The 94,350-nt window shown below is 70.1% G+C and carries 92 protein-coding genes, 1 tRNA gene and 1 other RNA gene; 69 read left to right on the forward strand and 25 right to left on the reverse strand.

Annotated features, from left to right (window positions below):
- The first annotated feature begins 151 nt into the window (after positions 1 to 151).
- Positions 152 to 1,033: a 16S rRNA (cytidine(1402)-2'-O)-methyltransferase gene (rsmI, locus tag LRG07_RS07705; protein WP_201172492.1), complete on the forward strand. Its 882-nt coding sequence runs from the start codon at positions 152 to 154 to the stop codon at positions 1,031 to 1,033.
- Positions 1,034 to 1,058: 25 nt separating this feature from the next.
- Here rsmI and rnpB read toward each other — a convergent pair.
- Positions 1,059 to 1,418, reverse strand: an RNA gene (rnpB, locus tag LRG07_RS07710) — RNase P RNA component class A.
- Positions 1,419 to 1,705: 287 nt separating this feature from the next.
- On the opposite strand from rnpB, the gene mraZ reads away from it, so the two are divergent.
- From mraZ to LRG07_RS07840, 26 genes are all read left to right on the forward strand, one after another.
- A complete protein-coding gene (gene mraZ / locus LRG07_RS07715; protein ID WP_201172489.1) occupies positions 1,706 to 2,164 on the forward strand; it encodes a division/cell wall cluster transcriptional repressor MraZ in 459 nt (152 codons plus the stop codon).
- Positions 2,165 to 2,182: 18 nt separating this feature from the next.
- The gene (gene rsmH, locus LRG07_RS07720) at positions 2,183 to 3,157 is read left to right on the forward strand and encodes a 16S rRNA (cytosine(1402)-N(4))-methyltransferase RsmH (protein ID WP_201172485.1); all 975 of its coding nucleotides are present in this window, start codon (positions 2,183 to 2,185) and stop codon (positions 3,155 to 3,157) included.
- Positions 3,154 to 3,426, forward strand: coding sequence for a cell division protein FtsL (ftsL, locus tag LRG07_RS07725; RefSeq protein ID WP_201172482.1), 273 nt, complete (start codon positions 3,154 to 3,156; stop codon positions 3,424 to 3,426). The genes rsmH and ftsL overlap by 4 nt, the downstream gene beginning before the upstream one ends.
- 10 nt (positions 3,427 to 3,436) lie before the next feature.
- Positions 3,437 to 5,161, forward strand: coding sequence for a penicillin-binding protein 2 (locus LRG07_RS07730; RefSeq protein WP_238642090.1), 1,725 nt, complete (start codon positions 3,437 to 3,439; stop codon positions 5,159 to 5,161).
- Positions 5,161 to 6,672: a UDP-N-acetylmuramoyl-L-alanyl-D-glutamate--2,6-diaminopimelate ligase gene (locus LRG07_RS07735; RefSeq protein WP_238642091.1), complete on the forward strand. Its 1,512-nt coding sequence runs from the start codon at positions 5,161 to 5,163 to the stop codon at positions 6,670 to 6,672. Before LRG07_RS07730 ends, LRG07_RS07735 begins: the two co-directional genes overlap by 1 nt.
- Positions 6,660 to 8,015 carry a UDP-N-acetylmuramoyl-tripeptide--D-alanyl-D-alanine ligase gene (gene murF / locus LRG07_RS07740; protein WP_238642092.1) on the forward strand — a complete coding sequence of 452 codons (1,356 nt, stop codon included), beginning with the start codon at positions 6,660 to 6,662 and terminating at the stop codon, positions 8,013 to 8,015. Before LRG07_RS07735 ends, murF begins: the two co-directional genes overlap by 13 nt.
- Positions 8,016 to 9,098: a phospho-N-acetylmuramoyl-pentapeptide-transferase gene (mraY, locus tag LRG07_RS07745; RefSeq protein WP_304118308.1), complete on the forward strand. Its 1,083-nt coding sequence runs from the start codon at positions 8,016 to 8,018 to the stop codon at positions 9,096 to 9,098. It abuts the gene before it with no gap.
- Positions 9,098 to 10,441 (forward strand): UDP-N-acetylmuramoyl-L-alanine--D-glutamate ligase, encoded by a 1,344-nt coding sequence (gene murD, locus LRG07_RS07750; RefSeq protein WP_238642093.1) that lies wholly within the window; start codon positions 9,098 to 9,100, stop codon positions 10,439 to 10,441. The genes mraY and murD overlap by 1 nt, the downstream gene beginning before the upstream one ends.
- Complete coding sequence (gene ftsW, locus LRG07_RS07755; protein WP_201172464.1) at positions 10,434 to 11,621, forward strand: putative lipid II flippase FtsW; 1,188 nt, start codon at positions 10,434 to 10,436, stop codon at positions 11,619 to 11,621. The genes murD and ftsW overlap by 8 nt, the downstream gene beginning before the upstream one ends.
- Positions 11,618 to 12,691: an undecaprenyldiphospho-muramoylpentapeptide beta-N-acetylglucosaminyltransferase gene (murG, locus tag LRG07_RS07760; RefSeq protein ID WP_238642094.1), complete on the forward strand. Its 1,074-nt coding sequence runs from the start codon at positions 11,618 to 11,620 to the stop codon at positions 12,689 to 12,691. Before ftsW ends, murG begins: the two co-directional genes overlap by 4 nt.
- Positions 12,684 to 14,144, forward strand: coding sequence for a UDP-N-acetylmuramate--L-alanine ligase (gene murC / locus LRG07_RS07765; RefSeq protein WP_201172460.1), 1,461 nt, complete (start codon positions 12,684 to 12,686; stop codon positions 14,142 to 14,144). Before murG ends, murC begins: the two co-directional genes overlap by 8 nt.
- A complete protein-coding gene (murB, locus tag LRG07_RS07770) occupies positions 14,141 to 15,043 on the forward strand; it encodes a UDP-N-acetylmuramate dehydrogenase (RefSeq protein WP_238636989.1) in 903 nt (300 codons plus the stop codon). Before murC ends, murB begins: the two co-directional genes overlap by 4 nt.
- On the forward strand, positions 15,040 to 15,954 hold the full coding sequence (locus LRG07_RS07775; RefSeq protein ID WP_201172454.1) for a D-alanine--D-alanine ligase: 915 nt from the start codon (positions 15,040 to 15,042) through the stop codon (positions 15,952 to 15,954). The genes murB and LRG07_RS07775 overlap by 4 nt, the downstream gene beginning before the upstream one ends.
- Entirely contained in the window at positions 15,951 to 16,724 is a 774-nt protein-coding gene (locus LRG07_RS07780) for a cell division protein FtsQ/DivIB (protein WP_238633879.1), read from the forward strand. The genes LRG07_RS07775 and LRG07_RS07780 overlap by 4 nt, the downstream gene beginning before the upstream one ends.
- A 14-nt stretch (positions 16,725 to 16,738) precedes the next feature.
- Positions 16,739 to 17,977 carry a cell division protein FtsA gene (ftsA, locus tag LRG07_RS07785; RefSeq protein WP_238642095.1) on the forward strand — a complete coding sequence of 413 codons (1,239 nt, stop codon included), beginning with the start codon at positions 16,739 to 16,741 and terminating at the stop codon, positions 17,975 to 17,977.
- 48 nt (positions 17,978 to 18,025) lie between these two features.
- A complete protein-coding gene (ftsZ, locus tag LRG07_RS07790; RefSeq protein ID WP_201172434.1) occupies positions 18,026 to 19,186 on the forward strand; it encodes a cell division protein FtsZ in 1,161 nt (386 codons plus the stop codon).
- A gap of 160 nt (positions 19,187 to 19,346) precedes the next feature.
- Positions 19,347 to 20,249, forward strand: a complete 903-nt coding sequence (gene lpxC, locus LRG07_RS07795; protein WP_011814870.1) for a UDP-3-O-acyl-N-acetylglucosamine deacetylase — start codon at positions 19,347 to 19,349, stop codon at positions 20,247 to 20,249.
- A gap of 68 nt (positions 20,250 to 20,317) precedes the next feature.
- Positions 20,318 to 20,998, forward strand: a complete 681-nt coding sequence (locus LRG07_RS07800; protein WP_238642096.1) for a phosphoglycolate phosphatase — start codon at positions 20,318 to 20,320, stop codon at positions 20,996 to 20,998.
- Positions 20,999 to 21,002: 4 nt separating this feature from the next.
- The gene (trpE, locus tag LRG07_RS07805) at positions 21,003 to 22,478 is read left to right on the forward strand and encodes an anthranilate synthase component I (protein WP_238642097.1); all 1,476 of its coding nucleotides are present in this window, start codon (positions 21,003 to 21,005) and stop codon (positions 22,476 to 22,478) included.
- On the forward strand, positions 22,475 to 23,068 hold the full coding sequence (locus LRG07_RS07810) for an aminodeoxychorismate/anthranilate synthase component II (RefSeq protein WP_238642098.1): 594 nt from the start codon (positions 22,475 to 22,477) through the stop codon (positions 23,066 to 23,068). Before trpE ends, LRG07_RS07810 begins: the two co-directional genes overlap by 4 nt.
- 65 nt (positions 23,069 to 23,133) lie before the next feature.
- The gene (gene trpD, locus LRG07_RS07815) at positions 23,134 to 24,162 is read left to right on the forward strand and encodes an anthranilate phosphoribosyltransferase (protein ID WP_238642099.1); all 1,029 of its coding nucleotides are present in this window, start codon (positions 23,134 to 23,136) and stop codon (positions 24,160 to 24,162) included.
- A complete protein-coding gene (gene trpC, locus LRG07_RS07820) occupies positions 24,159 to 24,977 on the forward strand; it encodes an indole-3-glycerol phosphate synthase TrpC (protein WP_238642100.1) in 819 nt (272 codons plus the stop codon). The genes trpD and trpC overlap by 4 nt, the downstream gene beginning before the upstream one ends.
- A gap of 156 nt (positions 24,978 to 25,133) precedes the next feature.
- Positions 25,134 to 25,952, forward strand: a complete 819-nt coding sequence (speD, locus tag LRG07_RS07825) for an adenosylmethionine decarboxylase (RefSeq protein ID WP_041595177.1) — start codon at positions 25,134 to 25,136, stop codon at positions 25,950 to 25,952.
- An 87-nt stretch (positions 25,953 to 26,039) separates the two neighbouring features.
- Positions 26,040 to 26,468 carry a 50S ribosomal protein L13 gene (gene rplM / locus LRG07_RS07830; protein ID WP_201172413.1) on the forward strand — a complete coding sequence of 143 codons (429 nt, stop codon included), beginning with the start codon at positions 26,040 to 26,042 and terminating at the stop codon, positions 26,466 to 26,468.
- 26 nt (positions 26,469 to 26,494) lie between these two features.
- Positions 26,495 to 26,887 carry a 30S ribosomal protein S9 gene (rpsI, locus tag LRG07_RS07835; RefSeq protein WP_238642101.1) on the forward strand — a complete coding sequence of 131 codons (393 nt, stop codon included), beginning with the start codon at positions 26,495 to 26,497 and terminating at the stop codon, positions 26,885 to 26,887.
- Between the two features lie 24 nt (positions 26,888 to 26,911).
- A tRNA-Gln gene (locus LRG07_RS07840) sits at positions 26,912 to 26,985 on the forward strand.
- 92 nt (positions 26,986 to 27,077) lie between these two features.
- Here the strand turns inward: LRG07_RS07840 and LRG07_RS07845 are convergent.
- Positions 27,078 to 27,869, reverse strand: a complete 792-nt coding sequence (locus LRG07_RS07845) for a class I SAM-dependent methyltransferase (RefSeq protein WP_238642102.1) — start codon at positions 27,867 to 27,869, stop codon at positions 27,078 to 27,080.
- Positions 27,870 to 27,931: 62 nt separating this feature from the next.
- On the opposite strand from LRG07_RS07845, the gene LRG07_RS07850 reads away from it, so the two are divergent.
- The 5 genes from LRG07_RS07850 (at position 27,932) to LRG07_RS07870 (ending at position 32,646) form a co-directional block, all read left to right on the forward strand.
- Positions 27,932 to 29,737, forward strand: a complete 1,806-nt coding sequence (locus tag LRG07_RS07850; protein ID WP_201172396.1) for an alpha/beta hydrolase — start codon at positions 27,932 to 27,934, stop codon at positions 29,735 to 29,737.
- Positions 29,738 to 29,826: 89 nt separating this feature from the next.
- Positions 29,827 to 30,063, forward strand: coding sequence for a hypothetical protein (locus LRG07_RS07855; protein WP_201172393.1), 237 nt, complete (start codon positions 29,827 to 29,829; stop codon positions 30,061 to 30,063).
- A 45-nt stretch (positions 30,064 to 30,108) separates the two neighbouring features.
- The gene (gene purE / locus LRG07_RS07860; protein ID WP_201172390.1) at positions 30,109 to 30,600 is read left to right on the forward strand and encodes a 5-(carboxyamino)imidazole ribonucleotide mutase; all 492 of its coding nucleotides are present in this window, start codon (positions 30,109 to 30,111) and stop codon (positions 30,598 to 30,600) included.
- On the forward strand, positions 30,597 to 31,751 hold the full coding sequence (locus tag LRG07_RS07865; protein WP_238642103.1) for a 5-(carboxyamino)imidazole ribonucleotide synthase: 1,155 nt from the start codon (positions 30,597 to 30,599) through the stop codon (positions 31,749 to 31,751). Before purE ends, LRG07_RS07865 begins: the two co-directional genes overlap by 4 nt.
- The gene (locus tag LRG07_RS07870) at positions 31,738 to 32,646 is read left to right on the forward strand and encodes a recombination-associated protein RdgC (protein WP_201172376.1); all 909 of its coding nucleotides are present in this window, start codon (positions 31,738 to 31,740) and stop codon (positions 32,644 to 32,646) included. The genes LRG07_RS07865 and LRG07_RS07870 overlap by 14 nt, the downstream gene beginning before the upstream one ends.
- A 180-nt stretch (positions 32,647 to 32,826) precedes the next feature.
- On the opposite strand, the gene LRG07_RS07875 is transcribed toward LRG07_RS07870, so the two are convergent.
- The gene (locus LRG07_RS07875) at positions 32,827 to 33,480 is read right to left on the reverse strand and encodes an arylesterase (protein ID WP_201172373.1); all 654 of its coding nucleotides are present in this window, start codon (positions 33,478 to 33,480) and stop codon (positions 32,827 to 32,829) included.
- Positions 33,481 to 33,495: 15 nt separating this feature from the next.
- Between LRG07_RS07875 and LRG07_RS07880 the strand changes: the two genes are divergently transcribed.
- The 18 genes from LRG07_RS07880 to LRG07_RS07965 all read left to right on the forward strand — a co-directional run bounded on the left by LRG07_RS07880 (position 33,496) and on the right by LRG07_RS07965 (position 53,473).
- Positions 33,496 to 34,206: an ABC transporter ATP-binding protein gene (locus LRG07_RS07880; RefSeq protein ID WP_238633888.1), complete on the forward strand. Its 711-nt coding sequence runs from the start codon at positions 33,496 to 33,498 to the stop codon at positions 34,204 to 34,206.
- The gene (locus LRG07_RS07885) at positions 34,203 to 36,710 is read left to right on the forward strand and encodes an ABC transporter permease (protein ID WP_238642104.1); all 2,508 of its coding nucleotides are present in this window, start codon (positions 34,203 to 34,205) and stop codon (positions 36,708 to 36,710) included. The genes LRG07_RS07880 and LRG07_RS07885 overlap by 4 nt, the downstream gene beginning before the upstream one ends.
- A gap of 144 nt (positions 36,711 to 36,854) precedes the next feature.
- A complete protein-coding gene (gene traF / locus LRG07_RS07890) occupies positions 36,855 to 38,330 on the forward strand; it encodes a conjugal transfer protein TraF (protein ID WP_238642105.1) in 1,476 nt (491 codons plus the stop codon).
- A 48-nt stretch (positions 38,331 to 38,378) separates the two neighbouring features.
- Complete coding sequence (locus LRG07_RS07895; RefSeq protein WP_238642106.1) at positions 38,379 to 39,005, forward strand: hypothetical protein; 627 nt, start codon at positions 38,379 to 38,381, stop codon at positions 39,003 to 39,005.
- Positions 39,006 to 39,238: 233 nt separating this feature from the next.
- The gene (locus tag LRG07_RS07900) at positions 39,239 to 40,348 is read left to right on the forward strand and encodes a LytR C-terminal domain-containing protein (RefSeq protein ID WP_238636928.1); all 1,110 of its coding nucleotides are present in this window, start codon (positions 39,239 to 39,241) and stop codon (positions 40,346 to 40,348) included.
- Positions 40,345 to 41,637, forward strand: coding sequence for a conjugal transfer protein TraF (traF, locus tag LRG07_RS07905; RefSeq protein ID WP_238642107.1), 1,293 nt, complete (start codon positions 40,345 to 40,347; stop codon positions 41,635 to 41,637). The genes LRG07_RS07900 and traF (LRG07_RS07905) overlap by 4 nt, the downstream gene beginning before the upstream one ends.
- Positions 41,638 to 41,757: 120 nt before the next feature.
- Complete coding sequence (locus LRG07_RS07910; protein ID WP_238635647.1) at positions 41,758 to 43,515, forward strand: alpha/beta hydrolase; 1,758 nt, start codon at positions 41,758 to 41,760, stop codon at positions 43,513 to 43,515.
- A gap of 14 nt (positions 43,516 to 43,529) precedes the next feature.
- The gene (locus LRG07_RS07915) at positions 43,530 to 44,846 is read left to right on the forward strand and encodes a bifunctional enoyl-CoA hydratase/phosphate acetyltransferase (protein WP_201172334.1); all 1,317 of its coding nucleotides are present in this window, start codon (positions 43,530 to 43,532) and stop codon (positions 44,844 to 44,846) included.
- A gap of 14 nt (positions 44,847 to 44,860) precedes the next feature.
- Positions 44,861 to 46,036 carry an acetate/propionate family kinase gene (locus LRG07_RS07920; RefSeq protein WP_201172332.1) on the forward strand — a complete coding sequence of 392 codons (1,176 nt, stop codon included), beginning with the start codon at positions 44,861 to 44,863 and terminating at the stop codon, positions 46,034 to 46,036.
- Positions 46,037 to 46,101: 65 nt separating this feature from the next.
- Complete coding sequence (nudE, locus tag LRG07_RS07925) at positions 46,102 to 46,656, forward strand: ADP compounds hydrolase NudE (RefSeq protein ID WP_201172330.1); 555 nt, start codon at positions 46,102 to 46,104, stop codon at positions 46,654 to 46,656.
- A gap of 28 nt (positions 46,657 to 46,684) precedes the next feature.
- Positions 46,685 to 47,509 carry a 3'(2'),5'-bisphosphate nucleotidase CysQ gene (cysQ, locus tag LRG07_RS07930; RefSeq protein ID WP_201172328.1) on the forward strand — a complete coding sequence of 275 codons (825 nt, stop codon included), beginning with the start codon at positions 46,685 to 46,687 and terminating at the stop codon, positions 47,507 to 47,509.
- A gap of 85 nt (positions 47,510 to 47,594) precedes the next feature.
- The gene (locus LRG07_RS07935) at positions 47,595 to 47,978 is read left to right on the forward strand and encodes a hypothetical protein (protein ID WP_201241672.1); all 384 of its coding nucleotides are present in this window, start codon (positions 47,595 to 47,597) and stop codon (positions 47,976 to 47,978) included.
- A gap of 202 nt (positions 47,979 to 48,180) precedes the next feature.
- Positions 48,181 to 48,507, forward strand: coding sequence for a thioredoxin TrxA (gene trxA / locus LRG07_RS07940; protein ID WP_011814842.1), 327 nt, complete (start codon positions 48,181 to 48,183; stop codon positions 48,505 to 48,507).
- Positions 48,508 to 48,613: 106 nt separating this feature from the next.
- Positions 48,614 to 49,876 (forward strand): transcription termination factor Rho, encoded by a 1,263-nt coding sequence (gene rho / locus LRG07_RS07945; protein ID WP_201172324.1) that lies wholly within the window; start codon positions 48,614 to 48,616, stop codon positions 49,874 to 49,876.
- The gene (locus LRG07_RS07950) at positions 49,873 to 50,574 is read left to right on the forward strand and encodes a hypothetical protein (protein WP_238642108.1); all 702 of its coding nucleotides are present in this window, start codon (positions 49,873 to 49,875) and stop codon (positions 50,572 to 50,574) included. The genes rho and LRG07_RS07950 overlap by 4 nt, the downstream gene beginning before the upstream one ends.
- A gap of 90 nt (positions 50,575 to 50,664) precedes the next feature.
- Positions 50,665 to 51,255, forward strand: a complete 591-nt coding sequence (locus tag LRG07_RS07955; protein WP_201172310.1) for an LPP20 family lipoprotein — start codon at positions 50,665 to 50,667, stop codon at positions 51,253 to 51,255.
- Positions 51,256 to 51,263: 8 nt separating this feature from the next.
- Positions 51,264 to 51,467: a hypothetical protein gene (locus LRG07_RS07960; protein WP_201172308.1), complete on the forward strand. Its 204-nt coding sequence runs from the start codon at positions 51,264 to 51,266 to the stop codon at positions 51,465 to 51,467.
- A complete protein-coding gene (locus tag LRG07_RS07965; RefSeq protein WP_238642109.1) occupies positions 51,464 to 53,473 on the forward strand; it encodes a hypothetical protein in 2,010 nt (669 codons plus the stop codon). The genes LRG07_RS07960 and LRG07_RS07965 overlap by 4 nt, the downstream gene beginning before the upstream one ends.
- Positions 53,474 to 53,573: 100 nt before the next feature.
- Here the strand turns inward: LRG07_RS07965 and LRG07_RS07970 are convergent, their stop codons facing one another.
- The 9 genes from LRG07_RS07970 to LRG07_RS08010 form a co-directional block, all read right to left on the reverse strand.
- Positions 53,574 to 54,668 carry a porin gene (locus tag LRG07_RS07970; protein WP_238642110.1) on the reverse strand — a complete coding sequence of 365 codons (1,095 nt, stop codon included), beginning with the start codon at positions 54,666 to 54,668 and terminating at the stop codon, positions 53,574 to 53,576.
- Positions 54,669 to 54,941: 273 nt separating this feature from the next.
- Positions 54,942 to 55,910, reverse strand: coding sequence for a radical SAM protein (locus tag LRG07_RS07975; protein ID WP_238642111.1), 969 nt, complete (start codon positions 55,908 to 55,910; stop codon positions 54,942 to 54,944).
- Between the two features lie 14 nt (positions 55,911 to 55,924).
- The gene (locus LRG07_RS07980; protein WP_238642112.1) at positions 55,925 to 56,413 is read right to left on the reverse strand and encodes a dihydrofolate reductase; all 489 of its coding nucleotides are present in this window, start codon (positions 56,411 to 56,413) and stop codon (positions 55,925 to 55,927) included.
- A gap of 25 nt (positions 56,414 to 56,438) precedes the next feature.
- Positions 56,439 to 56,927 (reverse strand): hypothetical protein, encoded by a 489-nt coding sequence (locus LRG07_RS07985; protein ID WP_201172287.1) that lies wholly within the window; start codon positions 56,925 to 56,927, stop codon positions 56,439 to 56,441.
- Positions 56,905 to 57,270: a nucleotidyltransferase domain-containing protein gene (locus LRG07_RS13915; protein WP_255773179.1), complete on the reverse strand. Its 366-nt coding sequence runs from the start codon at positions 57,268 to 57,270 to the stop codon at positions 56,905 to 56,907. Before LRG07_RS13915 ends, LRG07_RS07985 begins: the two co-directional genes overlap by 23 nt.
- A gap of 88 nt (positions 57,271 to 57,358) precedes the next feature.
- A complete protein-coding gene (locus LRG07_RS07995; protein ID WP_201241443.1) occupies positions 57,359 to 58,153 on the reverse strand; it encodes a thymidylate synthase in 795 nt (264 codons plus the stop codon).
- A 30-nt stretch (positions 58,154 to 58,183) separates the two neighbouring features.
- On the reverse strand, positions 58,184 to 59,518 hold the full coding sequence (gene argA / locus LRG07_RS08000; protein ID WP_238642113.1) for an amino-acid N-acetyltransferase: 1,335 nt from the start codon (positions 59,516 to 59,518) through the stop codon (positions 58,184 to 58,186).
- Between the two features lie 14 nt (positions 59,519 to 59,532).
- Positions 59,533 to 60,702: an acetylornithine deacetylase gene (gene argE, locus LRG07_RS08005; protein WP_238642114.1), complete on the reverse strand. Its 1,170-nt coding sequence runs from the start codon at positions 60,700 to 60,702 to the stop codon at positions 59,533 to 59,535.
- A 4-nt stretch (positions 60,703 to 60,706) separates the two neighbouring features.
- Complete coding sequence (locus LRG07_RS08010; RefSeq protein ID WP_201172273.1) at positions 60,707 to 61,414, reverse strand: TIGR04211 family SH3 domain-containing protein; 708 nt, start codon at positions 61,412 to 61,414, stop codon at positions 60,707 to 60,709.
- A gap of 152 nt (positions 61,415 to 61,566) precedes the next feature.
- On the opposite strand from LRG07_RS08010, the gene LRG07_RS08015 reads away from it, so the two are divergent.
- From LRG07_RS08015 to LRG07_RS08030, 4 genes are all read left to right on the forward strand, one after another.
- Positions 61,567 to 62,775, forward strand: a complete 1,209-nt coding sequence (locus tag LRG07_RS08015) for a class I SAM-dependent rRNA methyltransferase (RefSeq protein WP_238642115.1) — start codon at positions 61,567 to 61,569, stop codon at positions 62,773 to 62,775.
- 51 nt (positions 62,776 to 62,826) lie between these two features.
- A complete protein-coding gene (gene nadC / locus LRG07_RS08020) occupies positions 62,827 to 63,675 on the forward strand; it encodes a carboxylating nicotinate-nucleotide diphosphorylase (protein ID WP_201172269.1) in 849 nt (282 codons plus the stop codon).
- 118 nt (positions 63,676 to 63,793) lie between these two features.
- On the forward strand, positions 63,794 to 64,585 hold the full coding sequence (gene lgt, locus LRG07_RS08025) for a prolipoprotein diacylglyceryl transferase (protein WP_238642116.1): 792 nt from the start codon (positions 63,794 to 63,796) through the stop codon (positions 64,583 to 64,585).
- A 109-nt stretch (positions 64,586 to 64,694) separates the two neighbouring features.
- On the forward strand, positions 64,695 to 65,786 hold the full coding sequence (locus LRG07_RS08030; protein ID WP_238642117.1) for a porin: 1,092 nt from the start codon (positions 64,695 to 64,697) through the stop codon (positions 65,784 to 65,786).
- Positions 65,787 to 65,948: 162 nt separating this feature from the next.
- On the opposite strand, the gene LRG07_RS08035 is transcribed toward LRG07_RS08030, so the two are convergent.
- Together LRG07_RS08035 and LRG07_RS08040 are read right to left on the reverse strand one after the other, a co-directional pair.
- Entirely contained in the window at positions 65,949 to 66,713 is a 765-nt protein-coding gene (locus LRG07_RS08035) for a 1-acyl-sn-glycerol-3-phosphate acyltransferase (protein ID WP_238642118.1), read from the reverse strand.
- Complete coding sequence (locus LRG07_RS08040; RefSeq protein WP_238642119.1) at positions 66,710 to 68,131, reverse strand: DUF1631 family protein; 1,422 nt, start codon at positions 68,129 to 68,131, stop codon at positions 66,710 to 66,712. The genes LRG07_RS08035 and LRG07_RS08040 overlap by 4 nt, the downstream gene beginning before the upstream one ends.
- Positions 68,132 to 68,285: 154 nt before the next feature.
- Between LRG07_RS08040 and LRG07_RS08045 the strand changes: the two genes are divergently transcribed.
- The 7 genes from LRG07_RS08045 to mnhG are packed head-to-tail and all read left to right on the forward strand — an operon-like array spanning position 68,286 to position 74,013.
- Entirely contained in the window at positions 68,286 to 70,604 is a 2,319-nt protein-coding gene (locus LRG07_RS08045; RefSeq protein WP_238635666.1) for a putative monovalent cation/H+ antiporter subunit A, read from the forward strand.
- Positions 70,604 to 71,029: a Na+/H+ antiporter subunit B gene (locus LRG07_RS08050; RefSeq protein ID WP_238642126.1), complete on the forward strand. Its 426-nt coding sequence runs from the start codon at positions 70,604 to 70,606 to the stop codon at positions 71,027 to 71,029. Before LRG07_RS08045 ends, LRG07_RS08050 begins: the two co-directional genes overlap by 1 nt.
- Positions 71,030 to 71,033: 4 nt before the next feature.
- Positions 71,034 to 71,381, forward strand: coding sequence for a Na+/H+ antiporter subunit C (locus LRG07_RS08055; RefSeq protein ID WP_201172237.1), 348 nt, complete (start codon positions 71,034 to 71,036; stop codon positions 71,379 to 71,381).
- Positions 71,378 to 72,892, forward strand: a complete 1,515-nt coding sequence (locus LRG07_RS08060; RefSeq protein ID WP_238642120.1) for a Na+/H+ antiporter subunit D — start codon at positions 71,378 to 71,380, stop codon at positions 72,890 to 72,892. Before LRG07_RS08055 ends, LRG07_RS08060 begins: the two co-directional genes overlap by 4 nt.
- A complete protein-coding gene (locus LRG07_RS08065; protein WP_201172233.1) occupies positions 72,889 to 73,362 on the forward strand; it encodes a Na+/H+ antiporter subunit E in 474 nt (157 codons plus the stop codon). The genes LRG07_RS08060 and LRG07_RS08065 overlap by 4 nt, the downstream gene beginning before the upstream one ends.
- Positions 73,362 to 73,634: a monovalent cation/H+ antiporter complex subunit F gene (locus LRG07_RS08070; RefSeq protein WP_201172231.1), complete on the forward strand. Its 273-nt coding sequence runs from the start codon at positions 73,362 to 73,364 to the stop codon at positions 73,632 to 73,634. The genes LRG07_RS08065 and LRG07_RS08070 overlap by 1 nt, the downstream gene beginning before the upstream one ends.
- Entirely contained in the window at positions 73,627 to 74,013 is a 387-nt protein-coding gene (mnhG, locus tag LRG07_RS08075; protein WP_238635668.1) for a monovalent cation/H(+) antiporter subunit G, read from the forward strand. The genes LRG07_RS08070 and mnhG overlap by 8 nt, the downstream gene beginning before the upstream one ends.
- Here the strand turns inward: mnhG and LRG07_RS08080 are convergent.
- Positions 74,010 to 74,498, reverse strand: a complete 489-nt coding sequence (locus tag LRG07_RS08080) for a DciA family protein (protein WP_201172229.1) — start codon at positions 74,496 to 74,498, stop codon at positions 74,010 to 74,012. The two genes, mnhG and LRG07_RS08080, sit on opposite strands and share 4 nt — an antisense overlap.
- Before the next feature lie 147 nt (positions 74,499 to 74,645).
- On the opposite strand from LRG07_RS08080, the gene secA reads away from it, so the two are divergent.
- Genes secA through LRG07_RS08095 form a run of 3 tightly spaced genes read left to right on the forward strand, consistent with a single transcriptional unit; the run spans position 74,646 to position 79,631 of the window.
- The gene (gene secA / locus LRG07_RS08085) at positions 74,646 to 77,441 is read left to right on the forward strand and encodes a preprotein translocase subunit SecA (protein WP_238642121.1); all 2,796 of its coding nucleotides are present in this window, start codon (positions 74,646 to 74,648) and stop codon (positions 77,439 to 77,441) included.
- Position 77,442: 1 nt separating this feature from the next.
- Positions 77,443 to 78,645 carry a bifunctional glutamate N-acetyltransferase/amino-acid acetyltransferase ArgJ gene (argJ, locus tag LRG07_RS08090; protein ID WP_238642122.1) on the forward strand — a complete coding sequence of 401 codons (1,203 nt, stop codon included), beginning with the start codon at positions 77,443 to 77,445 and terminating at the stop codon, positions 78,643 to 78,645.
- An 11-nt stretch (positions 78,646 to 78,656) separates the two neighbouring features.
- Positions 78,657 to 79,631, forward strand: a complete 975-nt coding sequence (locus LRG07_RS08095) for a Nudix family hydrolase (protein WP_370641524.1) — start codon at positions 78,657 to 78,659, stop codon at positions 79,629 to 79,631.
- A gap of 13 nt (positions 79,632 to 79,644) precedes the next feature.
- Here the strand turns inward: LRG07_RS08095 and zapD are convergent, their stop codons facing one another.
- From zapD to LRG07_RS08145, 10 genes are all read right to left on the reverse strand, one after another.
- The gene (zapD, locus tag LRG07_RS08100; protein WP_201172209.1) at positions 79,645 to 80,430 is read right to left on the reverse strand and encodes a cell division protein ZapD; all 786 of its coding nucleotides are present in this window, start codon (positions 80,428 to 80,430) and stop codon (positions 79,645 to 79,647) included.
- Positions 80,431 to 80,441: 11 nt separating this feature from the next.
- The gene (gene coaE, locus LRG07_RS08105) at positions 80,442 to 81,074 is read right to left on the reverse strand and encodes a dephospho-CoA kinase (RefSeq protein WP_201172208.1); all 633 of its coding nucleotides are present in this window, start codon (positions 81,072 to 81,074) and stop codon (positions 80,442 to 80,444) included.
- Positions 81,071 to 81,925: an A24 family peptidase gene (locus tag LRG07_RS08110; protein WP_238642123.1), complete on the reverse strand. Its 855-nt coding sequence runs from the start codon at positions 81,923 to 81,925 to the stop codon at positions 81,071 to 81,073. Before LRG07_RS08110 ends, coaE begins: the two co-directional genes overlap by 4 nt.
- Before the next feature lie 51 nt (positions 81,926 to 81,976).
- Positions 81,977 to 83,167: a type II secretion system F family protein gene (locus LRG07_RS08115; protein ID WP_238642124.1), complete on the reverse strand. Its 1,191-nt coding sequence runs from the start codon at positions 83,165 to 83,167 to the stop codon at positions 81,977 to 81,979.
- The gene (locus LRG07_RS08120; protein WP_238642125.1) at positions 83,155 to 84,315 is read right to left on the reverse strand and encodes a GspE/PulE family protein; all 1,161 of its coding nucleotides are present in this window, start codon (positions 84,313 to 84,315) and stop codon (positions 83,155 to 83,157) included. The genes LRG07_RS08115 and LRG07_RS08120 overlap by 13 nt, the downstream gene beginning before the upstream one ends.
- Positions 84,316 to 84,390: 75 nt before the next feature.
- Positions 84,391 to 85,071, reverse strand: a complete 681-nt coding sequence (locus tag LRG07_RS08125) for a rhomboid family intramembrane serine protease (protein ID WP_201172200.1) — start codon at positions 85,069 to 85,071, stop codon at positions 84,391 to 84,393.
- Positions 85,072 to 85,133: 62 nt separating this feature from the next.
- Positions 85,134 to 85,862, reverse strand: coding sequence for an OmpA family protein (locus LRG07_RS14055; RefSeq protein WP_201172198.1), 729 nt, complete (start codon positions 85,860 to 85,862; stop codon positions 85,134 to 85,136).
- Between the two features lie 15 nt (positions 85,863 to 85,877).
- Positions 85,878 to 86,777 carry a motility protein A gene (locus LRG07_RS08135; RefSeq protein ID WP_238634023.1) on the reverse strand — a complete coding sequence of 300 codons (900 nt, stop codon included), beginning with the start codon at positions 86,775 to 86,777 and terminating at the stop codon, positions 85,878 to 85,880.
- 21 nt (positions 86,778 to 86,798) lie between these two features.
- Positions 86,799 to 87,233, reverse strand: coding sequence for an HPP family protein (locus tag LRG07_RS08140; protein ID WP_201172183.1), 435 nt, complete (start codon positions 87,231 to 87,233; stop codon positions 86,799 to 86,801).
- A gap of 85 nt (positions 87,234 to 87,318) precedes the next feature.
- Positions 87,319 to 88,608, reverse strand: coding sequence for a DEAD/DEAH box helicase (locus LRG07_RS08145; RefSeq protein WP_201172170.1), 1,290 nt, complete (start codon positions 88,606 to 88,608; stop codon positions 87,319 to 87,321).
- Positions 88,609 to 88,757: 149 nt separating this feature from the next.
- Between LRG07_RS08145 and LRG07_RS08150 the strand changes: the two genes are divergently transcribed.
- The 5 genes from LRG07_RS08150 (at position 88,758) to LRG07_RS08170 (ending at position 94,341) form a co-directional block, all read left to right on the forward strand.
- On the forward strand, positions 88,758 to 90,038 hold the full coding sequence (locus LRG07_RS08150) for an MFS transporter (protein ID WP_238634027.1): 1,281 nt from the start codon (positions 88,758 to 88,760) through the stop codon (positions 90,036 to 90,038).
- Between the two features lie 33 nt (positions 90,039 to 90,071).
- Entirely contained in the window at positions 90,072 to 90,242 is a 171-nt protein-coding gene (locus tag LRG07_RS08155) for a rubredoxin (RefSeq protein WP_201172163.1), read from the forward strand.
- Positions 90,243 to 90,249: 7 nt separating this feature from the next.
- Entirely contained in the window at positions 90,250 to 90,879 is a 630-nt protein-coding gene (thiE, locus tag LRG07_RS08160) for a thiamine phosphate synthase (protein WP_201172160.1), read from the forward strand.
- Positions 90,880 to 90,921: 42 nt separating this feature from the next.
- The gene (gene hemL / locus LRG07_RS08165; RefSeq protein WP_201172158.1) at positions 90,922 to 92,202 is read left to right on the forward strand and encodes a glutamate-1-semialdehyde 2,1-aminomutase; all 1,281 of its coding nucleotides are present in this window, start codon (positions 90,922 to 90,924) and stop codon (positions 92,200 to 92,202) included.
- Positions 92,203 to 92,346: 144 nt separating this feature from the next.
- Positions 92,347 to 94,341: a DedA family protein gene (locus LRG07_RS08170; RefSeq protein ID WP_201242690.1), complete on the forward strand. Its 1,995-nt coding sequence runs from the start codon at positions 92,347 to 92,349 to the stop codon at positions 94,339 to 94,341.
- The last annotated feature ends 9 nt before the right edge of the window (positions 94,342 to 94,350 follow it).

Here is a 94,350-nt window from a genome sequence, read left to right on the forward strand (position 1 = left end):
GCCTCATCCGCCTGCGCCTCGGTCTGCTCCGGGGCGTCGGCCGGCGTGACCGGTGCCGGGGCACAGCTGTAGAGTGCCGCCAGCAGCGCGGCCGCGATCAGGAACTGGAGAACGCGCGAGGGGCAGGTCATGGGAACCGTCGGAGAAGCCTGTGGATAAGCCTTCGGAGTATCCGGCGCCCGTCGCACCCGTGTCAAACGGCGGCGGGACGCTGTGGGTGGTGGCGACGCCGATCGGGAATCTGGCCGATCTGAGCCGCCGGGCGGCCGAGATCCTGGGCGGTGTCGAGTGGGTGGCCGCCGAAGATACGCGGCGCACGGGGCGTCTGCTGGAGCAGTACGGCCTGCGGGCGCGCCTGCTGAGCCTGCACGAGCATAACGAGGCCTCGCGCCTGCCCCGCCTGCTCCGGATCCTGGCGGCCGGCCGGGATGTGGCCCTAGTCAGTGATGCGGGTACGCCGCTGCTCAGCGACCCGGGCGCCCGGCTGGTGGCCGCTGCCGCCGCCGAGGGGGTGCCGGTGTCGCCGGTGCCGGGGGCCTGCAGCGTCACGGCCGCGCTCTCGGTGGCCGGATTCGGGGCGGACCGGTTCGTCTTCGACGGCTTCTTGCCTTCGCGCGATGCCGCCCGGCGCAGCCGGCTGCAGGAGCTGGCGGCCGAGCCGCGGACCGCGGTTTTCTTCGAGGCGCCGCACCGCATCGCCGCCTGCCTTCGCGATCTGGTCGCGATCTGCGGTGGACAGCGCCGGGTCGTGGTGGCGCGGGAGTTGACCAAGGTGCACGAGACGCTGCTGCGCGGTGCGCTGGAGGCGGTCCTGGGGCAGGTCGAGGCGGACAGCAATCAGCAGCGGGGAGAGATCGTCGTGGTCCTTGAGGGGGCGCCGGCGCGGGAGGCAGGCGCCGACGCCGATGACACGCTGCGCGCGCTGCTCGGCGAAGGGGTTCCGGTGAAGCAGGCGGCTCGCGTGGCTGCGCGCCTGACCGGGGGGCGGCGCAACGCCCTATACCAGCGCGCCCTGGAACTCGCCCGGGGCTGAGTCACAGGTCGCGTGGCGGAAAAAAGAGGTGAGTCGGCCTGTAAGCCGGGTTCTGTCGAGGATGGCCATTCCTCTGGGGCGTGCGTCACCGCACGCCTCTAGCGGCCTACCCGGGAGCGGCGCGGGCCACGCCATGGCTCCCCTATTTGGCCTTGCTCCGGGTGGGGTTTACCGTGCCGCGAACCGTTACCGGTCGCGCGGTGCGCTCTTACCGCACCTTTTCACCCTTACCTGTGCCGCCGCCCCGCGGCGGCCATCGGCGGTCTGTTTTCTGTGGCACTTTCCGTGGGCTCACGCCCCCCAGGCGTTACCTGGCACCCTGCCCTGTGGAGCCCGGACTTTCCTCCGTGCCGCGGTGCGGCACAGCGGCCATCCGGCCGACTCCACCCCCATATTACGAACGCGCGCGAGCACGTCAACCCTTCAATGACAGGTAGATACCCAATAGAGCCGATGTGCGTTATTAGCACATGCGGGTAACATCCCGTAAAGCCAGTTATTTGGTTGTCGCATCGGCCGCCCTTCGACTTGAAATCCCGTGCGTAACTTCATGTTTGGCGTCGGGCAGTGCGGCGGTACGGCTGGTTGACGGGGTGTGGGCCCCCTCCTATAGTGTCGCAACGTGGTTAAAAGTGGGATAAAAGGGCACGGCATGGAGCAGCGGGGGGCGCGGTGTTTCGCGGAGTCAACCAACTCAACCTGGATGCCAAGGGGCGGCTAGCCTTCCCGTCCCGGCACCGCGACCGCCTCCTGAGTCACTGCAGCGGCGAGGTAGTGGCAACGATCGACTATCGCGATCGTTGCCTGGTCTTCTACCCGCTGCCCGAGTGGGAAGAGATCGAGCGCAAACTGATCGCCCTGCCGGACCTCCAGCCGAGCGCCAAGCGACTCAAACGCCTTCTGATCGGTCACGCCCAGGAACTCCAGGTTGACGGCAACGGACGCGCCCTGGTCCCCCCGCCGTTGCGTGAATACGCCGGCCTGGAAAAGCGGGTGGTGCTGATCGGGCAGGGCAACAAGTTTGAGCTTTGGGATGAGTCCCTCTGGGAGCAGCGGCGGGCGGATTGGCTGCAGGAGGCGGCCGCGTCGGATGCCGAGCTCCCCGGGGAGCTGGAGAGCCTCGCCCTGTAGATCAGGTCAGGGGGCGTCATGTCCGCAGCGGAGATGCGCGCAGTGGCGGAGCAGAAGCCAACGGCGACGACACACCGGCCGGTCCTCTACGAGGCCGCGCTGGAGGCGCTCGCCGTGCGCCCGGACGGCTGCTATGTGGACGCCACCTACGGTCGTGGCGGCCACGCCCGCGGCATCCTCGAGCGGCTGGGGCCCCGCGGCCAGCTGTGGGTCGCGGATCGCGACCCCGAGGCGCTGGCCCACGCCCGCGAGACCCTATCGGATGACCCCCGCTGTACCGTGCTCGGTGCCGAGCTGGCCGATCTGCCCCGAATGTTGTCCGGGTATGGTCTGACCGCCGGTATCGACGGCCTGCTGGCGGATCTCGGTATCTCGTCGCCGCAGGTTGACAACCCCGACCGCGGTTTCTCGTTTCAGCGGGACGGCCCGCTGGACATGCGCATGGACCCGAGTTCCGGCGAGTCGGCCGCGGCGTTGCTCGAGCGTTTGAGCGTGCGCGAGATCGCCGGGATCCTGCGCCAGCTGGGGGAGGAGCGCCACGCCGGGCGTATCGCCCGTGCCGTCGTCGCTGCCCGCGAGGCCGGTGAGCCGCCGCGCACCACCCTGGCGCTGGCCCGGCTGGTCGAGCAGGCGGTGCCACGCCGCGAGCCCGGGCGCCATCCGGCGACGCGGACCTTCCAGGCCCTGCGCATTGCGGTCAATGACGAACTCGGACAGCTGGACCGCTTCCTCGATGGGGTCATCGACCTGCTCGCCCCCGGCGGGCGACTGGCCGTCATCGCTTTCCACTCCCTGGAAGACCGGCGCGTGAAGCGGTTCATCCGCCGGGCCTCGAGCGTCGGCGATCTGCCGCCGTCGGTGCCGGTGCCGCCGGAAGGCTGTCAGCCCCGTCTGCGGCCGCTGGGACGCGATTTGCGCGCGGGCGACGACGAGGTGGCCGGCAACCCGCGCGCACGCAGTGCGGTGCTGCGCGTAGCGGAGCGGCTGTCATGAGCCGTGCGGTCTGGGGCATGACCGTGCTGGTCCCGGCGGTGGTCGCCAGTGCCATCGGCGTGGTGGCCGTCCAGCACGAGTACCGCGGGGTCTTCGTGACCCTGCAGGACGAACTCGAGCGCAGCGATCGGCTGCGCGAGGAGTGGAGCATGCTGCAGCTTGAGCAGGGGGCGTGGGCCGGGCACAGCCGTCTGGAGCGCGTCGCCGGCGAGGAGCTGGGCATGGCGCTGCCCGAGCGTGACGAGATCATCATCCTGAGGCGCCCTTGAGGTGGCGAGAGTGAGCAGGAACACGCGCCGACAACCCCCGCTTCAGGGGCCGCCACGCTGGCGGCTCTACAGCGTCGTGGTGGTGCTGGCCCTGGCCGCCGGTGCCGTGATCCTGCGCGCCCTGGATCTGCAGGTGATCAACAGCGAGTTCCTGCGCGACGAGGCCGACGCCCGCCACCTGCGTACGGTGAGCATGCCGGCGCACCGCGGGGTGATCACCGATCGCAACGGCGAGCCGCTGGCGATCAGTTCACCGGTAGAGTCGGCCTGGGCCAACCCGGCGGAGCTGCTGGAGGACCGGGGGGCCGTCGCCGCCGTGGCCCAGACCCTCGAGCGTGCTCCGGCCGAGCTGCGCGACTTCCTGCAGGCCCGGGAGGGGCGGCAGTTCGTCTACCTGAGGCGCCACCTGTCCCCACGGGTGGCGGCGCGCATCCAGGAACTGGATGCGCCGGGTGTTCAGCTGCAGCAGGAGTTCCGCCGGTTCTATCCGGCCGGCGAGGTGGCCGCGCAGCTGGTCGGCTTCACGGACATCGATGGTCGTGGGCTGGGCGGCGTCGAGCGCGCCTTTAACGATGCCCTGAGCGGGCGTAGCGGCGCCAAGCGTGTGGTCCGTGATCCCTTCGGGCGCACCATCGAGGATGTCGAGCTGCTGCGCGAGCCGCGCCCCGGCGAGGACATCCGCCTCTCGCTGGACCGGCGCATCCAGTATGTGGCGTACCGCGAACTCAAGCGCGCCGTCCATGGCCACGATGCCGAGGGCGGTGCGGCCGTGGTGCTGGATGCAACCACCGGTGAGGTGCTGGCAATGGTCAGCCAGCCCTCGTTCAATCCCCATCGCCGCTCCGGCGTCGAGGCCGAGCAGCGCCGCAATCGGGCGGTGAGCTGGGCCCAGGAGCCGGGGTCGGTGATCAAGCCGTTCACCATCGCCGCCGCCCTGTCCAGCGGGGCCGTGCGCAGCGGGCAGGAGTTCGATACCGCGCCGGGGACCATGCGCGTGGGGCGGCACACGGTCCGCGATTTCCTCGACTACGGCGAGCTCGACATTGCCGGCGTGCTGCAGAAATCCAGCAACGTGGGCACGGTCAAGATGGCCCTGGAGACCGAGCCGCGGGCCCTCTGGAGCACCCTGGAGGATGTGGGCTTCGGCGAGCGTACCCGCAGCGGCCTGCGCGACGAGGTCGCCGGGCACTTCCTGCCGGCGCCGCCGCGGGGCGACGTGCAGCGCGCTACGCTTTCCTACGGTTACGGCGTGACCGCCACGCCCGTGCAGCTGGCGCGCGCCTACGCCGCGGTGGCCCGCGACGGGGTGATGCGCCCGGTCTCTATTCGCGCCCTGGATGATCCCCCGCAGGGCCGGCAGGTGCTCGACCCGGATCTGGCTGCCGAGCTGCGCGCCATGCTCGAGGCCGTGGTCGAGCCCGGCGGGACCGGCACCCGTGCGGCCATCTCCGGTTACCGGGTGGCCGGCAAGACCGGCACGGTGCTCAAGAGCGGCCCCAGCGGCTATGCCGAGGAGGATTACCTCGCCTCCTTCGTCGGTTTCGCCCCGGCGTCGGACCCGCGGCTGGTCATGGCGGTAACCATCGATCAGCCCCGCGGCGATCTCTACTACGGCGGCCAGGTGGCGGCGCCGGTGTTCTCCCGGGTGATGGGCAGTGCGCTGCGGATGCTCAACGTGCCGCCGGACGATCTCCCGGAGCTCGAGGTGCCCGTCGTCGCCGAGGGGGAGGGGTGATGAGCGCTGTGTCCGCATCCGGGGTCACCCTGCGCTGGCTGTTCGAACCGTGGGTCGGTGGCGAACTCCCGGCGGTTTCGGTCCGCGGGCTGGCCCTCGATACCCGGCGTCTTGAGCCCGGCGCCGTGTTCCTGGCGCTGTCCGGCAGCCGCGAGCACGGACTTGCCTACGTGCCCGCAGCGGTAGCTGCCGGGGCTGCTGCTGTGGCGTGGGATACGGACGACGACGCTGATGCCGCGCCGGCGCGTGCCGCTGCCGAGGCGGCCGGCGTGCCGATGGTCGGTGTGCCGGGCCTGCGCCGATACCTTGGTGCTGTTGCTGCGCGCCTTTACCGGGAGCCATCCCGGGATCTGGATGTCATCGCGGTTACCGGCACCGACGGCAAGACCTCGGTCACCCATTTTATTGCCCAGCTGCTCAGCACCGCCGAGGCGCCCTGGGGCGTGGTCGGAACCCTTGGCCACGGCCTGGTGGACCGGCTGCGCCCGGGTGTGCTGACCACACCGGACGCTGTAGCCCTGCAGGAGGCCTTGGCCGATTGTCGCCAGGCGGGCGCCCGCGGCGTGGCCATGGAGGCTTCCTCCCACGCCCTGGAGCAGGGGCGATTGTCCGCCACAGCGGTGGATCTGGCCGTACTCACCCACTTGGGGCGCGACCACCTGGATTACCACGGCTCGGTCGAGGCGTATGCCGACGCCAAGAGCCGGCTGTTCGAGTTCCCCAGTTTGCGGGCCCAGGTGCTCAACCTGGACGACGAACTCGGCCGGCGCCTGCACGACCGGGCCGCCGGTGCGGTCTTCACCTACAGCGCTGCCGGCGCCGCTGCGGACCTCTCCGCCGAGGCGGTAACCCCGGTGGCCGACGGCGTTCAGCTCACACTCTGTCTGGGCGCGATCCGACGCTCGGTGCGACTGCCCCTGTTCGGGCGCTTCAACGTGGCCAACGTGCTGGCGGCAGTGGCGGCGGCCCTGGCTTTAGGGCGGCCCATGGACGCCGTTCTCGATCGGCTGGCGACGCTGCGTCCGGTGCCGGGGCGGATGGAGCAGTTCCAGGCCGTCGGGGCACCGCTGGTGGTGGTGGACTACGCCCATACACCGGGGGCCCTGGAGCAGGCGCTGAGCGCCCTGCGCGCGCATACCGACGGGCGGCTGTGCGTCGTATTCGGCTGCGGGGGCGAGCGCGACACTGGCAAGCGCCCGCTGATGGGCGAGGTCGCAGCGCGCCTGGCCGACCGGGTGGTGATCACCGATGACAACCCCCGGGGCGAGGATGCCGCCGCCATCCGGGCGTCCGTGGCCGACGGGGCCGGCGAGGCGGCCGAACTGGTGGCGGATCGGGGCGCGGCCATCCGCGAGGCTGTCGCCTGGGGGGGCGCCGGAGATGTGGTCCTGGTCGCCGGCAAGGGCCATGAGACGGACCAGGAAGTGGACGGGCACCGGCTGCCTTTCTCTGACCGTGAGGAGGTGGCGCGGCTGCTCGGCGCTGCCGAGGAGGGTGCATGGACCCGCTGAGCCTGCATCAGGTGGCTGCGCTGACCGGTGCCGAACTCGTCGGTCGTGACGGCGGTGCGACGGTGAACGGTGTTGCGCTGGATAGCCGCCGGTCCGCGCCGGGGACGCTCTTCGTGGCCCTGGCCGGGGCCCGCAGCGATGGCCACGACTTTGCTGCCGACGCCGCGGCGCGGGGCGCCGTGGCGGTCCTCGGGGCTCGGCCGGTGGCGGCGCTGCCCACGCTGGTGGTCGAGGACCCGGCCGCGGCCCTCGCGCTTCTGGGCGCGGAGTGTCGGCGTCGCAGCGGGGCGCGCGTGGTGGCCGTCACCGGCAGCAACGGCAAGACCACGGTCAAGGAACTGCTGGCGGCGATGCTTGCCGAAACCGGTCCGACGCTGGCCACCGAGGGCAACCGGAACAACCTGCTGGGCGTCCCGGAGATGCTCTGCCGGCTTGATGGTGGGCACCGCTACGCCGTCATCGAGATGGGTGCCAACGCACCCGGTGAGATTGCACAGCTCACCGCGTGGGCGCAGCCGGACGTGGGTGTGGTGACCAACGCCGGGCCAGCACACCTGGAGGGCTTCGGCTCGCTCAACGGAGTCGCCCGCGCCAAGGGCGAACTCTTTGAGGGGCTGCCCGGCCACGGCGTTGCCGTGATCCATGCCGACGACGACTACAGCGGCCTGTGGCGGGAGCTGGCCGGCGCGCGGCGCTGCCTGACCTTCGGCGCCGAGACCGGTCAGATCCGCTACCGGGGGCGGGGCAGCCGGCTCGAGCTGGATCTCGGAGGCGGCTGGACGGCAGCGCCGACGCCGCTGCTCGGTCGCCACAACGCCCAGAACATCGCCGCCGCCGCGGCCTGCGCCGCCGCGCTCGAGGTGCCGGCCCGGACCATCCTGGAGCGGGTGGCGGCCGCCGCGGCCGTGCCGGGGCGGCTGCAGCTGCGCTGGGGGTGTCACGGGGGGTGGCTGGTGGATGATACCTACAACGCCAACCCGGCAAGCCTGCAGGCCGCCATCGATACGGTCACGGAGTTCGGCGGTGCGACCTGGCTGCTCCTCGGGGCCATGGGCGAGCTCGGCCGGGAGGCGGCGGACTGGCATCGCCGCGCCGGGCAACGGGCGCGGGCTGCCGGGATCCAGCGGCTTTGGACCCTGGGCGGGGCCGCTGCCCCGGCTGCCGAGGGCTTCGGGGTTGGCGGGCGCTGTTTTGACGACGCCTCGGCGCTGATCGAGGCGTGCCGGGCCGAGATGCCCGCCGATGCAGTGGTGCTGGTGAAGGGGTCGCGCTCCGCCGCCATGGAGCACGTGGCGGCAGGCCTGGCCGCGGAAGAATCGACAACGGAAGGGGGGGATCGCTAGGTGCTCTACCACTTGGCCATGGTGCTGGAGACGTTCTACTCGGGATTCAACGTCTTCCAGTACATTACGTTCCGGACCATCCTCGGGGTGCTCACGGCCCTGGGGATCGCGCTGATGATCGGCCCTGCGGTGATCCAGCGCCTGGTGCTCCACCAGGTCGGACAGCAGGTCCGGGACGATGGCCCGCAGACGCACCTGGAGAAGGCGGGCACCCCCACCATGGGCGGCGCGCTGATCCTCGTCGCCATCGCGGTGTCTACCCTGCTCTGGGCGGATCTGACCAATCGCTACGTCTGGGTGGTCCTGCTGGTGACCCTCGCCTTCGGCGTGATCGGCGGGGTCGACGACGCCCTCAAGCTGGCCCGGCAGGACAGCCAGGGGCTGCGCGCCCGGACCAAGTTCTCGCTGCAGATGCTCGCGGCCCTGGCGGCAAGCACGTTCCTGTTCGCCACCGCCGCCGACCCGGTGGAGACCAGCCTGGTGCTGCCGCTGGTCAAGGAGTGGGTCTTCCCGCTAGGTATCGGGTTCATCGCGCTGGCAACGCTGGTGATCGTGGGCAGCTCCAACGCCGTCAACCTCACCGACGGGCTCGATGGCCTGGCCATCATGCCTACGGTGCTGGTGGCCACCGGCCTGGCGGTCTTCGCCTACGCCAGCGGGCACCACATCTTCGCCGAGTACCTCGGGATCCCGTCAGTGCCCGGGGTAGGGGAGCTGGTGATCTTCTGTGGCGCCATCGTCGGCGCCGGACTCGGGTTCCTCTGGTACAACACCTACCCGGCCCAGGTGTTCATGGGCGACGTGGGCGCCCTGGCCCTCGGCGCCGCCCTGGGCGTGGTGGCCGTGGCCGTCCGCCAGGAGATCGTTCTGTTCATCATGGGTGGCATCTTCGTCATGGAGACGGTCTCCGTGATGATCCAAGTCCTCTCCTACAAGCTGACCGGGCGGCGCGTGTTCCGCATGGCGCCGCTGCACCACCACTACGAACTCAAGGGCTGGCCCGAGCCGCGGGTGATCGTCCGCTTCTGGATCATCACCGTGGTCCTGGTCCTGATCGGTCTGGCGATGTTGAAGGTGCGCTAATGGCAGCAGGCGACCGCCATCACGGATATACCGCCGTCGCCGGCCTCGGTGCCACGGGGATGGCCTGCGTGCGCCATCTGCGCGCCCGTGGCGAGGCGGTCGTGGTGGTGGATAGCCGCAGCGAGCCGCCCCGCCTGAGGCAGCTGCAGGCCGAGCACCCCGAGGTCCAAGTGGTGACCGGGGGGCTGGATCGGGAAACCCTGCTCGGCGCGGTTCGGGTGGTGGCCAGTCCGGGGCTCGATCTGCGTCACGGGGTTTGGGCCGAGTTGCGCGCCGCCGGGCGGCCGGTGGTGGGCGAGCTGACCCTGTTCGCCGAGGCGGTGAATGCGCCGGTCTGCGCGGTGACTGGGTCCAACGGCAAGAGCACCGTGGTCAGCCTGCTCGGCGAAATGGCCCGGGCCGCCGGGCTCGACGTCGCCGTGGGTGGCAATTTGGGGACGCCGGCGCTGGAGCTGCTGACCCGGGCGCCGGCCGATGGCTATGTGCTGGAGGTGTCGAGCTTCCAGCTGGAAGCGTGCCCCGGGTTTCAGGCCGACGTGGCGGCGGTGCTCAATGTCAGCGCCGATCACATGGACCGCTATGACCGCCTTGCTGACTACGCGGCGGTCAAGGCGCGGCTGCTCGAGGGGGTCGGGACAGCGGTGCTCAACGCCGAGGATCCACATCTGGCCGAGCTGGGACGCGAGGCCGGCACGGTGCGCCGCTTCGCGATCGACCGGCCGGCCGACTACCACCTGCTCGAGCGGGACGGCGGTACCTGGCTCGCCGTCGCCGGTCGGCCGCGGGTGGCCGCCGATGCGCTTCCCGTGCCCGGTCGCGCCCACTGCGCCAATGCGCTGGCCGCTATGGCCCTGGCCGACGCCTTGGGGATCCCGGAAGCCGCGCAGTGCAAGGCCTTGAAGGCCTTTGCCGGACTGCCGCACCGCATGGAGCCGGTGGGCGAGTGGTGCGGGGTGCGCTGGATCAACGACTCCAAGGCGACCAATGTCGGTGCTGCCGTGGCTGCCATCAGCGGCCTGCAGCGGCCGGTGGTGCTGATCGCCGGCGGGCAGGGCAAGGGTGCGGATTTCCGGCCGCTGGGCCGGGTCTGTGCCGAATCGGCGCGGGCCGTCATCCTCGTGGGCGAGGACGCGCCGGCTATCGAGGCGGCCATCGCCGGCCGCGTGCCCACTGAGCGGGTCGGCGGCATGACCGCTGCCGTGGCGGCCGCCGCCCGCTGGGCCGAGCCGGGTGACGCCGTTCTGCTGGCGCCGGCGTGCGCCAGCTTTGATGCCTACAGCGGCTTCGAGGCACGCGGTGAGGCGTTCCGCGACGCCGTTCGCGGGGAGGTGGCCCATGGCTGAGATGACCGCAGGCGTTGCCGAACGCGGTACGCGGCTGCCGCTGTGGCCAAGCCTGGACCAGCGGCTGGTCTGGGTGGTGGCGGCTACGGCGCTGCTCGGCCTGGTCATGGTCGCTTCGGCCTCGATTTCCATGGCCGAGCAGGCCACCGGGGATCCGTTCTACTTCTTCAAGCGCCAGGTCTTCTTCGCCCTGCTCGGCCTGGGCATGGTCCTGGCCCTCCTGCAGGTCCCGCTGGCCACCTGGGAGCGGGCCGGCCCGGGGCTCCTGCTCGTCGCGCTGGGGTTGCTCGTGCTGGTGCTGATCCCCGGTGTGGGGCGCGAGGTCAATGGTGCCGTGCGCTGGATCCCGCTGGGCGTGTTCAACCTGCAGGTCGCCGAGGTGGTCAAGGTGCTGCTGGCCCTCTATCTCGCCGGTTTCCTGGTGCGCCGACAGCAGCAGCTGCGCACCTCCATGGCTGCCTTCCTGGTCCCGGTGCTGGTTTCGGCGGCGTGTGCCTTCCTGCTGCTGCGGCAGCCCGATTTCGGCACCGCGCTGATGCTCATGGCGCTGGCGGTGGGTCTGCTCTACCTGGCGGGCGCGCCGTTGTGGCGGTTCGTCACCCTGGTGGGGGTGCTGGCGGCGGCGGCCGCCGCCCTGGTGGTCTACTCGCCCTACCGCTGGCAGCGGGTGACCGCCTTCATGGATCCCTGGTCCGATCCGTTCAATACCGGATTCCAGCTCACCCAGTCGCTGATCGCCATCGGCCGCGGAGACTGGCTGGGTGTGGGGCTCGGCGGCAGCGTGCAGAAGCTCTTCTACCTGCCCGAGGCGCACACCGATTTCGTCTTCTCGGTGCTGGCCGAGGAGCTGGGCTGGATCGGCGTGGTCGTGGTGGTCCTGCTCTTCGCCTACATCGTCTGGCGGGCCATGGCCATGGGCTGGCTGTGCCACCGCCACCGACTGCCCTTCGCCGGTTACCTGGCCTGGGCGGTGGGGCTGGCCATCGGCCTGCAGGCGTTCATCAATATGGGGGTGGCCACCGGGCTGCTGCCGACCAAGGGCCTGACCTTGCCGCTGTTCAGCTACGGCGGCAGCAGCGCCCTGGCGACGGGCGCCATGATTGGGCTGCTGCTGCGCTGTGGCTACGAGTTGGCCGAGGCGCGGGCCGAGGGGCGCCGTCCCGAGGAGGAGCCGTCATGACCGCGCTGACCGTGGCCATCGCCGCCGGTGGCACCGGCGGGCACGTCTACCCCGGCCTGGCGGTGGCCGAGCTGCTGCGCGAGCGTGGCCACCGGGTGATCTGGCTCGGGACGCGCAGCGGCCTGGAGGGCCGCGTCGTGCCCGCCGCCGGGGTCGAGGCCGAGTGGCTGGAGATCCAGGGGCTGCGCGGCAAGGGGCTGGCCGCGCAGCTCCGGCTGCCCTGGCGGCTGGGGCGCGCGGTGGCGGTTGCCGGGGCCGCGTTGCGTCGCCGGCGTCCGGATGTGGTCCTCGGCATGGGCGGCTACGTGGCCGGGCCGGTCGGGTTGGCCGCCCGGCTCACCGGGCGGCCGCTGGTGATCCACGAGCAGAACGCCCGGGCCGGGCTGACCAATCGCTTCCTGGCTCGCCTCGGGCGCCGCGTGCTGACCGGGTTCCCCGATACCCTGGGGGCGCGGGGCGAGTGGGTGGGCAATCCCATCCGCACAAGCATCCACCGGCTGGAGGCGCCGCGATCCCGTTACGCCGGGCGCCCGGAGGCGCCGCGGGTTCTGGTGCTCGGCGGCAGCCAGGGGGCGCGGACCCTGAACCGTTTCGTCCCGAAAGCGCTGGCCGGCCTCGACGGGCCGCGGCCGCAGGTGCTGCATCAGGCCGGCGAGCTCACCCTGGAGGAGGCGCGCACCGGGTATCGGCAGCTGGGCCTGGACGCGGAGGTGGTGCCGTTCATCGAGGACATGGCCGGCGCCTATGCCTGGGCGGATCTGGTGGTGGCCCGCGCCGGTGCCCTGACCGTGGCCGAGCTGGCCGCGGCCGGGGTGCCGGCCGTGCTGGTGCCGCTCCCCTGGGCGGTGGACGACCACCAGACGGCCAACGCCGAGCTGCTGTGCGCCGCCGGCGCAGCCCGGTGTCTGCCTGAGGGCGACGTGGAGCAGGGGGCGCTGGGTGCGGTGCTTGCCGACCTGCTCGCCGACCGCGAACGCCTGGCGGGGATGGGGGAGGCGGCTCGCGACGTGGCGCGCCCGGATGCCGCCGACCGCGTGGCGACGATCTGTGAGGAGGTGGCCCATGGCTGATGCAGTCCCTGCACGCGAGCCGCGTTTCGCCGCGCCGGCCGATGGCCGTGGCGCCTTCGGCCGGGTGCGCCGCATCCACTTCGTGGGCATCGGCGGGGCCGGGATGGGTGGCATCGCCGAGGTGTTGCACAACCTCGGCTTCACCATCACCGGATCCGACGTCAAGTCGGGCGCCGTGGTGGAGCGCCTGCTCGGTCTCGGGGTGGCGGTGCGGATCGGCCACGATCCGGGCCATGTCGAGGGCGTGGACGCGGTCGTGGTCTCCACTGCTGTCACCGAGGAGAACCCCGAGGTGCAGGCGGCGCGCCAGCAGCGCATCCCGGTGGTGCCGCGGGCCGAGATGCTCGCCGAGCTGATGCGCTTCCGTCACGGTGTGGCGGTGGCCGGCACCCACGGCAAGACGACGACGACCTCCCTGCTGGCCAGCTGCTTGGCCGAGGGCGGGTTGGATCCGACCTTCGTCATCGGCGGGCGGTTGATCAGTGCCGGGGCGCACGCGCGCCTGGGTGCCGGGCCCTACCTGGTGGCCGAGGCCGACGAGAGCGACGCCTCGTTCCTTCATCTCAAGCCGATGATGGCGGCGGTGACCAACGTGGATGCCGACCACCTGGGCACCTATGGCGGTGATTTCGACGCCCTGCGCCGGACCTTCATCGAGTTCCTGCACCATCTGCCGTTCTACGGCCTGGCGGTGCTCTGCATCGACGACCCGGAGGTGCGCCGGCTGCGCGAAGAGATCGGCCGGCCGGTTCTGACTTACGGCTTCTCCGCGGATGCCGACGTGCGGGTCAGTGCCCTGGAGGCCGACGGCCATCGCACCCGGTTCCGGGTCGAGGAGGGCGATGACGCCGCCTTCGCCGTGGAGCTGAGCCTGCCCGGACGGCACAACGTGCTCAATGCCACCGCTGCCATCGCCCTGGCCCGAGAGCTGGGGGTGGATGTGGCGGCAATCCAGCGGGCGCTGTCCGGCTTCCAGGGTATCGGCCGGCGCTTCCAGGTTTATCCCGACATCCCGCTCGCCGGGGGGGCGGCGGCGCTGGTCGATGACTACGCCCATCATCCCCGGGAGCTGGAGGCGACCCTGGAGGCGGCCCGCGCCGCCTGGCCGGAGCGGCGCCTGGTGGTGGTCTTCCAGCCGCACCGCTACACCCGCACGCGGGAGCTTTTCGACGATTTCGCGCGGGTGCTCAGTGGCACCGACGCGCTGGTGCTCACCGAGGTCTATGCCGCCGGCGAGGCGCGTTTGCCCGGCGCCGACGGCCGGGCGCTGGCCTCGGCGGTGCGCGATCGCGGCGGTGCGCAGCCGATCTTCGCAGACAGCCTGGACGAGGTGCCGGGGCTGCTGGCCGGGCTGCTGCGCGATAACGACGTGGTGCTGACCCTGGGTGCCGGCAGCATCGGTGGGCTCCCGGCGCGCCTGGGCGCCGGCCCGGCGGCGGGAGGTGCGGCGTGAGCGCGGCGGTCGAGCGGCGGCGGATCCGGCCCGGCGAGTGGCGCGAGCAGGAGCCGCTGGCCGGCTACACCACCTGGCGGGTTGGTGGGCCGGCGCGTCGGCTCTGCTGTCCGGCCGGCCGCGACGGGCTGGTCGACTGCCTGGCGCGCCTGCCAGCTGACGAGCCGCTGCTCTGGTGTGGTCTGGGCAGCAACCTGCTGGTCCGCGATGGTGGCGTGGCAGGGACGGTCGTCCTGACCCAGGGCGGGTTGGACGAGCTGGTGGTGGGGGCGCATGGCCGGGTCCACGCGGAAGCCGGCGTGGCGTGCGGTCGCCTGGCTCGGGCGGCAGTCCGGGAGGGGCTGGCCGGGCTCGAGTTCCTGGCCGGTATCCCGGGCACCGTGGGAGGGGCCCTGGCCCTCAATGCCGGCGCCTGGGGCGGCGAGACTTGGGAGCGCGTGGTCGAGGTCGAGACCATCGATCGCCAGGGGCACATCCGGCGGCGGGCTCCGGCCGATTTCCGGATCGGCTATCGCAGTGTGGCCGGCCCCGCCGGCGAGTGGTTCCTAGCCGCGACCTGGGAACTGCCCCCCGCCGATGCGCAGGTGCTCCGCGAGCGGGTGCGGGCGCTGCTGCAGCATCGCAACGCCGTGCAGCCAGTGGGGCAGCCCACTTGCGGTTCGGTCTTCCGCAATCCCACGGGGGATGCGGCCGGGCGGCTGATTGAGGAGGCCGGTTTGAAGGGGGCGCGGCGCGGCGGTGCCCGGGTCTCCGAGCGCCACGCCAATTTCATCATCAACGAGGGTGGCAGTGCGGCGGATATCGAGGGGCTCATGGCGCAGGTCCGGGAGCGGGTTGCTGTGGTGCACGGTGTATGGCTGGAACCCGAGGTTCATGTGATCGGGGAGGTGCGGCCATGACTGGTATCCCGGATCCGCAGCGGGTCGGTCGCGTGGCGGTGCTCATGGGGGGCACTTCCGCCGAGCGGGACATCTCCCTGCGCAGTGGCGGGGCGGTGCTCGCCGCGCTGCAGCGCCGCGGCTACGACGCCGAGGCCTACGACCCCCGTGACCGCGCCCTGGAGGGGCTGCGGGGCTACGACGTGGTCTTCATCGCCCTGCATGGGCGGGGGGGTGAGGACGGTACGGTACAGGGGCTGCTGGAGCTGCTCGGGGTGCCGTACACCGGCAGCGGTGTCCTCGGCTCGGCGCTGGGCATGGACAAGTGGCGCTGCAAACGGCTCTGGCAGGGTAGTGGACTGCCCACGCCGGCGGGTCAGCTGCTCACCAGCGAGTCTCCGGTGCTGGCCGAGGGGCTGGCGTATCCGGTGATCGTCAAGCCGGTCCGGGAAGGGTCGAGTCTGGGCATGACCCGGGTTGACGGGCCGGCGCAGCTGGCCGAGGCCTACCGGGCAGCGGCGGCCTACGACGATACAGTCCTCGCGGAGCAGTGGGTCGAGGGCGAGGAGTACACCGTGGCGCTGCTCGGCGATCGGGCGTTGCCGTCGATCCGGCTGGAGACATCCCACGCCTTCTTCGACTACGCCGCCAAGTACCAGGCCGACGATACCGGGCACCACTGCCCGAGCGGTCTGGGTGCGGACGAGGAGGCGGAGCTCGGCGCGCTGTGTCGCGAGGCCTTTTCCGCCAGCGGCGGCAACGGTTGGGGGCGGGTGGATGTCATGCGGGATGCCGACGGACGCTGGTGGCTGTTGGAGGTGAACACCATCCCGGGCATGACGGATCACTCGCTGGTCCCGATCGCTGCGGCGCAGGCCGGTATCGGTTTCGATGAGCTGGTGGCTCGCATTCTCGGGGAGGCGTTGCCGTGAGCCGCGAAGACTGGAGAGACCTGCTGGGCCGGCAGCCTACGCGCCGCAAGCGGGTCGGCGCCCCGGGGCTGCGGGGCTGGCTCTGGGGTGGAGCGGTGGCGCTGTTGGCCACCGGCGCTGCCGGTATGGCCACCGTGGCGCTTCAGGAGGGGCGGATTCTGCCCCTGGAGCGGGTGGAACTGAGCGCCGCGCCGGAGCGCGTGGCGGACGATGACTTGCGCCAGGCGCTGGCACCGCACTTGCACAGGAGTGTGCTGGGGGTGGATGTGCGCGGCGCCCGGGACGCCCTGGAGGCGCTGCCCTGGGTGGCGGGTGCCGAGGTGCGCCGGGCCTGGCCGGGGCGGATCCAAGTGACCTTGCGTGAGCGCGAGCCGCTGGCGCGCTGGGGAGAGCAGGCGCTGGTCGACCGCGACGGCGAGCGGTTCGAGCCGCGGCCGGCGAGCATCCCGGAGGGGCTCCCGGTGCTGCGCGGTCCGGACGGCAGCGAGGGTGAGATGGCCGGCTTGTTCAGGGAGGTGCAGCAACGACTCGCTGAGCGCGGTGTCAACCTGGTGGCGCTCGGTCTTTCGCCCCGGGGGTCCTGGAGCGCGCGGCTGGAGGGCGGCATTGAGATGGCCCTGGGCCGGCAGCACCCGGGCGAGCGCGTGGAGCGCTTCGCCGCCGTGCTGCCGGCCTTGGAAGAACGACAAGAGGCCCCGATGGAGCGGGTCGATCTGCGCTACCCCAACGGCTTTGCCGTGGCTTGGGGTGCGGCAGACGAAGCGGACTGAAGGCGGAGCAGAGCATGGTGCGAAAGAGCGAAGACAGCCTGTTGGTGGGCCTCGATATCGGTACCTCGAAGGTGGTCGCCATCGTCGGCGAGGCCAAGGAGGAGGGCGAGCTGGAGGTGATCGGTGTGGGCAGCCACCCGTCCCACGGTCTCAAGAAGGGCGTGGTGGTGAATATCGACTCCACGGTGCAGTCGATCCAGCGCGCCATCGAGGAGGCCGAGCTGATGGCCGGCTGCGAGATCCACTCGGCCTATGTCGGGATCTCGGGCAGCCACATCCGCAGCCTCAACTCCCACGGCATGGTGGCCATCCGTGACAAGGAGGTCCGCCAGGCCGATCTGGAGCGCGTCCTCGACGGGGCCAAGGCGGTGGCGATCCCGGCGGATCAACAGATCCTGCACGTGATCCCGCAGGAGTTCGTCATCGACAGCCAGGAGGGGATCCGCGATCCGCTGGGCATGGCCGGCGTGCGTCTGGAGGCGCGGGTGCACATGGTCACCGGCGCGGTCTCGGCGGCGGACAACATCACCAAGTGCGTCCGCCGCTGCCAGCTGGACGTCGACGACATCGTGCTCCAGCAACTGGCGGCGAGCCACGCCGTGCTCGGCGACGACGAGAAGGAGCTCGGCGTCTGTCTGGTGGATATCGGGGGCGGGACCACGGATATCGCGGTGTTCACCGGCGGCGCCATCCGTCACACGGCGGTGATCCCCATCGCCGGGCACCAGGTGACCAACGACATCGCCGTGGCCCTGCGCACCCCGACCCACCACGCCGAGGACATCAAGGTGCGCTACGCCTGCGCGCTGTCGCAGCTGGCCAACCCCGAGGAGAGCATCGAGGTGCCCTCGGTGGGTGATCGGCCGCCGCGGCGTCTCTCCCGTCAGTCGCTGGCCTCGGTGGTCGAGCCGCGCTACGAGGAACTGCTTTCGCTGGTGCAGTCGGAGCTGCGCAAGAGCGGGTTCGAGGACCTGATTCCCGCCGGCATCGTGCTCACCGGCGGCAGCTCGAAGATGGAGGGCGTCACCGACCTGGCCGAGGAGATCTTCCATCTGCCGGTGCGCATCGGCGTGCCGAAGTTCGTCACCGGGCTGTCGGATGTGGTCCGCAACCCGATGTATTCCACCGGCGTCGGCCTGCTCGCTTTCGGCGCGCGCAACCGCGAAAGCGGCATGTCGCCGGCGCTGGCGCAGGACGCCGGGATAACCGCCTTGTGGGGGCGGATGAAGAACTGGTTCAAGGGCAATTTCTAGTCATTTCAGTAATCGCTAGCGTCCGCGACGCTTGAGGAGGGCAGCATCATGTTTGATCTGATGGATACCGCCAATCAGAACGCGGTCATCAAGGTGATCGGAGTCGGCGGCGGCGGTGGCAACGCCGTCCAGCACATGGTTGAGAGCGAGATCGAGGGCGTGGAGTTCATCTACGCCAACACCGACGCCCAGGCCCTGGCCAATACCCGCGCCGGGGTGACGGTGCAGCTCGGTTCCGGCATCACCAAGGGCCTGGGGGCCGGGGCCGATCCGACCACCGGCCGGCAGGCGGCCGAGGAGTCCCGTGACCGCCTTCAGGAAGTGCTCGACGGGGCGGACATGGTCTTCATCACCGCCGGCATGGGCGGTGGCACGGGCACGGGGGCGGCCCCGGTGGTGGCCGAGGTCGCCCGCGAGATGGGCATCCTCGCCGTGGCGGTGGTGACCAAGCCGTTCCCGTTCGAGGGCAACAAGCGCATGGGCGTGGCCCAGGAGGGCATCAAGGAGCTGGAGAACAGCGTCGATTCGCTGATCACCATCCCCAATGAGCGGCTTCTGCCGGTGCTCGGCAAGAACCTGACCCTGATCGACGCCTTCAAGTCGGCCAACGACGTGCTCCATGGCGCGGTGCGCGGTATTGCTGAGCTGATCACCCGTCCGGGCCTGATCAACGTCGACTTTGCCGACGTGCGCACCGTGATGTCCGAGATGGGCATGGCGGTGATGGGCAACGGCGTGGCCTCGGGCGAGGGGCGTGCCCGCGAGGCGGCCGACCGGGCCATCGCCTGCCCGCTGCTCGAGGACTTCAACCTGGCCGGCGCCAACGGTGTTCTGGTCAACGTCACCGGTGGCTACAACCTCTCCATCGGCGAGTTCGACGAGGTCGGCAACGCCGTGCGCGAGTACGCCTCCGACGAGGCGACCGTGGTGGTCGGTGCCGTGATCGACCCCGAACTGGAGGACGAGCTGCGCGTGACGGTGGTGGCCACCGGTCTGGGGCCGGCGGTTCAGTCCGCTGAGGATGTGGCTCGCGTCGCCCAGCAGGCGCAGCCCGGTCCGCGCAAGCACACCGGCGAGGTCGACTACGCGCAGCTCGACCGGCCCACGGTGATCCGGCAGAACGCCGCCAACGAGCGCAAGGAGGCGGATACCGACGGCGACATGGAGTACCTGGATATCCCGGCGTTCCTGCGTCGCCAGGCCGACTGAGGCGCGGCGCGTTTTGTGCGCTGCAATATACTTTTTGGATTTGTTACACTAATATTTCGCGACGTCTCGCCGCTATAAACGGTGAAGGCGGTGTGTCCGGTCGCGCTGGTTGCGGCTGAGCACACATGTAGCCGCATGAGCAGTGGAGCCGAGTCGAGCCATGATCCGTCAACGCACCTTGAAGAACAGCATCCGCGCGACCGGCGTGGGCCTGCACACCGGCGAGAAGGTCTACCTGACCCTCCGCCCGGCTCCGGCCAATGCGGGCATCATATTCCGGCGGACGGATCTCGATCGCGAGATCAAGGCAACGGCCGCTGCGGTGGGCGACACCCGTCTCTCGACCTGCCTGGTCGAGGACGGGGTGCGCGTGTCCACCGTCGAGCACCTGCTCTCGGCGCTGGCCGGACTCGGGATCGACAACTGCTACGTCGATCTCTCCGCCGCCGAGGTACCGATTATGGACGGCAGTGCGGCGCCTTTTGTGTTCCTGGTCCGCTCTGCCGGGATCAAGGAGCAGGAGGCGCCGAAGCGCTTTGTGCGCATCCTGGAGCCGGTCCAGGTCGTCGACGGTGACAAGTGGGTGGCCTTCGAGCCCTTCGAGGGCTTCAAGGTCAGCTTCACTATCGACTTCGACCATCCGGTCTTCCTCGATCAGCACGCCCGGGCCGAGGTGGATTTCTCCTCGACCTCGTTCATCAAGGAGGTCAGCCGGGCGCGGACCTTCGGGTTCATGAAGGAGATCGAGGCGCTGCGGGCTTCCCGTCTGGCCCTGGGGGGCAGCCTGGACAACGCCATCGTGGTCGACGACTACCGGGTGCTGAACGAGGACGGGCTGCGCTACCGGGACGAATTCGTCAAGCACAAGATCCTCGACGCCATCGGCGACCTCTACCTGCTGGGCAGCAGCCTGATCGGCTCTTTCCACGGGCACAAGTCCGGGCACGCCCTCAACAACCGCCTCCTGCGCAAGCTCCTCGAGCACGAGCACGCCTGGGAGGAGGTGACCTTCGAGGAGCTCGACGAACTGCCCATTGCCTACGATCAGCCGGTGGTGGCCTGAGCGCCGCAGCAGCTTGCGGTCCGGGCCGGCCAGCCGGTAGGGTGTAGCTTTCTGCCTGAAAGCTGGCTATGGATCTCTCGCTGACTCGCGCGATTCTCTTCGATCTGGACGGGACGCTGGTGGATAGCGCCCCGGATCTGACCGCTGCCATCAACCAGGTTCTCACCGAGCGGGACTGGTCCCCGGTAACCGAGGAGCAGGTCCGTGGCTGGGTGGGCAACGGCGCCCGACGGCTGGTGGCGCGTGCCCTCACCGGCGAGGACGACGGTACCCCGCCCGACGAGGAACTGGACACCGCCCTGGAGCGCTTCTTCGAGTGCTACGGCGAGGCCGTTTACGTCCACAGTCGCCCCTTCCCCGGGGTTGTGGAGACCGTGCAGGCGCTGGCCCGGGCCGGCATGCGTCTGGCCGTGGTCACCAACAAGCCGCGGCGCTTCGCCGAGCCGATCCTCGAGGGCATGGGCGTGGCCGACGCCATCGATGTGGTCGTCGGCGGCGAGTGCACCGAGGCGCGCAAGCCCGATCCCGAGCCGCTGCGCCTGGCCATGGAGCGCCTGGGCGCGGCGTCGCGGACGGTGCTGATGGTCGGCGACTCGAGCACCGATGTCGAAGCGGCGCACAACGCCGGCATCCCGGTAGTCTGCGTGCCCTACGGCTATCGCCGCGGCGTCGCGCCGGAGGATCTGGGGGCCGACGCCATCGTCGATGACCTCAGCGGCGTGGTCACGCTGCTTCGCGGGGCGGCCTGAGGCGATGAAAGAGCACGAATTCCACAGCCTCGCCGAGGCCGGCTACACCCGTATCCCCCTTATCCGGGAGGTGCTGGCCGATCTCGACACGCCGCTGTCCACCTATCTCAAGCTCGCCCGCGGGCCGCGCTCCTTCCTCTTTGAGTCGGTGGAAGGTGGCGAGAAGTGGGGGCGCTACTCCATCATCGGCCTGCCGGCCCGGACCGAGATCGCCGTCTACGGCGACCGGGTCGAGGTTCGCCGCGACGGCGCGCTGGTCGACGAGGAGCAGGTTCGCGATCCGCTCGCCTGGATCGAGGCCTACCAGCACCGCCACCGCGCCGCAACGCCCTCCGGATTCCCGCAGATGCCGCGTTTTCTCGGCGGGCTGGTGGGGTATTTCGGCTACGATACCGTGCGTTACGTCGAGCCGCGCCTGGCTGAGGGGGCCCCGGAAGACGCCCTGGGGCTGCCGGATATCTGCCTGGTGGAGGCCGAGGAGGTGGTGGTCTTCGACAACCTCGCTGGCCGGCTCTACCTGGTGGTCCACTGCGACCCGCGCGAGCCCGGCGCCTATGAGGCCGGGCTAGCCCGGCTCGACGAGCTGGCCGCGCGGCTGGCCGAGCCCGTGCAGCGGCCCCCGTCCCGGGGGCGTGGTGTGGCGGCCGGCGAGCCCCGCTACAACTTCACCCAGGCCGGCTTCGAGGACGCGGTGGAGCGGATCCGCGAGTATATCGCTGCAGGCGACGTGATGCAGGTGGTTCCCTCGCAGCGCATGAGCATGCCGTTCAGCGCCGAGCCGCTCGATCTCTACCGGGCGTTGCGTTGCACCAATCCGTCGCCTTACATGTATTTCCTCGATCTGGGTGCGTGCCAGGTGGTCGGATCCTCGCCGGAGATCCTGGTTCGCCTCGAGGATGGCGAGGTGGCCGTGCGTCCCATCGCCGGGACCCGCAAGCGCGGGGCCACCGAAGCCCGCGACCGGGAGCTGGAGCAGGAACTGGTCTCGGACCCTAAGGAGATCGCCGAGCACGTGATGCTCATCGACCTCGGGCGCAACGACGTCGGCCGGGTGGCCGAAACCGGCACCGTGCGCCTGACCGAGCGCATGGTGGTGGAGCGCTACTCCCAGGTCATGCACATCGTCTCTAACGTGGTTGGCCGGCTGCGTCCCGGGCTCGGCCCCATGGACGTGCTGCGGGCCACGTTCCCCGCCGGGACAGTCTCCGGCGCGCCGAAGATCCGCGCCATGGAGATCATCGACGAGGTCGAGCCGGTCAAGCGGGGCGTTTACGCCGGGGCCGTCGGCTATCTGTCCTGGTCGGGCAATATGGATACCGCCATCGCCATCCGCACGGCGGTGGTCCACGATGGCCAGGTCCATGTCCAGGCGGGCGCCGGAGTGGTCGCCGACTCGGTCCCCGAGCTGGAGTGGAAAGAGACCCTGAACAAGGGCCGGGCGTTGCTGCGCGCCGTCGAGATGGCCGAGGCTGGCTTATGATCCTGATGATCGACAACTACGACTCGTTCACCTGGAACCTGGTCCAGTACCTGGGTGAGCTGGGTGCCCGGGTCGAGGTGGTGCGCAACGACGAGATCAGTGCCGATGAGGTGCGCCGCTTGCGTCCGGAGCGCATTGTGATCTCGCCAGGGCCCTGCACGCCCAACGAGGCCGGCGTGTCGCTTGAGGTGGTCCGCTGCCTGGCCGGCGAGGTGCCCATCCTCGGCGTCTGTCTCGGGCATCAGACCATCGGGCAGGTGTTCGGTGGCCGCGTGGTCCGGGCCCGCGAGGTCATGCACGGCAAGACCTCGCCGATCCGCCATCGCGGCCAGGGGGTGTTTGCGGGCCTGCCCGAGCCCCTGGAGGCGACTCGCTACCACTCACTGATCGTCGAGCGCGAGAGCCTGCCCGAGGAGCTGGAGATCACCGCCTGGACGGAAGGGCCGCACGGCACCATCGACGAGATCATGGGGCTGCGCCACCGCCGGCTGCCGGTCGAGGGGGTGCAGTTCCACCCGGAGTCGATCCTGACCTCGTCCGGTCACGACCTGCTGCGCAACTTCCTCGAGCAGCCCCGTGCCGTCGCCTGAACCCGGCGCCCTGGGCGCGGCCCGTGCACGCTGAAACCCTGAACCCTGAAAAACCGAGGCACCCCATGGACCTGACAGCCGCCCTTCGTCGAATCACGGAAAACCAGGATCTCAGCCCCGATGAGATGACGGCGGTCTTCCGCACCATCATGACCGGTGGGGCCACCCCGGCGCAGATCGGTGGCTTTCTCATCGGCATGCGCCTGAAGGGGGAGACCGTCGCGGAGATGGCCGCTGCCGCCTCGGTCATGCGCGAGCTCGCCGAGCGGGTCGATGTCGGTGACGATTTCCATCGTCTGGTGGATACCTGTGGCACCGGCGGGGATGCCAGCGGCACCCTGAACGTCTCCACCGCCGCCGCCTTCGTCACCGCCGCCGGGGGCATCCCGGTGGCCAAGCACGGTAACCGCTCGGTCTCCGGGCGTAGCGGCAGCGCCGATCTGCTTGAGGCCTGTGGCGCCACCCTGGAGCTCAGCAGCGAGGCGGTGGCCGAGTGCATCCGCCGGGTCAACGTCGGTTTCCTCTTTGCCCCGCTGCACCACAGCGCCATGAAGCACGCCGTGGGGCCGCGCAAGGAACTCGGTGTGCGCACCCTGTTCAACCTGGTCGGCCCCCTGTCCAACCCGGCCGGGGCGCGGCGCCAGCTGCTCGGGGTGTTCGGCCAGGAGTGGGTGCGCCCGGTGGCCGAGGTGCTCCAGACCCTGGGCAGCGATCATGTGCTGGTGGTCCACGCCGAGGACGGGCTGGACGAGATCAGCATCGCCGCCCCGACGCGGATCGCCGAGCTGCGCAACGGGCAGATCGAGGAGTACACCGTCATGCCGGAGGATTTGGGCTTGCGCAGCGCGCCGCTCAATGAGGTCACCATTTCCGGCACCAAGGACAGCCTGGCGATGATCCGTGCCGCCTTCGCCGGCGAGCGCATTGCCGCCATGGAGCTGATCGCCGCCAACGCCGGTGCCGCGCTCTATGTCGGCGGTGAGGCGCCCGATCTGCGTCGTGGTGTGGAGCGGGCTCGGGAACTCATGACCTCCGGGGCCGCCGCCCAGACCCTGGAGCGCTTCGTGGAGACGACCCGGGAGCTCGCCCAATGAGCGCCACCGAGACGCCGGATATCCTGCGCCGCATCCTGCGCCGCAAGGCCGAGGAGGTGGTCGAGCGCGCCGAGGCCCGATCGCTGCGCGAGTTGTCGGCCGCCGCTGCCGACCTGGCGCCGACCCGCGGGTTCTGCGATGCGCTGCTGCAGCGGGTTGAGGCCGGCGGCGCCGGGGTCATCGCCGAGATCAAGCGCGCCTCGCCCAGCCGTGGCGTGATCCGCGACGACTTCCGGCCGGCGGCCATCGCCGCCGACTACCAGCGTCACGGTGCCGCCTGCCTGTCGGTGCTGACCGACCGCGACTTCTTCCAGGGCGATGACGCCCATCTGCAGGAGGCCCGCGAGGCCGTCACCGTGCCGGTGCTCCGCAAGGACTTCACCGTCGATGCCTATCAGGTCTACGAGGCGCGTGTCCTCGGGGCGGACTGCATCCTGCTTATCGCCGCGGCGCTGGGTGATGCGCAGCTGGCAGAGCTGCACGCCCTGGCGGTGGAACTGGGCATGGATGTGCTCATCGAGGTCCACGACGCCGAGGAGCTGGCCCGGGTCGCACCGCTGGGGCCGGCGCTGGTCGGCGTGAACAACCGGGACCTGCGGACCTTCCATACCGATCTGGCAACCAGCGAGGCGCTGGCCGGGGCGATGCCCTCCGGTGCCCTGGCAGTGACCGAGAGCGGCATCCACACCGCCGGGGATGTGGCCCGTATGCGCGCGGCCGGCATCCACGCCTTCCTGGTCGGCGAGGCGTTCATGTCCGCGGAGAGCCCGGGGGAACGGCTCGCCGAGCTCTTCGGCGGCCCCGCTGGGGCGTGACCGGCGGGGTGGCCGTGGGCCGCGCGGCGGGTGTTCCACGGAACGTCGGCCGAGGAGCTACTGTCCATCACAACGGTGGCGTTATCGCCAGATTTGTGCATAATTCCCTGCTTCCTTGAGCGCACACTTCCCACCGGCGACGGGAGGGCCCAGGCGTTGGTCGATTACACCCGCATCCGGCTCCACGGCTTCAACAATCTGACCAAGTCGTTGAGCTTCAACATCTACGACGTTTGCTACGCCAAGACCGAGGCGCAGCGGCGGGCGTATATCGAATATATCGACGAAGAGTACAACGCCGAACGGCTGACCGAGATCCTGACCAACGTCGCCGAGATCATCGGCGCCAATGTGCTCAACGTCGCGCGCCAGGACTATGACCCCCAGGGGGCCAGCGTGACCATCCTCATCTCCGAGGGTCCGGTGTCGCCCGAGGAGGCCGAGGAGAGCGCCGAGGCGCGGCCCGGGCCGCTGCCCGACGATGTCGTTGCCCACCTGGACAAGTCGCACATCACCGTGCACACCTACCCGGAGATGCATCCGGACAAGGGTGTGAGCACTTTCCGGGCGGACATCGATGTCTCCACTTGCGGCGTGATCTCGCCGTTGACGGCGCTCAACTACCTGATCCACTCGTTCGACTCGGACATCGTGACGATGGACTACCGCGTGCGCGGCTTCACCCGCGACGTGGAGGGGCACAAGCACTTCATCGATCACGAGATCAACTCGATCCAGAACTACCTCTCCGAGGACACCAAGGAGCGCTACCAGACCCTGGACGTGAACGTCTACCAGGAGAACATCTTCCACACGAAGATGATCCTGCGCGAGTTCGACCTGGATAATTACCTCTTCGGCGAGTCGAGTGCCGACCTTGACGAGGAAGAGGCGAACACGATCCGCAGGCATCTGCGCCGGGAGATGATGGAGATCTTCGCCGGGCGCAACCTGCCGGCCAACCAAGAAGTCTGAGCCGCCGCGGACGGCGGGGGCAGTGGCGGTTGCCAGTACCGCCGCCTTCCGTTATTATGCGCGGTCTTCGACGGAGAGAGCGAAGCGATGAAGACGTATAGCGCCAAGCCCGCAGAGGTTCAACGCGACTGGTACCTGGTCGACGCCACCGACAAGACGCTCGGGCGGCTGGCCAGCGAGGTCGCGCATCGCCTGCGCGGCAAGCACAAGCCGGTCTTTACTCCGCACGTCGACGCGGGCGACTATATTGTCGTGATCAACGCCGACAAGGTTCGCCTGACCGGGCGGAAAGAGCGGGACAAGCAGTATTTCTGGCACACCGGTTTCCCGGGCGGCATCAAGAGCCGGTCCGTGGCCGAAGTGCGTGAACGTCATCCGGAGCGCCTGATCGAGAGCGCGGTGCGCGGGATGATGCCGAAGAACCGGCTGGGCCGGGCCATGCTCAAGAAGCTCAAGGTCTACGCCGGGAACGAGCACCGTCATCACGCTCAGCAGCCGCAGCCGCTGGAGCTCTGAGGCTACAATCGGGAACGATCAAGACCATGGCGAATCAGCAGTATTACGGAACCGGACGCCGCAAGACCTCTGCCGCGCGGGTGTTCATGACCCCGGGTAACGGCAATATCACCGTTAACGGTCGCCCGCTCGACGAGTACTTCGGGCGCGAGACCGGGCGCATGATCGTGCGCCAGGCGCTGGATCAGGTGGACGCCGCGGACAAGTTCGACATCAAGGCGACCGTCTCGGGCGGCGGGTCCAGCGGGCAGGCCGGTGCGGTGCGCCACGGTATTGCCCGGGCGCTGGCGAACTACGACGCCGAGTTCAAGGCGCCGCTGCGGCGTGCTGGTTTCATCACCCGCGATGCGCGCATGGTCGAGCGGAAGAAGATCGGCCTGCACAAGGCCCGTCGCGCGACGCAGTTCTCCAAGCGTTAACGCGGCGAAAGCAGCAGTTCCTGCTGGGGGATCGTCTAGCGGTAGGACTACGGACTCTGACTCCGTCAGCGGTGGTTCGAATCCACCTCCCCCAGCCATCTATACGGCCTATGCCCCGCGCCAGCGGACACCCTCGGGTGCCGCTGGCGCTTTCGTCCGGCCTCCCTTCCTCTCGACGCCGCCGTATATCCTAGCCCCGCTCGTAGATGTCGAAACGCACCGCCCGGCCGGATACCGCCCGGCTTGGCGGTGGGCCGGACACCGGGGCCGCGCGCTGCGGACGCTTGACCACCACCCGGCGGGTGGCGTGGGCCAGCGCCGCGGCCAGCAGGTCGGCTTCGGCCGGGGGCGGTGCGCTCGCGTGCAGGGCCCGCAGGACCTGCGCTGGGCGGCCGACGGCGCCGCGGGTGGCGCCGTCGGGGTACATCGGATCAACGTAGACCACCTCGCACGAGGCGGTGGGGAGCCGCCCCAGCACGTCGCGCAGATCCCCCGGTTGCAGGCGGATGCGCTCGGCCGTGGCGGCCAGCTGCGGCTCGGCGGCAGCCCGCTCGAGGGCGGCGGCGAGCAGGGCGGAGAGGACCGGGCTGCACTCGATCCAGGTCACCGAGGCGCCCAGAGCGGCGAGCACCCAGCCGTCCTGGCCGAGTCCGGCGGTGGCATCGACCACTGCCGTCTGCGGTCGTCTATGTAGCCCCACGGCGCGCGCCAACGGGTCGCGGCGGGGCGTGGAGCCGGCCACCCGGCGCTGCAGCTGCCGGTCCGCGAAGTCCACCGCCACCGGTCCGGGGGCGCGCCGGCCGAGCATCTGCAGCGCCGGCGGGTCGCCGGCGCGCAGCACCACCCCGGGGCCGGCGTCGGGGAGGGCGTCGAGCAGCGGCACGGCCAGCCGCTCGGCCCAGGCAGCGGCCGTTTCGTCATCGCCGAGCACGCCGCGCAGCCCGGCATCGGTTGACGCATCGCAACGCAATCCTGCGTGCATTAGTATGTTCCTCCGGAGACAAGACACCCGCGGGGCACGTGGCCCCGATCGCGAGGAGCGGTATGGCACAAGAGAACGGCACCCGGAACCAGGACATCGATTACGAGGCGCTCTCCCGGTCGCTGACCGAGATTACCGCCAAGAGTCAGGAGCTGGTGCAGGAGTTCCTGCAGCAGGAGCAGTCGACGCACCACGTGGCCATGGAGGATGCCGCGCAGATGGCGCAGCTGTTCCAGCAGCTGAGCGCGCGGGTGATGGCCGATCCGGCCCGCCTGATGCAGGTGCAGATGTCCTTCTGGCAGGACTACATGAGCCTGATGCAGAACGTGGCCCTGCGCTTCTGGGGGCTGGAGTCCGAGCCGGTGGCGCAGCCGGCCAAGGGGGATCGGCGCTTCCAGCACCAGCACTGGGAGGATCACCCCTTCTTCGATTTCGTTAAGCAGTCCTACCTCCTGGCGGCGGATCACACCCACGCGGTGGTCCGGGACGTGGAAGGGCTCGATGATCAGACCAAGAAGAAGGTGGATTTCTACACCCGGGCGTTCATCGACGCCATGGCCCCGTCGAACTTCGTGGCCACCAACCCCGAGGTGCTCGAGAAGACCGTCGAGACCGGCGGCCAGAACCTGCTGCAGGGGCTGAGCAATCTGCTCGACGACCTCAAGCGGGGTCGTGGCCGGCTCGACATCAAGATGACCGACTACGACGCCTTCGAGGTCGGCACCAACCTCGCCACCACCCCGGGGCAGGTGGTCTACCAGAACGAACTCATGCAGCTCATCCAGTATGAGCCCACCACCGCCGAGGTCCACAAGCGGCCCCTGCTGCTGGTGCCGGCGTGGATCAACAAGTACTACATCATGGATCTCAACAGCGAGAAGTCCATGGTGAAGTGGCTGGTGGATCAGGGCCATAGCGTATTCATCATCAGCTGGCGCAACCCCGACGAGAGCCTGGCCGAGAAGCGCTTCGAGGATTACATGCTCGAGGGGCCGGTGACGGCCATGGATGTCGTCCAGGAGATCACCGGCAGCGACGAGATGAACCTGGTTGGCTACTGCCTCGGCGGGACCCTGTCGGCTTGCACCCTGGCCTGGCTGGCGGCCCGCGGGGACCGGCGCATTCAGGCCGCGACCTTCCTGACCTGCATGCTCGACTTCGAGTACCCCGGTGAGCTGGAGGTCTTCCTCGACGAGGAGCAGATCGCCACGCTGGAGCGGCGCATGAGCCGGAAGGGCTATCTGGAGGGTCGGTACATGTCCACGACCTTCAACATGCTCCGCGCCAACGACCTGATCTGGTCGTTCTTCGTGAACAACTACCTCAAGGGCGATGAGCCGTTCCCCTTCGATCTGCTCTACTGGAACTCCGATTCCACCAACATGCCCGCCAAGATGCATAGCTTCTACCTGCGCAACATGTATCAGCGCAACCTGCTCAAGGAGCCGGGTGCCCTGGAGCTGGCGGGGGAGGCCATCGACCTGGGCCGGGTCGACATCCCGGCCTACTTCATGTCGGCCAAGGAAGACCACATCGCCCCCTGGAAGAGCACCATCCGTGGCCCGCGGCTGCTCTCCGGTCCTACCCGCTACGTGCTTGGCGGATCCGGCCACATCGCCGGCGTCATCAATCCGCCCCACAAGAACAAGTACGGCTACTGGACCAACACCGCCAAGACGGTGGATCAGGATGAGTGGCTGGCCGGGGCCGAGGCCCACGAGGGCTCATGGTGGAACGACTGGGGGCAGTGGCTGGCCGGCCACGGCGGCGAGAGCGTTGCTGCACGGAAGGTCGGGTCGAAAAAGCACGCCCCGATCGAGCCGGCACCGGGCTCCTACGTCCGCCACGGCGTGCTCTACGGCGACTGAAGCCATCTTCCGGGTCGGGCGGGCTGGTGTCGACGGCCGGCCCGGATTACACTTATTCACTGATGCAAACTTGCGGGCAGCGCGTTGCCATGGACGTGACCGCTTTCAATCCGGCGGGGATGCAGGCCATCCACCGCGCGGACGAGGGCCTGACCCGGACCGCCGCCCAGGTGGCCCGGGTTACAGCGCAGTCCGATCCTCGCTCCGAGGAGATGCACACGGCGGTCATCCAGTCGCTGAGCTACGAGCAGCAGGGACACGCCGGCGTCCGCGTCGTGCGGGCCGTCGACGAGATGACCGGCACGCTGCTCAATATCCGCTCCTGACCTCCCGCCCGTGCTACAATTTTCGCTTTTGCGAGTGGATCCGTTATGACCGACGCGCAGCCGTTAGTGGGCGTCGTGATGGGCAGCAGTTCCGATTGGGACACCCTCTCCGGCGCCGCCGAGGTGCTTCGTGACTTCGAGGTGCCCCATGAGGCCCGAGTGGTCTCTGCCCACCGAACCCCGCAACTGATGGCCGACTACGCCGCCGAGGCCGAAGAGCGCGGCCTGCGGGCGATCATAGCCGGCGCCGGCGGTGCCGCCCATCTGCCCGGCATGCTCGCCGCGCAGACCATCGTCCCGGTGCTCGGGGTGCCGGTGCAGTCGAAGGCCCTTAACGGCCTCGACTCGCTGCTGTCCATCGTCCAGATGCCGGCCGGCGTGCCCACCGCCACCTTCGCCATCGGCACCGCCGGCGCGCGCAATGCGGCGCTCTTTGCGGTGGCCATGCTCGCCCGCGAGGATCCGCGCTACGCCGACGCGCTCAAGGCCTTCCGCACCCAGCAGGCCGAGCGCGTCTATGGGGAGGAGCTCTCATGACCGTCGCCGCGCCGATCTTGCCGGGAGCGGCCATCGGCATCCTCGGTGCCGGCCAGCTCGGCCGCATGCTCGCCGTGGCCGCGCGGCGTTCCGGCTACCGGGTCCACGTCATCGCCCCCGGCGCCGGGCAGGCCCCGGCCGGGCAAGTGGCCGATGTGGTGCACGACGCCGAGCCCACGGCGGAGCTGCTGCGCAGCCTGGCTGGCGAGCTGAGCGTGCTGACCTACGAGTTCGAGAATCTGCCCCGGGGGGCCGTCGAGGCCGCCGCGGAGTGCCTACCGGTGCGGCCGTCCCCCCACGCCCTCGCGACGACGCAGAACCGCGCCCTGGAGAAGACCTTCCTGCGCCAGCACGGCCTGCCCACGGTCCCCTTCGAGTCCGTCCACGGGGCCGCGGAGGCGGCCGCTGCCGTGGAACGTCTCGGTGCCCCGGCGGTGATCAAGAGCGCCGGGCTGGGTTACGACGGCAAGGGCCAGGCGGGGGTGGATAGCGTCGAGGCCGTGGCCGCTGCATGGCCGGCCATCGGTGCCGAGGAGGCGGTGGTCGAGGCGCGTATCGATCTGGCCATGGAGGTCTCGGTGGTGGCCGCCCGCGGCGTGGATGGCCGTTTTGTCCACTACGGGGTGACCGAGAATCGCCACCGGGACCACATCCTCGATCTGTCGGTCAGCGATGCCGACCTCGACCCGGCGTTGTGTCAGCAGGCCGTGGAGATCGCCCGGGTGGTGGGAGAGGGGCTCGACGCCGTCGGCACCTACTGCGTCGAGTTCTTCATCGACGCCGGCGGACAGCTGATGGTCAACGAGATCGCCCCGCGGCCGCACAACTCCGGCCACCTGACCATCGAGGGGGCGGTCACCTCACAGTTCGACCAGCAGTTGCGTGCCATCTGCGGCTTGCCCCTGGGTAGCACCCGGCGGTTGACCCCGGCGGCCATGGTCAACCTGCTCGGCGATGTCTGGGATGCCGGCACCCCGCCCTGGGACGAGGTCTTCGCCGACCCGGCGGCCACCCTCCACCTCTACGGCAAGGGCGCGCCGAGCCCCGGCCGCAAGATGGGCCACATCACCGTGCTCGGCGACGACCGGCAGGAGGCCGCCGACCGAGCCCTGAAGCTGCGCAACCGACTGGCCCCCCATGTGGTTTCGTAACCTGATCCCCTACCGCCTGCGCGATGACGTCGCTTACGACCCCGAGACCGCCGACCAGCGCCTGGGTGCGCTCGCCTTCACGCCCTGCGGGGCACTGGAGCCGAGCCGCAGTGGGTTCGTACCGCCGCTCGGCCCCGGGGCGCCGCTGGTGCACGCCGCCGCCGGCAGCCTGCTCTTCTGTCTGCAGGAGGAGACGAAGCTGCTGCCCGCGGCGGTGATTCGCGAGGCTATGGACGAGCGCATCAGCGCCGTGGAGGCGGCCGAGCATCGCAAGGTGCGCAAGCGCGAGCGCGACCGCATCCGCGACGAGGTGGTCACCGACCTGATGCCGCGGGCATTCAGCCGCCACAAGCGGACCTGGGGCTACCTGGATACTGAGGCCGGCTACCTGGTGGTGGACGCCGGCTCCGAGAAACAGGCCGAGCACTTCGTCGAGCAGCTGCGCGAGGCGTGGGGGGATCTCACCCTCAGTCCGCCGGAGACCGAGATGGGGCCGGGGACCATCATGACCCGCTGGCTGGCGCAGCAGCAGTTGCCCGGTGACCTGGAGCTAGGCGAAGAGGCGGTGCTCGAGGACCCCAACGCCGAGGGTTGCGAGGTCCGCGTCAAGCGCCAGGACCTGACCTCCGACGAGATGCGTGCCCACATCGATGCCGGCAAGCGCGTTCGCCGGCTGGCGGTGACCTACAGCGAGCGGCTCAGCGCGGTGCTCGACACCGACTTGAGCCTGCGCCGCCTGAAATTCCACGACGTCATCCGCGAGCAGGCCGGCGACCGCGACCCGGAGAGCCAGGCCGAGCAGCTCGATGCCGACTTCTCGCTGATGACCCTTGAGCTGCGCACCCTGATCCCGCGCATGATGGAGTGGTTCGGCGGCGAGAAAGCCACCTCCTGATACCTGCCCCCAGGGGCGACCGACGATCACCGCCGGCGGGGGCGTGCTGGCGCCGGTGCCGACCTGGGGACGCTACCCGCCCACCTTTGGGGGCTCCACGCTCGCCGTCCCTGGCGAGCGAGGCCCCTGGCCGACCCCGGCCTCACCCCGCCCTCGCCGGTCGGGGGCGTCAGTCAGCCGTCAGGAGGGGGCGTCGAGTAGCTCGCGCAGGGTCTCCCACACCCGCTCGGCGATCTTCGGCTGCGCCTCGGCGGTGGGGTGGACCCCGTCGTTCTGCATCATCCCGTCCCGATCCCAGACCCCATCGAGGAGGAAGGGGATCACCGGCAGGTCGTGCTCTTCGGCCAGTTCGGGGTAGATGGCCGCGAACTGCTCGGTGTAGGTTCGCCCGTAGCTCGGTGGGATGCGGATGCCGATCAGCAATACCTGGCTGTCCGCCTCGTGGGCCTGCTCGATCATCCGCGCCAGGTTGCTGCGGATCCGCTCCGGGGGTTGGCCGCGCAGGCCGTCGTTGCCCCCGAGCTGGAGCAGGACGATCTCCGGCTCGTGTTCCTGGAGGGCGTCGGGCAGGCGCCGGGTCCCGCCGCTGGTGGTCTCGCCACTGCGGCTGACGTTGGTCACCCGGTGGGGCAGGTCGGCCTCGTCCAGGCGTGTCTCGAGTAGAACGGGCCACGCCTCGTCGCGGTCGAAGCCGTAGGCGGTGGAGAGTGAATCGCCGAAGACCAGGATGGTCGGACGCTCGGCGGCGGCCGCCGCCGGCGCCAGGAGCAGCGCCAGTGCCGCGGCGAACAACGCCCGGCGCAGGGGCAAAAAGAAGCAGCCGGTACCAGCCATAGGAGCGAACACCCGATGCTGAAGGAAGAAGCCGACGCCCCCGCCGCGGCGGGCACCCCTCACCCGGCGCTGGAAGCCCGCGGCCTGGGGATGCGCTTTCGTGGCCCCGACGGCGAGGTCGTCCTGTTCGATAACCTGAATCTTACCATCCGCCACGGCGAGAGCGTCGCCATCCTGGGGGCCTCGGGTTCCGGTAAATCGACCCTGCTCGGGCTGCTGGCCGGCCTGGAGCAGCCCGCCAGCGGGCAGGTCTGTGTCGACGGCGAGGAGCTGACCGCGCTGGACGAGGACGGGCGTGCGGCGGCGCGGGCCGGACGCATCGGTTTTGTCTTCCAGGCCTTCCATCTGCTCGGCGGGCTCTCGGCGCTGGAGAACGTGCGCCTGGCCTTGGAACTCTCCGGCCGTGGTGGCGACGGTGAGGCGGCGGCTGCGGCGCTGCAGCGGGTGGGGCTGGGGCATCGCCTGCACCATACCCCCGAGCGGCTCTCCGGCGGCGAGCAGCAGCGGGTGGCCATCGCCCGCGCCTTCGTGACGGAGCCGCGGCTACTAATGGCCGACGAGCCCACCGGCAACCTGGACGACACCATCGGTGCCCAGGTGGTGGACCTGCTCTTCGACCTCAACCGGGAGCACGGCACCACCCTGATCCTGGTCACCCACGATCCCTCGGTGGCCGAGCGCTGCGAGACCGTCTATCGCTTCCGCGAGGGGGTGCTGGCCCGATGAGCGCCCCGAACTCTGCGATTGGCACCACGCTGCGGCTAGCCGCGCGCTTCCTGCGACGCGATCTGGCCGCCGGCCGGCTGGGGATCCTCGCCGCCGCGCTGGTTGTGGCTGTGGCCGCGGTGACCGCCGTTGGGTGGCTGGGCGACCGGGTGGGGGCGGCCACCACCGAGCGCGCGGCGGAGCTGATCGCCGCCGATCGCCTGGTACGCACCGACGACGCCGCTCCGCAGGCGTGGCTGGACGAGGCCCGCGAGCGCGGTCTGCAGGCGGCGCGGACGGTGGAGTTCCCCACCGTGGTGGCCGCTGACGGCAGCACGCGCCTGGTCTCCGCCAAGGCGGTGGAGGCCGGCTACCCCCTGCGCGGTGAGCTGCGCTACGCAGAGGATCGCGAGAGCGCCGACCGGGTGGCGGAGCAGCGCCCGCAGCCGGGTGAGGCCTGGGTTGAGCCGCGACTGCTCGACCTGCTCGGCGCCGAGCTCGGCGGATCGCTGGAGGTCGGCGAGAGCGAGCTGCCCATGACGCGGCTGGTTACCGCCGAGCCCGATCGTGCCGGCATGTTCGGCACCGTGGCGCCCCGGGTGCTGATGGCCTGGGAGGACATCGCAGGTACCGGGTTGGTGGGCGAGGGCGCGCGGGTGAGCCACGCCCTGCTGCTCGCCGGCCCCGATGCCGAGCTGGATGCCTTCGCTGAGTGGCTGCGCGGGGCGGATGGCCCGGAGGCCGAGGTGCTTACCGGCACCGAGGCGCAGCCGGCCATCCAGGAGATCGTCGGCCAGGCGGAGCGCTTCCTGGGCCTGGCAGCGCTGATCACGGTGGTGGTGGCCGCCGCCGCGGTGCTGCTCACCGCCCGGCACTATGCCGAGGCGCAGCTCGACCGCGTGGCGGTCATGCGCGTGCTCGGCGCTCGGCAGGGCCGGGTGGTGGCCATCCAGGCCGCGGTCCTCGGCGCGGTGGCGCTCGCCGCCGGCGTGCTCGGCGCGGCCATCGGCTTCGCCCTGCACGCGGTGATGATCGCCCTGCTGGCCGATGTGCTGCCGCCCAACCTGCCACCTCCGGGGCCGCTGCCGGCCGTCTACGGGGTGGGCCTCGGGGTGGCCGCGGCGGCCGGGTTCGCCCTGCCCACGGCGGCTCGGCTGCGCCATGTGCCGCCCATGCGGGTGCTGCGGCGCACCGCGGGTGCCGGCGTGGTGCGGACCGGCGGGGCCTACGCCGTGGCGGCGGCGGTGATCGCCGCGCTCATGGTCTGGCGCGCCGGCGATCTCACCCTCGCCGGCGTGGTCCTGGCGGCCACGGCCGCCACCCTGGCCGCCCTGGCCATCGCTGCGTATGCCGCCGTGCGCCTGGCCGGCTGGCTGCGTGCGCGCAGCGGCTCGCGGCTGCTCTGGCTCACCGGGCCGAGCCGGCGTCCCGGCGCCACCGTGGTGCAGGTGGTGGCCGTCGGCCTGGGGCTGATGGCGCTGCTGCTGCTCTCGGCGGTCCGCGAGGACCTGCTCGATACCTGGCAGGCCGGCATCCCCGACGATGCGCCGGATACCTTCCTCATCGACGTGGCGCCGGAGGAGGTCGAGCCGCTGCAGGCCTTCCTGGCCGAGGAGTTGGACACCGAGGTGACCCTTTACGCCATCACCCGCGGCCGGCTCGACGCCATCAACGAGGACCGCGTCCGCCCTGGCGACTTCGAGTCGCCGCGGACCCAGCGCATGGTTGACCGGGATCTCAACCTCACCTGGGCCGAGACGCTGCCCGAGGACAACCGCGTGGTCGCCGGCGAATGGTGGGGCGACGACCCCGGTGCCGAGTGGTCGGTGGAGGCCGGTTACGCCGAGCGCGTGGGCATCGGTGTGGGCGACGAGATCAGCTTCGTCATCGACGGCGAGCCGGTTAGCGGTACGGTGACCTCGCTGCGCGAGCTGCGCTGGGACAGCTTCAATCCCAACTTCTTTGTCATCGCCGCCCCGGGGATGATCGATGCCCATCCGGAGTACATCACCAGCTTCCGCCTGGGGGATGCCGCCGAGCGGGTGCTGCCGGAGCTCAACGAGCGCTTCCCCGGGGCTACGCCGCTGGATATCGGGGCCATCCTGGAGACCGCCCGGCGAATCATCGGCCAGGGGGCACGGGTGGTGGAGCTGATGGCTGCTCTGACCCTGGTGGCCGGGGTGGTCGTGCTGCTCGCAGCGCTGCGCACGGCGGCGGCGCAGCGGCGCTTCGAGGCCTCGCTGCTGCGTGCCCTGGGCGCCTCGCGGCGACGGCTGGAGGCCATCGCGGTGGCCGAGCTCGCGGCCTCCGGGGCGCTGGCCGGGCTGCTGGCCGGCATCGCCGCCGCCTCGGGCGGCTACTTGGCGGCCCGGTACCTGTTCGATCTGACCTACGCCTTCCCCGGATCGGTGGTGGTGCTGGGTGCGGTCGTCGGCGCGGTGACGGTGGCCGGCGCGGGCTGGCTGGGGGCCCGCCGGGACTGGCGCAGCAGCCCCATGGAGCTGCTGCGCGGCGGCGAGTCCTGAGCCGCTAGGGCCCGGGCAACCGGCCGCACCCGCGGCCGGTTGCCCTGCGGCGATAAAATCCTTGTGACCTCTCGTGTTGTCGGGTAATTTCACTCCTATGGGCAGGCGCGCCCCGTGGCCTGCCGCACGGGAAGGGGGATCCCGATGAGAAGAGCACTCCTCGGTGCAGGCACCGGCATGGCCGCCACCCTGGCCTGCACACCGCTGCTGGCCGCACCCTACCATCCGTCCGGCGCCAACCTCGCCTACGGTGAGATCAGCCACACCCAGGGGGTGATGGGCAGCGTCGCCAACCCCGCCTCCGGCGCCGCCATGCCGCGGGGCTTTCGCTTTGGCCTCGGTTCCCTCGGGGTCGGTTATGAGCTCGGCGAGATCGACGGCTTTGTCGATGACTTTGAGGATTGGGCCGACGACTTCGATCGCCTGGACGACGTCATCCGAGACTTCGAGCGGGCGGAGGAACAGTTCGACGTTAGTGACTTGGATGGCCAGGCGGACGATGCGCTTCGCCCCCTGCTAGACGCCGTGGGTGAGATCCAGGCGATTGAGCGCCGAGGCCAGAGCCTGCTGGATCGGGGGCAGGACGATGGTTTCCTCGCGGTCACCGGCGGGGTGCATGCACCACCGGGGCCGCTGGTGGCCAATCACGCAATCCTGGGTGGGGCGCTGACCCTCGATGTTCAGGGTACTGGCAGTGCTCGCCTAGGTATCGCTGGCGGGCGCCTGGAGAGCGGACTGGGCGGGATGCCCCTGAGTGGGTGGGATTGTAGTAAGAATGCCAACGACGCGACATGCGGCTCCGGAGATTGGGAGATCAAGTACGACGGTGACGACGTCACCATAAAAGGCCCTGACCGCGAGGTTGGGGAGGTGAGCGAAGACGATCTGGCTCTCTACTCCGACATGGAAGCCGCCGCGATTGGGCGCTTCTCCCTCGGCTACTCCGCCCGCACCTACAGCAGCCGCGACGGTGAGCTCTTCGTCGGCGGCCGCGGTCACTACTACCAGGCCGAGATGGCCCGGGCGGTCAGCGAGATCGACGACGACGCGCTGGATACCCTGAGTGACGACTTCTCCGACAGCCGCTCCAGCGACGACGCCTTCGGCGTCGATCTGGGCCTGCTCTGGGTGGCGCGCAACTACCAGGTCGGGCTGACCGGCAAGAACCTCAACGAGCCGAGCCTCGACTACCCGGAGATCGTCGGCTACGACGACTTGCCTGCCTCGGTGCAGGACCGGGTCAGTCGCACCAAGAGCTACACCCTGGAGCGTCAGGGCACGGTGGAGGCTTCGCTCCACTCGCCCAATCGGCGCTGGATGCTCGGCTTCAGTCACGATCTCAACAGCGTCGAGGGGCCCCACGGCGCTGAGAACAACAACGAGTACCAGTGGACGGCGGTGGGCGTGGGCTATGCCAGTGAGAGCTATCTCTGGCCGGGGTTCCGGCTCGGCTACCGGACCAATAACGCCGGCAGCGAGCTGTCGTACATCACCGGCGGCTTGACCCTGTTCCGCGTCCTGAACATCGACGCCGCGGTGAGTACCGACGATGTGGAGCACGACGGTTCCTCCGTGCCCCGCTCGGCGCTGGTCAATGTCGGCCTCGAACTCGGATTCTAGCCGCCCACCGGCGGCCCATGTGTGACGTATTGCCTTGGGGGGAGACCCATGCAGCAGAAAAGCCTAGGGATGATTGCCATCGTCGGCGCCGGCCTGGTGGCGGTGGGGTGCAGCACCACATCCAGTTACACCGATTACGACGATCGTGCCCTCTACTCCGGCGGAACCGCCGGCAACCTGCCCTACGTGGAAATCGGCCCGGTGGAGGCCTCGGCCCGCGGCTTTGCCTGGACCAGTTGCGACGCGCTGGTTGATCAGGTCGCCGACGAGCTGGCCGAGCAGGCCGCGGAGAAGGGTGGCAATGCTCTGATCAACGTGCGCTGGACCAACCTCGACGACGGCTCCACCACCGCCGAGCCGATCTGCACTACCGGTTGGGGGTGGTTCGCCTTGGCCGGCGTCGGCGGCCTGCACCCCTGGGTGCGGGGCACCGAGGCCCGCGCGGTGGTGGTCTTCGCCGATGATGAGCGGCTCGAGGAGCTTGGCGGACGCGTGACTGAGTTGCGCGAGCAGCTGGCCCGGGAGCGCGCCGAGGCCCGGCGGGCGGCGCGAGAGGAAGCGGCCGAAGAGGCTGCCGCGGAACAGGACCGGGCCGAGGAGCAGGACGAGGCTGAGGAGCAGAACGAGGGCCAGGGAGCGGCCGATGACGAAGCCGGCGGAGATGCTGAATCGTAGCCTTTCACAGCATTCAAGGCGCGCGTTGGTCGGCCGTTAACCGGGGATAGGTTTTTCCGATAAGGCCTTCCCATGGATCGGACATTCGTAGCAGTGCTGGGCCTGTTGCTGGCCGCGGTGAGCACCGCGGCCAGGGGCCCGGGGCCCCCCCGGGGGGGGGGGGCCCCCCCCCCCCCCCCCCCCCGCCCCCCGCGGGGGCCCGCGGCGCCGAGGTTCTTGAGGATGGGGCTGCCGTGCACGCCCTGTCCGTTGGCCGTCAGAGCTGGTCGGGCTCGGAGCGGGAAGATGCGCAGCTCATCGAGCCCCGGGTCCGCTACGGGTTGCCCGCCGGCTACGAGATCGGTCTCTCCGCCAACCACCGGTCGCAGGGCGATGACGGCAATGGCCTGCGCCACTTGGCCCTGGAGGCGGCGACGCCGCTGCGCCGGGAGCCGGGCGCAGCGGACATCACCCTGGCCGGCTACGGCACCGTCGCCCCGGCCGACGGCGACTCGGGCATCGGCAGCGGCAGCCACAACCTTGGTCTCGGCTTGCACCTGAGCGACGACCTGGGCGCCACGCGGCTGCACAGCAGTGTGGCGGTGGAGCGGGCCGATGTGGCGGAGATCGACGGTCAGCCCGGCTACCGCGCCGTCAACCGGCTGCGCTACGGGGCCCGCGCCGAGCACCGCGTGGCCGCGTCCCTCGATCTCACCCTGGAGGCGGCCGCCGTCTACGGGGTCAGCGGCGACGAGGTGCAGAACCAATTCGGGCTCGCCCTGCGCCCCGGGGTGCGCCTCCACCTTGGTCCCACCATCGATCTTGCCCTCAGCGCCGGGCGTGATCTGCCGGACAGCGGGGTCGAGCCCACGAATACCGTGACGGCCCAGCTTACCCACCGCCCGCAGCCGGCGCCGTCGCGGCGCGAGCTGGCGGCACGGGTCGAGCACCTGGAAGCCGCCCACGCCAGCACCCGGGCCCGGGCCGCCATGGAGGCCGGCCGGGCCGACGAGCAGCGCGAGCGGATCGAGCTGCTGCGCCGCCGCGCCGGGCAGCTCGACGTCGAGGTCATCAACGCCTCCGGCGAGGTGGGAATGGGTCGGGCCATGGCGGATCGCGTACGGGAGGAAGGGCACTACGTGGTGCGCGTCCAGGACTCGGCGCACGGCCGTGATGGCCAGCAGACCACGCACATCCGCTACCGTCCCGGCCACGGTGAGCAGGCCGTCGCCCTGGGCGAGTCCCTAGAGCGGATTCAGGAGGTGACCGAAGGGGATCTGCCCCGCGGGGCCGATGTCCGCATCCTGGTGGGCCGGGATCAGCGCGAACCCCTGGGGCACGGTGCAGAGGAGGATGGATCGTGAGCCGCCGTCGCAGTCTGTATCTGGCCGGCGCCCTGGCGGTGGCCGCCGCGCCCGCCGCGGCGCTGGCGGCGGCCCCCGGCGCCGCGGTGAGCCCGGGGTTCACCCTGGGTGCCACCAGTCACCCCCACGCCCTAGGGGGGCTCGCCAACCCCGCCGGTGCCGCCGCCCGACCCGGGCAGCGGCACGTGGGGCTCGGCTCGGTGAGCGCCGGGGCGGAGCTGGGTCCGGTGGACGGTTTCATCGACCGACTGGACGATGCCCTGGCGGCGGATCTTGACGAGGAGGACGAGTTCCTTGAGTTCATCGATTTCTTCGAGGCGGCCGTGGAGGACGGTTACCTCAAGCTCGGCGGCGCCGCCCAGCTCCCGCTGACGCCGGTGGTGGTGCCGCTGAGCGAGGAGCGCGGCGACGCCCTAACCGTGGAGGCCCGCGGCTCCGGGCAGGCGCGGCTGGGACTGCTCTTCGATGATGGGGGCTTTTCGCCAGGTAGTAATAGCGTTCCGGACGAGGCCGAGGTGGCCTTCCAGATCCAGGATGCCACGATCCGAGAGCTACGCTTGGGGTATGCGCGCCCGCTGGTCGTCCGCGAGCAGGGGCGACTGGTGGGCGGTGCCCGGCTGAACATGATCCAGGGTGAGCTCTCCCAGGCAGTCATCCCCTTCGATGAGGTGGAGGACGACGACACCGCCGATGTCCTGGAGGACGCCCTGCGCGACGACACCGAGGCCAGCACCCGGCTCGGCGTCGACCTTGGCGCGCTGTGGGTGGCCGAGCGCTGGCAGGCCGGGGCGACGTTGCGCAACGTCAACGAGCCGAGCCTCGACTACCGGCGCATCGGCACGGACTGCGATGACTACGATACGGACAGCACCGCCCGGTCGCGCTGTGATGCCGCCGCGCAGTTCATCGACAGCGGTGAGCTGGAGGCCCGCCCGGACTACACCCTGGAGCGGCAGCTCGGTCTCGAGGGCGCCGTCTACACCCCGGACCGGAGCTGGGTGGTGGCCGGCTCGCTGGACGCCAACGGCGTGGAGGACGCCTTTGGCGACGACCACCAGTGGGCCACGGTGAGTGTTTCGGCCGCCCCGCCCCAGGGCTGGCTGCCCGGTGTGCGCTTCGGCTACCGCAAGAATCTCACCGGCTCCGAGCTCGAGTACATCACCACCGGCCTGACGCTGTTCTCGGTCATCGACCTGGACCTGGCCTACGCCCGGGATTCGGTGGAGCACGACGACGAGTCCTACCCGCGCTCACTGATGTTCAGCGTTGGTGCCGGGGTGACCTTCTGAGCCGGTGTTGCGGCGGGGGGTTCCTTGACACGCAGCGCTTCCGGGGCCAGATTGTGCAGTGCGACACGGCGCCCGCGGGCGCCGAGAGCGGCCCGTTGGCAACGTCGAGGAAGCCCCACCATGGTCCACCCCCTGATGCCCGAGTTCGAGGAAGGTGAGCGCGAAGCGCTGACCGTTGATCGCCTGTTCCACGCCGGCCTGGGCCGGATGACCCTCGGGCTGTCGCCGGCGGCGTTGTCGCTGGCCACCTTCGACTGGGCCGTGCATCTGGCCAGCCACCCGGGCAAGCAGTTCGCGCTCATGGACGAGGCGATGCGCAACACCCTGCGCTACAACGCCTACGTCTTTAGTCGCCTGACCGGCACCTGCCCGGAGCCCTGCACCAAGCCGTGGTCCGGGGACGACCGTTTCAGCGCCGAGCAGTGGCACCGTTTCCCCTACGACGTGCTCGAGCAGGGCTTCCTGCTGACCCAGCAGTGGTGGCACAGCGCCACGACGGGCATTCGTGGGGTGAGCCAGCACCACGAGGACGTGGTCAACTTCATGGGCCGGCAGGTGCTCGACTTCTACTCGCCGTCCAACTTCCTGCCCACCAACCCCGAGGTCCTCGACGAGACCCTCAGCCAGGGCGGTGCCAACCTGGTACAGGGCTTCGCCAACCTGCTCGAGGACAGCGAGCGCACGATCAGCGGCCGCGCGCCGGTGGGCGCCGAGCAGTGGAAGGTGGGCGAGAACCTGGCGGTGACACCGGGCAAGGTGGTTTACCGCAACCGGATCATGGAGCTGATCCAGTACGAACCCACCACCAAGACCGTCTACCCGGAGCCGATCCTCATCTGCCCGGCGTGGATCATGAAGTACTACATCCTCGATCTGCGTCCGGGCAAGTCGCTCATCGAGTACCTGGTGGGCAAGGGCCACACGGTCTTCGTCATCTCCTGGAAGAATCCGGGGCGCGAAGATCGCGACCTGGGCATGGACACCTACCGCCGGGACGGTGTCATGGACGCCCTGGATGCGGTCTCGACCATCGTGCCGGAGCGCCAGATCCACGCCGTCGGCTACTGTCTGGGGGGCACGCTGCTGATGCTGGCCGCGGCCACCATGGCCCGCGACGGTGACGACCGCCTAGCCACGATGACCCTGCTCGCCGCCCAGGCCGACTTCACCGAGCCGGGCGAGCTGGACCTATTCATCGACGAGAGCCAGGTTACCTTCCTCGAGGACATGATGTGGGAGGAGGGCTACCTGGACGGCGCCAAGATGGCCGGTGCGTTCCAGCTGCTGCGCTCCAAGGACCTGATCTACTCGCGGCTGATCCACGACTACCTCATGGGCCAGCGCAGCCCGGTCATCGACCTGATGGCCTGGAACGCCGATACCACCCGGCTGCCGTACCGCATGCACAGCGAGTACTTGCGGGATCTGTTCCTGAACAACGACTTCGTCGAGGATCGCTACGACGTCGGTGGTCAGCCGATCCACATCGGCGATATCCAGGTGCCGACCTTTGCCGTAGGCACCGAAAAGGACCACATCGCGCCCTGGCGCTCGGTCTACAAGATCAACCGCTTCCTGCCGCGCGCCGATGTCACCTTTGCCCTCACCCAGGGCGGGCACAACGCCGGCATCGTCACGCCGCCGGGGCATCCCCGCCGCATCTACCGCAGCTTGGCGCGGCGGATCGGTGATCCCTACGTGCCTTCCCATGTCTTTCTCGAGAAGGCGACGGAGCAGCAGGGCTCGTGGTGGCCGGAGTGGGAGCAGTGGCTGCGCGAGCGTTCGGGCAACCGTGTGGCGCCGCCCGGCGTGGGGCAGAGCGAGGGCTCGTACCAGCCGCTGACCGACGCCCCCGGCACCTACGTGCTGCAGCAGTGAGCCGGGGTGTCTCGATGACGGTGCAGAATTTCCTCTTCGACGAGCTCCACCCCGGCCAGCAGGTGGAGACCACCAGCCGACTCAATCACCAGGATGTGCGCACCCTCGGCGAGGGCCTGTGGCCGGGGACGATGCTGGTCAACGCGGTTTGTACAGAGTTGCCTGGCCCCGGCACCCAGCCGGTGGCCCAGGATCTGATCTACCAGGGCAGTGTCGCCATCGGCGACGTGGTCACCATCACCCTGGAAGTGGTCGAGAAGGATGCCGAGACCGGGCAGGCGGTGATCGCCGCCCGCGCGGTCAAGGACACCGGCGACCCGGTGATCAGCGGACAGATCACCGTGCGCGTGCCCACTGAGCGCATCAACGGCGAGCCGGGCAGCCTGGCCGGGACCAGCAAGGGGCGGCGTCGGCAACTCCACCGCCTGCTGCGCATGGCCGACGACCTGACGGCGATGAGCGTCGCCGTGGTCCACCCGGTGGACGCCCTGGCTCTACAAGGCGCCATGCAGGCGGCAGAGCACGATCTGATGACGCTCACCCTGGTCGGGCCCGAGCACAAGATCCGCACCGCCGCCGACGAGGCGGGGCTGGAGCTGGGGGCAACGCCGATCATCGACGTCGAGCACTCCCACCAGGCCGCCGAGGTGGCCGTGGACCTGGCCCGCCGCGGCGAGGTCGAGGGCCTGATGAAGGGCTCGCTGCACACCGACGAGCTGATGGGCGCGGTCGTCAGCCGGCAGAAGGGGCTGCGCACCGAGCGGCGCATCAGCCACGTCTACGCCATGGATGTGCCCACCTATCCGCGCCCGCTGCTGATCTCCGACGCGGCCATCAACATCGCCCCCAACCTGGCCTGCAAGCGGGATATCTGCCAGAACGCCATCGAGCTGGCCCACGCCCTCGGCGTGGCCGAGCCCAAGGTGGCCATCCTCTCGGCCACCGAGTCGGTGAACCCGGAGATCCCCTCGACCCTCGACGCCGCGGCGCTGTGCAAGATGGCCGACCGGGGGCAGATCACCGGCGGTCTGCTCGACGGCCCGCTGGCCTTCGACAACGCCATCTCCGAGAGCGCGGCGCGGACCAAGCGCATCCACTCGCGGGTGGCCGGCAACCCGGATATCCTCATCGCGCCCGATCTCGAGTCCGGCAACATGATGGCCAAGCAGCTCTACTACCTGGCTGATGCCGAGGCGGCGGGGATCGTTCTCGGCGCCCGGGTGCCCATCGTGCTCACCTCCCGGGCCGATGACGTCATCGCCCGGCTGGCCTCCTGCGCCATTGCGCTGCTGGTGGCTGACCGCCAGCGCCGCGGTCTGGCTCACCTCTAGCCGGAGGCGGCCCGATGCCCGACGACGCCATCCTCGTCCTCAACGCCGGCTCTTCCAGCGTCAAGTACGCGGTCTACCGGCACGGGGATGAAGACGCCCTGACCCTGCACCTGCGTGGCCAGGTGGAGGGGATCGGGGCCGCGGCACGGCTGCACGTGGATGATCTGCAGGGGGCGGTCGCCACCCGCGAGCTGCGGGCCGGTGCCGACCACGATGCGGCGCTGTCGGCCGTGCTCGACGCGGTTCGCGCCCATCTGGGCGAGCTGAATCTGGTGGCCGCCGGGCACCGCATCGTCCACGGTGGCCAGGCGCACAGCGCGCCGGTGGTCATCGACGCGGCGGTGCTCGAGGCCCTGCACCAGCTCGAGCCCCTGGCGCCGCTGCACCAGCCGCACAACCTCGCCGCTGTCGAAGCGGTGCGCCGGGTGGCGCCGGAACTGCCCCAGGTGGCCTGCTTCGATACCGCCTTCCACCGCACCCAGCCGGCGGTCGCCCAGCGCTTCGCCCTGCCGCGTGCCTACGAGCAGCGTGGCGTGGTCCGCTACGGCTTCCACGGCCTCTCCTACGAGTACATCGCCGCCCGCCTGCCGGAATACGATCCGGCCGCCGCGGCAGGGCGCACCGTGGTCGCCCACCTGGGCGCCGGCGCCAGCCTCTGCGCCCTGGCCGGCGGGCGCAGCGTGGCCACGACGATGGGCTTTACCGCCTTGGACGGTCTGCCCATGGGGCAGCGCTGCGGCAACATCGACCCCGGGGTGATCCTGCACCTGCTCCAGCAGGAGGGGATGACGGCGGCGGAGGTCGAGCGCCTGCTCTACCGCGAGTCCGGGCTGCTGGGCGTCTCCGGGCTCTCCGCCGACATGCGCGTGCTCCTCGACAGCGACGACCCGGCCGCCGAAGAGGCGGTGGATCTCTTCTGCCACCGTACGCTGCGCGAGATCGGTGGCCTGGCTGCGGTCCTCGGCGGGTTGGACGCTGTGGTCTTCACCGCCGGGATCGGCGAGCACGCCACGCCGGTGCGCCGGCGCATCCTCGAGGGGCTGGCCTGGCTCGGCCTGGAGCTCGACGGCGCCGCCAACGAGGCCGGTGGACCCCGGCTGACCGCGGCGGGCAGCGCCCTTCGCGCCTGGGTTATCCCCACCGACGAGGAGCGGGTCATCGCCGCCCACACCGCCCGCCTGGCCGCCTGAGGCGGCGCTCGCCGCCGCCGGGGCGGGGGATGTACAATGGCCCGACGCGAAGAAAGGCAGGGCCGATGAGCGATCGCTACCCGGAGACGCTCCACCGCAGCACCGTTGCCCGCTCGCGGCTGTTTCGCATCGAGTCGGTGGGGCTGCGCTTTCGTAACGGCGTCGAGGTGGAGTACGAGCGACTGGGGGGCAGCGCAGCCGGGGCGGTGCTGGTGGTCCCGGTGAACACCCGTGGCGAGGTGCTGCTCATCCGCGAGTACGCCGCCGGCACCGAGTGCTACGAGCTGGGGCTGCCCAAAGGCCGCGTGGAGCCCGAGGAGGACCCGCTGCGCGCTGCCAACCGCGAGCTCATGGAGGAGGTCGGCTACGGCGCCGAGCGGCTCACCGTGCTGCGCAGCGTCACCCTGGCGCCCGCCTACTTCAGTCACCGCACGCAGCTCATCCTCGCCGAGGGGCTCTACGAGCATCCCCTGCCCGGTGATGAGCCGGAGCCGATCGAGGTGGTGCCCTGGCCGCTGGAAGAGCTGGAACGGCTCCTCGGGCAGGCCGATCTGACCGAGGCGCGCTCGATTACCGCGCTGTTCCTGGCGCGGGATCACCTGGCGGCGCGCACGGCGTAATGCGCGCCCGAACGACACGGAAGGGATGATGGCAGAGCAACAGTGGCAGCGCTGGCTGGCGCCGGTGCAGGAGATCGCCGAGCAGGCCGGTGAGCGCATCATGGCGGTGTACCGCACCGCCGACTTCGAGGTGGAGGCCAAGGCGGACGACAGCCCGTTGACCCGGGCCGACCAGGCGGCCCACGACGCCATCCGGGCCGGGTTGGGCGGCCTGACCCCCGATCTGCCGCAGCTCTCGGAGGAGGGCGAGGACATCGAGCCGGCCGAGCGCGCGGCGTGGGGGCAGTACTGGCTGATCGACCCGCTGGACGGCACCCGGGAGTTCATCAAGCGCAACGGTGAGTTCACCGTGAACATCGCGCTGGTCGATGGCGGTCGCCCGGTGCTCGGCGTGGTGCACGCCCCGGATCTGGGGGTGACGTGGGCGGCTGCGGCAGGCGCCGGTGCCTGGCGCGAGGCCGGCGGAGAGCGGCGCGGCATCCGCACCCGGGCGGCCGAGCCGCCGCTGACCGCCGTGGTCAGCCGCTCCCACCGCGAGGCGGCGGTGTCCGATATCCTCGCCCGGCTGGGCGATTACCGCGAACTCTCGGTGGGCAGCTCGCTGAAGATCTGCCGCATTGCCGAGGGCGAGGCCGACCTGTACCCGCGCTTCGGGCCCACCTGCGAGTGGGATACCGGTGCGGCGCAGTGCGTGCTGGAGGCCGCCGGCGGTCGCCTGATGGACGTCGGCGGGGACCCGCTGCGTTACAACACCGGGGCGTCGCTGCTCAATCCCGATTTCATCGCCGTGGGCGACCCGGCCTACGACTGGGCGCGCATTACCGACGGCCTGCCCTGGGAGGCGCGACGCTAGGCCGCCAGCGGGGTACTTGTGATTGTGGAGTCTCACCCGCATCATTAGAGGATCATAGCCTGTCCCGTAGCGGAGGTAACCGGAATTGGCCGAGTCCATGGCCCCCCTGGAAGAGGTGGAAGCGCAGCTGACCCGTATCAGCCACTGCGTCGCCGAGGCGGTGGCGGCGGTCTGCAGCGACCCGGGCGCCTCGCCGGTGCTGCGGGCGGTGTTCGAGGAGCTGCTGCGCAAGAGTGAGGCGACACTCAACTGCGTCGAGTGTCAGCGCTTGTGCTGTTTCCGCGCCCGGGTGATCGAACTCGAGCAGGCGGCGGATTCGGCACGCGCCGCAGCCATCGCCGACGAAGGCGCCGGCGAGCAGACCCAGGAGCGGATCCTCGCCGCCCACGACGCCCTGCGCGACCTCAAACAGGTGGCAGAGCGTGGTCTGCGCTGCTGCGAAGCGCTCGGCGCCTGCCAGCGCAGTTGACACGCTGGCCGAGGGCCGCTATTTTCCGTCCTACTACAACCGCGCGTCGCGCACCGGCTCTTTTGGCAGCGCAGCGCCCAATCCCGCATTCGGCCCCCTTGTCGGGATCCTCGGTTCCAATCAGCGAGCGGTTTCCAATTTTCCGAGCCCCGCGCAGCGGCTCCGCCCATATCGACGCAATCGAACCTGGAGGTCTTCTACCGTGAGCGACGCAATCGTGCACGCCACCGACCAGAATTTCGAGCAGGAAGTGCTTCAAGCCAGCGTGCCGGTGCTGGTGGATTACTGGGCCGAGTGGTGTGGCCCGTGCAAAATGATCGGCCCCATTCTCGAAGAGATCGCTGCCGATTACGGCGACCGCCTCAAGGTGGTCAAGCTGAACATCGACGAGAACCCGGAAACGCCGCCGAAGTACGGCATCCGCGGGATCCCCACGCTGATGCTGTTCAAGGGCGGGAACGTCGAGGCCACCAAGGTCGGCGCGCTGTCCAAGTCCCAGCTGACCGCGTTCATCGACAGCAACCTGTAGCGAAACCGCCGCGGCGCCGCCCCCGGATGCAGTCCCGCGCTACCGCGCCCCTGCGGACCTCCGGCGGGACGGCGCCCCCGTGACCCTCCCCACGCCGAAGCGAACCATGAATCTCACCGAGCTCAAGAGAAAGCCAGCCACCGAACTCCTGGAGATCGCCCAGTCCATGGGCATTGAGGGCACTGCCCGCTCCCGGAAGCAGGACATCATCTTTGCCATCCTCAAGGCCCATGCCAAGAACGGCGACTCCATCTACGGCGACGGCGTCCTCGAGATCCTCCAGGACGGCTTCGGCTTCCTGCGCTCCGCCGATGCCTCGTACATGGCCGGGCCCGACGATATCTACGTCTCGCCCAGCCAGATCCGGCGCTTTGCGCTGCGTACCGGGGACACCATCACCGGCAAGATCCGCCCGCCCAAGGATGGCGAGCGCTACTTCGCGCTGCTCAAGGTTGACCAGATCAATTTCGAGCCGCCGGAGGCGGCCAAGAACAAGGTCCTCTTCGAGAACCTGACGCCGCTCTTTACCCGCGACCGCATGCGCATGGAGCGGGGCAACGGCTCCACCGAGGACCTCACCGCCCGCGTCATCGATCTGGTCGCCCCCATCGGCAAGGGCCAGCGTGGCCTGATCGTCTCGCCGCCGAAGGCCGGCAAGACGATGATGCTCCAGAACGTCGCCCAGAGCATCACCTACAACTACCCCGAGTGCTACCTCATCGTCCTGCTCATCGACGAGCGGCCCGAGGAGGTCACCGAGTTCGCCCGCTCGGTGCTCAGCGCCGAGACCGTCTCCTCCACCTTCGACGAGCCGGCCTCGCGCCACGTCCAGGTCGCCGAGATGGTCATCGAGAAGGCCAAGCGCCTGGTCGAGCATAAGAAGGACGTGGTCATCCTGCTCGACTCCGTCACCCGCCTGGCGCGCGCCTATAATACGGTAGTGCCGTCCTCCGGCAAGGTGCTCACCGGCGGTGTCGACGCCAACGCCCTGCACCGGCCCAAGCGTTTCTTCGGCGCGGCGCGCAATGTCGAGGAGGGCGGCAGCCTGACCATCCTCGCCACCGCGCTGGTGGAGACCGGCTCGCGCATGGACGAGGTGATCTACGAGGAGTTCAAGGGCACCGGCAACATGGAGCTGCACATGGACCGGAAGATCGCCGAGAAGCGCATCTACCCGGCCATCCACCTCAACCGCTCCGGGACCCGCCGCGAGGAACTGCTGATGACGCCGGAGGAGCTGCAGAAGACCTGGATCCTGCGCAAGCTCTTGAACAACATGGACGAAGTCGCCGCCATCGAGTTCCTCCTCGACAAGCTCAAGGACACCAAGACCAACACCGAGTTCTTCGAGGCCATGAAGCGCACATGACCCTGCCGCGCCGCCGCGTCCGTGCCCCGCTGATCGCCGCCGTGGTGATGGCGGTGGCCGGCCCGGCGTCGGCGCACGGCTACCAGGGTGAGCGCGGATACGACGTGGATCTGCGCATCAGCGGTGCCCACGCCCAGACCGACCTCGACTACGGTGATCGCATCGTCGAGCACCGCACCAGCCGCGTCGGCTTCCAGCTCTTCGAGGTCGGCAACCCGCAGATCCAGCCCGGCCTGTTCGGCGGCTGGATGCGCTCCCGGGTGGACGACCCCGGCCCCGCCCCCGGCAGCCAGGTGGCCGATTCCACCCGCCTCAGCGGCTACTACATCGGCGCCGGCGTGCGCTCGCACCTGTTCCACCGCGAGCCGGTGAGCCTGCTCGGCGAGGTCCGCTACACCTGGCACGACGTCGACGGCAGCAGCAACGGCCGCGAGGTCGAGCGCGAGTGGACCGAGCTGCAGGCGCGGCTCGGGCCGGTGGTGCGCGTCGGCCCGGTGCGCTGGAGCGTGGGCGGCTACCTCAGTGCCATCGATGGCGATCAGTACGTGAATGGTGTACGCGACGGCTTCGAGCAGGAGCGGCTCACCGGCGCCTACACCCAGCTCGATCTGATGGTCGATCGCACCGGCTACGTCGGCCTGCACGCGGACACCGGCGGCAGCGCCGGCGTGCACATGGTCTTCGGCCGCATCTTCTAGCCTGGATACCCGGCGCGCAGCAGGGGTGATTGGGCTATAGTAGGGACTGGTGGAGACCATCCACGAAGCGGCTTTCACCCCGGAGGATCCATGCCCCTGAACCGTTTCCCCGCCCTGCTGGCGGCCAGCGCCTTGGCCGCGACCCTGATCGGTTGCGGCACCACCCCCGACGAGCCGCCCGAGACCGAGCCCGAGGCCGAGGAGCGCCTGGGGCTGCCCGGCTGGTACGTGCAGCGCGAGACGCCGGAGGAGTCCATGGTGGTCTACGGCTTCGGCGTCTCCCAGGCCGAGCCGGACTATCCGGATCAGATGCGCCGCCAGGCGCGCACCAACGCCGCCGCCGAGATCGCCGAGCAGCTGACCCAGACCATCCAGGCGCTCAACAGCGAATACTTCGACCGTCAGGACCTGGGCCGTGACGAGGAGGGCGCGCGCACCCGGCAGCAGCTGCAGCAGAGCACCGAGCAGTGGATCGACCAGACCCTGGTCGGCGTGCAGGTCAAACGCACCGACGTCACCGAGGACGGCCGCTGGGTGGTGATGTCGCAGTACGATCTGGAGCAGGACTTCGACGCCTACTTCCGCGCCATCGGCGCCGAGGACGACGATGGGCTGCGTTCGGATCTGCGCGGCGCCGCCGAGAACCACCTGGACCGGCTGCGCGAGCGGGTCAACCAGTAGGGGGCACCATGCGCCGTGGCCGGACGTTGTTGATCCCGCTGCTCGGCGCGCTGCTGCTCGGCGGCTGTGCCGAGCGGGTTGAGCGCAGCGCCAGCGAGCGGGCCGCCGAGCGCGCCCTGGAGGAGGCCGAGACCCGCGAGGAGCGGGAGCAGGCCGAGCAGGATCTGGAACGGGCCCGGGACGAGCATCGCGACCGCATGCAGCAGCGGTGACGGGGGCTCCCGTGCCGGGCCGCCTGCCACGTTTCGCCGCCGTCCTGCTGCTGGTTGGCGGGATGGTGCTCGGCGGCGGGTGTGCCTGGCTCGGCGATCGCCACCCCGATGCTGCGGAGTTGCGCGAGCAGGGGCGGGCGGCGGCGGAGCCGGGTTACACCTACGGGCACGGCACCGGCGAGACCCCCGAGGAGGCACGCCAGTCGGCCCTCTACGAGATCGCCGGCGAGGTGGTCACCGCCGTGCGCGGCGAGCAGCGCGAGGTCTTCCGCAGCCTGCAACGCCGGGGTGAGGTCGCCGGGGACGAGGTGGAGCGGGACACCGAGCTGGAACTTACCGCCACCGTGGCCTCGGTGAGCCACGTCGCCCTGGAGGGTGCAAGCGTAGTGGCCGAGCAGCGGGTGGCCGAAGGGTGGTACGTTCGGGTTCGCCTGCCCGATGCGCGCATGGATCGGCTGCGCGCCCAGGCCCGGCGCAACGCCCCGGCCATGGCGCAGTTCGAGCTCACCGAGGCGGTGCCCGAGGACCGCCCCGGGCAGCGCTTCGCCCGCGCGGCGCGGGGCCACCAGACGGTGGTGCGCACCGGCGTGGGCGATGAGCGACTCTACAGCCCCCGCCTGGGCGAGACCACCTTCGCCGCCTACTTCGAGGAGACCGCCCGGGAGGCCGCCGCGCAACTGCAGGTGATCCCGGTGGTGACCGACGGCGAGGTCCGCTTCGTGGCCGTGGACCGCCACTCCCTGCGCCCACAGCCCAACCTCAAGCTGCGCATCGGCGGCATGACCCTGCTCACCGACGACTACGGCCGGACAGCGGCGCGCAGTCTGCGCGGTCTCGGTGGCGAGATCCGCGTCCAGGTCCTCGGTGCCCCGGATCAGCCCGCCGGACTGCCCGCCCAATTCTGTTGCCTGGTGGCGTTGCAGCCGGAGGCGTGGGCGGACGCCGAGCAAGCCACCCTCTACCTGCACACCCAGCCCGCCGGGGCGGTGGTGCGCATCGACGGGCGCGACTACGTCACCCCGGCGCGGGTGCCGGTGCGTCCAGGGCAGCGCTACCGCATCCGGGTGCTGGACACCGCCGAGTACCGCGGCGAGACGGCCACGGTGGAAGTCGGAGAGCGGAGTCCGGCGGCCTACTTCTCGGCCCGCCTGACCGAGCGCCAGTACGGCCACCTGGACCTGCGTGCCGCCGGCCGGCACAGCGTCATCCGCCTGGACAGCCACGACCACCAGGAGCCCGGTGCCATCCGCCGCCCCGCCGAGGCGGGGGCGTACACGGTGCGCGTCACCCGGGATGACCCCGACTACCAGGACGTCGTCGATGAGCTGGTGCTGCGCCCGGACCAGCGCATCGAGCGCCGTTACAAGGAGCCGCGCTACCGCCACCCCTACCACTACGGCTGGCGCTGGGGCGTGAGCGTGGGCAGCCTTGGCGGCGAGCCCTACGACAGCTACCGCCTGCCGGGCAGCGACGGCGGGGTCGATTACAGCGACCGCCCGGAGGGCTTCGATGGGCTTACCCGGGTGGAGCGCGACGGCGAACTCAACGTCCACTTCGGCGTTCAGGGGCAGTACTTCGCCGATCGCCTGCCGGTTACCGCCAGCGGCAGTCTCGGCCTGCGCAGTGTGAGCTACCGGGTCGAGGACGTTGCAGGTCAGCGTGCTGATGTCGATCTGGACACCGTGCAGCTGACCATCGGCGCCGGGTTGTGGCGGCCCCTGGGCGAGACGGGCGTGGGCTGGCTCACCGCCAACCAGGCGTGGGAGCGCAGCCGTTGGGACGATGACGAGAGCGCGGTCCCCATGCCCGGCGGGCGCAGCTCCAATCGCTACCCCTTCCTCGAGCTGGGCGGGCAGTGGGGCCCGTGGCTGGTCAGCGCGCGCATCGCCGCCGGCGGCGAGGGCCTGCGGCCGCTGCTGCTCGTCGGTCTCGGCGGCACGGCCATGGAGCGCGGCTACCGCCTGCCCGCTGAGGTCGAGGCCCGCCCCGGCACCCACTTCGACTAGCCCAATCCGGGCACAAAAAAAAGGGCGCCCGAGGGCGCCCTGGAGTCAGACAAGGCCCCGGTTGTACCCGGGGCTTCTTGTTGTGCGGGTGAGGACCGCTTTAGAAGTTGTGGCTCAGGCCAACGCTGGTCGCGAAGGTATCGGCGTCGTTGCCAACGTCGTCCACTCCCTGCGGCAGACCGCCATGACCGTAACCGTAGGTGTTGTTGTCAGTGTTCTCATCATTCCCGGTGAATGCTGCCACGCCATATACCTCGGTCCGGTCGCTCAGGCTGTGGTAGTAGCCGGCCCCGAAGGTGGTGGAGTCGGAGTCGTCGGCATCACCCATAAAGTGGACGAGCTGCGCCTTGACGGTGCCGTTGTAGGTCACCGGCAGTGCGCCACCCAGGGCGATGAACTGGTCATCAACCTCTTCATCGCTCTCCTCATGATCACGGACGCCATACAGTACGCCAACGTCAAAGGCGTCCATGGCATAAGAGCCCCCGAGGGTGTAGACGTTGAAGCCCTCGTCGTCGTCGCCCCAATCATCGTCAGCGGCGATGTGTACCAAGGTAGCCGCCACGGTCAGCGGGCCCTCCGCGTACGTGCCTCGCAGGATGAAATCGTGATCGTCCGCCTCGTCAGACTCGGAAGAGGACCCCGAAGGCGCAAGGGTGGCGACTGCGCCGAACGGCCCCAAGGCACCATCTGCGGTCTCGTACTGCAGGGCAGTGTCGAAGCGCCCACCAATGCTCAAGTTCGTGATGGAGCCGACATCGCCTACGGTGTCCATGAGGTAATTGGACTCGTAGACGTACTGGTTGGCGGCGGGCAGCCGGCCGGCTCGGACCGTGCCGAAGTCCCCCTCCACCCCGATGTAGCTGTCACGGACCTGGTCCCAGAAATCTTGATTGCCGTCGTCGCTGCCGGCGATGCTGCTGCTCGAGCCCCCGGCCCAGCCGAGGCCGAGTTCCAGCTGGTAGATCGCGCTGATGTTGCCCTCCAGCGATTCCGAGCCACGGATGCCAAAGCGGGAGGCGTTCGAGGAGATGCCGATGCCGGAGTCCTCCGCGCCGGTGTCGGTGTCAATGGCGTTCAGCGACAGATGAACGCGACCGTAGACCTCCGGGCCGTCGCTGTGGGCATCGGCCAGCACGGCGGCGGGTGCGGTCATGGCGGTGGCCGTCGCCAGCGTGATGAGCTTCTTCTTCATAGGGGTGCTCCTCGTCTTATTTTGTGCTTCTGCTTTTTCGTTTTGTCAGCCGGGGCCGCCATCCCACGAGTCCGGCCCGCACCTTGGCTATCGGCCGGTGCCGGTGGTGCTTGAGTGCCCCCGCATCACGGGCTCCGTTGAGCCTCGTCAAGCGGCTCAGCGGATACCTGACCTTTTACACGATGGTTCAGCAAGGGTGCAAGGCATTCAATGGGTTTCGCCGATCTCTTGCAGTGGTGCCTGAGATCGTGCACTCCGGTTGGGCGGCGCAAGTCACTGTCCATGCTCTCCCTGGCCCCGGGCGGCGCGGTCCGTGGCCTGATAGAAGACGCCGCGCTCCTGCTCCACTGCGATGATTTGCCCCGCGGCCTCGAGGGCGCGCAACCGCTCGGCGGCCCGTGCGGGGGCGATGCCGAGCAGGCGCGCCAGGTCGTCGGCGGTGCAGGGGCGGCGGGCGATGGTAGCGAGCACGGCGTCGTCGCCATCGCTGCGGTAGCCCGCCTCGTTGCCGGGGGCCGGGGCGGCGCCGACTACGTGGACGTTCCCCAGCCCCCATTCGGCGGCGATTCGCTCCAACTGCTCGCGCGGGGCGGGCTGTAGGTCGGTCTCGGTGCCGGGGCGGTCGAGGGTATTGAGCTGGATGCGGTCGGCGCGGATGCGCACCAGGGCCTCGCGCAGGGCGGCCAGGTCCTCGGGGTGGTCGTTGTAACCGGGGAGGATCACCACCTCCAGCCAGATGGCCCCGCTGAAGCGGTCGCGGAAGGCCACCAGGCCGTCGAGCAGTGGCTGCAGGCGCACCCGCGGCGAGGGGCGGTCCATGCGCCGGAAGGTTCGCTCGGTGGCGGCATCCAGCGACGGCATGACGACATCGGCGGCGGCCAGCTCGGCGCGCACCTGCGGGTCGTCGATCAGGCTGGCGTTGGTGATCACCGCCGTGCGCGCCTGCGGCGCGCGCTCGCGGATGAAGGCCAGCACGTCGCCCAGGTGGCTGTTGAGGGTGGGCTCACCGGCGCCGGAGAAGGTGAAGAAATCCGGCGGGCGGTGGTGGGCCAGGTAGTGCTCGAGCTCGGCGGTCACCGCCGCCAGCGGCACGTAGGCGTCGCGGGCGACGGTCAGCCGGGTGGTGCGGCCGCACTCGCAGTAGACGCAGTTGAAGCTGCACACCTTGTGCGGGACCAGATCCACGCCCAGGGACATGCCCAGGCGGCGGGAGGGGACGGGGCCGAACAGGTACTGGTACACGGCGCCTCCGGGGGTTAGCCGTCGCGGCGGGTCAGGGTGCGGAAGGTCAGGCGGTAGCCGTCTTCCTCGGCCTCGTCCCGGGCGGTCTCCCGCCAGTCGTCGCCCAGCGCCGGGAAGGTGGTGTCGCCGGGCGGGGCGTCATCCACCTCGGTCAGCTCCACCCGGCGGGCCCGGGGCAGGAAGAGCCGGTAGACCGCGCCGCCGCCGAGGATCATCACCTGCTCGCCGCCGGCCGCCGCCTGGGCGCGGGCCAGGGCGGTCTCGGCGTCGGCGGCCACCTCCACGCCATCGGCGGCGAAAGCCGGGTCGCGGCTGAGGATGATGTTGGTCCGCTGCGGCAGCGGGCGGCCGATGGCGGCGAAGGTGCGCCGGCCCATGATCACCGGGTGGCCGCGGGTGATCGCCTTGAAGTGCTGTAGGTCGCAGCGAAAGTGCCACGGCTGGTCGCCGTCGGCGCCGATGACGCCGTTGCGGCCGACGATGGCGACAAGGACGATTTCCATGAATCCGTTCCCCGGTGGAAGAGGGTTAATGGTCGTGCAGGCCGAGTGCTCGCCCGAACACGTGCAGGTCGTTGCGGAAGGCGGTTAGTGCGTCGAGTGCGTCGCCTCCGGCCCGGCGCGTTTTCCGCCAGTCGAGTTCAGCGCCGTAGCCCTGGCGGGAGCGATGTCTGAAACCGCGTAGATCGTGGAGCCGCTCGGCGGTCTCCGATGAGAGCAATGGCGGCCGTTGGCTGTCGGCGCCTTCGTGGGCAAGGCGGTCAATCAGGCGCCGGTGCCAGTCGCGGCCGGCGGGCGCTTCTCCATCGCAGTGCTCGGCAACGATGTTCAGGACTCGTTCCATCCCGGTGTAGAGGGACTCAACGGCATCGGAGAGCGCCTTCTTATCCCGCCATTCAACATAAGAGTCCGACGGCGGGTCTTCGGGCATTTCCTGGAGCAAGCGTTGCGTGAACCCTTCCTCGCGCTCGAGACGTTCAAGTTCAATCTCGATATCACGCCAGATTGCTTCGGTCACGGGCGGCCTCAAGGAATCGTCGGCGGAGTTCGGGATGACTGACCTCATCGAGATAGACGACATCAAACGGGATGCCGGCCATCGTCTCCTCGATGACGCGCTCCAGCCGATACCGCAGCTCCTCATCGGGCAATCGGATGATCAGGAAGTCGACATCCGAGCGCTCGTGGAATGTGCCCCGTGCCAGCGATCCCGTCACGCGGGCTTCCACTCCAAGCTTCTGAAGGCGTCCCAATGCCTCATGAGCAAGAGGGAGTACGCGATCCCGCGCAGCCTGCGCTCGCTGAGTGCGCAGTCGCTGGTAGTTGGAATTGTGCTGCGGCTTCGCGGGTGTCTCGGCCATGCTGGCATCCTGAGGTCGCCGTGGGTCGCGCTTAAAACTGCGTCATATCACGCCTCATGATGGCATATCGGAGTTATTGGCTGCAGATTCACACCGCCACCGGGGCGGTCAGTTTGGGGTGAGGGTCGTAGCCCGTCAGCTGCAGGTGCTCGAAGCGCACCGCAAAGAGGTCGGTGACCGCCGGGTCGATGTGCAGGGTGGGCAGTGGCCGCGGCTCGCGGCCGAGCTGCTCGCGAGCCTGTTCCAGGTGGTTGAGGTAGAGGTGGCAGTCGCCGCCGGTCCAGATGAACTCGCCCACGTCCAGGCCCACGTGGCGGGCCACCAGGTGGGTGAGCAGGCTGTACGAGGCGATGTTGAACGGCACGCCCAGGAAGAGATCGGCGCTGCGCTGGTAGAGCTGGCAGGAGAGCCGCCCGTCGGCCACGTAGAATTGGAAGAGCAGGTGGCAGGGCGGCAGGTTCATGCGCTCAAGCTCGCCCACGTTCCAGGCGCTGACCAGGTGCCGGCGCGAGTCGGGGCGCTCGCGCAGCTGCTCGAGAACCTGGCGGAGCTGATCGATCTCGCCGCCGTCCGCCGCGCGCCAGCTGCGCCACTGGGCGCCGTAGACCGGTCCCAGCTCGCCGTCCGGGTCGGCCCACGGCGACCAGATCCGCACTCCGCGCTCCTCCAGCTCGCGGGCGTTGGTGCTGCCGCGGATGAACCACAGCAGCTCTTCGGCCACGCCGCGCCAGAACACGCGCTTGGTGGTCACCAGCGGGAAGCCGGCCTGCAGGTCGAAGCGCATCTGGTGGCCGAAGATCGACAGCGTGCCGGTGCCGGTCCGGTCGGCCTTGCGGTGGCCGTGCTCCATGACGTGGCGGACGAGATCGAGATAGGCGCGCATCAGCCCGAAGCACTCCTCAGGTTTGGCGGATCACGGAATGTCCCGGACCAGGACCTTCGAGCCCCGGGTCCGGTCGTAGAGCGCCCGCCGCGTGGCCGGTAGGGCCTCCGGGGCGGCGGGCTCGAAGCCGCGCTCGCGGAACCAGTGCTCGGCCCGGGTGGTGAGCACGAACAGCCGGTGCAGCCCGTGGCCGCGGGCCTGCTGCTCCAGGCGGCGGACCAGGGCGTCGGCGCGCCCGGCGCCGCGGTAGTCCGGGTCCACGGCCAGGCAGGCGATCTCGCCGGCATCCTCGGCCGGCCACGGCAGCAGGGCGCCCGTGGCGACTACGGCGCCGTCGCGCTCGGCCACGGTGAAGGCGCTGATCTGCTCTTCGAGCAGCTCCTGGGGGCGGTAGACCAGCGCGCCGCTCTCCTCCAGCGGGCGGATGAGGCCGAGGATGCCGGGGATGTCGTCGAGCCCGGCGGTGCGCAGGGACTCGAAGGGCTCCGGGGCGATCAGCGTGCCCACGCCGTCCCGGGTGAAGAGCTCCAGCAGTAGAGCACCGTCCTGGGTGCGGTCGAGCAGGTGGACCCGGCCGACGCCGCCCAGGCAGGCCTGGTGCGCGCTGTGCAGCAGGCGCCGGGCGTCGTCGGCGAGCCCGCCGGCGTCCAGGCGGGCCCGCGCCTCGCGCGGGGTCAGTTCGCGCACCGGGGCGCCGTCGGCATCGCGCAGCGGCGCGTGGCGGGTCAGGTGAATGAGCTTGTCCGCCGCCAGCGCCTCGCCCACGGCCCGGGCCACGGACTCGGCCGAGAGGTTGAACGCCTCGCCGGTGGGCGAGTAGCCCAGGGGCGAGACGAGGGCGACGTCGCCGTCGTCCAGGCGTCGGCGCAGCGCCTCGGCGTCCACCCGGCGTACCTCGCCGGTGTAGAGGTGATCGATGCCGTCGCGCACCCCCACCGGGCGGGCGGTGATGACGTTACCCGAGGCCACGCGCAGGCGCAGACCGGCCATGGGTGAGGTGGCCACGCCCGTGGAAAGGCGCGCCTCGAGCCGGGTGCGTACCTCGCCGATGGCATCGCGCACGCACTCCAGGGCGTCGCCGTCGGTGATGCGTAGGCCGGTGCTGCCCTGGGCGTAGCGCGGTTCCAGGCCGCGGCGGCGCAGGCGCTGCTCCACCTGGGGGCGGGCGCCGGGGACCAGCACCAGGCGCACGCCCAAGCTGGCCAGCACCGCCAGGTCGTGGACCAGGCCGTCGATGCGTGGGGCCTCGACGGCGGCCCCGGGGAAGGCGACGACGAAGGTCCGCCCGCGGTGGGCGTTGATGTACGGTGCGGCGTGGCGGAACCACTCCACGAACTGCTGCGGATCGAGGTCGGCGAGACGCATGGGGGCTCCGCGGCCTACAGGCAGAAGCGGTGGATGAAGCGGCGCAGCAGCGCCACGGTGGGCGCCAGGCGCTCGATGGCGATGGACTCGTCGGGCTGGTGGGCCTGCTCGATCTCGCCGGGGCCGAGGACCACCACGTCCATGCCCAGCCGGGCCAGGTAGGGCGCCTCGGTGGCGAAGGCCACGGCACCGGCCGGGTGGCCGGTGACCGACTCGGCGAAGCGCACCACCTCGGCGTCCGCTGGCGTGGCCATGGGCGGATGGGCCGGGAACAGGGGGCGGCGGGTTAGGTGTACGGCGTCGTCGCCGAGGGCCTCGGCCAGGCGCCGGTCGAGTTCCTGCTGCAGTGCCGCCGGATCCATGCCGGGCAGGGGGCGCAGGTCGATGTGCAGCTCCGCCTCGCCGCAGATGCGGTTGGGGTTGTCGCCGCCGCGGATGTGCCCGAGGTTGAGGGTGGGGTGGGCCACGGCGAAGCGCTCGTCCCGGTGGCTGGCGGCCAGTTCCTCGCGCCAGGCGATCAGGGCGTTGAGCACCCGGGTCATGGCGTCCAGGGCGTTGCGCCCCAGGCGCGGGTCGCTGGAGTGCCCGGCCCGCCCCTCGATGTGGAGCGCCTCCATCATCATGCCCTTGTGCACGTGCACCGGGTGGTTGCGGGTCGGCTCGCCGACCACTGCATGGCGTGGGCCCAGGCCCTCCGGGTGGGCGTCGAGCAGGGCGCGCACGCCGTCCATGCCGCTCTCCTCGTCCGCCGTGAACAGCAGGGTCAGCGGCGCCTGTAGCTGTGCCGGGTTCACCTCGCGGGCCGCCTCGACGGCCAGGGCCAGGAACGCCTTCATGTCGGTCACGCCCAGTCCGTAGAGGCGGCCGTCCACCTCGCGCAGGCGCCACGGATCGCCGGACCAGCGCTGCGGATCGCAGGGGACGGTGTCGGTGTGCCCGCACAGGGCCAGTCCGCCCCGCTCCGGTGCCCGCGCTGGGGCCAGGGTGGCGGTGAGGTTGGTCTTCTCCGGCCGGCCGGGCAGGGCCTCGATGCGGCAGTCGAAGCCCAAATCCTCGAGCCAGCCGGCCAGCCGCTCGGTGATGCCACGGTTGCCCTGGTCGTGCTCCGCCTCGACGCTGCTCACCGACGGCTCGGCGACCAGCTCGGCGATCATCTCGTGCAGGGCCGGCAGCGGCGCGGTCACGGCGTTACAGCCCGCCGCCCCAGCTGTCCCGGCGGCGCGGGCGCAGATGCGGCAGGATCAGTCCGAGGATCAGCCCGCCCACCAGCACGCCGGCGCCAGCCAAAAACCACTCCTGGCGGCTGCGCTCGGCGAGGGCGGAGTTCTGCTCCTCCAGCTGCTCGTTGCGCTCGAGCAGCCGCTCCACCCGCTCCTGGAGCTGTTCGTTGGCCTCGACCAGCTCGTAGCCGTCGCTGGCGGCCTCCAGGTCGGCCTCCAGCTCCTCGATGCGCGCCTCGGCCTCGGCCAGCTCCTCGCTCAGGGCGTCCTTCTCTTCCGCCTGCCCGGTCAGTTCGTCCTCCAGCTCTGCGATCCGCTCCAGGGCGGCGTCGCGCTCTTCCTCAACCCGGCCGATGCGCACCCGGGCCGGCGGCTCGGCCATCAGGAAGCGCTCCTGCACCCAGCCCTCGTCGCCGCGGTTGTCGCGGACGTAGATCCAGTCCTCCAGGGCCGCCTCGCCGAAGCGCTCCTCGGCATCCTCGGGGGGGTCGAGGACCTCCAGGGGGGCGCCGGTGCTCAGGAAGCGCTCGATGGCGTACTGCGAGCCGGCACCGGTGCGGAAGGAGATGCTGATCTCGTCGCCGACATAGGCGGTCTGCGCCGTGACGGAGGTCGCCGGCAGGGCGGTGACCAGCGCGGCGGAGAGGATGACGACGGGGGCGGACTTGATGCGCACGGATGTCGCTCCAGCTTGGCCAATACGATGGCGTCAGTTTAACAAGAAGCAATCGCCGGATGGTGATGGGCATCGGCGCCGCTCCGGACCGGGTGCGATTGCGTGCCGCGCGACAGCACCGCAGAATACCGGGCTTCCTTTCAGGAGGCCCCATGGAGCAGCGACCCGTACTGCGCCTGAAATCCGGCGAGGAGCGGCGCCTGCGCGCCGGTCATCTGTGGATCTTCAGCAACGAGGTAGACACCCACCGTACCCCCCTGCGCGGCTTCGCCCCCGGCGAGCAGGTGGTGGTGGAGGATGCCCGCGGCAAGGCCCTCGGCTGCGCCTACGTCAATCCCAACTCGCTGATCTGCGCCCGGCTGGTCAGCCGCGACGCCAAGGTGTCGCTGGATCGTTCCACCCTGGTCCACCGCCTGCAGGTGGCCCTGTCCATGCGCCAGCGCCTCTTCGCCGAGCCGTGGTATCGGCTGGTCCACGGCGAGGCCGACGGCCTGCCCGGGCTGGTCGTCGATCGCTTCGGCGACTGTTGCGTGGTTCAGCCCAACACCGCGGGCATCGAGCGGCTCCAGGCCGAGGTCCTGGATGCCCTGGCGAAGGTGGTCGGCCCGGCGCATGTGCTCTGGCGGGCGGATAACAGCGTGCGCGAGCGCGAGGGGCTCGACCGGCGGGTGGAGTGGCTCGGCGCCCCCGGGCCGGAGGAGCTGGAGGTCCGCGAGGCGGGCCTGCGCTTCCAGGTCCCGGCGGTCAGCGGGCAGAAGACCGGCTGGTTCTACGATCAGCGCGGCAACCGCCAGCGCCTGGCGGCCTATGCCGGCGACGCCCGGGTGCTCGACGCCTTCTCCTACGCCGGCGGCTTCGCCATCGCCGCCGCCGTGGCCGGGGCCCGCGAGGCGGTGGCCGTGGAGCGCTCCGCCGAGGCCTGTGACCGGATCGCCGCCAACGCCGAGCGCAACGGCGTCGGCGACCGGGTGACGGTGGTCGAGGGCGAGGTGAACGACTACCTGGCGGTGGCCCGGCAGGAGGGGGAGCGCTACGACGTGGCGGTGGTGGACCCACCGGCGTTCATCAAGCGCCGCCGCGACCGCAAGGCCGGCGAGCGCGGCTACCGCAGCGTCAACGAGGCCGCGCTGCGTCTGCTCGGCCGCGACGGCGTACTGCTCAGTTGCTCCTGCTCGGCCCACCTGCCCGAGGAGCGGCTGTCGGGGATCCTGCTGGCCGCCGGGCGGCATCTGGATCGCTCGGTGCGCATCCTCGAGCGCGGCGGGCTCCCCGCCGACCACCCGATCCATCCGGCCATCCCCGAAACCGACTACCTCAAGGCGCTTTTCCTGCGCGCCGTGATCGCCACCAGCTTGCCCTGACCCCGGGTACGCTGCACCCTGTGAATCGTGCCCACGGAACCCTGATCAAGCATGCCCATCCCGCTCCCTCCCCGTGAAACCATCCGTGACGACGTCGCCCGCGCCCTGGCCGAGGACGTCGGCGGCGGTGATCTCACCGCCGCCCTGGTGCCGGCCAGCCGGCAGGCCGAAGGCCACGTCGTCGCCCGCGAGGCGGCGGTGCTCTGCGGCAGCGCCTGGTTCGATGAGGTCTTCCGGCAGCTCGACCGGGCCGTGGGGGTGCGCTGGCTTCACGGCGACGGCGATTGGCTGGAGCCGGGCACCGAGGTCTGCCGGATCCAGGGGCCGAGCCGGGCGGTGCTCACCGGCGAGCGCACGGCGCTGAACTTCCTGCAGTTCCTCTCCGGGACCGCCACCACGGCACGGCGCTACGCCGATGCCCTGGCCGGCACCGGGGTGCAGGTGCTCGATACCCGCAAGACGGTGCCCGGGCTGCGCGCCGCTCAGAAGTACGCCGTGCGCGCCGGCGGGGCCGACAATCACCGCTTCGGGCTGTTCGACGCCTACCTGATCAAGGAGAACCACATCGCCGCCTGCGGCGGGCTCACCCCGGCCGTTGAGGTGGCGCGCCTGCGCGCCGCGGGGACGCCGATCACCGTAGAGATCGAGGACCTGGCGCAGCTCGACGAGGCCATCGCCGCCGGCGCCGACGTGGTGATGCTCGATAATTTCGATGCCGACGGCATCCGTCAGGCGGTGGAGCAGGCCGCCGGGCGGGTGGCCCTGGAGGTCTCCGGCGGGGTGGATCTGGACGCCGTGCGCGGTCTGGCCGCCACCGGCGTGGACCGTATCTCCGTCGGTGCCCTGACCAAGCACGTCCACGCCCTGGATCTCTCGCTGCGCCTCGACGCGGCCGGCTGAGTCGGTCCCCGCCCGATGCGGGCGAGGTGCCCTGTTGCGCAGGGGGCTGGCAAGTCGGTTGCAGCGGGATCTGGTAGTGCGCTTGCCTTGCCGCGGCGCTCTCCACTAGTCTCCGCCCATGCTCGTCTATCCCGATATCGACCCGGTCGCCATCCAGCTCGGGCCGGTGGCCATCCACTGGTACGGCCTGATGTACGTCGTCGGCTTCCTCGCCGCCTGGGGGCTGGGGCGCTGGCGGGCGCGTCGGCCGGACAGCCCGGTGACCGGGCAGCAGGTGGACGACCTGGTCTTCTTCGGCGCGCTGGGGGTGATTGTCGGCGCCAAGCTCGGCTACCACCTCTTCTACAACCTGGATGGCCTCGCTGCCGACCCGCTCTCCCTGCTGCGGCTCTGGGAAGGCGGCATGTCCTTCCACGGCGGGCTGCTCGGGGTCACCGCTGCGCTGGGGGTCTACGCCTGGCGCTACCGGATCCCGCTGCTGGGTCTGACCGATTTCGCCGCGCCGCTGGTGCCCATCGGCCTCGGCGCCGGGCGGCTGGGCAACTTCATCAACGGCGAGCTGTGGGGCCGGCCCTCCGAGGTCCCTTGGGCCATGGTCTATCCGCCGCTGGGTGACGAGGCGCGCCACCCCTCGCAGCTCTATCAGATGGGGCTGGAGGGGATCGCCCTGTTCGTGCTGCTGTGGTGGTTCTCCGCCCGACCGCGGGCCCGCGGGGCGGTCACCGGTCTGTTCCTGACGGCGTACGGGGGCTTCCGCGCCTTCGTCGAGTTCTTCCGTATGCCGGATGCGCACATCGGCTACCTCGCCTTCGGCTGGCTGACCCTGGGCCAGGTCCTCACCCTGCCCATGATCCTCGGCGGGGTGGCGCTGTTGCTGTGGGCCTGGCGGCGCCCGGGCGCGGCCGCCTGATCCGCCGCCCAGCGCCGGGTTACAATCCCGCCCGGTTGCAACCATCGGTTCCGGCGCGCCGGAGGGGCGCACGGCGCCGGTTCCCATCCATGGTTTGAAGGAGCACTGCATGGGAGTGATCCGCACGGGGCGTCGGCGCCCCGCATTCGGCTGGCGTCTGCTCGCCGCGCTGCCCCTGCTGGCGCCGGCGACGGCGCTGGCGGTGGACTGGGACGTCTACGGTCGTGTGAACCTGAGTATCGAGCGCTACAGCGGCGGTGGGTACGGCGCCTGGGATCTGGCCAGCAACTCCAGTCGCCTGGGTTTTGACGTCGAGCACCAGCTGGAGACCGGGCTGACCGTCCTCGGCGAGGTCGAGCAGCAGATCGCCTTCAACCGCGGCGACGGTCTGGAGTGGGCCTCGCGCAGTGCCCTGCTTGGCCTGCGCGAGTCCTGGGGCACCCTGCGCCTGGGTTACATGAACTCGGCGGTGAAGGACCTGCGCGGAAGCTTCGATCTGTTCAGCGGCGAGATGGGCGATTCGCGCAACATCCTGCGCGGCGAGCACAGCCCGCACTTCGACAGCCGCTTCCCGGCCGGGGTGCGCCTGACCACGCCGGAGGGCGAGGGGTGGGGCTTTGATCTGCACTACAGCTTCGACACCCAGGACAGGGACGATGACCCGCCGGCGGATGACAACGATCGCCAGGCCTACGCCGCCGTGGTCGATTACCAGTGGCCGGCGCTGCGCCTGGCCCTTGGGACCGAACGGTTCTTTGGCGACGAAGACGAGGATGAGGGCGAGGTCTTTCGCCTGGGCGCCGAGTGGGCGATCGGGGACGACTGGACGCTGATCGGCTTTGGCCAGCGCTCCAAGGAGGCGTGGGAGGTCAATGATGAATACGAGGACGCCGACGGTTACGGCCTCGGCCTGCGCCACCGTCTGGCCGATGACCTGGAGCTGCGCGGGCAGTACTACGCCATCGACGCGGACGCGAGTGGTCACGGCGGGCGCATGGCGGTGATTGGCGCCGTCTTCCACGCCGATGAGCGCACCCGGCTCTACGTCACCTACGCCAACCTGAACAACGACTCGGAGTCCCAGCTGGTGCCGTGGTACCACGGCCGGGTGGCCGGTCCGGAGGCGAGGACGAGAGGGTGCGTGACGGTAGCTCCACCTGGGCCGTGGCCAGCGGCGTGCGCGTCGACTTCTAGCGTTTAGCCTTCCCTCGTACCGAGGAGGGTGGCAGCCGGTTGTGTCCCTGCGCGGTGGAGGCCCGGGCGCGGGGACGCCGTCCATCCATCCCTGGAGGCTTCACGGCCGCATCCCTGCGGCCGAGACCCCGCACCCGGGCCTCCACCGCGCAGGCGATACGCCCCTCTCTCACGCGTCGCCGTTGGCCGGTGTCCGCCCGAGCAGGGGCAGCCCCGCCCGATCGGCGATCCGTTTGCGCGCCTCGTCGGCCAGCTGCCGGCGGTCCCGCTGCGCGGCCGGGATGGGGTCCAGGAAGTGGATGTGGACCTCCACCCCGTGGCCGGCCGCCCACCAGGCGCTGTCCAGCATGCGACGCTCCGGCACCAGTTCCCCCAGATCGTCACCGCGGTGGCGCGGACGGTAGCCGATGGCCACCGGCTGCACTGCGGAGTCGGCCTCGTGGGCGGCACGGAACAGCCGCGGGCGGAACGGCTGGATGCCGAATTCGGTGCTGATCCGGCCCTCGGGGAAGAAGATCACGGCATCGCCCCGGCGCAGCCGCTCGGCCATCTCGCCGGCGGCCCGCTGCGCTGCGCCGCTGTGGCCGCGGCCGATGAACAGGGTGCCGAGGTTGCGGGCCACGCGGCCGACAATCGGCCAGTCGCGCAGCTCCGCCTTGCTCAGGAAGGTGTCCGGCACCAGGGCGAACAGGGCAACGATGTCCAGCCAGGAGAGGTGGTTGGCCACCAGGAGGGCGCCGCGCTGCGGGCGACCGTGCCGGTGAAGGCGGACGCGCATCAGGGCCATGAGGATCCGGTTCCACAGGGCCGCGGCGTGGCGCCCGAGCCGCCGCGAGAGCAGGCTGGCCCCGGTGACCCACAGCCCGCCGAGGAGCAGGTGGACGAGGGCCAAGGCGAGGATCAGGGCCGCCCGTACGCGGCGGGCCACGCTCATTCGCCGTGCCCCGCACGCCGCTCGACGAGCCGGCGGATGACCCGCGAGAGCCCGTCGTTGAGCAGCTCATGGTCGTCGAGCAGCTTGGCCTGCCCGTCGGCCACGGCCGCGGCGAGCGCCTCGGTGCTGCGCTCGAGGACCTTGAAGCCGGCCCGGTTGGCGAAGATCAGCCGACCATCGGCGGTGTGCCCGGCCAGCCGGACGCGCAGGCGCTCGCCCTGTGCCCCGCCGATCTCCATCCAGGTCCCTTCGGGCAGGGCGGCCACCCGGCGCACGTCCCCCTCGCGGTGGCTCGCCGCGGCGGTATCGTCGTTCCTGGCGCTGAATTGGGCCAGCCCCGGATCGCCGCGGGTCAGGCAGTTCAGGTACTCGGCCTCCAGGGCGCGGAGCACCTTGCTGACCTCGAAGGGGTCATGGAGGACCTCGCGCAGGCCGTCGGCCACCTCGTGGAGGAGCAGGGGGATCTCCAGGACCAGCCGTCGGCGCGAGGTGGCATCCGGCGGGGTGTCGACGCTCCAGACCAGGCGCTCCATCACCGCGCAGTGGCGGACCCAGTTCTCAGAGTCCGCGCCGTCGCTCAGGTGGATCAGCAGCAGCAGCCGTGCCCAGGCGTCCCGGATCAGCTGCTCGATGAGTGCCGGCGGCCGGCGCCCCTCCAGGCAGCGCTCGATCTCCTCGCTGACCCGCTGCCGGGCCGCCTCCACACGGTCGCGGCTGCGCACGGCGCGTGCTGCGAATCGGGTCTCGTCGGCGACGCTGGTCGCCGCCGATGGCCCGGCGGGGTCCGCCGCGCCGTCGCCGGTGAGCTGCGCCACCGCCTCGCGGTGTAGATCCGGCAGCATGCGGCCCACGGCGTCCCCGAGCGTTTCGAGCACCACCTCCTGTGCCGGGGCGGCGAGCGGCGGGCGTTGCTGGACACGCAGCAGCAGGTCGGCCACCTGCGCTGCGGCCAGCGGGTTGAGCGGCTCGCGCACGCGCACCGTGGGGAGGGCGGCGTCCAGGGCGCGGGTGGTCGGCTCGGTCGTCGCTGCGGTGCGGCTGCGCAGATCGGTCAGAATGCGCGCCGCCGCGCTGTGGTGCGCCGGGGTGGGTGGCGGGTCAACGGCCGCCGGGTCGATGAGCCCGGCGAAGCGGTACTCGAGACCGGCGCGCAAGACCTCTTCCATGTCGTGGTGGTGCAGTCGGACCATCTGCATGTCTTGGCGGTAGGCGTCACCCTGCTCGCCGCCGCCGGCCAGCTCGTGGAGCCGCTCCTGCGCCTCGTGCAGGCCCTGACGCAGCGATCCCACCAGACGGCCCTCGACGTGGCGGCGCAGCCGCTCGATCCGACCGGGGATCGCCCGACCCTGACCGCGTTCGGTGCGGGCGAGGTAGACGACATTGTCCGGGGGGTGCTCGATCATATCGGCTTCGCTCATGGGTCGGGAGGATACCCGCGACGGGCAGATGTGAGAAGGCGACTCAACGGGTTACCGGCGCCCCTGCAGCTGCGCCAACTTGTCAGCCCCCGGAGCATCGGGTATCTTCCACAACCGTTGTCTGCCGACGAGACCGTCAGGAGATCGGCCTCGCATGCTTGCTGCAGTACTTTCCGGATTCGTGCTCGCCGCCCTCGTGCCGTGGCTGCAGCCCGTCCTGGGCCGCCGCGCCGGCTGGGCCTTCGCCGCGCTGCCCGCGGTGCTCACCCTCTATTTTGCCACCTTCCTGCCGCAGATTGTCGGCGGCGAGACGGTGTGGATGGAGTACACCTGGGTGCCCGGGCTCGACGTCAACCTGTCCTTTTACGTGGACGGGCTGTCGCTGCTCTTCGCCCTGCTGATCTCGGGGATCGGCACCTTCGTCCTGCTCTACGCCAGCGATTACCTGGATGGCGACGAGCGTCAGCCGCGCTTCTACGTCCACATCCTCGCCTTCATGGCGTCGATGCTGGGCCTGGTGCTCTCCGATAACCTCATCACCCTGTTCATCTTCTGGGAGCTGACCAGCATTACCTCGTACATGCTGATCGGCTACGACAACGAGGATGCCAAGGCGCGGCGCTACGCCCTGCAGGGTCTGCTGGTGACCGTTGGCGGTGGTTTGGCGCTGCTCGCCGGTTTCATCATGCTGGGGATCGTCGGCGACACCTACACGATCTCCGAGCTCCTGAAGCAGGGCGATGTGATCCGCGAGCACGAGTGGTACGTGCCGCTGACCCTGCTGATCCTCCTCGGCGCCTTCACCAAGTCGGCCCAAGTGCCGTTCCACTTCTGGTTGCCGCGGGCCATGGCCGCGCCGACCCCGGTGTCGGCCTACCTGCACTCGGCCACCATGGTGAAGGCCGGCGTCTTCCTGCTGGCCAAGCTGCACCCGGCACTGGGTGACACCACGCTGTGGATGACGCTGCTGCCGCTGGTCGGCGCCATCACCATGTTCACCGGCGCCTACTTCGCCGTGCGCAGCACCGGGATCAAGGGGGTGCTGGCCAACTCCACGGTGATGGCCCTGGGTACGCTGACCATGCTCGCCGGTATCGGTACCGAAGGGGCGATGATCGCCTTCGGCGCCTTCCTGCTGGCGCACTCGCTCTACAAGGGCGCCCTGTTCCTGGTCGCCGGCGCCCTCGACCACGAGACCGGCACCAAGGACGTCCTCAAGATGGGCGGCCTGCGCCACGCCATGCCGAAGACGGCGGTGCTGGCCGCGGTCTCGGCCCTGTCACTGGCCGGCATCCCGCCGCTGTTCGGCTTCCTCGGCAAGGAGCTGATGCTTGAGTCGGTGCTGGAGGCGCCCTACCTCTCGGCGGTGCTGGCGCTGCTGGCCCTGGGCACCGCCGTGCTCGTGGTCATTGTCGCCGGCATCGTGGCCATCCGGCCGTTCTTCGGCGAGCGCACCGAGACCCCGAAGGAGCCCCACGAGGCGCCGCCGGGGATGCTCGCCGGGCCGGCGGTCCTCGGTGTCCTGAGCCTGCTCTTCGGGGTGTTCCCGTTCATTCCCGAGGGGCTGATCGGTGCCGTGGCCTCATCGCTGGCCGGTGAGCAGATCTCGGTGAGCCTCTCGCTCTGGCACGGCGTGAACCTGCCGCTGGTCATGTCGCTGTTCGCCATTGCCGCCGGCGCATTCCTGTTCACCCGCTGGGATCAGGTGCGCGAGGCGATGGCCCGGTACGACTGGCTCTATGAGCGCGGCCCGGAGGCCGGTTACTTCCGCACCCTCGACGCCCTGGTCTGGAGTGCGGACTGGCAGACCCGCGTGCTGCAGAACGGTTACCTGCGCCACTACATCACCACCACGGTGCTGACTACCGTGCTGCTGGTCGGCTACACCCTGGCCACCCGCTACGACGGGGGCTTCGGCGCCGGCCTCGAGGTCTACTTCTACGAGTGGATCATCGCCGGTGTGCTGATCGCCTCAGTGCTCTTCGCCTGCGTGACCAACTCGCGGCTGGGGGCGGTGGCGTCGCTGGGCGTGATGGGCTTCACCGTGGCGCTGATCTTCATCCTGTTCAGCGCCCCGGATCTGGGCATCACGCAGATCCTGGTGGAGACCCTGACGGTGATCCTGCTGGTCCTGGTGCTCTTCCGGCTGCCCGGCTTCATGAACTTCTCCACGCCGCAGCAGCGGGTGCGCGACGGCGTGGTGGCCGCGGTGATGGGCGTGCTGGTGACCTCGCTGCTGCTGATCACCATCGATGTCCAGTTCGCCGAGCCGATCTCGGCCTACCACCTAGATGAGAGTGTGCCGCTGGCCCACGGCCGCAACGTGGTCAACGTGATCCTGGTGGACTATCGGGCGCTGGACACCCTGGGCGAGATCTTCGTCGTCGCTCTGGCCGCCATCGGCGTCTACGCCATGGTCAAGTACCGGGTGACCGGTGAGAGCAGTCCCGCCGAGAAGGAGGACAACCAATGATCCAGCCCGGGTCCCTGATCCTCTCGACGATGGCGCGGCTGTTGCTGCCGCTGCAGCTGCTGTTCTCCGTCTTCATGCTGCTGCGCGGTCACGACCTGCCCGGCGGCGGTTTCATCGCCGGGCTGGTGGCCTCCTCGGCGTTCATCCTCTACCTGTTCGCCTTCGGCGTGCCGGCCACGCAGCAGGTGCTGCGGATGGATGCACGGACCATCGCCGGGGTCGGCCTGGTCATCGGCACCCTGGCCGCCGTACCGCCGATCTTCATCGGCGAGCCCTTCTTCAAGGCGCTGTGGTGGTATCCGGAGATCCCGTTGATCGGGGAGGTGAGCATCAACACGCCGCTGATCTTCGACGTCGGGGTCTACCTCACCGTGCTCGGCTCGGTGCTGGCCATCGTGGTGAGCCTGGCGGAGGCGGAGGAGTAAGGCTATGGAACCGTTAATGGCCGTCCTGGTGGGCATCATGTTCGCCGCCGCCATCTACATGATGCTGCGCCGTTCCATCGTCAAGCTGGTCATCGGCCTGATCCTGCTCTCCAACGCGGCGAACCTGCTCTTCTTCACCGCCGCGGGGATGACGCGGGGAGCGCCGCCGCTGATCCCCGAGGGCGCCGACGGGCCGGTGGGCGCGGTGGGTGATCCGCTGCCCATGGCCCTCATCCTGACCGCCATCGTGATCGCCTTCGGCGTGCTGGCCTTTGCGCTGGTGCTGATCAACAAGGCGTATCAGGTGGTGCAGGCCGACGATCTGGATCAGATGAAGGATACGGACACGTGAGTCTGCAAGTCGCCATACCGGTACTGCTGCCCCTGCTGCTGGGCGCCGTCTCGCTGGCGGTCCACCGCCACCTGACCGTGCAGCGCTGGCTGGGGGTGCTCGGCACCGGCGCGCTGCTGGCCAGCACCCTGTGGCTGCTGCACACGGTCTGGCACGAGGGCGTGGTGGTGATGCACATGGGCGACTGGAAGGCGCCCTTCGGCATCACCCTGGTCGCCGACCTGTTGGGCGCCATCATGGCGGTGCTCACCGGCATCATGGGCTTCGCCACCGCCGTGTACTCTACGGCCACGACGCCGCGCGGGCACGAGCACTACGGCCACTGGCCGCTGCTGCACCTGCTGCTCGCCGGTGTGGCCGGCGCCTTCCTGACCGGCGACGTCTTCAACCTCTACGTCTGGTTCGAGGTGATGCTCGTCGCCTCGTTCGCGCTGCTGATCCTCGGCGGCGAGCGGGCGCAGATGGAGGGGGCGATCAAGTACGTCACCCTCAACCTGCTCTCGTCGATGATCTTCCTCTCGGCGGTGGGCATCACCTACGGCCTGGTCGGCACCCTGAACATGGCCGACATGGCGGTGAAGCTCGCCGAGGTGGATCAGCCCGGGCTGGTCACCGTGCTGGCGGCCATGTACATGGTCTCCTTCGGTATTAAGGCCGGTGCCTTCCCGCTCTTCTTCTGGCTGCCGGCGAGTTACCACACCCCGCCGATCGCCATTTCGGCGCTGTTCGCCGGCCTGCTGACCAAGGTCGGTGTCTACGCCCTGTACCGGGTGTTTACGCTGATCTTCACGCAGGAGGTCGCCTACACCCACGAGATCCTGCTTTGGGCGGCCGGCTTCACGATGATCACCGGCGTGCTGGGTGCCGCGTACCACTACGAGGTGCGCCGCATCCTCTCGTTCCACATCATCAGCCAGATCGGCTACATGATCATGGGCCTGGCGCTGTTCACGCCGTTGGCCCTGATCGGCGGTGTCTTCTACATCGCGCACCACATCATCGTGAAGACGAATCTCTTCCTGGTCGCCGGCGTGGCCTACCGGATGCTGGGCAGCTACGAGCTGCGCGACCTGGGCGGGCTCTACAAGCACCGGCCGTTCCTGGGGCTGCTCTTCGCCGTGCCGGCGCTGTCGCTGGCCGGCCTGCCGCCGTTGTCCGGGTTCATCGCCAAGCTGATTGTCATCTGGGCCGGCGTCGAGCAGGCTTCCTGGGGGATCGTCTTCGTGGCGCTGCTCACCGGCCTGCTGACCCTCTACTCGATGACCAAGATCTGGCAGGAGGCGTTCTGGCACGGGGTGCCCGAGCATGTGCAGGACACCTCGGTGCTCATCGGCGAGCGGCGCGACCCGGGCCTGTGGGCCATGTATCTGCCGATCGCCGGGCTGGCGCTGCTGACCCTGTTCATCGGTCTTTACGCGCAGCCGCTCTACGAGCTGGCCGAGGCCTCCGCCAAGCAGCTGCTTGATCCGCAGGTCTACATCGACGCCGTGCTGGAGGAGGGTGCGCAGTGATCCCATTCGCCTGGAACGTCGTCCTGGCCATGGTCTGGGTGGTGCTGACCGCCAACTTCAGTGCGGTCAATGCCCTGTTCGGCTTCCTGCTCGGCTATGGCGCCATCGCCGTGATGCAGAACCAGCTGCCGGCGTTCGCCGGCTACGGCCAGCGGGTGCCGCGGTTCATCCGTTTCGTGTTCTTTTACATCTGGGAGCTGATCAAGGCCAACGCCCGGGTCGCCTACGATGTGGTCACGCCGGAGTGGGGCATGCGGCCGGGGGTGATTGGTGTCCCGCTGGAGGCTCGCACGGACGGCGAGATTACGGTGGTTGCCAACCTGATCAGCCTGACCCCGGGGACGCTGTCGCTGGACGTCTCCACCGACCGGCGGGTGCTCTACATCCACGCCATGTACATCGAGGATGAGGAGGCGCTGCTGGATGAGGTCAAGGAGCTGGAGCGCCGGGTGCTGGAGGTGATGCGCTGATGCTCGGGATTGCCGCAACCCTCGTCTTTGCCATGCTCTCGGCGTCGCTGGTGCTGGCCTTCGTACGCCTGGCCAAGGGACCGATGCTGCCCAATCGGGTGGTGGCGCTGGAGCTGATCGCCTCGATCCTGGTCGGGTTCATCGGCGTCTACGCCATCCACACCGGTGTTGACCACTTCATCGACGTGGCCATCGTCTTGGCCCTGCTCGCCTTCATGGCCGCGGTGGGGTTCGCCCGCTATCTGGAGAAAGGGGGGCCGCGGGATGACTGATTTCCTGCAGGAGCTGATCGCCTCGGTCCTGTTGCTGCTCGGCGGCGGGTTGATGCTCATCGCTGCGGTGGGCCTGTACCGCCTGCCGGATCTGCTCACCCGGATGCACGCCACGACCAAGGCCGGCGCCCTGGGGGCGGCGCTGATCATCGCCGGGGTGGCGGTGCACTTCGCCGACGCCTCGGTGACGGCACGGGCGGTGGCGATCATCGTCTTCATCGTGCTCACCGCCCCGGTGGCCGCCCACGTCATCGGCCGGGCCGGCTACTTCGTCGGTGTGCCGCTGTGGGACGGGACGATCAAGGATGAACTGCGCCACCACTACGACCCCGAGACCCACGTCCTGCGCAGTGGGCTCGAGGATCGGGACGAGCACTAGTCCTCGTCGCGCCGCCGTGAGGCGAGCCGTTCCAGGGCCTCGCGCAGCGCCGGGTCGCTGCTGGTGGCGGCGGCCCGGCGCAGGGTGTTGGCGGCCTGCTCGCTGAGCGGCCCGGGTCCCTGGAGCTTGCGCGGGGCCGACGAGGCCGGGGCGACGCGCACGGTCACCCGCCGCGGCCGCTGCCCGGAGATCGCCTCGGCGGCGTCCTGGAGCTGGCGCGACAGGTAACGAAGCCGCGTTCCCCAGCCGCTGCCGTCGGCGATCAAGACCATCTCCTCCTCATCCAGTCGGGCTAGGCGCCAGTGGCCCTGCGTCTCCGGCGGCAGGTTCCGCTGCAGCCGCCGCCCGAGCCGCTCCAGCCCACGGGCGTGGTCGATGACGGCGCGCAACGGCCCGGGGCGCTGTGCCAGGCGCGGCGCGATCCGGTGCAGTTTGCCCTCACGGCGCGGAGGGCGGGCCGGGTTGAAGCGTTTCGGGTCGCTCATGTCGTCGGAGTCTCCGGTCCCCGGCGCTCGGATGCAAGGGGGACCGCGCCCCGGTGGGCTGAATCGGCGGCCGACGCCTTACCCTCCCGCACCGATTATCTGTATCCTGTTGGACTTGACTTCGCCGGAAATCTGTATCGAGTGCCCATGTTTTCAGCCATCGCCAAACGCGTCTTCGGAACCCGTAACGATCGTGCGCTGAAGCGTCTGCGCAAGCGGATCGAGGCCATCAACGCGCACGAGCCGGAGCTGCAGAAGCTATCCGACGAGCAGCTTCAGGCAAGGACCGAGGCGTTCAAGGCGCGGCTCGCGCAGGGCGAGACCCTGGACGATCTCCTCGAGGAGGCGTTTGCCGTCGTGCGCGAGGCCTCGCGCCGGGTGCTGGGCCTGCGCCACTTCGATGTTCAGCTGCTCGGCGGCATGGTCCTGCACGACGGCAACATCTCGGAGATGAAAACGGGCGAGGGCAAGACCCTCGTCGCCACGTTGCCGGTCTACCTCAACGCCCTGACCGGTCGCGGCGTCCACGTGGTGACTGTCAACGACTACCTGGCCCGCCGTGACGCCGAGTGGATGGGCCGGCTCTACCGGTTCCTCGGCATGGAGGTGGGCGTGGTGGTGCCGCGCCAGCCCCGCGAGGAGAAGATCGCCGCCTACCAGGCCGATATCACGTACGGCACCAACAACGAGTTCGGCTTCGACTACCTGCGCGACAACATGGCCTTCCGCAAGGAGGACAAGGTCCAGCGGGATCTCTACTACGCGCTGGTCGACGAGGTCGATTCCATCCTCATCGACGAGGCCCGCACGCCGCTGATCATCTCCGGCCCGGCGGAGCAGGCCGGCGAGCTCTACGAGGCGATGTCCCGGCTGGTGCCGCGCCTGGAGGCGCAGAAGCCCGAGGAGCGCCCCGAGGAGACCCCCGAGCTGGGACCGGGTGACTACTACGTAGATGAGAAGGCCCGCCAGGTGTATCTCACCGAAGGGGGCCATGACCGGGCCGAGGAGCTGCTGCGCGAGGAGGGGCTCATCGGCGAGAACGACTCGCTCTACGATGCGCGCAACATCAACGTGGTCCACCATCTCAATGCGGCGCTGCGGGCCCATACCCTCTACGAGCGCGACGTCCACTACCTGATCCGTGACAACCAGGTGGTCATCGTCGACGAGTTCACCGGGCGCGCCATGCCCGGCCGGCGCTGGTCCGAGGGTCTGCACCAGGCAGTGGAGGCCAAGGAGGGCCTGCCCGTCCAGGCCGAGAACCAGACCCTGGCGTCGATCACTTTCCAGAATTACTTCCGGCTCTACGACAAGCTGGCTGGTATGACCGGCACGGCGGATACCGAGGCCTTCGAGTTCCAGCATATTTACAGCCTGGAGGTGCTCTCCATCCCCACCCACCGGCCGATGGTCCGCGCCGATCATCACGACCTGGTCTACCGCACCGCCGACGAGAAGTACGAGGCGATCATTGCGGATATCAAGGACTGCGTGCAGCGCGACCAGCCCGTGCTCGTGGGCACCACCTCCATCGAGGCCTCGGAGCGCCTGTCCAAGGCGCTCAAGGAGGCCGGCGTGGAGCACAACGTGCTCAACGCCAAGCACAACGAGAGCGAGGCGCAGATCATCGCCGACGCCGGCCGGCCGGGTGCGGTGACCATCGCCACCAACATGGCCGGTCGCGGCACGGACATCGTCCTCGGCGGCAACCTGGACCAAGAGCTGGCCGAGCTCGGCGATGACCCCGACCCGGCCGAGGTGGAGCGGCGCAAGGCCGAGTGGCAGGACCGCCACGACCGGGTGGTGAATGCCGGTGGTCTGCACGTGATCGGTACCGAGCGCCACGAATCCCGCCGCATCGACAACCAGTTGCGTGGGCGCTCCGGGCGTCAGGGCGATCCGGGGTCGTCGCGCTTCTACCTGTCGCTGGAGGATTCGCTGCTGCGCATCTTCGCCTCGGAGCGCATGTCCGGCATGCTCCAGAAGCTTGGCATGGAGCACGGCGAGGCCATCGAGTCGGGCATGGTCTCGCGGGTGATCGAGAACGCCCAGCGCAAGGTCGAGGCGCACAACTTCGACATGCGCAAGCACCTGCTGGAGTTCGACGACGTCGCCAACGACCAGCGAAAGGTGGTCTACGAGCAGCGCAACGAGCTGCTCGAGGCCGATGACGTCTCCGAGACGGTGGACGCCATCCGCCAGGACGTGGTCGACAAGGTGATCTCCGAGTACATCCCGCCGGGGTCCATCGACGAGCAATGGGACGTCGCCGGGCTGGAGCGTACCCTCAAGGAGGAGTTCGGCCAGGAACTGCCCGTCCAGCGCTGGCTCGACGAGGACGACAGCCTCCACGAGGAGACCCTGCGCGAGCGCATCCAGTCCGAGATCGAGAAGGCCTACCGGGCCAAGGAGGCCGAGGCGGGTGCCAGCGTCGTGCGCCACTTCGAGAAGGCGGTGATGCTCCAGGTTCTGGACAAGCACTGGAAGGAGCACCTGGCCGCCATGGACTACCTGCGCCAGGGGGTGGGGCTGCGCGGCTATGCCCAGCGCAACCCGAAGCAGGAGTTCAAGAAGGACGCCTTCGCCATGTTCCAGGAGATGCTCGAGGGCCTGAAACGCGACGCCGTCGGCGTGCTGCTGCGCGTCCAGGTCCGCGCCGAGGAGGACGTGGAGGCCGTCGAGGAGCAGCGCCGGCAGGAGGCGGAGCGTATGCAGATGCGCCATGCCGCGCCGGCCTCCGCCGCCGCAGGCGCCGTGACTGCCGCCGGGGGGAGCGCCTCGGCGGCCGAGGGCGAGGGCGCGCGCGGCGGCGATGGCCGGCAGCAGGCCGCCGGGGGGCGGGGGCAGGAGACCGTGGCCCGCGAGGGCCCCAAGGTCGGGCGCAACGATTCCTGCCCCTGTGGCTCCGGCAAGAAGTACAAGCACTGCTGCGGGAAGCTCTGAGATGTCGGGCGCAGATGCGGTGATCCATCCAGTGCCCGGGTTCCGCCTTGGTACGGTCTCGGCCGGTATCCGCAAGCCCGGGCGGCCGGATCTGGTGGTCATGGCCTTGCCCGAGACGGGGCGTGCCGCGGCGGTGTTCACCCGCAACCGCTTCCGGGCTGCTCCGGTGCGCATCGCCGAGCGCCATCTGGCCGCCACCGCGCCGCGTTATCTGCTGATCAACACCGGCTACGCCAACGCCGGGACCGGCGAGCGTGGCGAGGCCGACGCCCTGGCCTGTTGCCGTGGCGTGGCCGAGCAGGCCGGATGCCCCGTCGAGGCCGTGGTCCCCTTTTCCACCGGCGTGATCGGTGAGCCGCTGCCCGTCGAGCGCATCACTGCCGGCATCCCCGGGGCGTTCGAGGCGCTGGAGGAAAACGGTTGGCAGGCGGCGGCGGTCGGTATCCAGACCACGGACACCCGGGAGAAGATCGCCAGCTACCAGGTGACGCTGGCCGGCGGTACCTGCACGGTGACCGGGATCGCCAAGGGGGCGGGGATGATCCGCCCGGACATGGCCACCATGCTCGCCTTCCTGGCCACCGATGCCGAGATCTCCGATGCGGCCCTGGCCGACTGCCTGCGCCGCGCCACCGAGCGATCGTTCAACCGGGTCACCGTCGACGGAGACACCTCCACCAACGACGCCTGCCTGTTGGCTGCCACCGGGCAGGGGCCCCGGGTGCCCGATGAGGGGGGCGACTTCGAGCGCTTCCAGGCCGCCGTCGAGGCGGTCTGCATCGATCTGGCCCGGGCCATCGCCGCCGACGGCGAGGGGGCAACGCGGCTGGTGGATGTCGCGGTCGAGGGGGCGCAAGATACCGCCGAGGCCGAGCGGGTGGCCTTTACGGTGGCGGAGTCGCCGCTGGTCAAGACCGCCCTCGCCGCGGCCGACCCCAACTGGGGCCGGATCCTCGCGGCCGTCGGCCGGGCAGGCATCGACGACCTCGACGTCGATGCCGTGGTCCTGTCCATCGGCGACCAGGTGGTTGCCCAGCGCGGTGCGGTTGCCCCCGACTACGACGAGGCGGCCGCCGCCGCGTATCTGGCCGGCTCTGAGGTGCGCCTAGGGGTGGACCTCGGCCGCGGTGGGGCGGCCGCCACCGTGTGGACCTGCGACCTCACCGCGGAATACGTCCGCATCAACGCCGAGTACCGGACCTGAGCGAGACCCGGGTGGCAGGCGGCGTCGTCCCCGAACCGATCCACGTGGCCGCTGGGGTGCTTCGCGGCGGTGATGGCCGCGTGCTCGTCCAGTGTCGGCCGAAGCACCTGGATCACGGCGGTCTGTGGGAGTTCCCCGGGGGCAAGATCGAGCCGGGCGAGTCGGTGGCCGCGGCCCTGGTCCGCGAACTGGCCGAGGAGCTGGGCATCCGGATCCAACCGGGGGCCCTGCGCATCCGTGTCCCGTGGACGTACGGCCATCGACGGGTGGTGCTTCACGTCCTCGATGTTGCCGAGTGGTCCGGGCAGCCCCACGGCCGCGAGGGTCAGAGCCTGGACTGGCTCACCGCCGAGGAGATGGGCGGTCGGGCGTGGCCGGCTGCCAACTGGCCGATCATCCGCTCGCTGCAGCTCCCCGATCGCTACCTGATCACGCCCGCAGAGCCAACCGATGAGGCTGCCTGGCTGGACCGCGTGGACGCGGCCCTGGCGTTGGGCGTACGCCTGGTCCAGCTGCGTCGCCCGGATCTGGATCCGGCGGCCTGGGTGCGCCTGGGGCGCGCCCTGCGTGCGCGTTGTGACGCCCACGGGGCGAGGCTGCTGGCCAACGCGCCGGCGGAGCAGGCCCGGGCGGTGGGGGCCGACGGCGTGCACTGGAGCAGCCGCGCGCTGGCAGCTGGGCCAGAGCGCCCGCACTGGGCGCGCTGGGTCGGTGCCTCCTGCCACGATGCCGGCGAGCTGGAGCGCGCCGCCGCCTGCGGCGCCGATTTTGCCGTGCTTTCGCCCGTGCAGTGGACGGCCAGCCACCCCGAGCAGACCGGTATGGGATGGGCGTGTTTTGCCGAGTGGGTGGCCGGGGCGCGCCTGCCGGTCTACGCCCTCGGCGGCGTGGGGCCGGCCGATATCACGCGGGCGCGTAGCTGCGGTGGGCAGGGTGTGGCGGCCATCCGTGGCCTGCTGGCGGATCACGCCGGGGCCGGCGTGTAAGGTGGGCGCCGGTCTAGAGCGTACAGCGCGCCATTCGGAAGGAGACGTCGGCACCCACCGGTTCCGGTCGGCTGCGGGTATCCGGCTGGCGCAGGAAGCGGATGGTGACCAGGTGGCGGTTGCCACTGATCTCGGGGATGACGCCGTTCTCGATCGGAGCCTGGAGGCGCAGCATCTGGGTGACCCGGCTGTCGTAGGGGGTGCGCTGCTGCCAGGAGCCGCCCTCGGCCACCTCGTCGGCGAACGCGCCGGCATCGCGCTGGACACGTAGGGCAAAGGTGACCGCTGCGCGCAGGTCCGCGAAGCTGTCGTACCAGCGCTGCATGTCGGCCCGCCGCTCGTCGTAGGGGCGGCTCAGCCAGCGGTGGTAGCTGGGCAGGTCGAAGTTGCAGGTGCCGGCGCCGACGCCAAAGCGCTGGGTGATCAGCCCCAGCAGCTCGTCCTCGCGCAGCTCTTGGCCCAGGGCTGCGTCGGGCTCGCCGACGCGGCGCAGCAGTTGCCGGCAGCGGTCGGTCTCCTCCTGGACCCGGGAAGCGGACCAGACGCCACGGGCGCCCATGTAGGCGGTCTCGGTGGAGAGTCGGTCGAGTTCCTTGATGACCTCCGAGCGCACTTCGCCACGCTCGAGGACGTTGAGGGTGTGGATGAACGCCTCCACCGCCATGCGGCTGTCGATGATCTGCTCGCGCTCCATGGCGGCACTGGCGGTCTCCATGAGGAATTCCAGCCGCAGCAGCGTGCGCAGGCGTTCATTCAGCGGGTGCTCGTAGACGACCCAGTCCTGGTTCTTGTCACTCATCGCGGTGCGTCTCACTCCTGATCGGGGGGTGCGCGGCGGGCCCGGGCCAGCAGCTGGCGGTGCACCTCGGCCACCTGCCCGGCCAGTGAGCCGCGCGCACGGCTGTTGTCGATGACGTAATCGGCCACGGCCAGGCGCTGGCTGCGGCTCGCCTGGCTGGCCAGTCGTTGCTCGGCCGTTTCCTGCCCGAGGCCATCGCGGGCCATGAGTCGCTCGCGCTGTTGGGCCTCTGGCAGGTCGACCACCACCACCGCGTCCATGTCGCGGTCCATGCCAGTCTCAACCAATAAAGGTACCACTGCGACGGCATAAGGGGCACGCAGGCACGCCAGTCTGGCCCGCAACCGCTGCCGGATGCGTGGGTGGAGGATGGCCTCGAGGGTGCGTCGGGCCTCGTCGTCGGCGAAGATGCGCCGACCCAGGGCGGCGCGATCGAGCTGGCCGGCCTCCGTGAGCACAGCCGCGCCGAAGGTCGCGACGACGGCGGCGAGGCCCTCGGTGCCGGGCGCCACCACCTCGCGGGCCAGCAGGTCGGTGTCGATCACCGGCACGCCGCGGGCGGCGAAGAGTCCCGCCACCGTGCTCTTGCCGCTGGCGATGCCGCCGGTCAGTCCGATGCACCGGGTCTTCGCGCGCGTTGTCATACCAGCTGCCAGCCCACGCCGGCGGGCGACAGCACCAGCAGCAGCCAGCCGGCCACGGCCAGCGCCGGGCCGAAGGGCAGGGGCTGGCCGAGGGGCCGGCTGCGCACGGCGAGCAGCACCGCCACTGCCAGCCCGGTCAGGGCGGCGAAGAGCACCAGGGCCGGTAGGGCCTGCCAGCCCAGCCAGGCCCCGAGGGCGGCGGTCAGCTTGAAGTCGCCGTAGCCCATGCCCTCGCGCCCGGTGACCAGGCGGTGACCGTGGAAGATGGCCCACAGCGCCAGGTAGCCCGCCACGGCACCGAGGATGGCATCGGTGGGTGTCGGTGAGCCGGGGTCGACGATGCTCCAGATCAGGCCGAGCCAGAGCACCGGCAGGGTCAGCGCGTCCGGGAGGAGGTAGTGTTCATAGTCGATGGCCGCCGCAGCGATCAGGACCCAGGTCAGTAGCAGCGGGCCGATGATCAGCGGGGAGAGCCCGTGGCTGGCCACGACCGTCGCCGTGGCAATGCCGGTGAGCGCCTCGATGATCGGGTAGCGCGCCGGGATGCGAGCCCGGCAGCCGCGGCAGCACCCGCGCTGGAGCAGGTAGCTCAGCAGCGGGATGTTCTCCCACGCCCGCAGGCGGCGCTGGCATTGGGGGCAGTGCGACGGCGGCCAGCCCAGGTGGTAGGTCGTCTCTGCGGCGCCCTCCGACTCGGTACCGAGGATGTCCCGGGCCTCGTGGCTCCAGCGCCGCTCGAGCATAGCCGGCAGGCGGTGGACAACCACATTGAGGAAGCTGCCCACCAGCAGGCCGAGCAGGCCGGCACCGCCCCAGATGATCCATTCGGGTAACTGATTCCACGTCTCCATGGCTCTCCGCGCCTGTGCCGGGTAACGGGCGCCCATTGTAGGGGGGGCGGATCACAGTGTCGTGCCCATGCGAAAGATCGGCAGGTAGAGTGCGCCGACCACCCCGGCGGTGATGACACCGAGCAGGACGATCAGGGCCGGCTCGAGCAGGGCGCCGGCGCGCTGAAGGCGCTCCTCCAGCCGCTGCTGATGCAGCCTCGCGGCGTCGTGGAGCATCTCCTCGAGGCGTCCGCTGTTCTCGCCGATGGCCACCAGCTGGCTGATCTCCCGCGCCTCGGGAAGGTGCTCGCGCAGGGCCGCGGCCAGTGGCTCGCCCGCCTCGATGCGTTTGTGCAGTCGGCTCAGGCGCGGCCCCAGGCCGGCGCCCCCGGCCGCATCGGCCGCGCGCGGCAGGGCTTCGAGCAGGGGTACACCGGCACCGTACAGGCGCGCCAGGGTGGCTGCCCAGCGGGCCAGTGCCGCCTCGAGCAGGAGGCCGCCGAGCCAGGGCAGGCGGGCAACGAGTGCGGCGAGTCGCTGCCGTCGGACCGGATGACGGCGCACCGCCATTGTGAGGGCCATGCCTGCTGCCAGGCCGCCGAGCACCACCACTGGTGCCGCCACAGCGAAAAGCTCGGAAGCGGTCAGCACGGCCCGTGTTGGGGCCGGCAGGGGCTCGCCCCCCTGTTGGAACAAGCCCTCGAAGCGGGGGACCACCGCCGTCAGCAGCAGGCTGATCAAGGCCAGGGCGGCTGTCGCCACCACCGCCGGGTAGCTCAGGGCGCGGCGCAGCAGTGCGACGATGGCCGCCTCGCGCTCGATCTCGGTGGCGACGCTGCCGAGGGCTGCGGGTAGGTCGCCGGTCCACGTGCCGGCGGCGAGCAGGGCGCCATGGACCGGGCGCAGCCCCGGAAACTGACTGCGGAAGGCGGTGGCCGGATCGGTGCCACGCTCGACCGCGTGGCGCACCCCGCGCAACCCCTGGCGCAGCGCCGGTGTGGGGGCCTGGGCCGCCGCCACGCGCAGGGCCTCGCTCAACGGCGCCCCGGCCTCCAGCACCGAGGCCAGCCGGCGGAGGGCGGCGGCGCGCTCGACGCTGCGCGTGCGGCGCCGCCGGGGTCGGGCCGGTTGGCGCCGCACGTCGGTCACCGCCACCCCCCACTCGGCCAGGGCGTAACGCAGGGCGGCCGGTGAATCGGCGTGGCAGCTTCCGCCCAGGCGACGCCCGCCGCGGTCGAGGCCACGCCAGCTCAGGCGGGCCAAGAGTCGGCCTCGTGGGTGACCCGACGCAGCTCGGTGGCGCTGGTCTCGCCGGCCTCCACCAGCGGCCAACCGGCGTCGTGCAGGTCCGGGATGCCGTCCGCCCGGGCGCGTGTCTCGATCTCGCGGGCCGAGGCCCCGGCGAGTACGGCATCGGCCACCGTCCGCGTGAGTGGCATGACCTGGAAGACACCGCGTCGCCCGCAGTAGCCGTCCTGACACTGTGAACAGCCGCGGCGGGCGTAGTCGCCGGGCGGTTCCGCCGCTGCCGGTTGCGCCGGCGAACTCGTGGCGTCGCGGCAGGTCGGGCAGAGGCGGCGCACCAGACGCTGTGCCACCACCAGGGAGAGGCTGGAGGCCAGATCGTGGCCAGGCAGGCCCATCTGTGCCAGGCGCTCTACCGCCCCGGGGGCGCTGCGCGTGTGCAGGGTGGAGAGGACCAGGTGACCGGTCTGCGCCGCCTTGACGGCGATGGCTGCGGTCTCGGCGTCGCGGATCTCGCCGACCATGATCACGTCCGGGTCCTGGCGCAGGAAGGCGCGCAAGGCCCGGGCGAAGTCGATGCCGGCGCGGCGGTTGACGGCCACGTGGGTCACCCCGGGGGTGTCCAGTTCCACGGGATCCTCGACGGCGCAGATGTTGCGCTCGGGGGTGTTCAGCCGGCGCAGCGCAGCGTGCAGCGTCGCCGTCTTGCCGGAGCCGGTGGGTCCGGTGACCAGGATCAGGCCGTCGGGGCGGTCAAGGGCTGCCTCCAGGGCCTGCCGGGCGGGATCGGGCAGGCCCAGGGCCTCGAGGGTGGTCGGGGCGTCCTGCTCGATCAGGCGCAAGACCAGCTTTTCGCCGTGGACCCCGGGACAGCTGGCGACGCGGAACTGCACGCGGTGGCCGTCACCGTCGCGGGCTTCCAGGCGACCGTCCTGCGGCAGGCGCTGCTCGGCGACGTCCATCCCAGCGAGCAGTTTGATGCGCGCGGCGATGCGCCCGTGCAGGGCGGCCGGCGGGGCCTCGGCTTCGCGCAGCAGGCCGTCGATACGCAGGCGCACGCGGATCCGGTCGGCTTCCGGCTGAAGGTGGATGTCCGAGGCCCGACGCCGCACGGCGTCGGCCAGGAGACGGTCCACGAGGCGGACCGTGGCACGATCGTCGTCCATGATGCGTTCTCCTTCGGCTTCGTCCCTGAAGCGAAGCTCCAGCGTAGACCGGTCGGCCCCGACGGGGGAAGGGGGCTACCAGTGGAAGCGCTGGTACCGCGGTTTGATCGGCAGCTTGCCGCGCCAGTACTGGATCAGCAGGAAGCCGACCACCATGCCGCCGAGGTGGGCGAAGTGGGCGATGCCGGCCACCGTGCCGGTGATGCCGGCGAACAACTCGAACGCGCCGTAGCCGATGACGAAGTACTTCGCCTTGATCGGGATTGGCGGGATGAGCAGCATCAGCCGGTAGTTGGGGAACATCATGCCGAAGGCCAGGAGGATGCCGAACACCCCGCCCGAGGCGCCGACGGTCGGGTAGATCTGGCCATCCGCCGCTGCCTGGGTGGCGACGAACAGCTGGACCAGACCGGCGCCGATGACGCAGATGAAGAAGTAGAGCGCGAAGGTCCGTGAGCCCCACGCGTACTCCAGGTGGACGCCGAGGATCCACATGGCGAAGAGGTTCACGAACAGGTGCAGCAGCCCGCCGTGCAGGAAGCCGTAGGTGAGCAGCTGCCAGATTTGGAAATCGGGTAGCGGCCCCATGGTCGGGGGTAGGTCCAGCCCCCCGGTCAGCGGCCAGAGTCCGAAGACGGTGATCAGCAGTTGCGGCCCGATCACGATCTGCAGCAGGAAGATGAGGATGTTCGCCGTCAGCAGGAAGCCGATGACCGGCGGAAAGTTCGACAGGGTGGGCGGGCCAGCGTTGTCCATCTCGGGGCTCGGGTCTCCAGTCGGTCTCCAGGGGTCAGTATCGCCGGTGCCCGGCTGCTTGCCTACGGCAGCGGCAGATCTTCCGGCGGGCTATCGGTGCCGAAGTGCAGGGTGATCTCCACCCGGCGGTTTTCGGCGCGCCCCTCGGCGGTCTCGTTGTCGGCGATCGGGCGGATGTCGCCGTAGCCGATGGCGCGCATCCGTCGCGGGTCCAGGCCCTGTTGCTCGAGGTAGCGCAGAACGGCACTGGCCCGCGCCGAGGAGAGCTCCCAGTTCGACGGGAACTGCTCGGTGGCGATGGGGATGTTGTCGGTATGCCCCTCCACCGACAGGCGCACCCCGGTGGCCTCGAGGATCGGGACCAGCTCGTCGATGGCGTCCTGGCCTTCGGCCTGGAGTTCGGCCCGTCCGGTCTCGAAGAGTACGGCGTCGTCGAGCCGGAAGGTGAGGGTCTCCTCCTCGCCCACGGCCTGGATGCCGGCCTCCTCGAGTTCCGCGGGGACTTCAACGGGGTCGGGCTCATCCAGCGGGGCCGGCAGCCCCTCGAGCACGCTGGGGTCACCCTCGAGGATATGCTCGCGCCCCTCCAGGACGCCGTCGCCGAGGCCCTCGCGGTCATCGTCCTCCTCCGGCTCGAGCAGTGCGAGGAGGATGACGAAAACGATCAGCAGGAGGGTGATGACGTCGAGGTAGACCAGCAGCCAGCTGTTGTCCTCCTCCTTGTCGCCCTCCGGCTGGACCTGCCGGTTGAACTGTCGGGTGCGGCGGTTGCTGGGGGTCTGCTCGGCCACGATTTGCCCCCGGGGTCAGCGCTCGGCGCCGGCGGGGCGGTCGCCGCCGCGCGCCTCCGGCCTGCCACCGCCCTGGCCGCCAGTCGGGGAGTTGGCGGCGGCCGCGGCGCGCTGGCTGGTCTCCTCGAGCTGCTGGATCAGGTCCGGGTCCCGGATCTCGTCCTTGTACTGGGCGATGAACGAGTGCAGCGTCTCGCGCATGAGGGTCGGGTTGCGCTTCTGGCACATCAGCGAGATGCCCTGGAGGATCATGTTCAGGGTCACCAGCCGCTGCTCGGTGCGCCGCTCGAGCTTCACCGCGATGGGCTTGAGGACGAGGTTGGCGAGGAGGATGCCATAGAACGTGGTCAGCAGTGCTACGCCCATCTGCTGGCCGATCTGGGCGATGTCGCCGTCGTCGAGGATGAACATCATGTTGATCAGCCCCACCAGGGTGCCGATCATGCCGAACGCCGGCGCAAAGGAGGCCATGACCCGGAAGATCTGCGCCTCGGCGTGTTCCTTGGCGCGCAGCCGCTGGATGCGCCACTGCAGCAGGTCGAGGATGTCCTCCTCCGGTGTCAGGTCGATGAGCAGCTGCACCCCGGTGCGCAGGAAGGGGTTGGCCACGTTCTCCAGCGCGTCCTCCACCGCCCGCACGTCACCCTTGAACCAGAGCTGCGAGATGCGGATCAGCTCCTCCATGTCGTCGCGGGTGTAGACGCGCTCGTTGCGGATGACGATCCACACCAGGCGGAAGACCCGCAGGACCTCGTCCATGGGGTAGGCGAGGAAGGTGGCGGCCAGGGTGCCGCCGATGACGATCGCCAAGCCGGGGAAGTTGAGGAAGACCAGCGCCTCTTCCGCGGCGATGAACAGCACGGAGCCGACCAGGATCAACCCGCCGATGATGCCGACCAGGGTAGACGGGTTCATGGGGGTGCGGCCCTCTGCTGCCTAGCCGGTGCTGCTGGTGGCGTCCCGCAGGGCGCCAAGCAGATCCTCGCGGGCGATCACGCCGACCACGCGACCTTCGTCATCGACCACCGGGAACCCCTTGGTGCGCATGTCCACCATGCGCTGCAGGACGCGGGTCAGGGGCAGGTCCGGTGGCACCGTGATGGGCTCGCGGGTCATGACCTCGTGGACCGGACGCTCCATGATGGCGTCGTAGCGCGGCACCATGGCGTCCGGGGTGAAGGTGAACGCCTTGAGCAGGTCGAGCTTGGTGGCCAGCCCGAGCAGCCGCTGCTGCTCGTCCACCACGGGCACGCCGTTGAAGTCGTGGGCGTCGAACAGGCGCTGGAGCTCGCGCAGCGGGGTCTCGTGGCCCACCGTCTTCGGCGCCGTGGTCATGTAATCGCTTACGCGGTAGCTGAGGAAGTCGTACATGGTCTCCCGTTCGCCTTGTCTGCCCCGGCGGTCGCGCCCCTCGCCTCCGACTATGACACGCCCGCGCGGGGCGAGACCAGACGCCTCAGCGCGAACTCCGCGCCCCGCTGCTGCGCCGGCGCGAAGACGGTCCACGTCCGTTCTGCCCCCCGGAACGGCGCGGGCCTCCGCCGTTGCGCGGCTTGCGCGGCATCTTCGGCGGCGCCAGCTCGGCGAAATACTCCTGCGGCGGCGGCGCCGAGGGGATCTTCTCGGTCAGGTACGCCTCGATGTCCGGCAGCGAGAAGACGTATTCATCGCAGGCCAGGGAGATGGCATCGCCGCTCTCGCCGGCACGCGCCGTGCGCCCGATGCGGTGGACGTAGTCCTCCGGATCGTTGGGCAGGTCGAAGTTGATGACGTGGCTGACGGCGTCGATGTGCAGCCCGCGAGCAGCCACGTCGGTGCCGACCAGCACCGGCAGATCGCCGCTGCGGAAGCGTTCAAGCAGCTGTTCGCGCTTGTTCTGCGGGATGTCGCCGGAGATGACCGCCGCCTCGATGCCGTTGCCCTTGAGGTAGCCCACCAGGCGCTCGGCGGCGCGCTTGGTGTTGGCGAAGATCAGGGTACGCCGTGGGTCGATGTGCTGCAGCAGCCCGACCACGAAGGAGGTCTTGTCCTCCTTGGCCACGTGGTAGAGCGTCTGGCGGACGTGATCGGCGGTGCGCTGCTCGCTCTCTACCGCCACCCGGGGTGGGTCGCCCATGTGCTCCCAGGCCAGCTCCATGACCCGGTAGGAGAGGGTGGCGGAGAACAGCAGGTTGAGCCGCTGCTCGGCCCGGGGCATGCGCCGGAGCAGGAAGCGGATGTCCGAGATGAAGCCGAGGTCGAACATGCGATCGGCCTCGTCAAGGACCACCACCTCGATGTTGCGCAGGCTGAAGACCTTCTGCTTGTAAAAGTCGATGATCCGCCCGGGTGTGCCGATGATGACATCGACCCCGTCCTGGAGCTGCTGGCGCTGCGAATCGTAGCCGGTGCCACCGTAGACGGCGGCGAACTTCAGGCCGGTGTAGGCACCGATCTGCTCGGCGTCGTGGTAGATCTGCAGGGCCAGCTCGCGGGTCGGGGCGAGCATGATCGCCCAGGGGCCGACGGCGTCCTCGTCCACCGGATGGCTCATCAGATGGTGGAGGGTGGCGATGACAAAGGCGGCGGTCTTGCCGGTTCCGGTCTGCGCCTCGCCGGCGATGTTGCCGCCGGCCAGCGTCCGGGGCAGGGTCTCCGCCTGGATCGGGGTGCAGTGGGTCAGGCCCGCGTCATCGAGTCCGTCGAGCACCGCGTCGTGGATGGGTAGGTCGGTAAAACGCTGATCGGTCAGGTGAGTTTCGCTCATGCCGTTCAGGGTACCGGACTCCGCCGCCGCCCGCTAGCCGCCGGGCGGCTCTCCCTGTACGGTGTCCGGCGTAAGGTGGCCGATTGGCGGGAGGTCCCGTGGTCTGGGCAACGAGCAGGGCGCCGCGGCGCGAGGTGTTCGGCTGGGCGATGTTCGATTTCGCCAATCAGGCCTACACCCTGCTGATCATCACCGTCATCTACGGCGACCTGTTCACACGGGTGATCGTCGGCGACGGCGGCGACGACTACCGGCTGGGCAACCTGCTGTGGAGCACGGCGCTGGCGCTGAGCTATCTGGGCGTGGTGGCCACCGCGCCGATCTTCGGCGCGGTCATGGATTACGCGGCGGCCAAGCGCCGCTTCCTTTTCCTCAGCTATATCACCACCGTCGCCGCCACCGCGGCGCTCTACTGGGTGGAGCCGGGATACGTCGTCCTCGGTTTCGTGCTGATCGTGATCTCCAGTTACGCCTACTCCATGGGCGAGGCGTTCATCGCCGGTTTCCTGCCGGATATCGCCGGGCCGCGGGAGATGGGCCGGGTCTCGGGGCTGGGCTGGTCGCTGGGCTACATCGGCGGGCTGTTCGCCACCGCGTTCACGGTGCTGGTCCTCGGCGAGGTCAGTGAGGAGAACTTCGACCGCATCCGCTGGGTGGGGCCCTTCGCCGCCGCGTTCTTCCTGATCTGTGCCATCCCCACCTTCCTGTGGCTGCGCGAGCGCGGCCAGGCGCGCCGGCTGCCGGCCGGGCGGGGCTATATCCGGCTCGGTGCCGAGCGTGTCGGGCGCACCCTGCGCAGCCTCGGCTACCTGCGCGATCTGGCCGTGTTTATGGTCTCACTGCTGATGGCCATGTCGGGGCTGGCCATCGTCATCGCCTACGCCTTCATCTACGGGGCCCAGGTGATCGGCTGGGACGAGCGGGCCCGGCTGATCATGTTCGTGGTGACCCAGTTCTCGGCGGCGGCCGGTGCCATCGGCTTCGGCCTGACCCAGGATCGTTTCGGTGCCAAGCGCACCTACATGGTGACCCTGGTGATGTGGGTGGCGGCGATCCTGCTGATCTGGCTCACGCCGGAGCTGACCGAAGCGCTCAACCGCTGGCTGGGCACGCAGTGGCAGGCACAGTACGTGTTCCTCGCCGCCGGGGTGGCTGCCGGCCTGGCCTTGGGCTCGTGCCAGTCCGCCGGGCGGACGCTGGTGGGCCTGTTCGCACCGCCGGGGCGCGCCGCGGAGTTCTTCGGGTTCTGGGGGTTGGCGACCAAGCTGGCCGCCGCCGGCGGCTTGGTCGGCGTTGGTGCGCTGCAGGCGGCCGTCGGCCTGCAGTCGGCGATCCTGCTGTGTGCGGTGCTGTTCGCCGGTGCCTTCCTGGTCGCCCTGGGGGTCGACGAGGCGCGGGGTCGGGCACGGGGACAGGCTTTGGTAGAGTGAGGCGGGTCGGAATCGATACAGGGAGGGGCCGTCGTGGCCGAGCGTGTCTGGGTTTGTACCGTGTGTGGCTGGATGTACGACGAGAGTCAGGGGGTCCCGGACGAGGGGATCGAGCCGGGGACTGCCTTTGAGGATCTGCCGGAGGGCTTCCTCTGCCCGGAGTGCAGCGCCGGCAAGGAGGCCTTCGAGCCGATGGAGGTGTGAGGTCGACGTGGAGAAGCGAGCAAGTCAACTGACGGGGGTCTACGCGGTGACCCAGCCCCGCCCCGATCTCGAGGATGCCGTGGCGGCCGTGCTGCGCGGCGGGGTGGGGATCGTCCAGTACCGCGATAAGGGTGACGACGGCGAGCGTCGGCGGCGTGAGGCGACGGCGCTGCGTCGGCTCTGCGCGGACGCGGATGCCCTATTCCTGGTCAATGATGACGTGGCCCTGGCCGAGGCCGTCGGGGCCCACGGGGTCCACCTGGGCCGCGACGACGGCTCCGTGACAGCGGCCCGGCAGCGGCTGGGCGATGCCGCCTGGATCGGCGTATCGTGCTACGACGACCTGGAGCGGGCCCGCCGGCTGGTGGCCGAGGGGGCGGACTACGTGGCCTTCGGCAGTGTCTTCCCCTCGCCGACCAAGCCGGAGTCCGGCCTGGCGCCCATGGAGCTGCTGCGCACCGGGCGCGAGGCCACGGGCTGTCCGACCGTCGCCATCGGCGGGATCGACGCCGGGAACCTCCACGAGGTGGCCGCCGCAGGGGCCGACGCCGCTGCCGTGGTCAGCGCGCTATTCGCCGCCGAGGATGCGGAGGCGGCGGCCCGGCAGCTCGTCGCCCAGTGGCAGCGCAGTCGGTAGAATCCCGTCCCGAGACCGAATCACAAGACAAGAGGAGTACCCATGCAGCGCACCCATCAGTTGTTCCAGCAGGCCCGGGAGCTGATCCCCGGCGGTGTCAACTCCCCGGTGCGCGCGTTCAAGGGGGTCGGCGGCGAACCGATCTTCTTCGAGCGCGGCGAGGGGCCGTACATGTGGGACGTGGACGGCAAGCGCTACGTCGACTACGTCTGCTCTTGGGGGCCGCTGGTCGCCGGTCACGCGGATCCCGAGATCGTCCGGCGCGTGCAGGAGACCGCCGCGCGTGGGCTGTCCTTCGGGACCCCGGTGGAACTCGAGGTGGAGATGGCCCGCACCCTCTGCCAGCACGTGCCGTCGCTGGAAATGGTGCGCCTGGTCAACTCCGGCACGGAGGCGACCATGAGCGCCCTGCGCCTGGCTCGTGGCTTCACCGGGCGCGACAAGATCGTCAAGTTCCAGGGCAATTACCACGGCCACGTCGACGCGCTGCTGGCCCAGGCCGGTTCCGGGGCCCTGACCCTGGGCGTGCCCGGGTGCCCCGGCGTCCCGGAGGCTGTGGTCGCCGAGACCCTGACCGTGCCCTACAACGACATCGAGGCGGTGGAGCAGTGCTTCAACGAGCATGGTAGCGAGATCGCCGCGGTGATCGTCGAGCCGGTGGCCGGCAACATGAACTGCGTGCCGCCGGTGCCCGGTTTCCTGGAGAAGCTGCGCGAGGTCTGCGACCGCACCGACGCCCTGCTGATCTTCGATGAGGTCATGACCGGCTTCCGCGTCGGGCCGCAGTGCGCCCAGGGGCGCTACGGCATCACCCCGGACCTGACCTGCCTGGGTAAGGTGGTCGGCGGCGGCATGCCGGTGGGCGCCTTCGGCGGCCGGCGCGAGATCATGGAAGGGTTGGCCCCCACCGGTGGCGTCTACCAAGCCGGGACGCTCTCCGGCAATCCGGTGACCATGGCCGCCGGGCTGGCGACCCTGGAGCGGATCACCGCCCCGGGGGCGTTCGAGGGTCTGGAGCAGACCACCACGCGCGTGGTCGACGGCATCAAGGAGCGGGCCGATGCCGCCGGCATCCCGCTGGCCACGAACCAGGCCGGGAGCATGTTCGGCCTGTTCTTCACGGAAGACGCGCCGGTCACCCGCTTCGACCAGGTCAAGGCCTGCGACCTCGAGGCGTTCAACCGCTTCTTCCACGCCATGCTGGAAGAGGGCGTCTACCTGGCGCCGGCGGCCTTCGAGGCCGGCTTCGTCTCGCTGGCCCACGACGACACGGCGGTGCAGGAGACCCTGGACGCCGCCGAGCGTGCCTTCGCCCGCGTCTAGGCGGGTGCGGGCGCGCGCGGGTGGGCCGCTGCCGGCCCGGACCTGCGCATCCACGGATCCGGCGGGGCTGCGGCCCCTCCGGATCTTTTTATCTGCGGGCAGGTCTGTCCCGAGCGGGGACCGACAGCCTGGAGCAGCGAACTGATGGATCTCTCCTGGATCGCCGGTCTGCTCGACTGGGTGGCGGCTCACCCGGGCTGGGCCACCTTGGTCATCTTCCTCATCGCCCTCTGCGAGGGGGTGGTGGTGGCCGGTCTGATCGTCCCCGGTGCCACGCTGCTGTTCTTCGCGGGGGCCCTGGTGGGCACCGGGCATCTGGAGCTATGGCCGAGTCTGGTCGCCGCCTTTTCCGGGGCTTTCGTCGGCGACTCCATCAGCTATTGGCTCGGTCGCCACTTCGGCGATCGGCTGCGCACCTACTGGCCGCTGCGCCGCTACCCCGGTGCCCTCGCCAAGGGGGACGCCTTCTTCGCTGCTCACGGTGGCAAGAGCCTCTTCTTTGGACGTTTCGTGGGCCCGGTGCGGGGGATCATCCCGGCCATCGCCGGCATGATGAACATGCCGCCGCGGCCCTTCCTGCTCGTGAACCTGGTCTCGGCGGTGCTCTGGGCGCCGGCCTACCTGCTGCCAGGGATGGTCTTCGGCGCCTCGCTGGCCGTGGCCGCATCGGTGTCGCTGCGCCTTGGGGCGCTGCTGCTGATCGCCCTGATCGCTGTTTGGGCCGGCTGGTGGCTGGCGCGCCACCTGATCGCGCCGCGCCTGCGCCGGGCGGCGGCCCTGATCGCCTGGCGGGCCCGGGCCTGGGGACGGGTTCATCCGGTGGCCGCCCAGGTGCTTAGTGGTCCGCGCCACGCCCTGCGCGCATTCAGTTATGGCGCCGGGTGGATCTGGTGGGCGGCGCTGCTCGCCCTGATGGTGCTGACCCTGTACCAGGGGTGGTGGGGCGGGCCAACGCTGGTGGACGAGGCGCTGCTGGCGGTGCTGATGAGCGAACTGGATACCGGCCTGCGCGCGGCTTTCGTCATGCCGGCCCTGCTCCTCGAGCCGCAGGCCTGGGTGCCGGCCTGGCTGGCCGGGGTGGCCTGGGTGGCCTGGGGCGGTCGCCTGCGGGTGGCCGCCGTGCTCGGCCTGATCGTCCCTGCAGCGGCCCTGTTGGCGGTGCTGCTGGGGGTGGTCAGTGGCAACTTGAGCACCGCCACGCTCTACCGCGGCGCCCCACCGCTGGCCTTCCCGTCGCCGGCGCTGGCCGGCTTCACGACGCTGGTCCTGGCCTCAGGGGTCCTGGCCACGGTGGCCTACGGGCCGCTGCGCCGCCCGGTGCAGGTGGTGGGGGTGGGGATCCCGCTGCTGGCCGCAATCGGCGGTGTGGTGGTCGGGGATTTGTGGCTGGCGGATGCGGTGGGCGGCCTGCTGCTGGGCGTGGTCATCGCCGGGCTGGTGGTGCTGGCGCGCACGGCTTCACAGCGGCGCCTTCCGGAGCGAACCTTGCCGGCCATCGTGGCCCTGGTCCTGGTGGCTGGGGTGGTGGTGAAGGCGGCGTTGATCCTCCCCGAGGAGCGCCAGCGCTTCGTCGCCCAGGCCGATCCGCCGGAGCTGACGGTTGCCGAGTGGCTGGAGGTGGGGCCGGCGCACCCGTTCGGACGGGAACTGCGTTGGCTTGACGGCGGCCGCCGTGCGGTGGACCTGCAGTGGTTGGCGGAGCCGGAGACACTGGTTGCCCGGCTCGATGAAGCCGGCTGGCAGGAGCCCCAGCGCCGCCTCTACGGGGCGTTGCGCTGGTTGCAGCCGGAGCCGGATCTGTACCGAATGGCGCCGCTGCCGCGCTGGTACCGGGGGCGTCTGCCGGCGCTGATTCGGGTGATACCGGCCGATTCGGAGCGACGGTTGGTACTGCGCCTGTGGCCGGCGCCGATGAGCGTCACGGGCGAGGCGGCATCGGTGTGGCTGGTCAGCCTGGAGGTGGAGCGCATCCAGAGCGGCTGGCCGGTGGCGGCGATCCAGTCTCGGCCGGTGACACCCGGTGAGCGCATCCGTGTGGTGGATCGGCTGTTGACCACGGGGGATCTACGCATCCTGGAGCCGGCACAGCCGATCCGCATCTTGCCCGCCCGGGCCCTGTCCGGCGACGCTGGTCGCTGACCCCCCCCG

It is taken from the genome of Halorhodospira sp. 9622 (assembly GCF_022228025.1).
GTDB lineage: Bacteria > Pseudomonadota > Gammaproteobacteria > Nitrococcales > Halorhodospiraceae > Halorhodospira > Halorhodospira halophila_A.

Bases quoted from the DNA above. Each gene is read 5' to 3' on its own strand.
- LRG07_RS08110 (WP_238642123.1), bottom strand. From the start codon at position 81,925: ATGGAGACGTGGAATCAGTTACCCGAATGGATCATCTGGGGCGGTGCC.
- murC (WP_201172460.1), top strand. From the start codon at position 12,684: ATGGCTGATGCAGTCCCTGCACGCGAGCCGCGTTTCGCCGCGCCGGCC.
- LRG07_RS07850 (WP_201172396.1), top strand. From the start codon at position 27,932: ATGGCACAAGAGAACGGCACCCGGAACCAGGACATCGATTACGAGGCG.
- LRG07_RS08080 (WP_201172229.1), bottom strand. From the start codon at position 74,498: ATGAGCGACCCGAAACGCTTCAACCCGGCCCGCCCTCCGCGCCGTGAG.
- LRG07_RS07880 (WP_238633888.1), top strand. From the start codon at position 33,496: ATGCTGAAGGAAGAAGCCGACGCCCCCGCCGCGGCGGGCACCCCTCAC.
- LRG07_RS08035 (WP_238642118.1), bottom strand. From the start codon at position 66,713: ATGAGCGTGGCCCGCCGCGTACGGGCGGCCCTGATCCTCGCCTTGGCC.
- LRG07_RS07855 (WP_201172393.1), top strand. From the start codon at position 29,827: ATGGACGTGACCGCTTTCAATCCGGCGGGGATGCAGGCCATCCACCGC.
- LRG07_RS07875 (WP_201172373.1), bottom strand. From the start codon at position 33,480: ATGGCTGGTACCGGCTGCTTCTTTTTGCCCCTGCGCCGGGCGTTGTTC.
- argJ (WP_238642122.1), top strand. From the start codon at position 77,443: ATGTCGGGCGCAGATGCGGTGATCCATCCAGTGCCCGGGTTCCGCCTT.
- LRG07_RS07910 (WP_238635647.1), top strand. From the start codon at position 41,758: ATGGTCCACCCCCTGATGCCCGAGTTCGAGGAAGGTGAGCGCGAAGCG.
- nudE (WP_201172330.1), top strand. From the start codon at position 46,102: ATGAGCGATCGCTACCCGGAGACGCTCCACCGCAGCACCGTTGCCCGC.
- rplM (WP_201172413.1), top strand. From the start codon at position 26,040: ATGAAGACGTATAGCGCCAAGCCCGCAGAGGTTCAACGCGACTGGTAC.
- rsmH (WP_201172485.1), top strand. From the start codon at position 2,183: ATGTCCGCAGCGGAGATGCGCGCAGTGGCGGAGCAGAAGCCAACGGCG.
- hemL (WP_201172158.1), top strand. From the start codon at position 90,922: ATGCAGCGCACCCATCAGTTGTTCCAGCAGGCCCGGGAGCTGATCCCC.
- LRG07_RS08140 (WP_201172183.1), bottom strand. From the start codon at position 87,233: ATGTACGACTTCCTCAGCTACCGCGTAAGCGATTACATGACCACGGCG.
- LRG07_RS08055 (WP_201172237.1), top strand. From the start codon at position 71,034: ATGGAACCGTTAATGGCCGTCCTGGTGGGCATCATGTTCGCCGCCGCC.
- rpsI (WP_238642101.1), top strand. From the start codon at position 26,495: ATGGCGAATCAGCAGTATTACGGAACCGGACGCCGCAAGACCTCTGCC.
- LRG07_RS07735 (WP_238642091.1), top strand. From the start codon at position 5,161: ATGAGCGCTGTGTCCGCATCCGGGGTCACCCTGCGCTGGCTGTTCGAA.
- LRG07_RS13915 (WP_255773179.1), bottom strand. From the start codon at position 57,270: ATGGCCGAGACACCCGCGAAGCCGCAGCACAATTCCAACTACCAGCGA.
- LRG07_RS07810 (WP_238642098.1), top strand. From the start codon at position 22,475: ATGATCCTGATGATCGACAACTACGACTCGTTCACCTGGAACCTGGTC.
- lgt (WP_238642116.1), top strand. From the start codon at position 63,794: ATGCTCGTCTATCCCGATATCGACCCGGTCGCCATCCAGCTCGGGCCG.
- trpE (WP_238642097.1), top strand. From the start codon at position 21,003: ATGAAAGAGCACGAATTCCACAGCCTCGCCGAGGCCGGCTACACCCGT.
- LRG07_RS08150 (WP_238634027.1), top strand. From the start codon at position 88,758: ATGTTCGATTTCGCCAATCAGGCCTACACCCTGCTGATCATCACCGTC.
- ftsA (WP_238642095.1), top strand. From the start codon at position 16,739: ATGGTGCGAAAGAGCGAAGACAGCCTGTTGGTGGGCCTCGATATCGGT.
- traF (WP_238642105.1), top strand. From the start codon at position 36,855: ATGAGAAGAGCACTCCTCGGTGCAGGCACCGGCATGGCCGCCACCCTG.
- LRG07_RS08015 (WP_238642115.1), top strand. From the start codon at position 61,567: ATGGAGCAGCGACCCGTACTGCGCCTGAAATCCGGCGAGGAGCGGCGC.
- LRG07_RS08170 (WP_201242690.1), top strand. From the start codon at position 92,347: ATGGATCTCTCCTGGATCGCCGGTCTGCTCGACTGGGTGGCGGCTCAC.
- ftsL (WP_201172482.1), top strand. From the start codon at position 3,154: ATGAGCCGTGCGGTCTGGGGCATGACCGTGCTGGTCCCGGCGGTGGTC.
- murG (WP_238642094.1), top strand. From the start codon at position 11,618: ATGACCGCGCTGACCGTGGCCATCGCCGCCGGTGGCACCGGCGGGCAC.
- LRG07_RS07800 (WP_238642096.1), top strand. From the start codon at position 20,318: ATGGATCTCTCGCTGACTCGCGCGATTCTCTTCGATCTGGACGGGACG.
- LRG07_RS08125 (WP_201172200.1), bottom strand. From the start codon at position 85,071: ATGGACAACGCTGGCCCGCCCACCCTGTCGAACTTTCCGCCGGTCATC.
- LRG07_RS07960 (WP_201172308.1), top strand. From the start codon at position 51,264: ATGCGCCGTGGCCGGACGTTGTTGATCCCGCTGCTCGGCGCGCTGCTG.
- LRG07_RS07970 (WP_238642110.1), bottom strand. From the start codon at position 54,668: ATGAAGAAGAAGCTCATCACGCTGGCGACGGCCACCGCCATGACCGCA.
- LRG07_RS07845 (WP_238642102.1), bottom strand. From the start codon at position 27,869: ATGCACGCAGGATTGCGTTGCGATGCGTCAACCGATGCCGGGCTGCGC.
- cysQ (WP_201172328.1), top strand. From the start codon at position 46,685: ATGGCAGAGCAACAGTGGCAGCGCTGGCTGGCGCCGGTGCAGGAGATC.
- purE (WP_201172390.1), top strand. From the start codon at position 30,109: ATGACCGACGCGCAGCCGTTAGTGGGCGTCGTGATGGGCAGCAGTTCC.
- coaE (WP_201172208.1), bottom strand. From the start codon at position 81,074: ATGACAACGCGCGCGAAGACCCGGTGCATCGGACTGACCGGCGGCATC.
- LRG07_RS07775 (WP_201172454.1), top strand. From the start codon at position 15,040: ATGACTGGTATCCCGGATCCGCAGCGGGTCGGTCGCGTGGCGGTGCTC.
- zapD (WP_201172209.1), bottom strand. From the start codon at position 80,430: ATGAGTGACAAGAACCAGGACTGGGTCGTCTACGAGCACCCGCTGAAT.
- mnhG (WP_238635668.1), top strand. From the start codon at position 73,627: ATGACTGATTTCCTGCAGGAGCTGATCGCCTCGGTCCTGTTGCTGCTC.
- LRG07_RS07950 (WP_238642108.1), top strand. From the start codon at position 49,873: ATGACCCTGCCGCGCCGCCGCGTCCGTGCCCCGCTGATCGCCGCCGTG.
- ftsW (WP_201172464.1), top strand. From the start codon at position 10,434: ATGGCTGAGATGACCGCAGGCGTTGCCGAACGCGGTACGCGGCTGCCG.
- LRG07_RS08070 (WP_201172231.1), top strand. From the start codon at position 73,362: ATGCTCGGGATTGCCGCAACCCTCGTCTTTGCCATGCTCTCGGCGTCG.
- LRG07_RS07870 (WP_201172376.1), top strand. From the start codon at position 31,738: ATGTGGTTTCGTAACCTGATCCCCTACCGCCTGCGCGATGACGTCGCT.
- LRG07_RS07980 (WP_238642112.1), bottom strand. From the start codon at position 56,413: ATGGAAATCGTCCTTGTCGCCATCGTCGGCCGCAACGGCGTCATCGGC.
- LRG07_RS08120 (WP_238642125.1), bottom strand. From the start codon at position 84,315: ATGGACGACGATCGTGCCACGGTCCGCCTCGTGGACCGTCTCCTGGCC.
- LRG07_RS08030 (WP_238642117.1), top strand. From the start codon at position 64,695: ATGGGAGTGATCCGCACGGGGCGTCGGCGCCCCGCATTCGGCTGGCGT.
- lpxC (WP_011814870.1), top strand. From the start codon at position 19,347: ATGATCCGTCAACGCACCTTGAAGAACAGCATCCGCGCGACCGGCGTG.
- secA (WP_238642121.1), top strand. From the start codon at position 74,646: ATGTTTTCAGCCATCGCCAAACGCGTCTTCGGAACCCGTAACGATCGT.
- trpC (WP_238642100.1), top strand. From the start codon at position 24,159: ATGAGCGCCACCGAGACGCCGGATATCCTGCGCCGCATCCTGCGCCGC.
- LRG07_RS08040 (WP_238642119.1), bottom strand. From the start codon at position 68,131: ATGAGCGAAGCCGATATGATCGAGCACCCCCCGGACAATGTCGTCTAC.
- LRG07_RS07895 (WP_238642106.1), top strand. From the start codon at position 38,379: ATGCAGCAGAAAAGCCTAGGGATGATTGCCATCGTCGGCGCCGGCCTG.
- LRG07_RS07920 (WP_201172332.1), top strand. From the start codon at position 44,861: ATGCCCGACGACGCCATCCTCGTCCTCAACGCCGGCTCTTCCAGCGTC.
- LRG07_RS08145 (WP_201172170.1), bottom strand. From the start codon at position 88,608: ATGAGCGAAACTCACCTGACCGATCAGCGTTTTACCGACCTACCCATC.
- rho (WP_201172324.1), top strand. From the start codon at position 48,614: ATGAATCTCACCGAGCTCAAGAGAAAGCCAGCCACCGAACTCCTGGAG.
- LRG07_RS08045 (WP_238635666.1), top strand. From the start codon at position 68,286: ATGCTTGCTGCAGTACTTTCCGGATTCGTGCTCGCCGCCCTCGTGCCG.
- LRG07_RS07915 (WP_201172334.1), top strand. From the start codon at position 43,530: ATGACGGTGCAGAATTTCCTCTTCGACGAGCTCCACCCCGGCCAGCAG.
- ftsZ (WP_201172434.1), top strand. From the start codon at position 18,026: ATGTTTGATCTGATGGATACCGCCAATCAGAACGCGGTCATCAAGGTG.
- nadC (WP_201172269.1), top strand. From the start codon at position 62,827: ATGCCCATCCCGCTCCCTCCCCGTGAAACCATCCGTGACGACGTCGCC.
- murD (WP_238642093.1), top strand. From the start codon at position 9,098: ATGGCAGCAGGCGACCGCCATCACGGATATACCGCCGTCGCCGGCCTC.
- LRG07_RS07865 (WP_238642103.1), top strand. From the start codon at position 30,597: ATGACCGTCGCCGCGCCGATCTTGCCGGGAGCGGCCATCGGCATCCTC.
- LRG07_RS08135 (WP_238634023.1), bottom strand. From the start codon at position 86,777: ATGAACCCGTCTACCCTGGTCGGCATCATCGGCGGGTTGATCCTGGTC.
- murF (WP_238642092.1), top strand. From the start codon at position 6,660: ATGGACCCGCTGAGCCTGCATCAGGTGGCTGCGCTGACCGGTGCCGAA.
- trpD (WP_238642099.1), top strand. From the start codon at position 23,134: ATGGACCTGACAGCCGCCCTTCGTCGAATCACGGAAAACCAGGATCTC.
- LRG07_RS07885 (WP_238642104.1), top strand. From the start codon at position 34,203: ATGAGCGCCCCGAACTCTGCGATTGGCACCACGCTGCGGCTAGCCGCG.
- argA (WP_238642113.1), bottom strand. From the start codon at position 59,518: ATGCGTCTCGCCGACCTCGATCCGCAGCAGTTCGTGGAGTGGTTCCGC.
- LRG07_RS07955 (WP_201172310.1), top strand. From the start codon at position 50,665: ATGCCCCTGAACCGTTTCCCCGCCCTGCTGGCGGCCAGCGCCTTGGCC.
- LRG07_RS07995 (WP_201241443.1), bottom strand. From the start codon at position 58,153: ATGCGCGCCTATCTCGATCTCGTCCGCCACGTCATGGAGCACGGCCAC.